The following is a 115,343-nucleotide window of genomic DNA, read 5'->3' as shown; positions in this document are numbered from 1 at the left end:
CGTTCAGGACGACAAGCGCCGCGAGATAGAGGACGACGCCCTCAACGACAAGGCATGAGGTGCGCGTACGCGCGTGCAACAGCCGGGCCTGATCGAGACGGCGCTGATCGAGATCCGCATGGATGGGCGCCGCGGGTTCCGGATTGTCTCGGGCGTGATCGGTCATGAAGGCCCCTCGGAACGCCTCAGCGGGCGCCGACGTGGAGCCTTCCCGCAAGATTGCCACCGCGGTCGGATCGGCTCAACCGCCCGAACGGGTGAGAAGGCGGCTCAATCGGCGTCGCTGCGGCTGGCCAATCGGTTGATGTTGGTCCGGTGTTGATCCCGGCTCACCGGATATCGACGGGTCACCATGACCATCGCCAGCATGAACGCGGCAGGGATCCAGGATACCATGGCGGTGATGGAATCCAGCGCATAGCCACCCGGCGCTTCTTCCGCGGCGTAGCCAGACAGTGTCAGCAATCCGCCGGTCAGCAGGGCCGCCAGCCCGGCTGAACATTTCTGGACAAAAGTGGTCAGGCCGAAGGTCCGGGCTTCGACCCGGATACCGGTGCTCAGCTCACCATGGTCAATCACGTCAGGCATCATCGACCAGAACATGACCGGGATAGCCGCACTGCCGGCGCCGATCAGGCAGATCGCGACCAGGGCGACAGAGACCCCTCCAAGCGGGGCCAGCCCCATCATTACATAGCCGACCGTCGCGACCAGCAGGCCGCTGATCATCGTTGATCGCTTGGAGGTCCGGGCCGACAGCATCATCCACAGCGGTGCCGCGATGATCATTGCCAGTGCCGGGCCGGCCAGAATCGCGGCGGCTATCTCGGGCGCCTCCAGGACGTGATTGAGAAAATAGAGTTGGCTCTGTATGAACAGCGCAAAGCCAATGGTCGCCAGCATCATCAGAACCAGCAGGCGCTGCAGCGGCCCATTGCGGCGGGTGGCAGACCAGAGTTCCAGAATATCCTGACGGATATTGGCCTTGGGTGCGACGGGCCGGGGTCGATCGGGTTCCCGGGTCGCCAGGCTGGATCCGAGCAGGATGGCGATAATGACGGCGCCGATCACAAACGACGCCAGACCATACCCGGTCCGCTCGCCGGCATGGGCTGTGGCTTGGACGAGCAGGGGGGTCGCGATGGCGACGGTCAGCCCGCCCAATGCCGCGCCGATGACCCGGAGGGCGGACAGGCTGCTGCGCGCGTCACCGTCGGTGGTCAGGCGCACGGGCAATGTGTTGTAGGGCATGCTGGCATAGGTGTAGGCCGTGCGGAAGATGAGGTGACCGGCGAGGGCGGCCCCGATGGTCCAGACTTCACCACCGGCAGGAACCGCGAACAGCAGGGCATAGCTCAATCCCAGCGGAATGGCGGCGCGACGCAGCAGCGGGCCGTAGCGGCCCCGGCGGGCCGCGAACCGGTCGGCGTGGCTGGCGACCAATGGGTCGGAGACCGCATCCCAGATCATGCCGGTCAGATAGATCGTTCCGGCGACCCACGGCGAGAGAAGCAACACGTCCGTATAGAAATAGAGCAGGAAGAGCGCGGCGCCCTGCCAGGCTGCCACAAAGCCGAAATCGCCGATGCCGTATCCTATGCGTGTGCCGATCCCCAGGGGCGCACGGGCCGATGGTGTGACCGGTGAATGGGTATTCGGCAAACTCATCAGCGCGGGCCTTTCAAGCGACCGTGTAAACGGTCGGCAAGACCACCCGTTTGGGTGATTGTTGCTACCGGCAAAATCCGGCCCAATCAAATTTAAATCAAACCTTTATCCAGATTGCGGGCGTGCGCCTGTGGCGGGATGGAGGTGTTCGATTTGAGGTTGCAAGCCGCGGTCTGTGCCGGGGTTTCAGCGAGCCTGCTTTGACGGGCTCGATGAGGGGGAATGACATGGGTCCGGTTATGTTTCGCATGCGACAGGGTGTCCGCCGTTTGGGTAGCCGTTGGTTTTCGGCCGCGGCGGCGTTGCCTTCAAAGATTGCCGGGCTCGGTCTTGCTGCCGGACTCGCAAGCATGGCCCTTCCCGTCCAAGCCATGGCTATCCCGGCCGCTGCGCCACGATTGGAGTGGGCGTCCGGGTCTACCTACACCAACGCCGACACGCTGACCTTCGGCCTTTCATTTGATACCGACGTCCGCAATGCGGACCCGACCGATTTCGAGATGCTCGGCACGACAGCGACAATTACCAGCATCGTGATGCAGGGGGGTAGCTCGAGCTCCTATCTGGCCACCGTCTCAGGCGGTGACCTGGCAGACCTGAACGGTTCCGTGCGCCTCATCCTGTCCGCTTCCCAGGACATTGAAAATCTTGCTGGCGCCCCGTTGACCGACCTCGCGACGGTCAATCCGGAAGACACGATAGTCAACAATACCCGGCCCGATTGCGCGTTTACGACGGCAGCGACGGCGCCTGTCACGTCCACATTCACTGTCGACGTGACATGCACACCGCAGAATGGCTGGGCTGACACCATCATCGGGTTCGAATCCAGCGACCTGGTCCTGTCAAACGCAAGCCTTGAGAGCTTTTCCTTCACGTCCAGCACCTATGCCGGCAGCTTTGTTCTGCGGCCGCTGGATTCGGGAACCGTTACGGTCGATTTGCCCGCTGACAGTCTTTACGATGAGGCCAGCAACACGAACACGGCGTCGACACAGTTCTCAATTTCATCGGACGTGACCGTGCCGACCGTCACGATGAACCCCTGGTCCCTGTCGCCCTATTCCGGACCCCTCACGCTGGGTATCACCTTCTCCGAAAGTGTGACCGGGTTCGACCCGACGACCGATCTCGTTCTTTCCAACGCAACCATTGCCGTGCTGAGTTCAAGTTCACGCTCTTTCACGCTGACCGTCACGCCGACCGCTCAGGGGGCCTTCACGGTTGACCTTCCTGCCGGGGTTGCCGTCGATGCAGACGGGTTCGCCAACACCGCGGCGACGCAGTTTGCGGGCGTCTATGACACCGATGCGCCGGTCTACACGCTCAGCAGCGCGGTCGCGTCGCCAGCCATCGACAATTTCACTCTGGATATCAGCGTGTCTGAAGACGTCCATTTCCAGTCGAGCTATCTGACCGTGACCAATGGTACGGCATCGGGGCTCTCCGGTTCGGGGTCGAACTACCAGGTCACAATTCGACCGAGCTCCAACACCGAGGGCACTGTCACCGTGGAACTCGAAGCGGGCGCGGCGCCGGACAGGGCCGGCAATGACAACGCTGCCGCAACGCCCTTCTCGGTCGCCTATGATGTGAAATCCCCGCAAATCGATTTGATCGAACGCCTGTCTCCAGCCGCTGCGGTCACCAATGCGGACAGTCTGACTTTCGCCGTGACCTTCACCGAAGACGTGACCGGATTTGATGCCGGCGATCTTCGAATTCTCAGTGATGAAGCCACAACACCGACGACCGGAACCATCACCCAGGTCGTCGCGACGTCAGCCAGCCAATATCAAGTGACTGTCAGCGGCGGCAATCTGGCCTCTATCGGTGGCAATTACAGCACCGGAGCAAGCGCCTCGCTGACCGTGTTCGCGACCACGTCCCCAACGGTTGAGGATATCGCCGGTCGGGCGATGACCAGCTATTCGGCCGCGACCACCCAAGAGTATTATGAGATCGACAATACGCAGCCGGGACTTACGATTTCCGGCCCGGCGCTGGGAACATCCAACTTCACGGTGACGTTTACGTTCGCCGAGGACGTCACAGGCTTTTCCCTGGATGATGTCGTCGCGACCAATGTCACGCTCGCCAATCTGTCGGGAAGCGGCGATGTCTACACCGCTGAAGCGACCGCGTCGGGTGGCACGCCGATCACGATCAATGTTGCCGCAGGCGCGGCGCAGGATGAGGCAGGCAATACAAGCACCGCCGCGTCCGAATTCTCGATCGCCTTTGACGAGACGGCGCCGACAGTGCTGTCTATCGAGCGCGATACGCCAACAGGCGAGTACACCAATGCCACCAGCCTGACCTGGCTCGTGACTTTCTCCGAAGCCGTGCAGGGTGTTGGAATCCCGGATTTCGCGGTCGATGGAACGACCGGCTCCGTGATTTCTGTCGCCAGTGCGGGTGGCAATGCCTATGACGTGATTGTCGGTGGGGGTGACCTGTCCACGATGACCGGTACGGTTACGCTGTCGTTTGCGGCGGGCGCATCGATCACCGACGCCAATGGTCTGGCCCTGACGGAAGCCAGCCCGAGTGGCACCAATGAGGACAGCTATCGGGTCTCCCACGCGGCCCCGGTCATCGCCAGCCTCACGCGCCAGACACCGGCGAGCGAATACACCAATGCCGACAGCCTCACCTGGGACATGCAGTTCTCGTCGATCTCCAGCTTTTTCTCGCTCGATGCCGATGATTTCACGCTGACGGGCACGACGGCAGACCTTGCGGTCACCCGTTATTCCATCGGCTTCTACATCACTGCGTCGGGCGGTGACCTGGCGAGTTCCAATGGTGAGATTCGCCTGCGCCTGAACAGCGGCATCTATCCGGATGAATTCGGCAATGAGCTGAATGGCAGTACCGATCCGACCGGGGCCAATGAAAACACATATTGGCTCGACAACACGGTGCCGACGGTCGCGATCTACACTGACGGGCCGGGCGGGAGTTCAGACCCGTTTGAAGTCACGGTGGCGTTCTCCGAGGTTGTCAGCGGGTTTGATGCCAGCGATCTCGATATCGGCAACGCGACCGCGTCCGAGATCGTTGAAACCCTCGCCGGCCGGTTCTTCACCTTCAACCTGACACCGAGCGGGGACGGGTTGGTTTCCCTGGCCGTCAATGCCGCCATTGCCCAGGATGCGGCGGGCAATGACAACACGGCCGCGGAAACCTGGTCGGAGTATTTCGACAATACCGCACCGTATGTGACCAATGTCGAATTCGTCACCACCGGCGGATCGCCGACCAATTCCGACACCTTGCAGTGGGCGATCGCCCTGTCTGAAGCGGTCGAAAATGTGGATGCGAGCGACTTTGCGCTCCTCAATTCCTTTGGCAGCACCCTCTCAATCAGTCAGCCGCAATCGACGGTCATCGTCGTCTCGGCTTCCGGCGGTGACCTGGCCAACAAGGAGGGGCTGGTGACCCTGACCACCGGCAGCCTGGACATTGCGGACCTGGGCGGCAACCGGCTTACCTCCATGGAGGTGACGGGCGGCACCGACGAGCGCGCCGTGACGATGGACAATACTGCGCCGGTCGTCTCGTTCAGCTATGACGATTACTACGTGTCCGGAAGTTTCGACGTCGCCGTCAATCTGAATGAAGCCGTGACCGGTTTCACGAGCGACGACCTTGCGGTGAGCAACGGGACCGTGACGGCGCTGGTCGCGAATGGCGACAATTTCATTGCCACGATATCACCGACAGCGGCCGGCCAGATCAGTCTCAGCCTCGCCCCCGATCAGATGACGGATACGGCGGGCAATGGGAATGCGGCGGCGGGCCCGAGCTATTTTGTCTACGACCCGGTCGCGCCGAGCCTCACCACGATCGCGCGGGCCTATCCGACCGACGAGACAACCGACTCCGATTATGTTGTCTGGGGTATCAACTTCTCGGAAACCGTCGGCAATGTCGACGCGAGCGATTTCCAGATCGCCGGGACCACGGCGACACTGTTTGTCAGCGGTGGCCGTGGCGGGGATGCGGGAGGTTCGGGCAGCCGGGCCAGTGCAGAAGACCGTGGACCGGGCGGGCCCAGCTACCAGTACTCGGTGACGGCACAGGGGGGTGACCTGGCGACACTCAACGGCACGGTGACCTTGTCCCTCGCCAGTGGCAACGACATTGCTGATGTCGCGGGCACCACGTTGGCGAGCACGGTCCCGACCGGCACCAATGACAACACCTTCATCCTTGAAAATGATGTCCTTGCCCCGACGGTCGTCCTGTCGAGCGCGTCAAGCGATCCGGTCTCCGGCGCGTTCACGCTGGACGTAGCCTTTTCGGAAGACGTCACCGGCTTTGCCCTGGAAGACCTTGTGGTCTCCAACGGCACGGCCTCGGACCTGTCCGGTTCCGGTGCAGATTACACGGTGACCATCACGCCCGCTGGCGATGGCGCCGTGACCGTTGACCTGGCCGCAGATTCCGCATCCGACGATGCCGGCAATGGCAATGTCGCGGCGACCAGCTTCATCATCGAGAATGACCAGTCCGCGCCGAGCGTGGTGCTGAGCTCTGCTGCGGCCGAACCGGTTGTCGACGCCTTTACGCTGATCATCACCTTCAGTGAGGATGTCACCGGCTTTGAGCTTGCTGATCTTGTGGTCACCAATGCCGATCTGTCTGACCTCGCGGGCGACGGGGCGGTCTACACCGTGGTCGTGACCCCGTCCGGCGGCAGCCCGGTTGCCGTTGACCTTGCCGCCGACAGTGCTGTCGATGGCGCGGGCAATGGCAATACTGCGGCGGACACCTACGCCATCATCACCGACAACACACCGCCGAACCTGGAAATCTCCGTGCCGGGCGAAGAGACCGAGGGCGTGTTCACCGCGACCTTCCTGTTCTCGGAAGCTGTAACCGGGTTCGAGGCGGATGACATAACGGTCACCAATGGTGACCTGTCGGAGTTCACGGCCATAGACGAGACCAGCTGGTCGGTGACGGTGACGCCGCAGACCATCGGCACGATCACGCTCGGCGTTGCCGCCGGCGCCGCTGAGGACGCCGCAGGAAACGCGAGCCTTGCCGCCGAGGCAAGTCTCGAGGCTGTTGCCGAGCCGATCGAAGTGGCTGTTGTGGTGGCCGAAGACGTCGAAGATCCGACTGAAATTTCGGCCACGGCGCGGGTCACCAATCCCGGCAGCCAGCCGGTCGACTTCCTGGTCGAGGTCGATGTGCCCTGGCTTGATGTTGACCCGAGGAGCGGAACGATCCCGTCGCTGGGTGAGCTGGAACTGACCATCGCGGTCAATGAGTTCGCCAACGATCTGGAAGCGGGCACCTATACCGGCACCGTGACCGTGATCAATCTCAGCGGTGGCGGGGCTGCCGCCAAGACGCCGAACGCCCATGCCCGGGCGGCCGGGAACACGACTGTCGTGGCGATCCCGCTGACGGTAACCATCGCCGAGCGCCGCGGCTCGATCCAGCTGGTATCGACCACGCCGGGTGGCGTGCAACGGGACGCGGTCTTCGACTTCGTCTCGTCGGATGCAGACCTGGATGCCATCAGCCTGGCCACGCAAGGTGGACATGCGGCGAGTACGCCGGTCCGCAAGCTGCTGGGCAGCTACGACGTCACCCAGATCCTGCCCGAGGGTTGGCGGCTCGACTCGCTCTCCTGCATTGGTGACACCGACAATGGCAGCGTGATCGATCTGGCGGCCGGACGTGTCGACATCGATCTCGATGCCAACGAGACCATCATCTGTACCTTTGCCAATACGCGTGACGAGGCGGAAGTCCGCCTGGCGACCCAGCGTGCGATCCGAAACTTCCTGGTTCGCCGCGCTGACAGCCTTCTGAATGCGGCACCGGACCTGACGCGTCGCGTCCGGGATCGGAACACGACTTCGCCCGGCCAGTTCTCGGCCGATATCAATGGCGGCAATCGCATTGTGTCGATGGGTGCCAGCCTGGCCGGCATGCGCTATCACGCCGCCGCCAGCACGCCGCAAATGCCTGGCGAGGACGGGGTCCGGCCGGCTGACAGTGGCAATGCCGACATCTGGCTTGCTGCCAACTACGCCTCCGTGTCCGATGAACGTTCGGGCGATGCTGCCGACAGCGCCTTTGGCGTGGTCCAGCTGGGTGTCGACTGGGCGGTCGATGACCGGACGGTTGCCGGTGTGATGCTGCAGCATGACTGGGCCGACGAGACTACGGACGAGATCGCCATACGGGCTGGAGCCGTCCGCGGCGCCCGGGTCAGTGGATCCGGCTGGATGGCGGGTCCCTATGTGGTGCGCGAGATCCGTGAGGGTGTCTGGTTTGATGCCCTGGCCCTCTATGGCCAGTCCGACAATACCGTCGACCCTTTGGGGCTCTATGAGGACACTTTCGAAACCGACCGTTTCATGGTTCGCATGAACCTGTCGGGTGAGTGGCGGTCCGGTGACTGGCGGATCCGTCCGAGTGTCAGCCTCGCCCACTTCCAGGAGACCCAGGACGGCTATTCCGACTCGCTCGGGATCAGCATTCCCGAACAGACCATCGCAATCGGTCGCCTGCGTGCCGGTCCGGAGATTGCCTATCGCTTCGATACGGCGACCGGCGGTTGGTGGGAGCCGACAATCGGCCTGACCGGCGTTTGGGACTACAACCCCGCCGAATTGCTCGACCTTGACGGCCAATTGGTCGGTACCGGTGGCCTGCGGGCCGACGCCAAGCTGGGCCTGCGTGGTCAACTGGCGCCAGGCGCATCGATCCTGCTGGAAATGGATATCGACGGGCTGGGGGAAGCCGATTTCGAGGCGCGCGGGGCGCGGGTCGAGGTGCGGTTCAGCTTCAACTGACACCCTGGCGAAAGCCGGCCTCGCCGGTTTCAGGGGTGAGCGCCGGGTGTCGGAGCGGGTGTGAAGCGGGGGCTTCGCACCCGCAACGCCGGTGACGGCATCGAGGCTGGAGCGATACGTCGGGCTCTTGCATCGATATATTTTAGGTCTAAAATAATTGGGCGTTCTCGAGGGGAGATGGCCCGGGATGAAGATTGCCTGCCTTGGTGGCGGACCGGCCGGTCTGTATTTCGCCATTTCCATGAAGCTGCGTGATCCCGGTTGCGAGATCGATGTCCATGAGCGCAACAAGCCCGGCGACACGTTTGGCTGGGGCGTCGTGTTCTCCGATCAGACAATGGATAATCTGGCCGGCAATGATCCCGAGAGCGCCCGGACAATCGCCGACAGCCTGGCCCATTGGGACGATATTGACGTCCATTTCCGCAATACAATCGAGACCTCGACGGGACACGGGTTTTGCGGCATCGGTCGCAAACACCTGCTGAACATCCTGCAGGAGCGGGCTCGCGAACTGGGTGTCGGATTGCATTTTGAATCCGAGATCGATGGCGATCTGTCGGCCTTTGCCGATGCCGACATGATCGTCGCGTCCGACGGGCTCAATTCGAGGATCCGGTCCCGGTTCGAGGCCAGTTTCAAGCCCGATATCGAGACCCGCCGCAACCGCTTTGTCTGGCTGGGCACGCACAAGGTATTCGAAGCCTTCACCTTCATCTTCACCGAGACCCAGCACGGCTGGGTCTGGGCTCACGCCTACCGGTTTGACGACGAGACCTCGACCTTCATCGTCGAATGTGCGCCTGAAACCTGGGAGGCCTGGGGTTTTGGCGACATGGACCAGGCAGAGACCTGTCGGGCCTGTGAGCAGATTTTCGCGTCCTGGCTCGACGGCGAGCCCTTGATGTCCAACGCCGCCCACAAGCGGGGCTCGGCCTGGCTCAACTTCCCGCGCGTCCTGTGTGACACCTGGGTGCACGACAATGTCGTCCTGCTCGGGGATGCCGCTCACACCGCCCATTTCTCGATTGGCTCGGGCACCAAGCTGGCCTTCGAGGATGCGATCATGCTGGCGGATGTCCTGACCAGCACGACAAAGCCGGTGGCCGAAGGGCTGGTCGACTATCAGGAGGCACGCAAGGTTGAAGTGCTCAAGCTTCAAAGCGCCGCCCGCAATTCCACCGAATGGTTCGAAAACCTCGACCGCTATCTGGATTTCCAGCCCAAGCAGTTTGCCTATTCATTGCTGACCCGCTCGCAGCGGATCAGCCATGAAAACCTGCGCCTGCGCGATCCGGACTGGCTGGCTGGCGTGGAGAGCTGGTTTTCCGGCATTGGCGGCGGGGCCGGGGCAAAGCCGCCCATGTTCGCCCCGCTGACCCTGCGGGAGATGAGGCTGGAAAACCGCGTCGTCGTCTCACCCATGTGTCAGTATTCGGCCCGCGACGGCGCGCCCGGAGCCTTCCACCAGGTGCACTATGGTGCCCGCTGCCTGGGCGGGGCTGGCCTCGTTTACACCGAGATGACCAATGTCAGCGCCGATGCCCGCATCACACCGGGCTGCACCGGGCTGTACACGGATCAGCATGTCGAAGCCTGGCGTCAGATCACCGACTTCGCGCATCAAAACAGCCACGCGAAAATGGCTATCCAGCTGTCCCATGCCGGCCGCAAGGGATCCACGCGGATTGGCTGGGAGGGCTATGACTTGCCCTTGCCGGAGGGCAACTGGCCTGTATACGGCCCGTCTCCGATTCCCTGGGATGAGGGCAATCAGACCCCTATTGAGATGAGCAGGCACGATATGGATCGCGTCCTGGCCGACTTTGTCCGGGCTACCGGGCGGGCCGCCGAGGCCGGATTTGACATGGTCGAGCTGCATTGTGCCCACGGCTATCTGCTGTCCAGCTTCATCACGCCGATCTCCAATCATCGCACCGACGCCTATGGCGGCAGTCTGGAAAACCGTCTCCGCTTCCCGCTCGAAGTCTTCCGCGCCATGCGGGATGTCTGGCCGGCTGAAAAACCGATGGCGGTGCGGATATCGGCGACCGACTGGGTCGCAGGACAAGGCATTGATGGCGATGACAGCGTCGCTGTTGCACAGGCCTTCATCGATGCCGGGGCTGATCTGATCGACGTCTCCGCCGGTCAGACCACTCCGCAGGGACGTCCGGTCTATGGCCGCATGTTCCAGACGCCCTATTCCGACCAGATCCGAAATTCCCTGGGATGCGCGACCATGGCGGTCGGCAATATCTACGAGCCGGATCATGTCAATTCGATCCTGGCTGCCGGCCGCGCTGACCTGGTTGCTCTGGCGAGGCCGCACCTGCTCGATCCCAACTGGACCCTGCGCGCTGCCGCTGAGCTGGGCTATCGCGGCGTCGACGTGCCGCCGCAATACAAGGCAGGCTTTGACCAACTCGCGCGCAATCTCCAGCGCGCCAATGAGACGGAGTTTCGGGCATGAACGTATTGGCAGGACGACGGGCCGTGATCACCGGCGGCGGGACAGGTATCGGTCTGGCCTGCGCACGCCGCCTGGCGGCGGAGGGTGTCGAGACGGTTTTGATGGGCCGGGACCTGGACCGTCTGCGAGAGGCGGCAGGCGATATTGAAGCGGCCAGCGCGATTCGCTGCGATGTGACGGACGACGACAGTGTCAAAGCAGCCTTCGAGGCTGCCGGCGCGGTCGATATCCTGGTCAACAATGCCGGGATCGTGTCCGCCGCGGCCTTCCATCGTACCCCGATGGCCGACTGGCAGCGCATCCAGGCGGTCAATGTCGAGGGTCTGGTTCGCTGCAGTCAGGCCGTGGTCGGCCCGATGGTGCGCGCCGATTATGCCCGGATCATCAATATCGCCTCGATCGCCGGTCTTCGCGGCGGCGCCTATGTCGCGCCCTATGTCGCCTCCAAGCATGCTGTCGTCGGCCTTACCAAATCGCTGTCACTCGAATACGCGCAGACCCGGATGACGGTGAATGCGGTCTGTCCGGGCTATGTCGAGACCGAGATTGTCGAAAACTCCATCGCCAACATCATGGAGAAGACCGGCCGGACCCGCGACCAGGCGCTGGCCGAGCTGACCAAGACCAATCCGCAAGGTCGCCTGATCCAGGTCGAGGAAGTCGCCGAGGCTGTCGCCTGGCTGTGCTCGCCGCTGTCTGGCTCGGTCTCCGGACAGGCCATTGCGATTTCGGGGGGAGCCGTCTGAGATGGCCGTGTCCGCGCAAACCGGATCGATTGATGGACGGGCGGCGGTCAAGCTGTGGCTGAGACTGTACCGCCCGACCGCCCTGATCGAACGGGAATTGCGGACGCGCTTCCAGCGTGAGTTCGGTGTCAGCCTGTCGCGCTTCGATGCCCTGGCCGCCCTCGACCGGGCCGAAACCGGGCTGTTGATGGGCGAGCTATCCGAGCGGCTTCTGGTCACCAATGGCAATGTGACGGGACTGATCAGCCGGATGGTTGCCGACGGGCTGGTCACCCGGACCGCGTCAGAGCAGGACCGTCGCCGGTTTCGCGTCGAGCTGACAGAGGCGGGTCGCGCGACTTTCACCATTATGGCCAAGGCCCATGCGGGCTGGCTTGCTGACATCTTCGCCGATCTGCCCGGCGAGGCGGCTGCCAGCCTGACCGACCAGACCGAACACCTCTTGCATTCCCTGCGAACCGAACAGGACGGATAGATCATGCTGGATCCCGAGACCTACGCCCCCGAACACTTCCTCTGGTCCTTCGAAGACGGCGTGGCCACGATCACGCTCAATCGCCCGGACCGGAAAAATCCCCTGACCTTCGAGAGCTATGCCGAGCTGCGCGACCTGTTTCGCGGCCTCGTCTACGCGCGATCCGTCCAGGCGGTTATCGTCACCGGTGCCGGCGGCAATTTCTGCTCCGGCGGTGACGTCCACGAAATCATTGGTCCGCTGGTCGAGATGGAGATGCCGGGACTGCTCGACTTCACCCGCATGACCGGTGATCTCGTGAAAGCGATGCGCGATTGCCCGCAGCCCGTCATAGCGGCGGTTGACGGAATCTGCGTCGGTGCCGGGGCGATCATGGCCATGGCGTCGGACCTGCGGATTGCGACACCCGCCGCCAAGACGGCCTTCCTGTTCAACCGTGTCGGACTGGCCGGGTGTGACATGGGCGCCTGCGCCATCCTGCCGCGCCTCATCGGTCAGGGTCGGGCGAGCGAGTTGCTCTTCCTGGGGCGCTCGATGTCGGCCGAGGAAGGTGAGCGCTGGGGCTTCTACAACCGGCTTGTCGAGGCGGACGCCTTGATGTCGGCGGCGAAGGCGTGGGCGAGCCGGATCGCGGCGGGCCCGAATTTCGCCAATGCGATGACCAAGAACCAGCTCAATACCGAGTGGGATATGGGTCTGCATACAGCTATTGAGGCGGAGGCCCAGGCCCAGGCAATCTGCATGCAGACCAAGGACTTTGAACGCGCCTACCGGGCCTTCGCCGCCCGCGAGACGCCGGTCTTCGAGGGCGATTAGATGTCAGACCAGTCCTATCTCGCCTGGCCCTTTCTGGAGGACAGCCACCGCAGCCTGGCCCGCGAGGTGTCGGACTGGGCGGCGGCGCGGTTCGAGGCCGATGGTTTTTATGATCACGCCGATGTCGATGCCGACTGCGCCGCGATACGGGCCGCTTTGGGCGAGGCCGGAATAGTCCGCAATGCCGTACCGGCTGCTTTCGGCGGTATTCATGAGCGTCTCGATGTCCGCTCCCTGTGCCTGATCCGCGAGCATCTGGCCTACCGCTCCGGCCTGGCCGACTTTGTCTTTGCCATGCAGGGGCTTGGCTCTGGCGCCATCTCCCTGTTCGGGTCGAGTGATCAGCAACAGGCCTGGTTGCCGGGAACCGGGACGGGGAAGCTGTGCGCGGCCTTCGCGCTGACCGAACCGGATGCCGGTTCGGACGTGGCAGCGATCTCGACGCGGGCTGAACTGGATGGCGATCACTACGCCATCAGCGGCGAGAAAACCTTTATCTCCAATGGCGGGATCGCCGACTTCTATGTCGTCTTCGCCCGCACCGGCGAGGCTGACGGCGCGCGCGGCCTCAGTGCGATCATTGTGCCGGCGACGACGCCGGGCCTTGAGGTGGTCGAACGGATCGAGACCATCGCACCGCATCCGCTGGCACGACTTCGCTTTGACAAGTGCCGCGTTCCGGTCACCCACCGCATCGGCGAGGGCGGCTCCGGTTTCCGGATCGCCATGGGGACGCTGGATGTCTTCCGCTCGACTGTAGGCGCTGCGGCGCTGGGTTTTGCCCGACGGGCTCTGGACGAGGCCACGGCGCGCGCCCGCAGGCGCAACCTGTTCGGGGCGCCGCTGGCCGATCTCCCTGGCGTGCAGACTCAACTGGCTGAAATGGCGATGGATATCGACGCGGCTGCGCTGCTGATCTACCGCGCCGCCTGGACCAAGGACCAGGGCGCGGCGCGGGTTACGCGCGAAGCGGCCATGGCCAAGCTCTATGCCACCGAAGCAGCCCAGCGTGCCATCGACACCGCGGTCCAGATCTTCGGCGGGTTGGGCGTCACCAAGGGCAGTGTGCCCGAGGCGCTGTACCGGGAAATCCGGGCTTTGCGCATCTACGAAGGGGCGTCCGAGGTCCAGAAACTGGTGATCGCCCGGACCCACCTGGCCGAGACGACGCCATGAGTTTTGACGTCACCCGCCGCATCCGTTTTGCCGATGTCGATCCGGCCGGGATCGTCTTCTATCCGCGTTATTTCGAGATGATCAACGCGACCATTGAGGACTGGTTCGAACAAGGCGTCGGCTATGGCTTCGACGCCATGATCGTGAACGGGCCGCACGGCGTTCCGCTGGCGCGAATGGAGGCCGAATTCAAGGCCCCCAGCCGGCTCGACGACACGCTGGTCTTCTCGCTGGTGGTGCGGGAACTGGGCCGGTCTTCGATCAAGCTCACCATTACTGCCCGGTGTGGAGACGAGGTCCGGATGATCGCCCGTCCGACGCTGGTCTTTATCGACCAGGCCGGCAACACGCCGATCTCGATCCTGCCGGAATTGCGGGGCCGCATGCTGGATTTTGAGGAGATGGATTGATGGAGCGATTGCAACCGCCAGGCTGGCCACGCCCCAAGGGCTATTCCAATGGCATCGCTGCGACCGGGAAAATGGTCTTTGTTGCGGGTCAGATCGGCTGGGACGAGACCGAAACAATTGTCTCCGACGATTTTGCCGCGCAATTCCGTCAGGTGCTGGTCAATACGCTGGCGGTCCTCAAGGAAGGCGGAGCCGGTCCCGAACACGTTGTCCGCATGACGGGCTATGTCAGTGATCGCGACGAATACCTGGCGGCCGGGCCGCAACTCGGCGCGATCTGGAAGGAATTGATGGGGCGCAACTATCCCGTGATGGCCTTTCTGGTCGTCGGCGGACTGATCGAGACGCGCGCCAAGATCGAAATCGAAACCACGGCCGTCATCCCGTCGTGACCCCGGGCCCGCAAGAGGCCCTGCACGACATGACAGCCGGCCGACGCGTCGGGGAGGACGTGATGACAGAGCTTCAGCCCAGCGGTCATGCAGACCGCTTCACCCGCCTGAATCTGCCGCCGCGGGAGCAATGGCCGGACCTGGTGTTCGACCTGCCGGAACTGGCCTATCCGGACCGGCTCAACTGCGGTACCGAACTGCTCGACAGGACCGTCGACAAGGGCCTGGGTGATCGCATGGCGGTCTATTCCAAGGCCCGCTCGCTGACCTATGCCGGATTGCTCGCAGAGGCCAACCGTCTGGCCCACTACCTGGTCGACGAGATGGGGATTATTCCCGGCAACCGGGTGTTGTTGCACGGCCCCAACGGGGTCGATCTCATGGTGGCCTGGTATGCGGTGATGAAGACCGGCGCGGTGGCGGTGACCACCATGCCCATGTTTCGGGCCGGTGAGCTGGCCAAGGTCATCGCCAAGGGTCAGGTCGGTCACGCGCTTTGCGATCCGGCGTTGGTCGAGGCGGTCCGGGAGGCTGCCCGGAGCGAACCGGTCCTGGCCCGGATCGAGTGCTGGGGCGAGGACAGCGAGCTCGCGGCGGCGCTGCCCGGCAAGCCGGCGGATTTCGACAATGCCGATACCGCCCGCGATGATGTCGCCCTGTTGGCCTTTACCTCGGGAACGACCGGCCAACCCAAGGCCTGTGCCCATTTTCATTCCAGCGTTCTGGCCATGGCCGACACATTCGGCCGACACGGACTGGTGCCCGACTCCGACGAAATCTACACCGGTACGCCGCCCTTCGCTTTCACCTTCGGCCTGGGTGCCTTTGTCGTGTTTCCGGCCCGGGCGGGGATCGCCGTCGCCTTGCCGGACAAACCCGGCTTTGACGCGCTCTGCGAGTGCATCGAGACCTTCAAGGCGACCACGTTGTTCACGGCACCGATGGGATATCGTGCCCTGATGGCCAATTGGGACACACACGACCTGTCGTCCCTGCGCAAATGCGTGTCAGCGGGCGAGCACCTGCCCGCTGCCATCTCGGATGCGTTCCACGAATGCTCGGGATTGCGTCTGATCGATGGGATCGGCGCGACGGAGCTGATCCATATCTTTATCGCAGGCAGCGGCGAGCCGGTCCGGGTCGGATCAACCGGACGTGTTGTGCCCGGCTACCAGGCCCGGCTGATCGGTGATGACGGCGATGAGGTACCGGTCGGCGAGGTGGGGCGCCTGGCCGTGCGCGGCCCGACCGGGTGTCTCTATCTCAAGGATGATCGCCAGGCTGGTTATGTCCAGGATGGCTGGAATTTGACGGGCGACCTCTTCAGACGGGATGAGGACGGGTATTTCTGGTATTTTTCACGGGCCGACGATCTCATTGTCTCCTCGGGCTACAACATCGCCGGCCCGGAAGTCGAGCAGGCGCTGTTGACCCATCCGGCGGTGGCCGAGTGCGCTGTGGTCGGTGCGCCGGACGCCGAGCGGGGCACCATCGTCAAGGCGTTCGTCGTGCTCAAGGCCGGTCATTGCGCTGGCGAAACATTGGCGTGTGCCCTGCAAGACCACGTCAAGGCGACGATCGCGCCCTACAAATATCCCCGCGCCGTGGCGTTCCTGGACTCCCTGCCAAAGACCCAGACCGGCAAGCTGCAACGCTTCAAACTGCGTTGATTCATCACTCCTCGCGGGCTGACTGCCAGTCGCTTGCTTGTGGTGGTCTTTAGATACCGCTAAGCCGGTGTCGGGAAGTCGCATAGGATCTGTCCGGCGACGGGGCGTTGGAGGTGTCTGTGCGCGTAGTTTCTGTCTTGAGTGCTTTTGTCTGTCTGGCTGGCGGTGCGCATGCGCAATCCGGCGACGCGCGTGAGGTGGCCGGCGAGGTCACCGCCCAGGCGCCGAACTCGACCATTGATCTGACCCTCGAGGCCGGCCAGGTCGTCACCCTGACGACCGCCTCCGCGGATCGCCTCGACACCATTCTCACCCTGCTCGGACCGGACGGTCGCGTGCTGGCCGAGAATGATGATCGCGCGCCCGGTGACCTCACTTCACAGATCATCCACATGCCCACCGTCAGCGGCCAGTACTCGGCGGTCGTGACCGGCTATGGCGATGCAACGGGCAGCTACACGCTGTCGATTGCCGATGGTGTCGATGTTGGCCTTTCAAGTGACGCCACGCTGATTGACGAGCGCGTGGTCGCGCTTGACCCCGATCGCGCCAGCGTTAGCCAGGATGTCGATCTGGCAGCCGACGACATCCTTGTCGTCTCCACATTCGCCGTGACCGAAGGGCTCGATACCACGCTCGCCCTGCTCGATGCGTCGGGCAATATCCTGGCCCAGAATGATGATCGCGGTGATGGCAGCCTCAATTCGCAACTTGTCTTCCAGGCAGAGGAAGCTGGCCGCTACCGGGTCGAGGTCAGCACTTATGGCGGCACTGGAACCGGTGAGCTGATCTTCTCTCTCGCGACCGACCCCAATGCCGAAGTGCCGTTTGACTTCACGACCATCGAGGGCGAACGTTTTGCCCGCCATACCGGCACGATCGGCTCGGGCCAGACCGAGTTTGATTACCCGCTGCAGCTGGAAGCCGGGCAGACAGTGCTCGCTGTCGCGGACGCGACCAGCGGCGATCTGGACCCGGTCCTGCGCCTGGTCGGTGCCGACGGTTTCCCGGTCGCGCTGAATGATGACCGCGGTGATGGCTCACTTAATTCAGCATTCGCCTTCACGGCGCCGGAGAGCGCTGAGTACACGCTGGAAATGCGCCGCTATGGCAGTGGTGAGAGCAGCGGTGACTTCCAGCTCGACCTGTCCTGGGTCGATGCATCGGTTGTCGATACCTTGCAGGGCCTGCTGGAAAACCGGGTGTCGCTGAGCGGCCCCGAGCTGACCATTCTGTCGCCTGACTTCCGGGTCCTCTACACGCTGGAAGGCGTGGACGCCTCGTCGACTGAATATGCCCAGTCGGTTTCCGATGCGCTGCAAGACATGCTCGATGTCCAGGTTTCCCGTATTGGTTGGGCTGAGCCGATCCGCGATGATGATGGTCGTTATCGCGCCTATGTCGCCGATGCGGATGGCTCGATGGGTGTGACCTATCCGGTGCAGATCGCGTTCGACAATACCAACACCGGTGATGTCCGTGAGACCACGGCCGCGCGGACCGTGTTCGTGATCGACAATGATTTCGTCGGCATGGGCAAGGAAGCGCCGGTACACAGCCTGATGCGTGCCACTGCGACCCATGAGTTCAACCATGTCGTCCAGTTCGGCTACGACTCCGAGGAAGGCCTCGACTGGCTCTACGAGGCGACCGCATCCTGGACCGAGACGACCACGGTTGGCGGCGACCAGGATGCCACCGACTATGTCGAGACCGATTTCGACGCGCCGGAAATGTGCTGGACGACCAGCGAGAGCGGCTTCGACTATTCCCAGTGGACGCTGCTGCAGTCCATGGCTGACAGCTATGGCGAAGGCATCATCGTGGACATGTGGGAGAACAGTGTCGAGCTGGACGGGTTCGAGACCATGTCAGCGACACTCGACACGGTCGGCACAACCATCCCGGATGTGATCCAGCGCTGGCGCGCCCAGAATTACGCGCTGGCCTATGATCTTGCTCCGGTCTTCAACTCCACTGTCCGTATCCATCACACGATGGACAGCGAAGCTGGCGTGAACTCCAAGGGCGGGCTCGAGCAATTGGGCGCCAACTACATCTCCGTTGATCTCGACGGTCGTTACCAGTTTAGCGTGGACGGTGATGCCGGGCTGGAGCTTCTGGCCCTGGGCCAGCGTGGTGATCGGGTCGAGGTTGTCCCGCTGGGGCGTGGTGGCAGCATTGATACCGCCGACTATACGGGTCTCGCCCTGATGGTCTTCAACCGCACCATGCCGGACGCGCCGGGAGCTTGTAGTGGGGTCGGATACACCGTCAGCGCCTCCCCTTCGGTCGGGGGCGCGCCGGCTTCGGCCGCCTATAGCTTCAGCGCCGAGCATTTCGGCTCTTCGAAATAGGCCTGCAAGCTGCAACACACAAAAAAGGGGCGGCTCATTGCGAGCCGCCCCTTCTTCGTTCAATGACGGGTCGCCCAATCAGGCGAGGTCGAACCGGTCGGCATTCATGACCTTGGTCCAGGCCGCCACAAAGTCGGCGACGAATTTGCCGGCATTGTCGTCCTGGGCATAGACCTCGGCATAGGCGCGCAGGATCGAGTTCGATCCGAATACCAGGTCGGCGCGGGTCGCCGTCCAGCGGGCTTTACCGGTTTTGCGGTCGCGGATTTCATAGGTGCGACGGTCCACCGGTACCCATGAGTAGGCCATGTCGGTCAGGTTGACGAAGAAGTCGGTCGTCAGCGCGCCTTCACGGTCGGTGAACACGCCGTGTTTCGTGCCGCCGTAATTGGTGCCCAGCACGCGCATACCGCCGACCAGGACGGTCATTTCCGGGGCCGTCAGTCCGAGCAATTGCGTGCGGTCCAGCAGCATTTCCTCGGCGCTGACCACATAATCGGCCTTCTGCCAGTTGCGATAGCCATCGGCCAGGGGCTCGAGAACATCGAAGGACTCGGCATCTGTCATGGCATCGGTCGCGTCGCCGCGGCCCGGCGAGAACGGCACCGCCACGTCATGGCCGGCTGCGCGGGCGGCCTGCTCGATGCCGACATTGCCGGCCAGAACGATGACATCGGCCAGGCTGGCGCCGGCGTCGCGGGCGATCGGCTCGAGCACGCCGAGCACCTTGGCCAGACGGTCCGGCTCATTGCCGTCCCAGTCTTTTTGGGGTGCCAGACGGATACGGGCACCATTGGCGCCACCGCGCTTGTCCGAGCCGCGGAAGGTGCGGGCGCTGTCCCAGGCTGTTGCCACCATCTCGGCGATGGACAGGCCACTGGCGGCGATCGCGGATTTTACCCGTGCGACGTCATAGCCGGTCGGGCCGGCAGGCACTGGATCCTGCCAGACCAGCTCTTCGGACGGAACATCCGGTCCGAAGTAGCAATCCTTCGGGCCCATGTCGCGGTGGGTCAGCTTGAACCAGGCGCGGGCAAACGTATCCTTGAAATAGGCCGGGTCGGCCATGAACTTCTCGCAGATCGCGCGATAGGCCGGGTCCATTTTCATCGCCATGTCGGCATCGGTCATGATCGGCATGCGGCGCTGGGACGGGTCGCTGGCATCAACCGGCATGTGTTCCGGCTTGATGTTGATCGGCTGCCATTGCTGGGCGCCGGCGGGGCTTTTCTTCAATTCCCACTCATAGCCGAACAGAAGCTCGAAATAGCCCATGTCGAATTGCGTTGGATTGGTCGTCCAGGCGCCTTCGAGCCCCGACGTGACCGCATTGCTCGCCTTGCCGCCAAGATTGGGATTGACCCAGCCGAAGCCCTGGTTTTCCAGCTCGGCACCTTCCGGCTCAGGGCCAAGCGCTCCCGCATCACCATTGCCGTGCGTCTTGCCGACCGTGTGGCCACCGGCGGTCAGGGCCGCGGTTTCCTCATCATTCATCGCCATGCGGGCGAAGGTCGTGCGGACCTGGGCGGCGGTTTTCAGCGGGTCGGGCTTGCCGTTCACCCCTTCCGGATTGACGTAGATCAGGCCCATCTGGACTGCCGCAAGCGGATTTTCCATCGTGTCCGGCTTGGCGACATCTTCGTAGCGGGTGTCGGACGGAGCCAGCCATTCCTTTTCGGCCCCCCAATAGGTGTCGATTTCCGGACCCCAGATATCTTCGCGACCGAAGCCGAAGCCGAAGGTTTTCAGGCCCATGTTTTCATAGGCAATCGTGCCGGCGAGCAGGATCAGGTCGGCCCAGGAGATCTTGTTGCCATACTTCTTCTTCAGCGGCCAAAGCAGACGGCGCGCCTTGTCCAGATTGCCGTTGTCCGGCCAGGAATTGAGGGGGGCGAAGCGGATATTGCCGCTGCCGCCACCGCCGCGACCATCGGCCAGGCGATAGGAACCGGCCGAGTGCCAGGCGAGGCGGATCATCAGGCCGCCATAATGACCATAGTCGGCCGGCCACCAGTCCTGGCTATCTGTCAGCAGGGCGTGCATGTCGGTCTTCAGAGCGTCGAAATCGAGCGATTTGAGCGCTTCGTGATAGGATGGTCCGTCGCCCATCGGGTTCGGTTTGGTGTCCTTCTGGTGCAGGATTTCCAGATTGAGCGCGCGTGGCCACCAGGCCATCACATCGCCTTCGGACGCTGTGTTACCACCATGCATTACCGGACACTTGCCTTGAGAATTCGAGTTGTTGCCGTCCATGCGCTTGCTCCAATCTGGATTGATCGTCTGCCTCCGCTCGAGTGAGCGGCAGTGGTGAGACTATCTCAAATCTGCCAGCATTGATCCAATCGATTTAATTTCCCGGAGCCATAGATCGGATCACTACCCAATCGACCTGAGCGTCAGCCCAGGGCAACAAAACCGGGGCCACTGCGGGCGTAGAGGCGGATATTGGCTTCGGCCGCCTTGCGGATGGCGAAGGCGGTTGGCGCCGACAGGCTGGCGAGTGTCGGGATCCCGGCGCGCGCAGCCTTCTCGATCAGCTCGTAGGAGCAGCGGCTCGACATGACCAGAAACCCGGCCGTGTGATCGACCCCGTTCCGGGCATTGGCCCCGATGAGCTTGTCCAGCGCATTGTGGCGACCGACATCCTCGCGCGCTGCGAGAATGTCTCCTTTTGCGTTGCACCAGGCTGCCGCATGGACGGATCGCGTCTCGGTATTCAATGGTTGCCAGTTGGTGAGGGTTGCCAACGCCTTCGCCAGTGCGTCTTCGGCCAGATCGGCGGGCCTGGGCGCCACGGGTGGCAGCGGGGCGGTCAGGGTTTCGGCATTTTCGAGCCCACACAGGCCGCACCCGGCGCGACCGGGCAGGTTGCGGCGGCGCTGGATAATTTCCAGTCGCTCGAGCCGGTCCGTGGCCAGGCCGATATGAAGGTCGATCCCGACGTCCTTGTGGAGGATTTCGATGGACTCGATCTGGTCAGGCGCGGTCACGATGCCTTCCGACAGCGAGAATCCGATCGCGAAGTCTGCAATGTCGGACGGGGTCGCCAGCATCACCGCGTAATTGCGGCGATCGTAGATGAGGGCGACCGGCGTCTCCTCGGCCACGGCCCAGGTCTTGCCATCTGCCAGGCTGATATCAACGGAGCTTGGGTCCGGGGCGCCGCGTTCTGTGATCAATGGCATCTCACTGCGCCGGCTCGACATGGTCGTCCCGCTTGATCCGGCGCGCTTCGCGGGCGGAACCGGAGCGCTCTTCCTGCCAGGGCGAACGGTGATTGGCCGGTGCGACCTCGACCGCGGTGACCTTGTACTCCGGGCAGCTGGTCGCCCAGTCCGAGTTTTCGGTTGTCACCACATTGGCGCCGGTCTCGGGATGGTGAAAAGTGGTATAGACGACGCCCGGCGCCATCCGCTCGGAGTGCCGGGCGCGCAAGGTGGTCTCACCCTTGCGACTGCGCACCGAGACCCAATGCCCATCGAGAATTCCGCGTGCTTCGGCGTCACTGGGATGCAGCTCCAGCACATCCTCGTCATGCCAGCGGGCATTCTCGGTCCGCCGTGACTGGGCGCCGACATTGTATTGGCTGAGGATCCGGCCGGTGGTCAGGATCAGCGGGAATTTGCGGTTGGCGCGTTCGGTCGTCGGCACGAATTTAGTGATCACGAAATGTCCCTTGCCACGCACAAAGCCGTCGACATGCATGATTGGCGTACCCTGTGGTGCGGCCTCGTTACAGGGCCATTGCACACTGCCATCACGATCCAGCCGCGCATGGGAGACGTCGGCAAAGGTTGGCGTCAGAGTGGCGATCTCGTCCATGATCTCGGCACTGCTGGAAAAGACCGTCTCGTCATATCCCATCGCCAGGGTCAGGGACTGGGTGACGGCCCATTCGGCCATGCCGGTCTTGACGGGAATGGCCGGCCGGACCCGGTTGATGCGGCGCTCGGCATTGATGAAACAGCCATCCTTTTCCAGAAAGGAGGTGCCGGGCAGGAAGACATGGGCAAAGCGCGCAGTCTCGTTGAGGAAGAGGTCCTGCACGATCAGGATGTCCAGCGCCCGCAGCGCCGCTTCGACATGCTGGGTGTTGGGATCGGACTGGGCGATGTCCTCGCCCTGCACATAGAGCCCCTTGAACGTCCCGCCGCAGGCCTCGTCGAACATGTTGGGAATGCGCAAGCCCGGCTCGGCGTCCTGTGGGCGCTTCCACGCCGTTTCGAAGATCGCCCGGGTCGCATCATCGCTGACATGCCGGTAACCGGGGAATTCATGCGGGAAGGAGCCCATATCGCACGAGCCCTGGACATTGTTCTGCCCGCGCAGCGGGTTCACCCCGACACCCCGTCGCCCGATATTGCCGGTTGCCATGGCGAGATTGGCCATGCCCATGACCATGGTCGAACCCTGGCTGTGCTCGGTGACGCCCAGCCCGTAATAGATCGCCGCCTTGCCGCCGCCGGCATAGAGACGGGCCGCGGCGCGGATGTCGTCTGCCGGAACACCGGTGATCGCGGCCGCGGCTTCCGGCGAGTTCGCGTCGTCTCGGATGAAGTCGATCCAGTCGGCAAAACTGTCGGTCTCACAGCGCTCGGCGACGAAATCCTCGTCGAGCAGGCCTTCGGTGGCGGCGACATGGGCCAGCGCATTGACCAGGGCGACATTGGTGCCGGGCTGGAGAGCCAGATGGTGCGCGGCTTCGACATGTGGCGTTCGAACGAGGTCAATGGCGCGCGGATCGGCGACGATCAGCTTGGCCCCTTCGCGCAGGCGACGCTTCATCTGCGAGGCAAAGACCGGGTGCGCGTCGGTCGGATTGGCGCCGATCAGCAGGATGACGTCCGCGTCCTCGACACTGTCGAAATCCTGTGTGCCGGCGGAGGTGCCATAGGTCTGTTTGAGGCCATAGCCGGTCGGCGAATGGCAGACCCGGGCACAGGTATCGATATTGTTGTTGGAGAAGGCGGCGCGCACCATGCGCTGGACCAGCCAGACTTCCTCGATCGTGCAGCGTGAGGAGGAAATGGCGCCGATCGACTTGCGCCCGTGTTCAGCTTGCGTGGCCTTGAGACGCGTCGCTGCGAAACCGATGGCCTCGTCCCACGACACTTCGCGCCAGGGCTCGTCAATGCTGTCGCGGATCATCGGCGCCGTGATGCGGTCGGCATGCGAGGCATAGCCCCACGCAAAGCGTCCCTTGACGCAGGAATGGCCGTGATTGGCCTTGCCATCCTTGTCCGGCACCATGCGGATGACCTGATTGCCCTTCAGCTCGGCCTTGAAGGAACAGCCCACCCCGCAATAGGCGCAGGTCGTCTTCACCGTCCGGTCCGGCACGCCGTGCTCGACGACAGTCTTCTCCTGCAGGGTCGCGGTCGGGCAAGCCTGCACACAGGCGCCGCAGGAAACACATTCCGAGTTGAAGAAATCCGGGCCACCGACCGAGATGTGCGAGTCGAAACCGCGCCCCTCGACCGTCAGCGCCAGCGTGCCCTGGACCTCGTCGCAGGCCCGAACGCAACGTGAGCAGACAATGCATTTTGACGGCTCGAAGTCGAAGTAGGGGTTGGAGATATCCTTGTCCTGACCGCCATGGTTCTCGCCCGCGAGCCCATAGCGGACATCGCGCAGGCCGACCGCGCCCGCCATGTCCTGCAGTTCGCAATCGCCATTGTCCGAACAGGTCAGGCAATCGAGCGGATGGTCGGAGATATAAAGCTCCATTACCCCGCGGCGCAGGCGCGCCAGGCGGTCGGACTGGGTCGTGACTTTCATGCCCGGCTCGACCGGGGTCGTGCAGGAGGCCGGCGTGCCGCGCTTTCCGTCGATCTCGACCAGGCAGAGCCGGCAGGAGCCGAAAGCCTTCAGGCTGTCAGTGGCGCAAAGTTTCGGGATCTGTGTGCCCAGGGACGAGGCGGCCCGCATGACGCTGGTGCCTTCCGGCACTGTGACATTGAAGCCGTCTATCTCCAGCGTGACAGACCGGATGGCGCCACGCGGCGCCGGTGTGCCGAAATCAAGGTCCTGGTCCAGGGGCATGACGAACTCCTACTCGGCGGCTTGACGGGTGAAGTCTTCGGGAAAACGCTGAATGGCGCTGCGCACCGGCATCGGTGTCAGCCCGCCCATTGCGCACAGCGAGCCATCCGTCATCAGCTCGCACAGGTCTTCAATCAGGGCGAGATTGTCGGCCACCGCCTCGCCGGCAATGATCTTGTCGAGCGTCTCGCGTCCGCGCGTCGCGCCGACCCGGCAGGGAGTGCACTTGCCACAGCTCTCGATAGCGCAGAATTCCATCGCGAAGCGGGCCTGCCGCGCCATGTCGACCGTATCGTTGAAGACCACGATCCCGCCATGCCCAAGCATAGCACCAATCGCCGCCAGCGCCTCATAATCCATCGCGACGTCCAGGTCCGCATCGGCCAGATAGGCGCCCAATGGGCCGCCGACCTGTACTGCGCGCAGGGGCCGACCCGACCGCGTGCCGCCGCCGAAATCCTCGATCAACGTCCGCAGGCTGACACCAAAGGCCAGCTCTAACAAAGCGCCCTGTTTGACGTCGCCGGCCAGCTGGAAGGCCTGTGTGCCGCGCGACCGGCCGGTGCCGAAATCGCGATAGGCCTCGCCGCCATGCTCGAGGATCCATGGCACGCTGGCGAGCGTCAGGACATTATTGACGATGGTCGGCTGACCAAACAGGCCGGATATGGCCGGTATGGGCGGTTTGGCGCGCACTTCACCGCGCTTGCCCTCCAGGCTGTTGAGCATTGAGCTTTCTTCACCGCAGATATAGGCACCAGCTCCCGTGCGCACTTCGATATCGAAGCCGTCGCCGTCCGACAGGCCCTGGAAAAGCCCGGCTTCGCGCCAGATCCGGATGGCGGCTTTGAGTGTCCGGATGGCGTCGGGATACTCCGAGCGCAGATAAACCAGCCCCCGGGTCGCGCCGATGGCCCGGGCGGCGATGCACATGCCTTCGATCAGGGTGAAGGGGTCGCCTTCCATCAACAGGCGGTCGGCATAGGTGCCGCTGTCTCCCTCGTCGGCGTTGCAGCACAGATAGGTCGCGTCAACGGTAGCCTTGGCCGCGGTCTCCCATTTGATCCCGGCCGGGAAGCCGGCGCCGCCACGCCCTCTCAGGCCGGACGTTTTGACCGCTTCGACAATCACGCCAGGTGCCAGCGCTCTGGCGCGGGACAGGCCAGCCAGGCCGCCGCCGGCTTGATAGGCTGCCAGGTCCAGCGGATCGTCGAGGCCGCAACGGGCAAAGATCAGGCGTTGCTGGTCGGCCAGTTGCGGGATTTTTTCGACCGGACCCAGGGCGAGCGGGTGTCCGCTCGCGGGGAAGCCCGCTTCGATGATGTCGTCCACATCCTCGACAGTCACCGGTCCGAAGCCGAGGCGCTCACCATTCCGCTCGACCTCGATCAGCGGCTCCAGCCAGAACAGGCCCCGGGATCCGTTGCGAATGACAGGGGTGTCGGTAGGCAGGGCGTCGGCCAGGCGTGCAGCGACATCGTCGGCCCCCACAGACCGCGCGGCTGAATCGCCGGGGACAAGGACGCGCTGGAGTGAGCTGCTCATTCCTTGCCTCCGGTCCGGCTGTCCAGTCGGGTCAGCGCCGCAAGCGCCCGTTCTGCGGTGAGGCGGCCGAGTGGGCGTTCGTCCAGCATGGCGGCCGGGCCAAGGGCGCAATTGCCGAGGCAGTAGACTGACTTCAACTCGAATTCCGGCGGGTGGTCGGTCGTGGAGAGGGCCTCCAGCTGGTCTTCAATGGCGGCCGCCACGGCCTCGGCGCCGGCGGCCTGGCAGGCCTCGGCGCGACAGAGTTTGAACGTATGGCGGGCGCCCGGCTGACGCCGGAAATCATGGTAGAAGCTGACCACGCCCAGCACTTCGGCTCGGCTCAGATTGAGGGCATCGGCGATGGTCGCGATGGCGGCGTCCGAGATGTGCCCGGCAGATGCCTGAAGCCAGTGGAGCACCTCGATCAAGGCGTCGGGATGGTTTGAGTGGTGCGCGCACGCCGCACGCGCGTCCGGATCATCGACCGTATCGATCAACATGGGCATGGTGTGGCGCCAACCTCCCCGATAGCCGCCTTCATTCAGGCTCCACTATGACGCGTCTGTGTCCGGTTCCCAAATCGCCGCTGCATCGACGCGGGACACCTGTCCGGGGGCGGTCGATCGCATGACGGGGATAGGGGCGTGTCGTGAAGACAGGCCCGGGAAAGGGTGCTAACCCTCGACAACAGGATTTGCCTCGGGGGAGACAGCAATGTCCATGACCATGAAATCGATCTGGGCCGGAATGGCCATCGCCGCGCTAGCCGCGTGCAGCCCACCTGTAGAAAACGGCTCGACCGACGAGGTTTCGTCGGCCGCTCACGGGGCACCGGAAGCCACGCGCTTCACAGTCCTTGTCGGAGGAACCGAGATTGGCGGCATGGACATCCAGCCGACCGAGGATGGGTATGGTATCGAGTTCGAATACCGCAATAATGGCCGCGGCCCGACCATCACCGAAAGTGTCACGCTCGATGAAAACGGCCTGCCTGTCGACTGGACGATTTCCGGCGCCTCGACTTTTGGCAATCCGATCGATGAGAGTTTTGAGTATGTCGACAGCGAAGCGCGTTGGCGCGATGCGACCGGCAGCGACCAGGCCATTCCCGATGGTGACGCCTTCTACGTCCCCCAGGATGCCAGCCCCTATTGGCTGGCGATTGCTGCCCGCGCCCTGCTGGCGCGTGACGACATGTCGATGGCCGCCATCCCCGGTGGCGAGCTGCGCCTGTCCGAGGTCGAACAGCTGAGCGTCAGCAATGGCGAAGCAAGCCGCGATGTGACCGCCTACGGCCTGTCTGGAACCAGTGAAAACCCGACATATTTCCTCATGGACGGGTCGGCTTTCTTTGGCTTGATCACACCCGGTTTCGCCATTCTGGAAGCGGGTTATGAGGCCGAGGATGAGCGCTTGCGCGCGCTCGCAGCCGGCTATGGCGCCAGCCGCTTCGCCGAAATCCAGTCGCGCGTGGCGCATCATTATGATGGACCGGTCCGGATCCGGAATGTCCGGGTCTTCGATCCGGAGACGCTTGCCCTGGGCGAGCCGGTATCGGTTGTTGTTGATGGCGAACGGGTTTCGGCGATCGACGCGCTCGATGTCGCGACACAGCCGGGTGAGACCGAGATTGACGGCGCGGGCGGGTCACTGATCCCCGGCCTGTTCGAAATGCACGCCCATATGGGTGAAACCAGCGCTTTCCTCAATATCGCTGCCGGTGTGACCAGCGTTCGCGATATGGGCAATAACAACGCCGTTCTGGGTGAGTTGATCACCCGCATCGAAGCCGGCGAAGTCGCCGGCCCGCGTGTGCATCGCAGCGGCTTCATCGAAGGCCGCAGCCCGTTCAGCTCCAATAATGGCATCCTGGTGGAAACCGAGGCCGAAGCGGTCGCTGCCGTCGAGACCTATGCGGCCAGCGGCGATTACATCCAGGTCAAGGTCTACAACTCGATGAACCCGGACTGGATCCCGGCCGTCATCGAAGCGGCGCACGCCAATGGTTTGCGCGTCGCCGGTCATGTGCCGGCCTTCACCAATGCCGACGCCATGATTGCCGCCGGTTATGACGAGATGACCCATATCAACCAGGTGATGCTGGGTTGGGTGCTGGAAGAGGGTGAGGACACACGCTCCCTGCTGCGCCTGACGGCGCTGCGCCGTCTGCCCGCCTTTGATCTGGACAGCGATGCGGTGCGTGACACGATCGATGCGATGGTCGCCAATGGTGTCGCTATCGATCCGACCTACGCGATTCACGAGGCGCTGCTCCTGTCGCGCAATGGCGAGGTGTCACCGGGTGTTGTCGACTATATCGACCACATGCCGGTCGAGACCCAGCGTGGGGCCCGCAGCGCCTGGGCCGACATTGCTACGGACGAGGATGACGCCAATTATCGCGGCGCCTTTGACCAGATCACGCAGACCCTGCGCATGATGCGCGATGCCGGCGTGTTCATCGTGCCGGGTACTGATCTTGGCGGATCCTTTGCCCATCATCGCGAGCTCGAGCTGTACCAGAATATCGGCATGACCCCGGCCGAGATCATTGCCTGGGGCAGTCATGGTATGGCCGAATATCTGGGCGTGGACGACGAGCTGGGTTCAATTGCTCCCGGCATGCTGGCCGACTTCTTCCTGGTGCCGGGCGATCCGACGACTGATTTCAAGGATCTGAAGACCATCGCCCTCGTGTCGGCGAACGGGACTTTCTACTACCCGACGGAAATCTATCCGGAGTTCGGCATCCTGCCCTTCACCGATGTGCCGGCGGTCAGCCAACCGCGCTGATTGCGACTCCGCGGAGTCGCAAGGGCTTGCCGGAGAGAATGGCGCTGGCTAGATTTCTCTCCGGCTGCGTCAGTGGTCGTGTACAACCTCTCGGAGTTCGAGTCTGATGGCGTCTTCGCCCCGCCCGGACATGGCGCCGCGGAAGCACTCGGCATTGCGTCCCTGGCTTTGGCTGGCCGCGATCGTCGCGCTGACGCTGGTCATCGTGATGATCGGCACGCGCCTGGCGGGTGATGCTGGCTCTGATGCGCCTGGTATTGCGACCAATTATGCTGACGCCATTGAGCGTCGAGGCCTGCAGCTTCCCATCGATTATCTCGATGCCGACGCGGACTGGCGGGCCCGGGCCAATCTGCCGGACACAAATGACTCAGCGTCTGTCCGCTTCCCGTGGCTGGCAGCTTTGACGCTGGCGAAAGTCCTTCTTTGGATGTTTTACGCCCTGGCCGCGGGTGTCCTGAACTTCATCATCTATCTCGCCGTGCGGCATGGTGTCGGGCTGCGGGTTGATTCCCGCAAGATCCAGGATGTCGAAAGCGCTCCCAAGACAGCCATGTCAGGGCCGGGCATTGTCGACCAGCCCTTGCTGACGCTTGAGGAGATTGCCCGCCTGACCGACGCCGCCAAGGCGCTGGGCGCCTTGCAGCGGCTTGTGCTTGCGGCCGCAGCGGAGGCAACGGGCTCTGCACTGCGGCGCAGCGAGACCGCTCGTGAAGTGCTGCGTCGTCTGCCGCGCGACTGGACGCATTACCGGGTGGTGGCGACGTTGGTGCAGACTGCGGAGCGCGTGCGCTATGCGGGTCAGTCCATTGACGCCAGCGGCGTGGAGGGTCTGATCGCGGATGCTCGCCCGGTACTCGTCCATCGGACGGTGACGTCATGAGCCAGGCCGCAAATGACGGGCAGGGCCGGGCCTGGTTCCTTGTCACCGTGCTCTGCGCGGCGGCGGTCTTCGCCTTGTGGTTCCTGGCCCAGAGGGACCGCGTGCCCCCGATCGAGCAAAGCGCGCTGGGGCTCGACGGGCTCGGTATCTGGCTCAACGCCGACGGGATGGATGCCCGACGTTTTCATGGGCGTGGGCCGCTGTCTGGCGAGGGAGTCGGATTGCGCGTGTTGCCGCTCTATGACCACGATCTCGACCGGGGTTCGGTCACATTCGGCGGCGGTGAGAACACCTATCTCAACGCGACGCCGCGTGGCATCTCGCGTCATGTCGTCACCACGAAGATTGAAACCCTCCCGACATTCATCATCCTTCCCAAATGGCGGGACGGTGTCCGTATGCTGGGTGCGGTCCATCCCGAATTCCTGATCCCGGTAACCGGGTCAGCAGGCCCGGCCGAGCGGATCACAACCGGCGCCAATGCCGATCTGGCGATCGACCGTGAAGTCGACCGTGAGGTCGACCGGGCAGACGACGATGAAGGAGGCAGGGTGGACGAGCATGACCCTCGGCCGACCTATGTCGATCCGGCCATCATCCGGGGGGAAATCCTCGACTGGGTGGATGTCCCGCTCGGTGATTTCCTGCCGCAAAGCGCGCGGCTATACGCACCGCAATTCATGGCCCTGCCGGACAATTGTGTGCCCCTGGTTGGCGACCCGGATCGCGCCCTGTTGGCGGAATGCTCGCTCGGAGAGGCCACCTATCATGTCCTGTCCGATCCGGATCTCATCAACAATCATGGACTTGCCCAAGGAGATAACGCCGCGATCGCGCGCGCACTGATAACGCGGTTGGCCGGCGATGGTGACGTGCTGATCGATTACTCCACGGCGGTCTATCTGACCGCCCGGCCAGATGAACACCAGCGCAGCTGGGCCGACATGGCGCGAATGTTCGAGCCGCCCTTCACCTGGCTGTGGCTGGCCGGTGCCGGATTGCTGGCGCTGCTGCTGTGGCGGGCCGGTATTCGCGGCCGGCCGCTCCTGTCGATCTATGGGCAGGGGCATGGCGCGGCGAGGGCCGTCGCCTTGCAGGCCCAGGCACGCCTGATGCGCAACGCCCATGCCGATGGCGCGCTGCTGCGCACCCTGGTCGCCGGGCGCCGCCAGGCGCTGGCTGATGCCTGGCTCGGCCGCGAGCGTCGCGCCGGCCATGCCTTCCGGCGTGTCGTGGCGCGGCTTCGCCTCAAGGACGAGGCGCTGGCCGCGCACCTGACAGATATATTCAACCGTGCCGACGCGCTTCCCGATCGCATCCGACCGGAAGTCGCGGCGGACGCACTTGCAGATGTGGAACGCGCCTATCAAAAGGCCCTGGAGCTCGCATGACCCTGACCCTTGACCAATTCGCTGAACGTGCCGAGGCGCTGCGCACGGAAATCCGCAAGACAATCCATGGACAGGACGGGGTGATCGACCAACTCCTCGTCGCTGTTTTTGCACGCGGCCATGTGCTGCTGGAAGGGCCACCGGGAACAGCCAAGACCTTGCTCGCCCGCAGCTTTGCCTCGGCACTGTCGCTTGATTTCGGACGCGTCCAGTTCACACCGGACCTGATGCCGGGCGATGTTCTGGGCGCCAACCTGTTCGACTTCAGCTCCAACAGCTTTCGCCTGGTGAAAGGGCCGGTTTTCACCGACATTCTGCTGGCTGACGAGATCAACCGGGCCCCGCCGAAGACCCAGGCTGCGTTGTTGCAGGCAATGAATGAGCGGACCGTCACGATCGACGGCACCGACCACGTGTTGGGCGGGCATTTCCACGTCATCGCGACCCAGAACCCGATCGAGCAGCAAGGCACCTATCCATTGCCGGAAGCGCAAAATGACCGCTTCATGTTCAAGCTGTTGCTGGACTTCCCCGGACGCGATGACGAGCTCGAAATCCTGAGGCGTCATGCCCTGCAGCCCCTCGACTTCAATGCCCGGACCGCCGATGTCGAGAAGGTCATCTCCGCCGCCGATGTCGAAGCCGCACACGCGCTGGTGGACGGTATCCGTCTGGATGAGAAAATCCTCGCCTATATTGTCGATCTGATCCGGGCGACGCGGACTGATGGCGATGTGCGGGAAGGAGCGTCGACACGGGCCGCCGACACGCTCGCTGCCGCCGTGCGGGCCAGCGCCGCGCTGGCCGGTCGCGACTACGCCATTCCCGACGACGTGCAGGCGTTGTTCCTGCCAACCCTGCGGCACCGCATCCTGCTGGGGCCGACCGCAGAGATTGAGGGGCGGACGCCGGATGATGTCCTGTCGGCCATCCTGTCGCGGATCGAGGTGCCACGCTGATGCGACCGACACGGCGATTGCTGTGGGCGGCGCTGATCGCCCTGGGCCTGACCGCCTTGCTCCTGCCGTTCGCGGCCGGCGATGGCAGTCTGCTCGCCGTGCCGTGGATGGGGCTCGCCGCTCTCATCATTCTGGATCTGGTCGGCAGTGTTCACCGTCGCCGACATCTGGAACTGGAAGGGCCGGAAACGGTTTTCGCTGGCGAAACCGCCCGGTTCCGACTGCACATCGACCCAGCCGCACCGCCCGGCCTGATCGCCCTGTTCGATTGGCCGGAAGGGGTCGATGGCCCGGCCGAAGCTCGACCCGTGCAAGGTGACGATGTGATCGAGCTGCCCCTGACCGGCCGCGCCCGCGGCGCCTGGGCATTGGGACGGGTCTGGCTGAACTGGCCATCCCGCTTCGGTTTTTTTGACTTCACCCCGAGCACCGAAATCGGGCGCTCGGTCACCATCCTGCCGGATATCCGTCCGGTGACGCAGGGTCAGATCGACCTCGCCGTGCGCACCAGCCTGCACGGACAAAAGGAGTCCTTCGCGGAGGGCGAGGGGTCGGAATTCCACCAGTTGCGCGAATACGTGCCGGGCGACAGCCTGCGCCGTGTCGACTGGAAACGCTCGGCGCGGCAACGCCGCATGCTGTCCAAGGAGACCCGGGCGGAACGCAATCACAACATCATCATTGCGCTCGATCATGGCTATCTGATGCGTGAGGAAATCGCCGGCCTGCCCAAGATCGATCATGCCATCAACGCCGCGCTGGCCACCGCCTGGGCGGCGGCGGTCGGCGGCGACCAGGTCGGTCTCTATACCTTCCATGCCCGGCCGCACAGCTGGATGCCACCAGAGGCCGGTCGCCAGATCTTCCCCAAGCTGCGCCGTGCCCTGGCCGAGCTGAGTTATGAGAGCGCCGAGAGCAATCCGACCCTGGCTCTTGCCACGCTGCAGGCGCGGATGCGACGCCGCAGCCTTGTCATTGTCTTTTCCGACTTCGTCGACACCACCACATCGGAGCTGATGGTCGAGCATCTGGGCCGGTTGTCGCGCGAGCATCTGGTCATCTTCATCGCACTGCGTGACCCGGTGACCGAAGACCAGGCCCGCCAGCCGGTGTCGACCTTGCAGGCCGCAGCCGAGGCCGTGTCCGCTTCGGACCTTCTGCGTGACCGCCGCATTGTCATCGAACGACTGGGGCAGCTGGGCGTGATGGTGCTTGATGTGCGCCCCGACCAGCTCACGCCGCGGCTGGTGTCCACCTATCTCGATCTCAAGGCGCGGGAAGTGGCATGAGTGAGACACAACCCATCCGCTCGACCCGTTTTCGCCGTGAACGCGAAGCCGACTGGGTGGCCCTGGAAGGGCTGGTCGCCCGCGTTGAGAGCAGCGGCGGCAACAGGTTGAGTTTCGACGAGTCCCGCTCGTTGGCGGCCCTCTATCGCAAGGCGGCGACCTCCCTGTCCGTTGCCCGGGACATCTCCCTCGATCGCGGCCTGTTGGACTATCTGGAAGCCTTGGTAGCGCGGGCCTTCCTGGCCGTTTACGCGCCGCAGGAAAGCCTGTCCGGTGTGATCGGGCGCTTTTTTGGCGGATCCGCCTCGGCGGCCGTTCGCCGTTCCTGGGCGTCGATCCTGATGGCTTTCCTCGCCCTAGCCTTGGGCGGCTGGGTGGCGGCTATGCTTTTCGCACAGGACCCGGCCTGGTTCTACGCATTTGTTCCAGGAGAGTTGGCGGGCGATCGGGGTCCGGGCGCCAGCACCGAGGCACTGCGCGATGTCCTGTTCAATACCGATGGAAACCTTGTCGCCCAGCTAGGTGCCTTCGCCGCCTTTCTCTTCTCTCACAATACACGGGTCGCCCTGTTCTCCTTCGCACTCGGCGTCTTTGCCTGCGTGCCCAGCCTGCTGCTGACAATCTATAACGGGCTGATCCTGGGAGCCTTCTGGGGGCTGTACGCGGACCGCGGTCTGGGTCTGGAATTATTCGGCTGGCTGTCGATCCATGGCGTCACCGAAATGTCCGCACTGGCACTGGCTGCCGCCGGCGGCTTCCGCCTGGGACTGGCCCTGCTCTTTCCGGGCGGGCTGACCCGCAAGGACTCGCTGCGGGCGGCGTCCAAGGATGCTGTCAAACTGGCTCTGGTCGCGTCGCTCATGTTGCTGGTCGCCGGCTTGCTGGAAGGTTTTGCGCGCCAGATGGTCACCGACACCGGCATGCGGATCATGATCGGTTGGGGCATAGGTGCGCTATGGCTTGCCTGGTTCATGCTGGCCGGGCGGAGAGCGCACTGATGGCGATGCAGGAAACCCCGGCCCAGGTCGCTCGGCGGCTGGACAGCAATCGGCGCTGGTTTGATCTCGTCCCGCCCGAGGGCGTGCCGATCCGTTTCGAGGTGGCCGGTCTGGCGGCCCGTTTCGGGGCCCAGTTGCTGGACATCCTGATCACCACCGTGGTGGTCATCGCGGTCCTGATCCTTCTGGCCTTGCTGCCTTTCAACCTCGAGCCCTTGATTGCCTCGCTGGCAGCCATCCTGATGCTGGTGATCCGGGCGCCCTACTACATCCTCACCGAGCTGTTCTGGAATGGGCGGACGGTTGGAAAACGAGCCGCCGGTCTGCGCGTGCTGGGCGCTGATGGTCGCGGCCTTACAACCCACGCCGTGGTGGCACGAAACCTCTTGAAGGAGGTCGAAATTTTCATGCCGGGCTCGCTTCTGCTGGCCTCGGGCGGACTCGGCACGTTCTGGAATGTGGTCCTGTTGGTCTGGATCATCATCGTGCTCGCCGTGCCACTGACCAATCGCAAACGCCAGCGTCTGGGTGATCTGATCGCCAATACCTATGTCACTTCACGGCCCAGATCAGTCCTGCTGCCGGACCTGTCAGGTGGTTCCAAGGCCGCGGCTTTCGACTTTACCGCCGCGCAAATGGAGCATTATGGTCGTTTCGAATTGCAGACCCTGGAGCGCCTGTTGCGGGCCGACACGGCAAGCGCCAGTTCAGAGGAGCGGCGTCGCGAGAGCCTGGTCCAGGTCGCCGCCCAGATCCGACGCAAGATCGGCTATGAGGAGGCGGTACCACCGGCTCGAGCCGAGGAATTCCTTCGCGCATTTTATACGGCTCAGCGGGCCTTTCTCGAGCAGAAGAGGGTGTTTGGCGAGGTGCGTGATGACAAGCACCACCGCACGGAGGATGCCGACCAGACGTCTTGAAGCCAGTTAAGTTTACACCAGTTGCAGCGCCACAAGGGGGGCACATGACTGATACCAATCCAACACCACCGATGAAGGCCAATCTCGGTATTGGCACCATATTGGGCGGCACGTTCAGCCTTTACTTCAAGAACTTCCCGCTTTTTTTCGGGGTCGTGTTCCTGCCATTCGTCCTCTACAGCCTGCTCGTCGAGGCCCCGATGCGGTCCGAGATGGTCGTCGATCCAGCCAATCCGTTCGGCGATGTCGGCACGACGCTTCTTTTGATGGTTCTCTCGATGTTGTTGATCATCATTTTGCAGGCCGTGATCGTGCGCATGTCGATCTCACTGAGTGGCGGGCAAGGTGCCCAGGCCGGCGCAGCGATCCGCGGAGCGGTCACAGGTCTGATTCCGATCATTCTTCTCGGCATTGTTGCCAGTATCGCGATCGCATTCGGCTTCCTGCTGCTTATCGTGCCCGGCCTCTATGTCATGGCCCTGTTGTATGTCTATGTCCCGGCCATCGTTTTCGAGAATGCCGGATTTTCTGCATTGGGACGCAGTGAAACCCTGACCAAGGGCTATCGCTGGGCAATTGTTGGCATCGTCCTGATCCTGATCGTCATCAACTGGATCATCTCGCTCATTTATACCGGTGTCGTCGTCGCCAGTGTCATGGATATTGGTGCCATCGCGTCCGGGAATCCCGACAGCGCGGCCATCGCGACAAGCATTCCCTGGTGGCTCAATGTGTTAAGCGCTGCTGTTCAGGCCTTCATCCTGCCGATCGGTCTGATCGCGTCGGGCCTTGTCTATGCGCGTCTGCGCGAGATCAAGGAAGGTGGCTCGACCGGTGATCTGTTGCGCGTGTTCGAATAGCGGCGCGTCGCATCATCTGACACAGGAACCAGCGGAGCGGCGGGACAGTATCCCGCCGCTCCGTTTTCTTTCGGGAATGGACTGGAGCCGGCCTTAGAGCACCTGGCCGTCATCGATGGTGATGGCGGTGCCGGTGATCGACCCGGCGGCCGGACCGGCGAGCATGAGCAGGGCGTCATCCAGTGCGGTGATGTCCATCAGGCGTTTGCGGGGCAGGCGCGAAATGGCTTTCTGCCCGCCCTCGCTGGCGAACCAGTGGGCGTTGATCTCGGTTTCGATGTATCCGGGGCAAATGGCATTGACGGCGATGTGCTGGCGGGCCCATTCGCGAGCCAGTCCCTTGGTCATCGAGATGACCGCCGCCTTGGACGCGCAATAGGCCGTTAGGCCGGGCAGGACAGTCAGGCCGGCAATCGAGGCGATATTGATGATCCGCGCCTCGCGGGCTTCGGCAACACCAGAGGCCAGCATCCGCTTTGCCGCTTCACGGGCACCAAAATAGACCGCACGGGTATTGACGGCGAAGGTCTGGTCGAAATGTTCCGGCGTGATGTCCAGGGCCATGCCTTCGCCACCGACACCGGCATTGTTGATCATCACTTGAAGGGGGCCAAGCGCTGCTTCGGCCTGGTCGAGGGCTGGGCCGATGGCCGCGGCATCCGTGACGTCCAGGGCAATGGCCACGGCCTCACCGCCGGCGCCGCGTATGGCCTCGACTTCGGCGTCCAGCCGGTCGGTACGCCGGGCCATCAGGGCCAGTCTGGCGCCGCGTGCGGCAAGGAGTCGGGCGAAGTGCTGGCCCAGTCCGCTGGATGCGCCGGTGATGGCGATGGTTTTACCGGTCAGGTCGGTCATGGCGGGTCTCCGTAGCGCGTGTTCCCCGACTGTCTGGACTGTTCCGTCGCCGGTGAAAAGGCGTGGTCCGGACATGGCTGAAATCAAAGACTATGTTAGGGGTAACATTTGGCGTATAGAGTCAGGCTGTAGACGAGCCTTCCCGAGCACCTTCGACGCGGATGGCCGACGGACTGATCTATCCGGGAGCGGGTTTAACCGGCCATGAGCAATGAACCGAGCTATCTGGTCGCCGATATTGGCGGCACGAATGCCCGTTTCGCCATCGCGCGGGGCAGTGTCTCGCGCGGCTTTGATCTCGATCAGGTGCGCCGACTGAAGAATGAAGATTTCGAACATCTCCGCGATGCGGCCATGGCCTATCTGGAGAGTTGCGAGGGGGATCGGCCGGGCAGGGCCTGTTTCGCTGTCGCCTCGCCAATCCGCGCCGGCAGGGTGCAGCTGACCAATGCGACCTGGAGCTTCCGTCCGGACGAGCTGGGCGGTGAGCTGGGCATGGACACCTTGATGGCAGTCAATGACTTCGAGGCCCAGGCGCGCGGCGCACCGCTCACACCAAGTGTCGACATAGTCGAGATATCGGACGGGCGACCGGTCGCGGGCACGCCGGTGGCAGTTTTGGGACCGGGAACAGGGCTCGGCCTTGGCTTGCTGGTGCCGGACGGAGATTCGGTGAAGGTCGTCGCAACCGAGGGCGGCCATGCCGGATTTGCGCCGCGTACCGATATCGAGATCGAGGTCGGCCGTGTCCTGGCCCGCGAATATGGTTTTGTCTCCTGGGAGCGCATCCTGTCGGGGCGCGGCCTGGTCAATATCCATCGTGCCCTGTGCCAGATCGAGGGCGATACCTGGCCTGGCCACCGTCCCGAGGACATCACCCGCGAAGCCCTGGCTGATCCGGCGTCAACCGGTGCCAGGGTGGTCGAATTCTTCTGTGCCGCGCTGGGCGGATATGCCGGCGATGTGGCCGTGCTGACCGGCGCGCGGGCAGGGATTTATCTGGGCGGCGGCATTCTTCCGCGTATCCGGACCCTGCTTGAGGCGAGCGCCTTCAAGTCGCGCTTTCTGGGCCGAGGCCCGATGACGCGCTATGTTTCCGATATTCCGATCCGGCTAATCCAGTCTGACGGCGCGGCCTTGCGCGGCGCGGCGGCACTGGCAGAACAGGGCAATCTCCACTCATGACCATCACGCTTGAAACTCTCGTCCGTGCCGCCAGCGTCATTCCGGTGCTGACCGTCAGCGATGTCGCCAAGGCCGCCCCGCTGGCCCGTGCCCTCAAGGCGGGCGGGCTGAGCGTGGTGGAAATGACCATGCGGACGCCGGCAGCGCTCGACGTATTGTCGGCCATGAAGGCAGCCGAGCCGGACATGATCATCGGCATGGGCACCATCCGAACGCCCGAGCAGGTCGCCGACAGCATGGCCGCTGGCGCCGATTTCCTGGTGTCTCCGGGCCTGTCGCCACAGCTTGTCCCGGCACTGCTGGCGTCGGGCATTCCGGTCCTGCCGGGCGTCGCCACGGCCGGTGAAGCGATGAGCGCGGTCGAGGCCGGGTTCGAGGTCCTGAAATTCTTCCCGGCCGAACAGGCTGGTGGTCGCCCTTATCTCAAATCCATCGCCGGTCCCTTGCCGGACATCCGCTTCTGCCCGACCGGATCGATTACCCGCGAGATGGCGCCGGACTATCTGGCGCTGCCGAATGTTGTCTGTGTCGGCGGGTCGTGGATTGCCACCGGCGCGATGATCGATGCGGGCGACTGGGATACGATCACGGCGAATGCTGCTGCGGCCGCGGCAATGAAGACCTGATCCTCCAGCCCTGTCTCAAGGCAAGAAAAAAGCGGCGACCCGATGGGCCGCCGCTTTCTTTTGTCCGGCAGGAACCGCGACTATCCGGCTTTGACGCGCGTGTGCATCTCGTCGAAATAGTCGGTGACCTCCGGTCCCGGTTTGGCGGTTGCCTTGGAGACGATGTAGAGCGTCACCAGGCAGGCAATGAAGCCTGGCACGATTTCATACATAACGCCCGACAGCTGCAGGCCGTAAATCCACACCAGCACAGTGACCGCACCGGCAATCATGCCGGCGATGGCACCCAGGCGGGTCATGCCGCGCCAGAACAGGCTGACCAGGATGACCGGTCCGAAGGCGGCACCAAAGCCGGCCCAGGCGTTGGATACGAGGCCAAGTATGTTGCTGTCCGGATTGAAGGCCAGTCCTATCGCCACCAGCGATACCGCCAGCACCGACAGGCGTCCGACCAGAACCAGCTCTTTCTGGCTGGCACCGCGTCGCAGGAAGACCTTGTAAAAGTCCTCGGTCAGCGAACTTGATGAGACCAGGAGCTGGGACGAGATCGTACTCATGATCGCGGCCAGGATGGCGGCCAGGAGGAAGCCGGCGATATAGGGGTGGAAAATGACCTGGGAGAGCAGGATGAAGATGGTTTCCTGGTCGCCGAGCACCACATCGCCGTCAGCAAAGGCGCCGGTTGTGTCGATGTTTTCCAGATCCCCCATCGTGGTGGTCGCATCGCCAGGCGCTTCCACGACCCGGGCAACATTGAGCCCGTCCGCGGTCTGGATGCCCTGGCTCTTCACATAGGCGAGGCCGGCGGCCCCGGTCAGCAGGGCGCCGACCACGGTGATCAGCATCCAGCTCATGCCGATCCGGCGCATGACCTTGACGTCCTTGAGCGACTTCACGGCCATGAAGCGCACGATGATGTGCGGCTGGCCGAAATAGCCCAGGCCCCAGGCCATGGTCGAAATGATGCCGATGACCGCGAGGCCGAGGCTCTCTTGCGGGATCATCGACAGATAGGGTTTGTCCCAGCCACCAACATCGACGCTCAACGTGCTCAGCGCGTCGATCGTGGGGCCGAAACCGCCCAGCTGCATGATGGTCACCACCGGCACCAGTACCAGCGCCAGGAACATGATGACGCCCTGCACGAAGTCGGTCAGGCTGACCGCGAGGAAACCACCGAACAATGTATAGGCCACGACCACTCCGGCGGTGACGAACAGGCCGATCTGGTAGTTGAGACCGAAGGAGGCCTCGAACAGCTTGCCGCCCGCAACCACGCCGGCTGACGTATAAATGGTGAAAAACAACACGATGACGATGGCCGAGATCACGCGAAGAAGCCGCGAATTGTCGGCGAAACGCTTCTCGAAATAGTCCGGGATCGTGATCGCGTCGTCGGCCACCTCGGTATAGACGCGCAGCCGCGGGGCCACGAGCTTGTAGTTGAAATAGGCGCCGATCATCAGGCCGATGGCAATCCAGCTTTCCGACATGCCGGTCAGCAGGATCGCACCCGGCAGGCCCATCAGCATCCAGCCCGACATGTCGGACGCGCCGGCCGACAGGGCCGCCACCGCTGGGTGCAGCTGGCGTCCGCCCAGCATGTAGCCGGACACGTCATCCGTGGACTTGCGATAGGCATAGAGCCCGATCGCCATCATCAGGATGAAGTAGAGTGCCAGCGAGATAAGAGCTTCAATATCCATGGACTTGCCTTGGGTTCAGCGAAACGGAAGGTGGAAGATTGGGGAATTTGCCGTTTGGCTCAAGGCCAGTGGCAGGGCCGTCGATCAGGGGCGTGTCTGACCCTCACCGTGAACCAGGTATTTGAACGAGGTCAGTTGCTCCAGCCCGACCGGTCCGCGCGCGTGCATCTTGCCGGTCGCGATGCCGATTTCGGCGCCCATGCCGAATTCGCCGCCGTCGGAGAACTGGGTCGAGGCATTATGCATCACGACCGCACTGTCGATCATGGCCAGGAAGCAGGTCGCCGCGTCCGCATCTTCGGTGACGATGGCATCGGTATGGCCGGACGAATGGGCGGCAACGTGATTGATCCCCGCCTCGAGCCCGTCGACGATCTTCACCGACAGGCAGGCATCCAGATACTCGGTGTCCCAGTCCGAATCGTCTGCCGGTTTGACGCGGGGGTCGATGGTCACGGCAGCCGGGTCACCCCGGAATTCACAGACAGTCATGCGGTCGATCAGTCGCGGCAGCAGGTCAGCGGCGACGCTTTCATCGATCACCAGGCTTTCCGTGGCCCCGCAAATTCCGGTCCGGCGCAGCTTGGCGTTCTCGATGATGGCGACGGCCTTGTCGAGATCGGCGCCGGCATGGACATAGGTGTGGCAATTGCCATCGAGGTGAAGCAGCGTCGGTACGCGGGCCTGGTCGCGGACGAGCGTCACCAGCCCCTTGCCGCCACGCGGTATGACGAGGTCGACGAATTGCGTGCACTGGAGCAGGTGTTTGACGGCGTCGCGATTGGCGGTGTCGATCATCTGGATCGCGTCTTCCGGCAAATCCGCTTCGCGCAGGCCTTCCTTCATGCATTCGACAATGATGCGGGTCGAGTTGAGGCTTTCCGAGCCGCCGCGCAGGATCACGGCATTGCCGGACTTCAGACACAGGGCGCCGGCATCGGCGCCGACATTCGGGCGCGACTCATAGATCATGCCGATCACACCCAGCGGCACGGCGACGCGTTCGATCCGCAAGCCGTTGGGCCGGTCGATCTCGGCCAGGACGCGCCCGACCGGGTCGGGAAGCGTGGCGATCGCCTCGACCGCACTGGCGACCCCCTCAATCCGCGCGCCATCGAGCATCAGGCGATCGATGAAGGCGTCGGGTTTGCCAGCCTTGCGTACGCCGTCAACATCGATGCGGTTGGCCTCGAGCAGGTCGTTGGCCCGCAAGCGCAGGGCGGCTGCGGCGGCAATTAGGGCCGCATTCTTGCGCTCCGTGGACGCCGTCGCGAGAACGCGGGAGGCGGCACGGGCCTGACGGCCGAGTTGTTCGATATAGGCTTGCATACGATCTGACATGGTTTCCTTGGGGTGGGAGTGTTGTTGAGAAGGGCGGGTCGGGCAATTAGCGAAGTTCGACCGCCCGGTCGTAGGCCGCGCGGGTCGTATCGCGCAGCAACGCGTCGAGCTGACCGTCCCGGCGCAGTACATTGATGCCGGCTTCGGTCGTGCCGTTCTTGCTCATCACGGAGTTGCGCAAATCGGCAACGTCCTGGTCGGAGCGGGTCGCCATTTCTATGGCGCCGCCCATGGTTTCCAGCACCAGCGCCCGCGCCGTCTCCTTCGAGAAGCCGAGAGCCTGTGCCGCGGCGACATAGCTGCGCGCGATCTCGAAGACATAGCCGGGCCCACTGCCGGCAATGGCAGTCAATCGATCCAGCTCGTCCTCATCGTCCAGCCAAACCGCAGTTCCCGTGGTCCGGGCCAGCTCATTGGCCAGGTCGCGATGCTTGTCCTGACAGGTCGGATTGGCGAACAGGCCGTTGACGCTGCGACCGATCAGGGCCGGAAGGTTGGGCATGATCCGGATCACCGGCTGGTCCCCGACCAGCTTTCCCAGCGAGGCCGTCGAAAAGCCGGCGGCGATCGAGACATAGCAGCCGCCATCTGCCAGCAGGTCGGTATAGGCCGGCATGACGTCGGGAATTTGTTGCGGTTTGACGGCGATGATGATGGCATCGAAGCGGCGTCCGGTGAGGGCGTCCGGGCCGGTAGCGTGTTCGGTGCCGGGCGGCAGGGCGCGACCGCTTCGATTCACTGTGGTGAAGCGCGCGGGCATGGCATCGAGCCAGCGGCGCAACATCGCACCGCCCATTTTTCCGCATCCCACCACCAAAATGTCCATACCGTGTCCGCTCCGTTCGTGGTGACACTCCCGGCCGGAAATGCCCTGCTCACATGAAAATGCCCGATCCGCCGGGGCAGGTCGAGCATGATGTTGGGCGGTGTATAACAAAAACAATTTCGAATTCAAATTATATTTGCGGTTGCAGCATCCGCTGTCCCCGCCTTGTAGCGTATAAGAAATTACGCCATGGCCCGTCGTCTGCCTGCGCGCTTGCACGGGTTTGGGCAGATTTTGGGGTTGAAAAATTTCGAATGCTAAATAGTTTGCGCGAAATATTGGCGCCGGGATGAGTTCTGGCGTGTTATCCAGGAGAATCGTGTGAGCCAGCGTCAACGCATTGTCGTCAAGATCGGATCAAGCCTGTTGGCCAATGATCGCCGACTGACACTTCGCTATGCCTTCATGAACGAGTTGCTGGCGGATATCGCCCGGCTTCGGGATCAGGGACATGATGTTGTGCTGGCATCATCCGGAGCGGTCGCTCTGGGGCTCAATGCGATCAAGACCTCACCCGAGGATGCGGGCGTGCTGGACAAGCAGGCTGCGGCCGCCTGCGGTCAGCCGCTCCTGCTCCATGCCTACAGGCAGGTTGCGCAGGAACACGGCTTTGATATCGCCCAGATACTGGTGACGCTGGACGATCTGGAAGAGCGCCGACGCTTCCTCAATACCAAGAACACGATCCAGCGCCTGTTCGAACGCGATATCATGCCGATCGTCAACGAGAACGATACGGTAACCACCGAGGAGATCCGGGTCGGTGACAATGACCGCCTTGCTGCGAGTGTCGCGCAAATGATCCAGGCCGATCATCTCATCATCCTGACCAGTATTGACGGGCTCTATGATCGCGACCCGTCAGATCCCGAGGCGCAATTCGTCGACACGATCGAGGATGTGACCGAGTATCTGGAGGTCACATCCGGGACGAGTTCGCTCGGATCGGGCGGCATGCTGACCAAGATCCAGGCGGCCAATTTCGCCCAGAACGCCGGGTGTACCACCCTGATCGCCGAAGGCACGATCGACCGTCCCGTTTCTGCTGTGCTCAGTGGCGAGCGTCGGCATACCAAATGCGTTGCCAAGGGGACCCCGGCCTCGTCCTGGGCTGTCTGGCTGACCAACCGCCTGCACCGCGCCGGTGGCCTCGTGCTTACGGATGCCGCCGCGGCGGCACTGAAGACCAGCGCAACCGGGGTCAGTCACGAGGATGTGGTGAAAATCCATGGCGGGTTCACCAAGGGCGACGTGCTGCATATCTATTCGGAGAGCGGCGACGAAGTGGCTCGCGGGCTGACGAATTTCTCGTCCGACGAGACCATGATGCTCGCTCGCCACACCGACCATTCGGTCAAGGAGTTGCTGGGCTATAATGCGCGACCGGAAATCGTCAATCGCGACAATATGGTCATTCTGGATTCCCAACATCTGCCCTGGGATGCGCCGACCAAGTCGTTGCGCATTGTTGCTTCCTGATCCGATCTGCTGGCGACCGTACCCGAAGCTGGAAATTTGTGTGTGCGCAGTCCAGAATTGGGGCTGAGCGAAAGATCGAGTTGAGGGCGCCGCCATGGCTGAGGCTGATACGTCAGGAGACAACAAGAAGGAACGCCGGGTGTTCAGCCCGGCCGAGCTGGCGGCCGGGCTGGTCCATCTTCTCGATGTCGAAGAGCTTGATGTCGACCTGTATCGCGGGCGCCGCAATCCTGGCGGTCGCGGTCGGGTATTTGGTGGCCAGGTCATCGCCCAGGCGCTGAAATCTGCCGTGGCATCGGTTGATCCCGAGCGGCATGTCCACTCGCTGCACGCCTATTTCATGCGACCGGGCGACGAGGACTTCCCGATCATCTACCGCGTTGAGCGCGACTATGATGGCGGCAGTTTCTCGAACCGCCGCGTCATCGCCATGCAGCGGGGCAAACCCATCCTCAACATGACGGCCTCCTTCCAGAAGCCGGAGGCCGGGCTGACGCACCAGTTTGACCTGGGTGACGTCCCTATGCCCGACGAACTGCCGACCGAGGTCGAGCTGCTGCGCAAGATGAAGGGTCAGATCCCCGAGCCCTTCTACCGTTTCATGACCCGGCCACGGCCGATCGAGATGCGTCCGGTCGATCCCTGGTCGCCGATCGATCCGCGCAAGCGGGAGCCGCGGCGGCAGATCTGGATCCGGGCGACCGATCTGGCGACCGACAGCCAGATCATGCACCGCGCCATTCTTGCCTTTGCCTCTGACATGGCGCTGTTGAGCACCTGCATGCAGCCGCATGGTGTCAGCTGGATGACCCGCAAGATGCAGTCAGCCAGTCTCGATCACGCGGTCTGGTTCCATGACGATGTCGATATGGGTGACTGGCTGCTCTACGATACCGACAGCCCCTGGTCCGGTGCCGCCCGCGGCTTCAATCGCGGCCAGCTCTTCACCCGCGACGGCAAGCTGGTGGCCTCCACGGCGCAGGAAGGCCTGATCCGGCTCAGGGACGAGTAGGGCGCCGCAAGTCCGAACGATTGGCCCCATGAAGTTGGCCCCATCAAAAAGCCGCGCCGGACAATCCGGCGCGGCTTTTCCACGTGTGGTGCGGGCGTGTGACTACAGCACTTCGAACAGTCCGGCCGCGCCCATGCCGCCGCCGACACACATGGTCACGACGACGTATTTGGCGCCCTGGCGTTTGCCCTCGATCAGGGCGTGGCCGACCATGCGCGCGCCGGACATGCCGTAGGGGTGGCCAATCGAGATGGCGCCGCCATTGACGTTCAGCTTGTCGGCCGGAATGCCCAGCTTGTCGGCGCAGTAGAGCACCTGGACGGCGAAGGCCTCATTGAGTTCCCACAGGCCGATATCATCCGCCTTGAGGCCGAAGCGCTCAAGCAGTTTCGGGACGGCGACGACCGGGCCGATACCCATCTCGTCCGGCTCGGTGCCGGCGACGGCCATGCCCATATAACGACCCAGAGGTGCCAGACCGCGCTTGGCGGCGAGTTCGGCTTCCATGACCACGCAGGCCGAGGCGCCATCGGAGAGTTGTGAGGCATTGCCGGCTGTGATGGTGCCGCCCTCGATGACGGTCTTCAGACCCTGCAGGCCAGCCAGGTCGGTGCCCGGGCGGTTGCCCTCGTCCTTTTCGAGGAAGACGTCCTGTTGGGAGGTTTCGCCGGTTGCCTTGTCGACCACGATCTTGGTCGACTTCATCGGCACGATTTCATCGTCGAACTTGCCCGCGTCCTGTGCGGCGGCTGTGCGCTGCTGTGATTGCAGACCGTACTCGTCCATGCGCTCGCGCGAGATGCCATAGCGGTCGGCGACGATCTCGGCCGTCTGCAGCATCGGCATGTAGATGTCCTTGTGCATGGCCAGGAGTTCGGGATCTGGCTGGACGCGCATTTCCTTGGTCTGGACCATGGAGATCGACTCGACGCCGCCGGCGACGACCACGTCCATACGGTCAACAATGACCTGTTTCGCCGCGGTGGCGATCGTCATAAGGCCGGACGAGCACTGACGGTCCATCGACTGGCCGGCGACCGTGACGGGGAGGCCGGCGCGCAGAGCGGCGGTGCGGCCGATCGTGTGCTGCACGCCCTGTTGCAGGGCGGCGCCGATGATCACGTCCTGGATTTCAGCCGGGTCGACCTTGGAGCGCTCAACCGCCGCGGCGATGGCGTGGCCGCACAAGGTCGGCGAAGGCGTGGCGTTGAAGGCGCCGCGATAGGCCTTGCCAATCGGGGTGCGAGCGGTGGAGACGATGACAGCATCACGCATTGTGGGATCTCTTTCATTGCGGAAACGGAGCGTTCGGGGAGGGTGTGACGACGGGATCTGGGCGCGCGACCTTGTCAGCTTCGAAGACCCGGCTTGTTGGATCCCTTGCTTGCAGACTACTGTTTCCTTGCGCCCACTCTCTCCTCTGCGCCAACGGATTGTGATGAAGTTCTAGTCGCCTGCACTGGTGCAGGGCAAGAGAAAACCGGACCGGCTTCTCAAATTTGGTCAGTCGCACCGACTTTCATAATGTCAGGCCCCATAAAGCGCCTGTATTCTCTGACTCTTGTCGCTTTTCAAAAAACAAGTATGCTCATACCGTACGCATGAAAAAGTGAAGTGTCTCCTCTGCAGAATGAGGCGGTCCTGACATCAAGTGCGGCATGGGGCAGACGTCGAAACGACGCGCCCGGAGGGAGGATGAATGACCGAAACTGCGACGCCCATTTCGGCGCCACCGATAAAGTACGCCACCAAGTTGCTGTATGGCGTGGGGTCGATGGCATACGGCGTCAAGGACGTCGCCTTTCGCGCCTATCTGCTGTGGTATTATAACTACGTGATTGGCGCTGACGCGGCGATGGTGTCGCTCGCCATCCTGGTCGCGCTCGTCTTCGACGCTATCTCCGATCCGATCGTCGGGCAGTTTTCCGACAGTTTGAGAACGAAGTGGGGCCGCCGGCACCCGCTCATGTACATGTCGGCCATTCCCGCGGCGGCGTCGTTTTTCTTTCTCTGGCATCCGCCCGAGGCGTTGGACGGTTGGGGCCTGTTTGCCTATCTCGCTGTCCTGTCTTCGGCAGTCCGGACCTGCATCACATTCTACGAAATCCCCAGCTCGGCGCTCGCGCCTGAACTGTCGAGTGACTATGACGACCGTACCTCGATCGCCAGCTATCGCTATTTTTTCGGCTATCTCGGTGGCTACGGGATGTCGATCCTGGCCCTCGCAGTCTTCCTGGCGCCAACGGCTGAATACCCGATCGGTCAGCTCAATCCGGTGGGATACTGGACGTTCGGACTTGTCGGATCGGTGTTGATGTTTGGCACGGTCATGATCTCGACCGCGGGGACCCATCACCGCATCAAATATCTCCGGAAGCTTCCGCCACCCCAGCGCCGGAATCCGCTGGAAACATTCATGCTGATGCGACGGACTTTCAGCAATAAGGCGTTTCTCGCAATTCTCGGATTTGGCCTGCTCAAATACACTGCGATCGGTATGGCGGCCGCTCTAAGTCTCTATTTCGGGACCCTGTTCTGGGGTTTCGACAATTTCGAGATGGCGATCATGTCCGCCGAGCCATTGGTGGGGGCTGTCCTGGCGCTGATCTTCGCACCGGTCATCGCCAAGCGACTTGGCAAGCGGAATGCGGCGTTCTGGCTGGCGATTGCCGCCATCTTTCTGGGGACGTTGCCGTTCATCCTGAGGCTGAATGGCCTGTTCTATGCCGACGATGATCCGCGTGTTCTGCCTACCTTGTTCGGCATTCTCGCCTTGTACTCGGCGTGCGCAATTTCCTCGGCCATCCTGGTCCATGCCATGATCGGCGACGTGATCGATGCGAGCGCGCTCAAGACCGGGCGCCGGGCCGAGGGACTGTTCTATGCGGCCAACAGCTTCATGCAGAAATGCGTCACCGGCTTTGGCCTGATGGCAGCGGGCATCCTGTTGACGATCGTTGATCTTCCCGAGCGCGCCCAACCGGGTGAGGTCGATCCGGCTTCGGTCGACCTGCTGGCGACGCTCTATATTCCCAGCATCGCCGTCCTTTATATCGCCGGCGCGCTCTTCCTCCATTTCTACCGGATTGATCGCGCCAGTCATGAGGCCAATCTCGCAGCGCTCAAGGCGCGTGATGATGCCAAGAGGCCGGCTCCATGAGCTGCCGAAACCGGCTGGAGGTAGTATGAGCCTGCGTAACGCCGCCTGCATCGTCGGTGCATTCGAACATCCCACCCGGCTGGCGCCGGACATGACCACGCCGCAGCTGCATGCTGAATGCGCGGCCGGGGCGCTGGCTGATGCCGGCCTCTCGCTGACGGACGTTGATGGCTATTTCTGTGCCACCGATGCGCCCGGCTTCGGGCCGATCTCGATGATCGACTATCTTGGCCTGGACATCCGCCACACTGATTCAACCGAGATGGGTGGCTGTACCTATATCCAGCATGTCGCCCATGCCGCGCAGGCGATCGCCATGGGCAAGTGCTCGGTGGCGCTGATCACCCTGGCCGGGCGGCCGCGCTCGGAGGCAGTGCAACGCTTCCGGCCCGGGGCGCCGGAAAGCGCTTTCGAGCAATGGGTCGGGCTGACCAATCACACCAGCTACGGCATGTGTGCTGCCCGCCACATGCATGAATTTGGCACCACGTCGGAACAGCTGGCCTGGATCAAGGTCGCTGCCTCGCACCATGCCCAGCACAATCCGCACGCCATGCTGCCCAAAGTGGTGACGGTCGAGGATGTTGTGACCAGCCCGATGATCGCTGATCCGTTGCACCGGCTCGATTGCTGCGTGACGACGGATGGTGGTGGCGCCCTCGTCGTGGTTTCGCCGGAGATTGCCAGGACGCTCAACCGTCCGGTGATCTCCCTGCTGGGAGCCGGCGAGGCGACCAAGGGCCCGTCCGGCGGTTTGGGTCTCGACCTCACGGTGTCGGCCGCCGCAAAGTCGGGGCCGCGTGCCTTTGCGGAGGCCGGCGTCACGCCGTCCGACATAAAATACGCCTCAATCTATGACAGCTTCACCATCACCGTGCTGATGCAGCTGGAAGATCTGGGCTTTTGCGCCAAGGGCGAGGGCGGCAAGTTCGTGGCCGACGGCAATCTCATCTCCGGCACCGGCAAACTGCCCTTCAACACCGATGGTGGCGGGCTGTGCAACAACCATCCCATGTTCCGAGGCGGCATTACCAAGGTGATCGAAGCGGTGCGGCAATTGCGCGGCGAGGCGGCCCCTGCCGTCCAGGTGCCCAATTGTGACCTTGCCGTCGCCACCGGCATTGGCGGCTCCCTCGGCGCCCGGCACGGCGCGGCCACCATCATTCTGGAGCGCCAGTCATGAGCGTACGCAAGCTTCCCGCCCCGCAGCCCAATCCGGAGACGCAAGCCTTCTGGGACGGGCTGGACGCGGGCGTCCTGCGGATCAAGACCTGCGTTGATTGCCAGCAGACGCACTATTATCCGCGTCATATCTGCCCTCATTGCGGCTCGGCCGACACACGCTGGCTCGATAGTGCCGGGACGGGCGAGATCTACAGCCTGTCGGTCATGCGGCGCGGCGAGGGTGCGCCCTTCGCGGTCGCCTATGTGACTCTGGATGAAGGCCCGTCCGTGCTGACCAATCTGGTCGCGGAAAACTTAGACAGTCTCGCCATTGGCCAACGCGTGCGCCTCATGCCGCAATCCAGCGATGCAGACCATGCCGGGGATGGTCCTGCCTTGCCTTTCTTTACCGCGATCGGCGATTGATCATGGCGGCAAGAGGTCTCAGCCCGCCCGCCTTCGCCTGCCGGCCCGCCCGCGAGCTGTATTGTGGCGGGTGACGAGACCGCGGAGGCGCGCGAACAGGCCTATAGCGATTTCGTCGAGGGCAATCTGAAGCGTAATTACATCGCTCACTTCACCCACGGCATGCTCGGCATGACCGGCTTCCGGCTGATTTTCGCGCCAACCTTTGTGCCCGCCTATCTGCACATGCTGACCGGCTCGCCGATCTTTGTCGGTATCGGCCAGGCGCTGATCCAGCTTGGCGCGATTGCCTCGCCGGTCATGGGCGCCGCCCATATCGAACATCGGCGCCACGTCATGCCGGCCGCGATGACGATCGGCATATTGATGCGGGTGCAGTTACTCGGCCTGGCGCTGGCCGGCTGGTTCCTGACCGGCTCGGTCCTGATCGCGGCGACCTTCTTCTTCCTGTTGTTGTTCGGCTTCTTTCTGGGGTCACAGCGTGTCGCCTTCCAGGTCGTGCTGTCGAAGGTGATCCCGATCCGCATGCGGGGGCGATTGCAGGCCTGGCGCAATATCGCTGGCGGTGCGATCGCGGCCGGCCTGTCCTGGTGGGCCGGAGCGCATCTGATCGAAAACAATGCGTTCGGCAATGGTTATGCGACGACCTTCATGGTCGCCTTTGTGCTGACCAGTCTCGGGCTGGCGGCACTGTGGATGTTCATGCGCGAGCCGGAAAGCCCGACGGTGAAGGTGCAGATGGGGGTGATGGCGCGGGTGCGGGAATTCCCGCAGCTCCTCGTCAATCGCGATTACCGCAACTTCCTGATCGCCCAGATGATGGCGACGGCCGGCCGGATCGTCATTCCGTTCTGCATCATTTATGCGGGTCGAAAGATGGAGGTTGACGGGGCAGCGATCGGGCTGTTCTCGCTGGCCTTTCTTGGCGCCGACACCCTGACCAACCTGGTCTGGGGAACGCTGGGGGACCGGTATGGCTTCCGGCTGACCTTCATCCTTACCGTGGCGACCTGGATCGTCTCGCTTGTGGTCATGATCTTTGCGGAGCAACCGTGGCATTTCCTGGTCGCTTTTTTCGGATTGGGGGCGGCCGCGTCTGGCTATATGATGAGCTCGACGACGCTGGTTCTCGAGTTCGGCGAGCGGGACGATATCCCCATGCGTCTCGCCCTCTCGACCACGGTGGAAACCACAATGGCGTCGCTCGGGCCCGTGCTCGGCGGGCTGATCGCCAGCTTTTTCGGCTTGGTGCCGGTTTTCATCATCTCGCTCGTCAGCCTGGTGGCAGCTTTGGTTGTTCTAGTTTCCGCAGTACGCGAACCGCGTCATCTTAAAGCGGAAAGCGATGCCGCAGTGCAGCGTCGAATTAGCCAATAATAACTCGCAATACGGCCCCTATCTCCTTGACTTGCCAAATTCCGATTGATCTAATCGAATTTGCGGTATGCAAAAAATAAAGCAGCCGCACCAGTCTGGGAGGAGAATATGACTGTTAAAGGTCTCATGCGTGCGAGCAGCGCGCTGACAGCCCTTGCCATGGTGGCAGGCCTGTCGGCGACGTCATACGCGCAAGACGATGTGATCATCGTCACGGGTTCCGTCATTCGCGGAACCCCCGAGGACGCGGCCCTGCCGGTCGACGTCCTGTCTGCGGAAGAACTGGCCCGTCTGGGCAACCCGTCGCCGGTCGAGCTGATCAAGGCCCTGCCGGTCTCGAGCGGTGTCATCGGGGACACAAACCAGTTCGACAGCCGGTCGCAAGCCACCGAAGGCATGGCGTCGGTCAACCTGCGTGGCCTCAGCCCGCAGCGCACGCTTGTCTTGTTGAACAATCGTCGACTGGTGCCGGCGGGGACGGGGGTCCCGTTTGTCGATCTGAACCTGTTGCCAGCAGCGGCGATCGGGCGGATCGAAATACTCAAGGACGGCGCGGCCGCGATTTACGGATCCGACGCCATTGGCGGGGTGGTCAATTTCATTACCCGCTCTGACCAGGAAGGTTTCCGTTTCGGCGGTGATTATTCCTTCATTTCCGACACGGATGGCGATTACACGCTCCAGGGCAGCTTCGGTCACCAGGGCGATAATTTCCGCTTGATGGTGGCGGCCGGATATCAGCACCGTTCAGAGTTGTTGGCGATGGATCGCGACTTTGCGGTGCAGGACTTCGAAGCCAACCCGGAAGGCGGCTGGACCGGCGGCGGCAATCCCGCAACCTTCCTGCCATTGGGCATCATTCCCGGTGTGGGCGTGGCTCCGATTGGTGGCCTTCGGGCTGACCCGGATTGTGCTGCTCTCGGTGGCTTCGTGACGGCTGCCAACTGGTGCCGGACCCAATACACGGGTTTCGATGCACTGGTTGAGGAAGAGGACCGCTACCAGATCTGGGGCGAGATGGGCATCGATCTCACCGACAATGTAGAGTGGGAAATCAGCCTCCTCTATGGGTCAGACGAGGTTCCGCACTACCGGACCTCGCCGATGTATCTGCTGACCCAGGCACCCTCTGCCAGCGTTGGCGGATCGCCGAGTGGTTTCATCGTTCCTGGCAATAATCCGGGCTTCATCCAGATGGTCACGGAAAACCCCGGCGTCGTGCCGGCCGGAACGATTGCGGCGCTGTTCCCGACCTTGCTGTTCCGCCCGCTTCTCGCAGGCGGCAATCCGGCCTTCGCCGGACGCCCGGATGATCTGGGATCGGCAGTCGGATTGCGCGAGAATGAGAGTTTCCGGATTTCGACCGGGCTGAATGGCGAGCTGAACGATACGACCTCGTTCGACGTCAATCTCACCTATCATCGCTATGAGCGGTTCTATGATGGCTATGACAGCTTCGGTGACCGGGTCCAGCTGGCGCTGGGTGGCCTGGGCGGACCGAATTGTAACCCGGCCACCGGCACGCCGGGCGTCGGCGATTGCATGTGGTACAACCCGTTCGGCAACCAGGCGCCGGCCAATGCCGTCACCGGGGTCGAGCGGCCGGGTGCCGAGCCTAACCAGAACAGTGCCGAACTGATCAACTGGTTCTTTGTGCGCGGTTCCACGCGGCTGGAAACCGAATTGTTCGTCGCTGAAGCTACGTTGAGCGGTGAAACCGGTTGGGAGCTGGCGGGTGGTTCCGTCCTCTACGGTTTCGGTGGTCAGTACCGCCGGGAAACCTACTCGGCGGCCTATGGCGACAACAACAATATTGCCGTCAATCCCTGTCGTGACACGCCTGTCTCGGGCAATACGACCTGTGATCCGCAAACCGGTGCCTGGGCCTTCCTCGGGTCCAATGCCGACAGTGACGCGGATGGAGATGTCTATGCCATCTTCGGCGAGCTTCAATTACCGGTGACGGACGACTTCAATGTCCAGCTGGCGGCGCGCTACGAGGACTATGGCGGGCAGACCGGGTCGACCTTTGACCCGAAGGTCACAGCTCGCTGGCAGATCTCGGAGGGCTTCGCCCTGCGTGGCTCCGCCGGAACGACTTTCCGTGGGCCACCTGCCCAACAGACGGTCAACTCGAACGTCACCTCGCTGCAGGTGATTGCCTCAAGCTTCCGGCCTGTCGACGTCTTTGGCAATCCGGGGTTGGCGCCGGAATCGGCAACCAACTACTCCATCGGCGCCTTGTTCTCGACGGATAATTTCACTGCCAGTGTGGACTATTTCCGCTACGAGATTCAGGACACCATCAATACCGAACCACTCTCGGGCATGGTCGCCACACTGTTCGCCGATCCGGCGAATTGTACCGATCCGACCTTCGATGGCCTGCGTGAACGCTTCCAGTTCAATGATGGCGGAGGCGTGGCTGGTGCCGGTACTTGCGCGGCGGCAAACATCGCGCGGGTGCGGACCGAAGTGGTCAATGGTGGTGATCTCACCAGCTCGGGCGTCGACTTCATCCTCAACTATGATTTCGGCGATGTGATGGGCGGCACGCTCAATACCGGACTGACCGCCACCTACATGCTTGGCAATGAGTTGGGTGACGAGACGGTTGAGGGCGTCGTGGTCCAGCAGGGCTTCGACGGTGTCGGCTTCATGAACTTCCAGACCACCGCCTATCCGGTGCCTGAATGGAAGGCACGTGGCTTCTTCGAGTACACCGTCGGGAATATCGATACCCGGCTGACCTTCACCTATACCGACAGCTATCGGGATCAGCGAGCCGATCTGGGGACCGGGCCATTTGCCCCGAACCCCTACATCGTCGGCAATCCGACCCTGATGCAGGGTGCGACGATCGACAGCCAGCTGACGACCGACTTCAACCTGCTCTATCACTTTGGTGATGCAACGACCTTCTCGTTCACGGCGATCAACCTGACCGATGAGGATCCGAGCTTCTCCAGGCAGGACTACAATTACGACCCCTTCACCGGGAACCCGGTCGGTCGTGTGATCCGGGTCGGCTTCAACACCGAATTCTGATCCGCGAAACCCGGCAATGAGGAGGGCCCCGACCGCCAGGTCGGGGCCCTTTCTTTTGGGATCTGCGGGCGGACCGAGCGGGCAGCGCGGTTCTGGTACAGGAATGCTTCGAACCGAGGCCTGATTTTCCGATGTCCAGGAAAGGGCCATTGTCGGTGCCGACTCAGCTTCTCTCCGCCCTGCACCCTGTCCCGAGGGAGAGGGAAAGTGCACGCTACCTGAAAATCCAAAGAACTGATTTCCCGCCCATCGCACAACTCTTCCCGCTCCCGGGCCTTCTTGAGGCCGGGACCGGTTGTCCGGGGGGTCGGTATGACGGAGAGCGTTCGGTTCGGTGGGGCTGACGATCACCAGGCCCGGTGCCGCCGATGGGACCAAAATCCGCGAAAAGGCCTCGGAATTGCGATTGACCGCCCTGATCCGGTCAGGTCCGGCCGGCGCCCCGCACAACGTCTTTGCCCAAAACGCCAGGCGGTGACGCCGTGGCGATCCCGGTCCTTGGGCTCAGGCCTGGACCGGTTTTTGAGGGGGAGAGAACAGGCCATAGCTAAGCGTCGACGCATAGAAGGCGAACGCGTTTGCGGGTTCGACATCCTTGATCCAGTCGCGCAGGTCATAGGCCGAGTTCAGAGCGCCCATGATCGCCTGACTGGCGACCAGCGGATCGACCGGGCGTACGGAACCTTCCGTGATGCCGTCAATCATCATGCCGGCGAAGCGCCGCGCCATCCGGTTGGAGCGGTCGAGCACATCATTGCGCAGGTCGGTTGGCAGGGCTTGCAGGGCGGTCGTGCGTAGCAGCGGAAACTCGCTGTAGAGCTGGACATTCAGGAGCGTTGCCATCGAGGACGACAATTGCTGCCACTGATTGCCGCCTGCTTTGGTGGCTGCCCGCTGGACCAGCGAGACACGGCCATAGGAGCGGCGGAAGCACTCCAGCACCAGCTCGTCCTTGGCTTCCAGATGGTGGTAGAAACTACCCTTAGTGACGTTGAGTTCCGAGGCAATCTGTTCAACCGAAGCGCCGCGATAGCCGCGCTCGTTGATAAGGAATGTGGCGGCGCGCGCGAAATTGCCCGGCATGCCTTCGATTCCAACCTTCAGCTCGGACTCGTCGATCGGCAGGAGGTCGGGGGCCCAAGCGGCGCCATCGCGGGCGATGCCATGCTCGAAGATCTCGACCATGCGATGGATGACGCGGTCATAATCGCCGGTGGAATACTGGGACAGCCAGGCCGGAAGCCAGAACATGTTCTGGACGAGGACGTGGGCGCGGATGGTGGTAAGGATTTTGTCGTCCGCGGTCTTTGGGGCGTCAAAGAACATCCGGAGCTGGCGGAAAACCTGGATATAGCGCGCCGTCAGTTCGGACCCGAAGGGTTCATTGAGCGCTCGGATGTCGGAGATGACAGCGATTGGCCGTTCCACCTCGGCATTGATCCGCGCCTGCAGGTCAAAGTTCAACCGGATATAGCGCTCGACCCGGGCACGCGGCGTTGGCTCGGCAGCGGCCTCGGCGACAAGGTGTTCGATGCGCTCAAGTGCGCGCTCCAGCACGGCCGCGGCCAGCAATTCCTTGCGCTTGAAGTAATAGGTGATGCTGGTCGTGTTGAGTTCGACCAATTGGGCGACGTCGACAAATGTCATGCCCCGCACACCGTGCCGGTTGATCAGCGTCGCGGCTGCGTCGAGGATAAGCTCGCGCTTTTGGTGGAAGCGGCGGGTCTTTGCCGTATCCGCAGTTTTCGGAGTCGCATTCATATCATTCGCTTAGCAGAGTTTGTTTATCTGGTCACGCAGTCCGGCGCGCGGTCTGTCTGGACTGTTTCTTCACTGCGATGCCAATTTCGGTATGTTCCGACCCGGATGGGCCCATTTTCGGAAAGTCTCAATTTTCAAACACGTTCATGCGTCGTATCGCGATGTGTGAGGTCGCAGTGTAACCATTTACCGAGGAAACGGTATGGTTTAGTTTGCTGCAGCGCGGGATGGTTGCGCGCAGGAATGTTTGACCGGGATGGACAATGACAGCTGTGATTGGTGCGCCGCCGCCTGAAGATATTGATTTGCGCCGGCTGGAGAGCTGGCTTTCGGGGCAGATAGGCGGTTTTCAGGGGCCGGTCCGGCTGACCAAATTTCCCGGTGGCCAGTCCAACCCGACCTATCGGCTGGACAGTGCCGGAGCCTCCTATGTACTGCGGCGCAAACCGTTTGGACCCTTATTGCCGTCGGCGCATGCCGTGGATCGCGAGCACCGTCTGATCGCGGCGCTTCATCCGACCGGATTTCCGGTCGCCCGGCCCTACGCCCTGTGCACCGATGATAGCGTCATAGGCTCCATGTTCTACGTCATGGAGCTGGTTGACGGGCGCTCGCTCGCCGATGGCAGCCTGCCGGACGAGACGCCGGAAACCCGGGCCGCCATGTATCGCTCCCTGACCACGACACTGGCCGGGCTCCACAATGTTGATCACGTCGCCGTCGGCCTCGGCGACTATGGACGGCCGGGCAATTATTTCGAGCGCCAAGTTGGCCGCTGGACCAAGCAATACAGGGCGTCTCAGACAGACGACATACCCGAGGTCGAAGGCTTGTTGGAGTTCCTGCCACGCACAGTGCCGGCGCAATCACGAACTTCGATCATTCACGGCGACTACCGGATCGACAATGCGCTGTTCGAGCCCGACGGCGCCCGCATCAAGGCGGTGCTGGATTGGGAACTCTCGACGCTTGGAGACCCGCTCGCCGACTTCACCTATTACGCGATGCAATGGGCGATGCCTTCCGAGAGCGGCGGGGCCGGTCTTGCGGGCGTGGACTTTGCTGCGACCGGCATTCCGACGCTCACCGAGACCGTCGAGCTCTATTGTTCCCTGACCGGGCGCGACAGTGTGCCGGCCATGGACTGGTATTTCGCTTACAATCTGTTCCGCCTGGTCGGGATTGTACAAGGCATCAAGAAGCGGATCATTGACGGCAACGCGTCCAGCGACAAGGCAGAGGCAACGGTGGCACGTCTGGTGCCATTGGCAAAGACTGCCTGGCAATTCGCACGACAGGCCGGTGCCTGAGCCGTGGCCGGCCGGTCATGACGAGATCAATCGGGAGGGACGCAATGTCCATGTTCAGTCTGGCCGGCAAGACCGCCATCATCACCGGTGCCGCGTCCGGCATCGGTCGCGCGTCAGCCATCCTGTTCGCACAAGCGGGTGCCAGCGTCCTGGCCTGTGACCGCGATGCGGCGGTCGAGAAGACGGCAGAGACCATTGCCGCCGGTGGTGGCAAGGCCCACGCCTTCACAATGGATGCCGGTTCGGAAGCCGACGTGAAGGCCGCCGTGGCCGAGGCGGTCGCCGCATTCGGGCGGCTGGATATAGCCTTCGCCAATGCCGGTATCACCGGTGGGCTGCCCGAATTCTTCGAGACCACGGCTGAGACATGGGCTGATGTGCTCCGCGTCAACCTCATCGGTCCCTTCCTCGCCATCAAGCATGCCGCTCCCGAAATCATGAAATCAAGCGGTGGGTCGATCATCTGCACAGCATCGGTCGCCGGCTTGCGCTATGGCGCCGGACCGGTCGCCTATTCGGCATCGAAGGCCGGCGTAATCAATTTGGTCCAGAACGCCTGTCAGAGCCTTGTCGGGACCAATGTCCGGGTCAATGCGATCTGCCCCGGCCTGACCGAAACGGGTATGACGAAACCGCTCTATGACCAGGTTCGGGCTGTCGGCAAGGAAGACCGGATCGGCCAGCTCAACCCGCTGCAGCGCGGCGGTGAACCGGAAGAGATCGCGGCCATGGCGCTGTTTCTCGCATCGCCGGCATCCAGCTATGTCAATGGACAGGCGATACCGGTTGATGGCGGATTGTCGACCTCCCACCCGGTGTCTACCGCGACACAGAAAGCCACGAAGATGGCGCTCGATGCCTTGAAGGACGACTGATGTCGCTACCCAAGATACTGGCCGCAGCCGAGGCAGGGGGTGACTCCCTGACCGCGAGCATTCCCGATACCTGGATGCAGGGTCGCACGGCCTATGGCGGGCTGACCGCGGCTCTCGCGCTTGAAGCCGCGATGCGCTCACAGCCAGACCTGCCACCCCTGCGTTCGGCCCAGATTGCCTTTGTCGGACCCCTGGCTGGCGAGGTTACTGTCAAGACCGAACTCCTGCGTCGTGGCCGGACGGCAGCCTTCATCGAGGCCCAGGTTTTTACGGATGGCAAACTGGGTCTCAAGGCCCTGTTTGTGTTCATGGTCGGGCTTGAGTCCAGCATCGACTATGCCGCGAGCGCACGGCCGGAAGTCCCGAATTACGCTGATGCGGCACCAGCCATGGCAAATCCGGATCCGAAATTCTTCACCGGTAATCTGGAATACCGTCACGCGCTGCCGCTGGAGGAGCGCCACACGCCGGACTTCATGCGCTGGGTGCGGTTGAATGAGCGCGATGGCCTGGATCCGATGGTCGAACTGATGGCCATTGGTGACGCCTTGCCGCCCGCTGCCATGGCGCTGTTCGAGCGCCCTGGTCCGATCAGCTCGATGACCTGGCAGATCAATCTCCTTGCCGCCGCGCCGGCGACGACGGATGGCTGGTGGCTTTCCCGTTCGACCGCCGACCTCGCGCGGCACGGCTCGTCCAGCCAGCTGATGCAGCATTGGAATGCCGATCGCGAGCCGGTCATGTCCGGCATACAGAGTGTGGCGATCTTCGTCTGACCCGACATGAAAACAGGGCGACCCGTCTGGTCCGCCCTGCTCCCGTCCGCCGCCCCAGCCCGCCTCCCCATCCCAGGGCCGGTATGGCGTGTCTTACTGGTCGTAGGCAGCTGCTTGGCTCATGACCAGATCAATCAGATCGCGCTGGGCAATGCCGATGTCGAGCAGGTGCAGGCCCCAATCCGCCAGAATGGCGCCATTGGCCACCACGTCGCCGACAATGTCGTCGGTGCGCGGATCGGCCGGGTCGCCATGGACCGAGATGGCAAAATAGCTTCCATGCTCATCGTTCAGGCATTGACCTGTGATCAGGCCAGGAACCCGCACGAAGTCAGTCGTGACCTCTGCGCCACCCTCGACCCAGGGCCCTGCCTCGACCGAAGAGGTGAAGGCGCCGCCCGTCGCGAGATAGGCTTGAAGCGGTGTATCCGCATTGCCCGCAAGGTCGGCCGGATTGGTGCAGGCAACCTCAACGGATGGGTCCGGCAGTTTGCCAAAGCGCGAGGCTTCCGGCGGTGGGACGTCGGAACGGAAGGAAACATAGCTGATGAAGCAGCCGGTCTCGTCCGATGAGCGGCAGCTCGGCACGGCCTGGAAGGCGCCACCGACCGGCTCGCCCGGCGGAACGGCGATGTTGTAGCCGATCAGCATGGCCGAGAGCATGTTGGTCTGGATGGCCTGGCCGTCGACGACGCGGGCGACCAGTTGTTCCAGCATGCGGGCGCCCTGGGAATGTCCGATCAGTACATAGGGCCGACCGTCATTATCGTGCTCCATGTAATGGGCGAAGGCGGTCTGGACGTCGAGATAGGCAGTGACGCCATCGGCGGCGACCGGCTCGCCGGTCATCATCGAGCGCAGCGCAGTCAGCGTGACCTGCCGGTACATCGGCGCATAGGTCCGGCAGACCTCGCCGAAACGCGCGAACTGGGCCGCGATCACGCGGTCTTCCTCGTCATTGGCGACCATGTCGGAATTCGGTGTCAGGTCATTCGACACGGTCGGATAGACATAGAAGCAATCAACACCAGGGTCCGCGGCAGCCTGAAAGGCTTCGACGCTCATGCGGCCATCGGCCTCGATGATTGTGGTGTCGAGATCGATCGCGCAGGCGTCCTCCCGGCCGGGCCGGCACAGCCAGCTGTCGGCGGCGTCATAGTCCGGTGCCGTATAGCCCGGCGGCTGGGCGAGCAGCGTGGTGCCTGCCATCATCAGTGTTGCGATCAGCATCGCGTCTCTCCCCTTCAATATCCGGTGTCAGTCCGGCTTGGTGTCGGCGTGGTTCAGGCCTGTTCGGTCTCGAACAGGGGTTTCAGTTCGGTTTTGACGATCTTGCCATTGGCATTGCGCGGCAGGGTTTCCCCGGAAAAGAGGATGCGCACCGGCGTCTTGAAAATGGCCAGACGCTGACGCACCCACGCCTTGAGCTCCTCCTCGCTGACACTCTCGCCCGGGGCAAGGTGAACGACGGCTGCCGGCTCCTCGCCGAGCGTGCGGTGCGGGATGCCGACCAGGGCGGCATCGGTCACGGCAGGGTGTTCGTAGAGGACATTCTCGACCTCGCTCGAATAGATGTTTTCGCCGCCGCGAATGATCATGTCCTTGGCGCGATCGACGATGTAGCAGAAGCCTTCGGCATCGACCCGGGCCAGGTCGCCGGTGCGGATCCAGCCATCGACAAAGGTCTCGGCGGTCGCTTCGGGATTGTTCCAGTATCCGGTCACGATCTGCGGGCCGCGCGCCCATAGCTCGCCGACCTCGCCGACCGGCAGCTCGCGGCCGCCATCGGGCGCCATGATCTTGATGTCCGACACCGCCACCGGCGGGCCGCAGCTGTCGGGACGGTTGAGATAGTCCTCGGCGGAGTGGCTGGTCACCGTTGCCGAGGTCTCGGTCATGCCCCAGCCATTGCCGGGCAGGGCGCCGAACACCTGCTTGATCTTGCGCACCAGTTCCGGTGCCGAAGGCGCACCGCCATAGGCGATCGCTTCCAGCGAGGAGAGGTCATACTTGGTGCGATCCGGGTGCTCGATCAGCTGCCAGGCAATCGTCGGCACGCCGCCGGTCGTGTTGACCTTCTCGCGTTCGATGATCTGGAAGGCTTTCACGACATCCCATTTCGGCATGAAGACCATGGTGTGACCGGCAAAGATCCCCCCCATCAGGCCAGCATTGCAGGCGGTGACGTGAAAGAGCGGGATGATCGTCAGCATGACCTTCGGCGTCGGTGCCGGCGGTACCTCGCCACGCCGCAGACAGGCGCGGGCGGCGGAAAAGGCCGAGGACAGGATATTGGTCAGGATATTGCGATGTGTGCCCAGCGCGCCCTTCGGATTGCCGGTCGTGCCGCTGGTATAGAAAATTGTCGCCGGATCGTCGGGAGCAAGATCGGCATCCGGCAGATCGCCCTCTGGCAGGCCGGGATATCGGTCCGGCGTGCCGATCAGGTCCTCCAGCCGACGGGCTGGCGCATCCGGCGCTGCATCGCCGCGACAGACGAGGACGTGTTTGAGATCCGGCAGGCCGTTTGCCTCGGGGCCGATCCGATCCCAGCGCTCGGCATCACAGATCAGCGCCCTGGCACCGGAATCCTTCAGCCCGTAGGCCAGTTCCGCACCGGTCCACCAGGCGTTCAGAGGCACGATGATCGCGCCCAGGCTGGTAACGGCAAAGAAGGCGACCGGCCATTCCGGCAGGTTTCGCATGGCCAGGCCGACACGGTCGCCCTTGCCGATGCCCATCGCAGCGAGTTCGGCGGCAAGAGCGCGGGTCGCGCGAAACCAGGACTCATAGCTGATCCGCTCGTCCTCGTGGATCGTGAAGGTATGGTCGCCATGATTGCGCGCATGTCGGGCCAGTTCAGGCAGGCTGCCGAGGGCGTGCTTCCAGACCCGGGTCCGGACCCCGCGAATGGTCACGGTCTCCATCTCGAACTTGGTGTCCGGCGCACACAACAGGGCCTGTGCCTGTTCGATTGAGCAGGCGGGCCAGTCGGTCGGCACAGCGAGGCCTGCAACCGTTTCGGCTGCCTGTGTCTGATTATCCATCCCCAACGAAATCCTGTTTCGGGTTTGCTGCTTTATTTGTTGAGTCGACGATAGTGTCGAACCATATTTATCACAAGGCCTGACTATAACGCCCGGGCGATCACATCGGTTGCCTAGCATATCGAATGCAGGGTATGCAGCCTTGCAAAGGCGTCAATCGGCCGCTAGCGGTTGTCAGGCGATACGATCAATGGTCCCGCAGCGGGCCCGGAAACAGGAGATGGGGATGACGGTCATCAGCACGCGCAAGGACGGGGACGTACTCGTCGTCACGTCGAACAATCCGCCGGTCAACGCGCTTGGCCAGGCAGTTCGCGCTGGGTTGGCTGCCGCGATGGCTGAGGCGGCCTCGGACGATGCCATCAAGGCCGTTGTCATCACCTGCGAGGGGCGCACATTCTTTGCGGGCGCCGATATCACCGAATTCGGCAAGCCGCCGGTCGGTCCCTCCCTCCCCGAGGTGATCGACGCCATCGAGGCGAGCCCGAAACCGGTGGTTGCCGCGATCCACGGAACGGCGCTGGGGGGCGGTCTGGAGGTCGCTCTGGGGTGCCATTACCGTGTTGCCGCCGCATCCGCCAAGTTGGGCCTGCCGGAAGTCAAGCTGGGGCTCCTCCCGGGCGCCGGTGGTACCCAGCGCCTGCCACGTGTGGTCGGTGTCGAAGCCGCCCTGCCGATGATTGCCAAGGGTGATCCGATCCCGGCGGCTGCGGCCGAGCGGATCGGACTGGTCGACAAGCTGGTCGCTGATGACCAGCTGGCCGAGAGCGGTATCGCTTTCGCGCGCAGCGTGAGTTCAGCCACAACCCACCCGATTTCAAGCGCCCGCACCGACAAGCTCGACACGGTCTTGGCCGATGACTTCTTCGACAATTTCCGCAAGACGGAACTACGCCGCCTGAAGGGGTTTGAAGCGCCGGAGGCCTGCATTGAGGCTGTCCGCGCCGCCATAGAACTGCCCTTCGCCGAAGGGGTCAAAAAAGAGCGCGAGCTGTTCGGAAAGCTGGTCTCCGGCACCCAGTCCCGCGCGCTGCGCCATGTTTTCTTCGCCGAACGTGCCGCTGGCAAGATTGATGACATTCCGGCTGACACGCCCGTTCTGCCCATCGCGAAGGTCGGGATTCTGGGCGCCGGTACGATGGGTGGCGGTATCGCCATGAACTTCCTGACCGCCGGCATCGCGGTCACCATTCTGGAACGCGAACAGGACCCGCTGGACCGTGGCGTTTCGATCATCCGCAAGAATTACGAGCGCTCGGCCTCTCGCGGCAAATTCACGGCGGAGCAGGTCGAACAGTGCATGGGCCGGCTCACCCCGACGCTCGACATGAATGACCTGGCCGATTGCGATCTGGTGATCGAGGCCGTTTTCGAGAACATGGACGTCAAGAAGGACGTCTTCACCAAGCTCGATTCCATCGTCAAACCGGGCGCGATCCTGGCGTCCAATACCTCCTATCTCAATGTCGATGAGATGGCGGCGATGACCAAGCGACCGGAATTCGTGCTCGGTTTGCACTTCTTCTCACCGGCCAATGTGATGCGTCTGCTTGAGGTGGTCCGCGCCGAGAAAGCGTCTCCAGCCGTGCTCAAGACGGCGATGGCCCTGGCCAAGAAAGTCGGCAAGGTCGCAGTGGTGTCGGGCGTCTGCCACGGCTTCATCGGCAATCGCATGCTGTCGCCGCGTCAGCAGGCCGCCAATGCCATGCTGATGCAGGGCATTACGCCTTGGGCAGTTGATGACGCGCTGACGGATTTTGGCATGCCAATGGGCCCGTTCCAGATGGCTGACCTCGCCGGTCTCGATCTGGGTTGGAACAGGGACGCATCCAAGGGCGAAACCATCCGCGATGTGCTCTGCGAGCGGGACCGTCGTGGCCAGAAGAATGGCAAGGGGTTCTACGATTACGACGAGAACCGCCGCCGCACCCCGTCAGCCGAAGTGGAAGAGGTCATCGCGGCATTTGTCGCCAAGTCGGGCCAGGCGCCGCAATCCTTCTCCCCGGAGGAAATCCGAAACCGCCTGCTCTTCCCGATGATCAATGAGGGCGCGAAAATTCTCGACGAGGGCATGGCCCAGCGGGCCTCCGACATCGATACCGTCTGGATCAATGGCTATGGCTGGCCGGCCTATACCGGCGGGCCAATGTTCTGGGCCGACACGATCGGGCTGGATGTTGTGGTCGAGGGCTTGAAAGCTTTCGGGCACGAGGTTTCGCCCTATTTGGCTGACAGGGCCGCCAAGGGCGAGCGCTTCAACGGCTAGATGCCAAGGTAATCGGAGCGGGCCTATTTCCCAGCGGGCCCGCCCCATCCTTTTTTCCGCAGCTCGGCCTTCACTATCTCGGTGTGTTCGCCCAGTGCGGGAGCACGGCCTGTAGCACCCGTATCGCTGTCCGACATCCGGATCGGTGAGCGCAGTCCCGGAATGCCGTCCGAGGTGATCTCAAGTCCACGATGCCGGACTTGCGGGTCATCGAAGGCCTCGGCGACCGTGTTGATCGGGCCCGCCGGGACGCCATTGGCCTCCAGCATTGCCAGTGCGTCTGACCGCGGCATCGCCGCCAGCCTGTCGGACATCAGGGCCGCGAGCTTGGCCCGGTTGCCGACGCGTTGGGCATTGGTCCGGTTGGCTGAAAGGACATCGTCACCCAGCGCCAGTGCGTGGGCCAGCCGCTCGAACTGGCCGTCATTGCCGCACGCGATGATGATATGCCCATCGGCGCAGGCGAACTCCTGATAGGGGACGATGGACGGGTGGGCATTGCCGATCCTGCGCGGAGATGTGCCGGTGGCGAAGTAGTTCATCGCCTGATTGCCCAGAACGCCGATCATCGAGTCGAGCAGGGCCATGTCGATATACTGGCCCTGACCTGTGCGTTCGCGCTGTGCCAGGGCAGCCTGGATCGCAATGGTGGCGTAGAGGCCGGTGAATATGTCGGCGAAGGCAACGCCCAGTCTTTGCGGTGGGCCGTCCGCCTCCCCGGTCAGATCCATGATGCCGCTCATGGCCTGGATGGCGAGGTCATAGCCGGCCCGGTGGGCATAGGGGCCGCTCTGGCCAAAGCCGGTGATCGAACAATAGACCAGCCGGGGATGATCGGCAGCGAGGCTCGGATGATCGAGTCCGAATTTGGCCAAGCTTCCGACCTTGAAATTCTCGACGACGACGTCGGCATCGGCGATCAGGGTGCGGACGAAATCAAGATCCTCGGGTTTGCGGAAATCGGCGGTCACCGAGCGTTTGCCGCGATTGCAGGAATGGTAATAGGCCGCTGCCCGGCCGCTTTCATGATCGATCCAGGGCGGGCCCCAGGTCCGGGTGTCATCGCCGGCGGGGCTCTCAACCTTGATCACATCGGCGCCAAGATCGGCCAGGGTCTGACCGACCCAGGGGCCCGCCAGGACCCGCGCCAGTTCGACGACCTTGAGGCCGGTGAGGGCGCGGTCGGTGATCTCGCTCATTGGGTGATTTCGCCCGTGTCGAGGAAAGGCGACGCGTCGAGACCCTCGGCGTCCATCAGTTCGGCGATGCGCTGGAGCGAGGCGATCAGCATGTTCTGTTCCCACGGCTGAAGCTCACGGAAGGAACGCAGGAATCCGGCCTGAAGCAATTCCGGCGCAGTTTCGCCGGCGGCCCTGCCGGTCTCGGTCAGATGCGCCATGACGACCCGCTTGTCGGTGTCGCTCTTGACCCGCTCGACCAGCCCGGCGTGGGTCAGGCGATCAAGGATCGAGGTGATGGTCGCCTGGCTCAGCGACACGGCGCGGGCGATCGCGCTGGGAGACAGGTCGCCCCGCTTTCGCAGCGTGTCGATGACAACGAGCTGCGGCGCGGTCAGGCCGGTTGCCTTGACCAGTCGTTTCGACTGCAGATCGATCGCGCGCGTAATGCGCCGCAGGGACACAAGAATTTCGTCGTGGTCGCTCATTCGGTTCGCCTGTTTGAGGTCCTGAATGGATTTACCCGCAGGTTCGCGGAAATCCAAACGGTTTGAGTTCGAAGAGTCGGCAACTCTTGTTTGATGTCGAAGAAATCCTGCGCGGGATGTCCCGAAATCAGACTATCGAAAATCGGTTTCACGCTGTCACATTCTGGTAACGGGTCGTGAATGCGCGTTTTGGAACAGTTAGTTGTGAGTGGCGGTGACGGGTGGGCCGCCAGTGGATTGCTTCGTCCTAAAAGTTTCAACACAAAGCGATGGTGGCCAGCCCTGACCGGACTCTCTACACAGGCTTCAAAATGTAACGCCACAAGGGACTGTCACTACGTCATGATGAAGCAACGTGCACTTTCAACGACTTTTCTGACCGCCGCAACTCTGTCGCTTGCCGGGGCTGGACTTGCCGCCGCCCAGGTGGATGTCATAACCGTCACCGCCACCAAGCGTGAGCAGAGCACTCAAGATATTCCTCTTGCCGTGAATGCGATGAATGAGGAGACGCTGGAGGAGCTCGGCGTTGATGTCTTCACCGACTACCTGCAGCAACTGCCCGGCGTCACGGCCGGCGGTTCCGGTCCGGGTCAGGCCACGATCTATATTCGGGGCCTTGCCTCGACGACGCCGAATCTCACGACGGCCGGTGTCGCTGGCCTGGCGCCCAACGTCGCGCTCTATCTCGACGAGCAGCCGGTGTCGCAGCCGGGTCGTAACCTGGACGTTTACGCCGCCGACCTGGCGCGCGTCGAGGTTCTGCCGGGCCCGCAAGGCACGCTCTATGGTGCGTCCTCGCAAGCCGGTACGGTTCGGCTGATCACCAATCGTCCGGATCCGTCGGCTTTCTACGCCTCATCGAACTTCGCGGTCTCCTTCACCGAAGGCGGCGAGATGTCGAACAAGGTCGAGGCTATGGTCAACGTACCGGTCGCCGACAATTTCGCACTTCGCGGCGTGGTCTATGTCGACCAGCAGGGCGGCTATATCGACAATGTACCGGGCACGCGCAGCGCGCGCGAGTCGGCCCGCTTCCGCGCTGCCGGCACGATGCGTGACAATGGTGTCCCGGTGAGCGCGACGCGCGCCGGTTTCCAGTCCACGGCCGATCTGACCAATGTCACCTTCCTCGACGCCAACAATTCGGACCTGCTGGAAAAGGACTTCAACGACACAACCTATTCCGGTTTCCGTCTCAGCGCCCTGTATGACTTCAATGCGGACTGGTCTCTGACCGTCATGCACATGCAGCAGCAGCTCGACTCCGAAGGCGTGTTCTTCATGGATCCGAGCCTTGACGACCTGGAAGTCCAGCGCTTCGAGGAAGACGAGCTGGACGATTACTTCCACAATACGAGCTGGACCCTGGAGGGCCGTCTCGGTGCCTTGGAAATGGTCTATACCGGCGCCTACACGGATCGTAATACCGATCAGCGCGTTGACTATTCCGATTATCTCTTCGTCGGCCAGTACCTGCCTTACTATATCTGTGACGGCTCGGTGAGCTATCCGGGAGCGGGCGGTCCGACCGGGACCTGTCAGGCGCCGAACCTGTTCGTGCAGTCGGATACGCGCACCAAGGTCTTCACCCAGGAATTGCGCTTCAATACGCCGGCAGATCGCCGCGTCCGCGCAACCTTCGGCGGGTTTTACTCCGACATGGAAGTCGCCGAGCGCAATGACTTCACCTATCCGGGTTCGGTCAATGCGATCTCCTTCGACGGTGTCACGACGGGCTTCGCGCCGAACTATCCGCTGACAAACACGGCCGTGACGGGTGAAATCGGCAATGCATCGCCGGGCTATTTCTCCGATCCGGGACCTTTCCCGGCCGGCGTCATCTTCCGCAATGACGTCCTTCGCACAGACCAGCAATATGGCATTTTCGGTGAGACGACCTTTGATCTGACCGAACAGTTCTCGATCACGCTGGGCGCGCGCTATTACGATATTGAAGTCGACCTCGTTGGCAGCGCCAACGGCTCCTTCTTCAATTTCGGCCAGACTGATGATGCCCAGGTCTTCGGCACCAATATCTCGGCGCTCTATGGACCGAATAACGCGTTCGGGAATCCGGATGTCGCTGCGACCGACGGCTTCATCTTCAAGGGTACGCTGGAATGGCGCCCGACTGACGGCGCGCTGTTCTACGCGACCGTGTCGGAAGGCTTCCGTCCGGGCGTCCTGAACCGCCCCGGCGGTGCATCCGGCCCCGGTGGCTATACCGTGCCCTTCGCCCTCGATACGGATGAAGTCGTCAATTACGAGTTCGGCTGGAAAACCGATCTCTTCGACAACCAGGTCCGGTTCAACGGCAACGCCTTCATGGTGGAGATCGAGAACCTCCAGACCACGATCTTCGACCCGTCCATCACCAATCTCTTCTTCTCGGACAACGCCGCCAATGCCGAAATCCGTGGCATTGAGGGCGAGGTCACCTGGGCACCGGCTGATATCGAGGGCCTGACCGTTGTCGGCGCCTTCTCGCTGCTCGACACCGAGATCACGGAAGTGCTGGTTCCGACCAATGATGTTCTCGCCGGTTCGGAACTGGCCTTCGCGCCGAGCTATCAGGCCAATCTTCGCGCCCGCTACGAGTGGCCGATGGAAAACGGCATGATGGCGCATGTGATGCCGCAGATCACCATCACCGATGACAGCGTTTCCGACGTCATCGAGATCAACAAGGCGGACGTCGAGGGATATACCTCGCTGAACTTCACGACGGGTCTGACCGGTGAGAGCTGGTCGGTCGAATTGTTTGCCAACAATCTCACCGATGAACGTGGTGAGATTGCCAACAATTTCGTGTTTGACCGCGAACGCGTCACGGTCATCCGTCCGCGGACGATCGGCGTGCGCGTCGGGGTGCAGTACTAGGCCCTGACAAGCCGCTGGCCCAAGGCCACAATGGAAAGCGTCCCTGGCCAGGGACGCTTTCTGTTTTCTGATAGACAGGCGGAGACCCCTGCGTGGCAGAAGAGACGGACATCCATGTCCAGGCGCTGACGGCAGCGCAAACGCAGATGTATGAAGGCCGCTTTGATGCGGCCCGGGAGACGCTGCAACCGGTTCTGGATGCGTCACCGGACCATGTCGATGCGCTCTACATGCAGGCGGTCTGCGCCCGTTACCTCAAACGCCATGACGAAGCCCGCGCCGCTCTCGAGCGTATCAAGGGCGTCTCGCCAGATTTTGGCCGTGCCTATCAGGAAGAAGGCCATCTCCTGCGCGCGCTGGGCGAGGATGATCGCGCTCTGACTGCCTATCAACGCGCTTGCCGGTTCAACCCCGCCCTTGTTGCCAGCTGGCGGGCTCAATCAGACCTCTTGCAGGCGGCAGGGCGTCCGGCGGAGGCCAGCAACGCAGCGGCACAGGCGGAACGGATTGCCGCACTGCCGCGGGACCTGGTCTCGGTCACCCATCTCCTGCACGAGGGCAAGCTCCTGAAGGCCGAACAGCTGTGTCGGGCCTTTCTCCAGAAGACCCCGCACCATGTCGAAGCCATGCGATTGCTGGCGGAAATCGGTTCGCGCTTCGGCGTGCTTGAAGATGCTGACTTCCTGCTCGAGAGCGCCATCGGTTTTGAACCGGACAACACCCAGCTGCGGCTCGACTACATCCAGATCCTGCGCAAGCGCCAGAAGTTCGCGGCCGCCCTCGAACAGGCCCGACAGCTCTGGGAGACCGATCGCGATAATCCGGTCTTCAAATCCCACTACGCCATCGAGCGCATGCAGACCGGCAGCTATGACGAAGCCCTGACCCTGTTTGAGGAGATACTCGTCACACTGCCCGACGACCCGGCGACGCTGACCTCACTCGGGCACGCCCAGAAGACACTTGGCCAGCATGACGCCGCGGTTGCCAGCTACCGGGCGGCCTTTGCAGCCAAACCTGACCATGGCGACGCCTGGTACGGGCTGGCCAATCTGAAGACCTATCGCTTCACCGATGAAGAGGTCGCGTCCATGCAGGCGCTGGAAGCTGGCAGCGATCTGGCTTTCCAGGACCGGGTCCATCTCAGCTTTGCCCTCGCCAAGGCCTTCGAGGATCACGAAGACGTCGCGCAGGCGTTCGACTTCTACGAAAAGGGCAATACGCTCAAGCGGGTCCAGACCCGCTACACCACCGAGCAGATGAAGGCCGAGCTCGATGCCCAGGCCGAAATCTGTGACGCGGCGCTGTTTGCCCGCCAGTCGGGCAAGGGATGCGCCGATCCTGATCCAATCTTCATTGTTGGACTGCCCAGGGCCGGCTCCACCCTGCTGGAACAGATCCTGGCCTCGCACAGCCAGGTCGACGGCACGTTGGAACTTCCCAACATCCTGGCCCTGTCGCATCGATTGCGCGGACGACAGCGGTTGAGTGACAAGACTCGCTATCCTCGGGTGCTCCACGAGCTGGATGCCGGGCAACTGGAAGCGCTGGGCCGGGACTATATCGAAAACACCCGCATCCATCGTGCCGGTGCGCCGCGCTTCACCGACAAGATGCCAAACAATTTCCGGCATATCGGCCTGATCAAACTGATCCTGCCCAATGCCCGCATCATTGATGCCCGCCGGCATCCGATGGCCTGCTGTTTCTCCGGCTTCAAGCAATTATTCGCCGAGGGCCAGGAATTCACCTACGGGCTCGAGGAAATCGGGCACTATTACCGCAATTATGTTGCGCTGATGGATCATTGGGATCGGGTTCTTCCCGGCCAGATCCTGCGCGTGAACTATGAGGACGTCGTGTCTGACCTTGACGGGCAGGTTCGCCGTATTCTCGACTATTGCGGCCTGCCATTCGAGCAGGCCTGTATCGACTTCCACGCGACCGAGCGGGCGGTCCGGACGGCCAGTTCGGAACAGGTCCGCCAGCCGATCTTCGACGCCGGTGTGGCGCAGTGGAAGAAATTCGAACCCCATCTCGACCCGCTGAAAAGCGCGCTGGGTAAAGACATACTGGCCCGAGCGGGACAAGGAACATCATGACCAGACGCCTCTACAAGACCGATCATGAAATCGGGCAGGACAATATCTCCGTTCTCGGACTCGATGTTCACAATCCCGTCTTCTTCATCTCTGCCGTTATCATGATCGGCTTCGTGACTGCGGCAGTGCTTATGCCGGAAGCCGTGTCGGCAGCCCTTTTTGCGGCCCGGGACTGGGTCTTGGCGACCTTCGACTGGTTCTTCGTGCTCGGGGTCAATCTGGTCTTTCTGTTCTGCCTGGTCGTGATGGTGTCCCCGCTTGGCAAGCTGCGCATTGGCGGCAGTGCGGCCAAACCGGATTTCTCGACCCGGTCATGGCTGGCCATGCTGTTCTCGGCGGGTATCGGCATCGGCCTGATGTTCTGGGGGGCGGCGGAGCCCTTGGCCTATCATACCGAGTGGTTCGGCACGCCTTTGGGCGTTGAGCCCGGTACCGACGCATCGGCCCGGCTGGCCCTTAGCGCGACCATGTTCCATTGGGGCCTGAATGCCTGGTCGATCTATGCCGTCCTCGGACTGGCGCTGGCCTATTTCACCTTCTCCAAAGGCCTGCCGCTGACGGTGCGCTCGGCCTTCTACCCGCTTTTGGGTGAACGGATCTGGGGCTGGCCGGGGCATCTGATTGATCTCCTCGCGGTGGTCGCAACCCTGTTCGGACTGGCGACATCACTGGGACTGGGCGCGCAACAGGTCGCCAGTGGTCTCGACTTCCTGTTCGGGATCGACCCGGGCATCCTGACCCAGGTCATCGTCATCGGCTGCATCACCTCCATCGCGATCGTGTCGGTGGTGCGCGGTCTGGATGGCGGCGTGAAGGTGTTGTCCAACATCAACATGGTCATGGCCGGCATCTTCCTGCTGTTCATCTTCATCGTCGGGCCGACGCTGCTGATCGCCAACGGATTCTGGGAGAACACGGTCGACTATGTCCGCGATTTCCTGCCACTGGCCAACTGGATCGGGCGTGAAGACACCGAATGGTTCCATGGCTGGACGGTGTTCTACTGGGCCTGGTGGGTCTCCTGGTCGCCCTTTGTCGGCATGTTCATCGCACGGGTGTCCAAGGGGCGGACTGTCCGCGAATTCCTGGTCGCCGTGATCTTCGTGCCGATGCTGATCACGATTGTCTGGTTCTCGACTTTCGGCGAGACCGCGATCTTCCAGTACGAAAACGGTATCGGCGAGCTGGCTGATGGAGTCGGCGAGGTGTCCCTTGTGTTGTTCCAGATGTTGGACCACCTGCCGTTTGCCGCCATCACGTCCTTTATCGCCATAATCCTGGTCTTTGTGTTCTTCGTGACCTCGTCCGATTCCGGCTCACTGGTGATCGACTCGATCACCGCTGGTGGCAAGCTGCACGCTCCGGTGCCGCAACGCATTTTCTGGGCCTCGATCGAGGGGCTGGTCGCGGCGGTGCTGCTCTATGGCGGCGGTGCCCAGGCCCTGCAGGGTTTGCAGGCCGGCGCGATCACGGCCGGTCTGCCCTTCATGGTCGTGCTTCTGGTGTGCTGTTACAGCCTCTGGAAGGGGTTGTGGTCGGATTTGCGGGCCCAAAGGGCATTGGACGCGGCACAGTCCAAGCCGGCCGAGGCGGAAGGCTAGCCGCGCGGCTGCGGCCCGTTCACAGCCACTTCATCATCCTGAATATCCAGATCTGCACGGCGCTGATCCCGCCCAGGATGACCAGGAAAATCCAGAAGGCGCTGGGCAGGTCGGCGCCCGGTATGCCGCCGACATTGATGCCCAGCAATCCGGTCAGGAAGCCCAGCGGCAGGAAGATCGCGGCGACGAGTGACAGGACGTAGAGATTCTTGTTCATGCGGTCGGCCAGAGCATTGGCCAGCTCGTCCTTGACGATCTGAGCCCGCTCGCGGATAGCGTCCAGGTCTTCGAGATAGCGGGTGATGCGGTCGAGGTTTTCTTGCAGGCGGCGCCTGTGGCCGGTGCTGAGCCAGTCCAGCTCGGACGTGCGCAGATAGGCAATGACGTCTCGCTGGGGGGCGAAATAGCGACGGAAGATGATCGCCTGTTTGCGCAGGGCCGTGATCTCCTGGCGCTCGGCGATCGACGGCTCTTCCATCACCCGTTCCTCGACTTCATCGAGCCGCTCATGCAACTCGGTCATCACCGGTTCCATGCGTTCGAACAGGCGGGCCGACAGCTGGCCGATGAATTCGCCGGTATCCTTGGGGCCATTGCCGGACGCCAATTTGTCCTGGATATCGCGAACGGCCTTTGTCTGGCGGCGCTGGACCGAGATGATACGCGACGGGTCGACCCAGACCCGCACCGAAATCATGTCCTCGGGCTGTGAGTCGGCATTCAGATTGACCCCGCGCAGGATCATCATGGCACCATTTTCGAACTCAAGCAGACGCGGCCGCGTCTCGTCGGCCAGCAGGGCGTCGATGATCAGCGGATCTAGATAGTCCAGCTCGTTTTCGATCCAGTCGCGACTGGCTGGATTCAGGGCGTCGAGGTGTACCCAGGCCAGGGCATCGTCCTGGATTTCGTGGGCGACGGCGGTGCCGCTGAGCAGTTGCCCGCTGCCATCTCCTGTAATTGAGGCGGCGTAGAGAATGCCGGCTGTATCGTCCATGTCAGCCCTCCAGGACCGAAGTCGATGACTTGATGTGCACGTCGCGCTGCGGGAAGGGGATTTCAATGCCGGCATCGCGGAACTTCCGCCAGATCGTGAACATCACTTCGCTTTGCGGTGCCCAGCGGCCTTTCACGACATCGCCGATCCAGAACAACAGCGTGAAGTCGACCGAGCTGTCGCCAAAATTGCGCAGGAAGCATTGTGGCTTCGGATCTTCGATCGTGGACGGGTGTTCGCGCGCCGCTTCCAGGATCAGGGCCTGGGCCTTTTCCAGGTCGGAGCCATAGGAGACGCCAATGCTGATCTCAATCCGGCCACGGGTGTTGGTCAGGGTCCAGTTGGTGACCCGGTTGGTGATCAGATCCTCGTTGGGGACCAGGATTTCCTTGCCATCCAGCGTTTCGATCAGGGTGTAGCGAGCGCTCGACTTGCGCACGAAACCGGACACCCCGTCGGGCAGCTCGATCAAGTCATCCTGCTCGACCGACCTTTCCAGCAACAGGATGATGCCGGAGATGAAGTTCGACGCGATCTTTTGCAGACCAAAGCCCAGTCCTATGCCCAGCGCGCCGGAAAACACCGTCAGCGTGGTCAGGTCCAGCCCCATCAGATCCATGGTGACCAGGAAAGCGACCACATAGAGCGCAATCTGGAAGACCTTGGTGATCAGGATGCGGGTGGTGGCGCGCAGTTTGGTGAGCTTGGCCAGCCGGCCTTCCACGAGGGCTGCAATGATCGCCGTGGTCCAGAACACCATCGCCAGCACCAGAATGCCGCGCAAAACGTCGTAGGCGCTGACCGCCAGGCTCCCGACCGTAAAGGTCAGCATGGGCGTGTCGAGATAGGTTCGAACGGCGTCGAGATGGCCCGACATGCCGGCGGCCAGTACAGCCACGAGAGTCGCAAAGACCAGGATGCCGGCCCAGGCACCATTCGGTTTGATCAGCGACAACAGGAACGTTTTCATGCCCGCAGGCCCCTTGCTGGATCGCGGCGCGATCACGCCGTTGCCATCAGCCGTACTCTGCGTACCAGCCGGTGGCAAGCGCTTGCCCCGCCTCAGTAATCACGGCGCCAGCGGATCGCGACCGAGGCATTGGTGTCGGCCGAGACCCGGGACAGGATGCTGAGATCCGGCGTCAGGGACCATTCGATCAAGGCCTCGTCAATGGCCGAGGCACCATTGCTCCCGACCTCGACATAGACATTGTCACCAAAGCGTCGACCACCGACCACCGACAGGTTGCCGTCGGCATTGGTCGAGACGTCAAGGCGGTCGATCCCGGCGAGGTCACGCAGTTGCCCGACCACATTGAGCAGGCTCTGCCCGGACAGTTGCGCCGCCAGTTGCGCCGCTTCGAAAGCGCCAAGCTGGCTGACGGACTGGTCGAACAACAGGCGCGCCAGGATCTCGTCCTCGGGAAGGGCGGGGTCACTGGTCAGGGTGATGGTCGGCGCGCGCGCCGAGCCCGTGACGCGAGCTGTGGCCCGAAACCCCGACCGGCTGTGAACAGCGCTGAGGTCGACCCGGGCATCATCGGGGGCGCCATCGAAGGTGACGGTTCCGTCGGCGAGCGTGAAGCGACGGTTGAAAACGAAGGCCGACCCTCCGACAAGCGTCGCCGTGCCGATCAGGGAAGGTTTGCTTTCCGGGCCGGTGATGTGCAGGTCGACGCCCCATTCCGACGTGAAGGCACGGGAGGAGACATAGAGCCCGTTGTCGGCCTGGACGCGATAATCGATCCGGACCGGGATACGGGTCTCGTTGAGCGCCCGATAATCCTTGGGTTGGTTGATTTCGAGGACCTGCAATTGCGGGATCGAAGCCGCCCCGTTCAGGGTCGGCTGGGTCCGTAGTTGGTCGACCCGGCTTTCCCCGCTGATCAGCAATCCGTCTGTATCGAGTGTGAAGTCGACATCGCCGCTGGCCTGAACGGTCAGCTCTGTCCGGCGGACGGCGACGAAGCGTTGGAAGGTGAAGCTGGCGGCCCCTTGTGGCAGGCCATCCGCGCCGAATTCCACATGACCTTCGCCACTCAGCTGGCCTTCGCGATTATCATTGGCCGACAGGCGGGTCAGGTTGAAACGGGTTCCGCTCAGTTCGAGATCGACGTCCATGCCGGAGACCAGACTGCCGGCGGTAGTGGCATTGATGCGGCCGTCGCGTAGCGAGAGGCCGCCATCCAGGTGCGGCTCGGCCACCGTCCCGGACACGGCCAGACGGGCGTCAATGCGACCGCTTTCAAGCAGAATGTCAGACGGCAGGAACAGGGCTGCAAGCGCCATCAGCTCACCGTCTGCCTCGATCTCGCCGCTCAGTGGCGCGTCGGGGGCGCCTTGTGGGCGGGCAATGTCGGTGGTTGGTCCGGCGCGGGTGATTTCGCCGCGCGCTTCGAGGCCGCCACCGCGCAGATTGAAGGTCGAATGGGCATCATCCTGCAGGGAAATGCGGGCTTGCAGGTCAAGCGCCGGCACATCCGGCAGGTCGTTCGCCAGCAGGCCGGTGGCGGCGAATTCCGCTTCGCCGCGCCAGACCCCGTCAAGTTCACGCAGGTCGGCCGTGCCCGATATCATGCCCTGGGTCGCCGGCATGGCCGTGATGTCGGCGAGCACGCCGACGGGCAGGTCCTCAATGGCCAGGCTGGCGATCGGACTGATGCCGGATGTCTGTAATGTGAGATCCACCCGGCCGCCGCCCAGCGTAATCGCCGCCGAGGCTGTCACGCCATCAGGATTGGTGGCGAAACGGATCGGCTCGACGGTTGTCCAGTTGTGGGCGGCCCACTTGCCGGAGGGCGAAACGGAAATGGACACACCGTTTTCACCCAGGGCAATTTCGCCGGTCGCGGACAGGTCCACATTGCTGCGGATCCGACCGTCGGCGCGTGCATTGAGGGCGACGCCGGACAGTGGGCCGGACAGGGTAAGGCTGGCCGCATTGAGATCGGCCTCCCCAACCCGTTGGGCGTCCATTGTCAGCGCCGCCTCGATTTGGCCGCCGCGCAGGTCGTCGAGAGAGCCGGCAAATTCGGCGGTCAGTGACATCAGCTGATCGCGGTCAGCTTGAACCGCGACGGTCAGTGCGCGGCCGGTCAAAGCGGTTGACCCGCTCAGTGTGATATCGTCGAAACGTCCCTGTGTGACGACAAGTTCGGTCGTTTCGGCATGATGCCGGGCGGTTCCGTTGATCGTGACATCGCCGAGATCCCGATCAGCGGTGAAGACCCATTCCAGGGATGTCGCAGCATCATCGACGATGCCGCCCAGCCGCCCCCTGATGCCCAGGCGCGGTGCGTGGAGCTCGACCGGCCCGGCCTGCAATTGCCGCGAGGAGGTCACAGAGCGAAGGCGCAAGGCCTGGCGGTCACGCACCAGGCGGAAGGCAGTCGCCAGGCCGCCATCGATTTCAATCGCGGCGAACGGCAAGACGCCGTCCAGTGCCAGATCACCGGCAGCGTCCCAGTCGTCCGCGCCCAGGTAATTGCCGCTGAGCGTCAGGTCGAGCGCACGGCTCCGGGCGTTGAGGGCAGAGACGGTCCATCCGGGCTCCGACGCCGCGAGGCTGGCCCGCGCGGTCATGCCATCAAGAATGCCTTCGGTGGTTGCGGGCCAGGTCACAGCGCTGGCGTCGACGCGCAATTCGATCGAACGGTCAGGCGCGATGGAAATGTCTCCGCTCGCCGGACCGGCAAGGCCGGCATGGACCCGTGAGGTGTCAGCCAGGTTGATCGAGACGTCGCCGACCGGCCATGCCGCGCCAGGTGGAAGGTGTCCGCTTGCTGTGACGGTCAGGGCGTCCGACATGGCAGTGAAGTCTGGTGCAAGCTGCCAGCCGCCGTCACGGCCAAGGTCGGAAATCTCACCAACAATACGAACCCGACCGTTGGCTAGGCGGTCAACTTCGGGCCGACCGGTGTGGACGCCGTCCAGATTGATATCCAACACCAGGTGCGGGTGCCCGCCCGGCAATGTGACCCCGACCGACCCGTCGAGCCGCTGGACGGTCGCGCCGGCAAATTGGATATCTTCGATGGCCGGGCGAATGTGGACGTCGATGCCGTCGCCGCGTTCCAGATCAGCTGTTCCCCTGACCGAACCCACATTGACCTGCTGCCCGGACAGGCGCGCGACCAACGCCGGGCTGAGGTCGAATTCGGCCCGAATGACTGCCTCGGTCACGTCCCGCAAGACAAGGCGGCTGTTGGTGGCGTCCAGGGACACCGTATCCAGGGTGAAGCCGTCCCGTCGTTGCCCTTCGACGGCAAGCTGGATCGTTTCGATTTCGGATGCCAGGGGTTCGGGAACCAGGCCCCACGACGCAGCGTTGATCGTGGCATCGCCCTGCCACCCATCTACACCCCAGTCGAGGGTCGCCTCGGCCCGCGACGTGCTGTCGGCGGTCAATGCCAGTTCGCCGTGACCGGATGCGAGATCACCATCGACGCGGCCATCGATGCGGATGTTCATGTCGGGCAGGCGCAACAGGTTCGCCAGCGTGCCTCCGGCCTCTCCGGTTGCGGTCAGGGTGCCGGCAACACCCTCTGCGTCAACGAGCAGGTCCGTCACGAGACGGTCGCCCGGGGCATCAAGACGTTCGGCCCGGATCGTCAGATTGCTGGCCCGGGATCGAAGGCGGGCGCTCGCCGTTGCGGTCAGCACGGCCTGTGGTCCGGCGACGCCTTCGCTCAGGTCCAGCCGCAACAGTTCGAAACGGTCGAGATTGACTGCGGGAAGTCTCAGTCCGGTGTTTGAACCGTCATTCGCCGACCCTGCTGGTTCGTCTTCGAGAATGGGGCGGCGGGCAATGGAGACTTGTTCTATCAAGGCCTCATTGATCTGGATGGGGCGCGACGCCAGGCTTCGGGCCTGCCAGTCGAGTGTGACAGAATTGGCGGTCAGCCAGACCCCGTCATCATCACTCAGCGTCAAACGGTCGATATGGAGCCGGGACAAGGGATCGCCACGTACGCCGGATACCGAGAGGTGGCCGGCGCCTGGAATATATCGTCCCTCCAGCTGGCTGGTGACCAGCCAGCGGCCGGGCGCCTGTCCGGCGGCCAGCCGCAGGCCGGCGGCAAGGACCACAAGAACGAGCAGACCAAGTCCGATCCAGAGCGCAAGGCGACGTATGACGGCCATTGGAGCCATGCCTAGAACGCCTGGCCAAGGCTGAAATAAATCTGGAAAGCGGGTTCGCCGCTGCGCCGGTCGAGTGGCGCAGCCAGGTCGATGCGCACCGGTGCAAAGTCGAAATAGTAACGCGCGCCGACACCAATCGCGCTACGCATATCACCAATTTCCGGGGCGTTGATATCCGAGGCAATCGCATTGTCCACAAATGCGACGGCGCCCCATTCGGGTGTGACCCGCCAGCGCAATTCAGTGCTGACCTCCACGACTGACAGGCCACCAAAAGGTTCGCCGTCACTGCCGAAAGGGCTGAGCGACTGGTATTCGAAACCGCGCGCCGACCCGCCGCCGCCAGCGAAGAAGCGTTGATCGGCGGCCAGGGTGGAAACCGAGGTGCCAAGGATTGAACCGATGCGGGCCCGACCGGCTGCCACGAGGTTGTCACCCAACCGGAAATAACCGGCAGCGCGTGCATCGACGCGGACATACCGGCCGTCTTCGTCGCCAAAGGTGATGGCCGGGGTCAATTGAAGCGACAGACGAACGCCGCCGGTCGGGTCCAGCGGGTCATTGCGGCTGTCATAGGCACCGCTCAGGTCGAAGGCTGCGGTGATGATGTCACGCTCGCCGTCGACATCGGTCACGCGGGACGTGTCGAGCGAGATACCTGCGCCGTAAGTCCGCCGACCGTCGCGCCGGTTGATACCGATACCGGCCTCGATTTCATCCTGGTCATAGGCGTCTGTGGTTTCGCGTGTGATGCCGGAATTGAGAAACAGCGTCTGGGCGTGGCGGCGCCAATGCGGGCGTTCCAGGCGGGCCGAAGCCGATTGGTTCAGAGTTGCCAATGTGGTCGACAAGGTCAGGGTCTCGTCGCGCCCGAACATGTTGCGGCGGGTCCAGCGCATGTCCGCCCCGGCGCCTTCGCTGGTCGAATAGCTCAGGCCGGTCTCGATGGTGTGGCGGTCCGCGGCGGTGAGCGAAATTTCGATTTCGCGTTCAGCGGTGCCGGCGACCGGGTCTGCCAGGCCGACGCGTGCCGTTCGGACACTGGCCAGATCATCAAGGCGTCGCTGATAGGCCAGCATGCCTTCCCGGCTGGCAACATCGCCCCGGGCAAGTGGAGAAATGCGGGCAATGAATTGCGGATCCCAGCCCGCAGTTTCGCGGCTGACCTCGCCGTAGCGTGAAAATGGTCCGGACTGGAAGCGAAAGGTGATCAGCCCGTCGCGTCCGGCATGGTCAACGACGACTTCCCGCTCCAGCAGTTCGGCATCCGGCCAGCCCTCGCTTTGCAGCGCCCGCAGGGCGCGTGCCTCCGCGTCGATGACGGTTTGGGCCAATAGCGGTGCCCCGACAGGCAGGGCGACAGCCTCCAACGCATGATCGCGGGCTTCGACATCGCCATTTGTGTTCGCGTCCACGCGGCCGACGGTGAATTGTGGACCGGGCAGGATTCGCAGGCTGGCACCGCGCGTATCATCGACATAGGTATCGACCCGGGCGGTGTAGTACCCACGCGACCGCAACAGCCGCCGTGCCCGGTCTGCTGCGGTTCGGGCATCGCGCATGGCGCTGGTGGCCGGGGCCTCAGTTGATGTGTCGCGCTCACCGATCGCTGACACCAGTGCGGCGAGGAGTTCGGTATCGCGAACGCCCTGCACCTGCGCCAGAGGTTCCGCAAAGGCGGCCGGACTGCACACAAGGATGAAAGCTGACAGAAGGGCGGTTTTCAAACCGGGTCACCATGGAACGCGATCCCCGGTTTATAAGGCCCGCGTGATAACCTGTCCTCCCCTATTGTGACGTCAGACCGCGACGCTGTGCTGTTCGGTTGTGCTCCGGAACGCCGGATCGATGCGTGCAGCCAGATTGCGGACATAGGGGCGCCCGGCTTCGGTCAGCGTGATCCGGCCGTCGTCGATTCGCACCAGGGCTTCAGCAAGCATATCCTTGGCAAGGTCGACAGGGTCGCCTGGCTCAACCTCGGTCTCGAACTGGCACAGCAGGTTTGCGATACGCGAGGCGACGGCCTGTTGGGCCATTGATCGCCCGACGCCGCGCACAATCATGTCGGCATTGCTCGTGACAGCGTTGGCGTAGCGCACGGGGTTGGGTTCGGTTTGCACATATCCCTGCGGGCACTCACTGATCGCCGAAGCGCCCAGTCCGATCAGAATGGTCGAAGGGTCGGTCGTATAACCCTGGAAATTGCGACGCAGCGAGCCATCACGGGCGGCTCGGGCGAGCGGGTCTGCGGGGCGAGCGAAATGGTCGAAACCGATCCGCTCATAGCCGGCTTCGCTCAGGGTGTGGTTTGCAGCCAGCATTTGGTCGAACCGTTCAGCCGCTCCGGGCAGACGCTCTTCGGGGATGGCGCGTTGGTGTTTCTTGAACCAGGGTACATGGGCGTAGCCAAACACGGACACGCGGTCTGCTCCCATTCCAGCGATGGCGTTCGCCGTCTCGCAAACGCGCGCGACGGACTGGGCCGGCAAGCCGTACATCATGTCCATATTGATCGCCGAAATGCCGACCGCCCGCAATTTGTCGGCGGCGGCCTGTACGATCTCGAGGGGCTGGATCCTGTGGATCAGCTTCTGGACCTCGTGGGAGATGTCCTGGACGCCCAGGCTGGCACGGTTGACCCCGGTCTGCGCCATGGCCTGGCAAAGCTCGGAGTCCAGCCCCCGAGGGTCCAGTTCGACCGCAATTTCCGCGTCCGGGGCGACATTGAAGCTGGCCCTGATCTGCTGCATGACGGCCCGGAATTCTTCCGGCTTCAGCATGTCGGGAGAGCCGCCACCAAAATGAATGTGACAGACCCGACCGTCCGGCGGGGCGCTCTCTGCTCGCCTGCGAATGTCGATGTCGAGCGCGGCCAGATAGTGCTCGACCCGTCGATGTGCGTTCGGGATTGTGGTGTGACAGCCACAATACCAGCACATGGATTTGCAGAACGGGATGTGGACGTAGATCGACAGGGCAGGGTTTTTGTCTTGCTGCGTCATCCAGCGCTGCCAATCCGCCAGACCGACCTTGCCGTGAAACTTCGTGGCGGGCGGGTAGGAAGTGTAGCGCGGAACGGCTTCCAGCGCGTATTTGGCAATGAAGCGTGGCGCGTCGTCAGGCATGCGGACCAGTCCCCTCAATTTATTTGCGAGATTATCCGAGACCTGCCTGCACCGGCATGCGCCCAAAGAGCGCAGGCTGCCGGGTCCTCCCGCGGGGGATTGTGGAGTTCAAGGTCGACCGTTCGAGCTCGACATGTTAGGGGTAACATCATCGTAAGAGCAGACGCTCTCAGGCTCTGGAGCGTCAAGCAGGAAGCCGGATATGGCCGAACTTGTACCCGTCGAACCGTTTGATATCGTTGTCTTTGGTGCAACAGGGGATCTTGCGCTCCGCAAGTTGATCCCGGCGCTGTTCCATCGTTGGTGTGACGGTCAGATCTCCGACGACAGCCGCATTGTCTGCGCCTCTCGTGACAGCATGGAATCCAGCGCGTTCCAGGAACTGGCTGCCACACATGTAATCACCGCAAAGACCACGAGCGAACGCAAGACGTCCTGGGCCGAATTTGCGGCCCGCCTGACCTATGTTTCCGTGGATGCCGATAGTGAGTCAGCTGGCTGGACGGACCTTGCCGCTGCGCTCGATCCGGATGAAAGCAAGATCCGCCTGTACTATCTGGCCCTGCCGCCCTCGATCTACGGCTCGATCTGTGCCGGGCTGGCCGCACACAAGCTGAACACGCCGAACGCCCGCATCGTCCTCGAGAAACCCATAGGGTCGAACTACCACACTGCCCGCGCGATCAATGACAAGGTCGGTGAGGTCTTTCGCGAGAACAACATTTTCCGCATCGACCACTACCTGGGCAAGGAGACTGTCCAGAACCTGCTGATCCTGCGTTTTGCCAACTATCTGTTCGAGCCGATCTGGAACGCCAATGGTATCGACCACGTCCAAATCACGGTCGCGGAGTCGCTGGGAGCCGGAAAACGAGCCAGCTATTACGACCGGTCCGGCGCCTTGCGTGACATGGTCCAGAACCACTTGCTTCAACTGGCCTGTCTGGTCGCCATGGAGCCGCCAGCTTCCCTCGATCCGGACGCCGTCCGAACCGAGAAGCTGAAGGTCCTCAAGGCCCTGCGCCCGATAACGGCGGCCAATGTCAGCCAGGATGTGGTGCGCGGGCAATACCAGTCCGGCGCTGTCGATGGCGAGACCGTTCCCGGCTATGCCGAGGAAGTCGGGCATGCGAGCCAGACCGAGACATTTGTCGGTGTCCGGGCGCATGTCGACAATTGGCGCTGGGCGGGCGTTCCCTTCTACCTGCGCACCGGCAAGCGAATGGCCGCGCGTCGTTCCGAGATCATCGTCCAGTTCAAACCCATACCGCACGATGTGGTCGGGGCGACCGAGGGCGCGATGCGTCCCAATCGCCTTGTTATCCGCTTGCAGCCGGATGAGGGCGTCAAGCTGATGCTGATGACCAAGGATCCGGGGCCGGGCGGACTCCGCCTGCGTTATGTGCCGCTCAATCTCGCCTATGCAGAGCATTTCGACCACGACTATCCGGATGCCTATGAGCGGCTTTTGATGGCAGTCGTTCGCGGAAATCTCAGCCTGTTCATGCGCCGCGACGAAGTCGAGGCGGCCTGGCGCTGGGTCGACGGCATCATCCAGTCCTGGGAAGACAGCCAGTCCAAGCTTTATGGCTACCAGGCCGGCACTGACGGTCCGACCCAATCGGCACTGCTGCTGGCCCGAGAGGAAAGGGAGTGGTTTGATGGCCTTGAAGACTAAGCCAACGATCGGGCTTACCGTGCACGTCGACAAGGTCGCGATGGCGGATGCGCTTGCGGGGTCGATTGCGACTACCCTGGCCAACGCTATCCGGGAACGTGGCGAAGCGGTGTTGGCGGTGTCCGGAGGGTCAACGCCCGAAGCCCTCTACAAGAGGCTGGCCAAGGCTGATCTGGACTGGTCCCGTGTCTGCGTTGTGCTGGTGGACGAACGCTGGGTCGAGCCGGGAGAAGCCGGGTCCAATGAAACCTTTCTGCGCTCGACGCTGATGACTGACAGGGCCGCGAAGGCCCGGATGGTCGGCCTGAAGGCGCCGGGCGAGACACCTTTGGACGGGCTGGTCGACGTGACAGAACGGCTGTCGGACATACATTTTCCGCCCGACGTGGTCATTCTTGGCATGGGCGATGACGGTCACACGGCGTCCTGGTTCCCGCGTTCCGACGGGCTGGACGCGGCACTGGCGGAAGCCGGTCCGCCAGTTTGCGCGATCCGTGCCAAGCAAACCGCAGTCACCGGCAGCCTGACTGATCGCATCACCCTGACCCGAGCGGCTCTGGCGGGCGCTGGACTGAGCCTTCTGCTGATCGCCGGCGAAGGCAAGAAGGCGGCCCTGGAAGCGGCTCTCGGTGATGGACCGGTTGCCGATATGCCGGTGCGGGCGCTGTTGCGATCCCAATCCGACCGGCCCGATATTCACTGGACGCGCTGAGCGTCCGCACGAACGGAAGACGATCATGACCCAGACGATCAATTCGACGCTCGACGCCGTCACTGACCGCATCCGCGCGCGCAGCGCGCCGACCCGCGCCGCCTATCTCGCCCAGGTCGCCGCCGCACGCGAAACCGGCCGCAACCGTTCAACCCTGTCATGCGGCAATCTTGCCCATGGATTCGCGGCCTGTGGTGGCGACGACAAGCGCGCCCTCAAGGATGGCGGTTGGGCCAATGTCGGCATCGTCACCGCCTATAATGACATGCTGTCCGCGCATCAGCCCTTTGGCCCCTATCCGGACCAGATCAAGAAGGCGCTCAATCAGGTCGGCGCCGTGGGGCAGGTGGCCGGCGGTGTCCCGGCCATGTGCGACGGCGTAACCCAGGGTCAGCCGGGCATGGAGTTGTCGCTGTTCAGCCGCGACGTGATCGCCATGTCGACCGCGGTAGCGCTCTCCCACAACATGTTCGACGCCGCGCTGTGCCTTGGTGTATGCGACAAGATCGTGCCGGGCCTGATGATCGGGGCGCTTCGCTTCGGGCACCTGCCGGTCATTTTCGTGCCGGCCGGGCCCATGCGATCGGGGCTTCCCAACCCGGAAAAGGCCAAGGTCCGGCAGCTCTATGCCGAGGGCAAGGTCGGCCGGGACGCGCTGCTGGATGCCGAGAGCAAGAGCTATCATTCGCCGGGCACGTGTACGTTCTACGGCACCGCCAACTCCAATCAGATGCTTATGGAAATCATGGGGTTGCACATTCCCGGTGCAGCCTTCGTCAATCCGGCCGATCCGATGCGGGCCGCCTTCACGCGTACTGCAGCACAGCGCGCCGCGGCCATCACAGCGGACAAGCCTGACTATGCGCCGATCGGCGAGATTGTCGATGAGAAGGCCTTGGTCAACGCGATTGTCGGCCTGCACGCGACCGGCGGTTCGACCAATCACACCATCCACCTGATCGCCATCGCCCGCGCTGCGGGGATACTGATCGACTGGAGCGATTTCGACGACCTCGCATCAGTGACCCCGCTCTTGTGCCGCGTCTATCCAAACGGCCCGGCCGACGTGAACCATTTCCATGCGGCCGGCGGCCTGGGCCTGGTCATTCGCGAGCTCCTCGATGCCGGACTTCTGCACGATGACGTCAAGACCGTGATGGGTGCCGGATTGCGTCGATACGCCAGCGAGGCCTTTTCCGACGGAGACGGATTGACCTGGCGGCCGGTCGAAGGGGGCACGGCCGACCTGTCCATTGTCCGACCGGTTTCCGAGCCTTTCTCCGCCGATGGCGGCCTGAAATTACTCGACGGCCCGCTCGGGCGTGCCGTAATCAAGGTGTCGGCCGTGGCGGAGGCGCATCGCGTCGTTGAAGCCCCGGCGATCGTATTCGAAAGCCAGGACAGCTTCCTCGATTGCTTCAAGGCCGGTGATCTGGACCGGGATTTCATCGCTGTGCTCCGCTTCCAGGGGCCGCGGGCCAACGGCATGCCGGAATTGCACAAGCTGACCCCCGCGCTGGGCTCGCTTCAGGATCGCGGCTTCAAGGTTGCGCTGGTCACCGATGGCCGCATGTCCGGCGCGTCGGGCAAGGTTCCGGCAGCCATTCATGTCAGTCCGGAGGCTGCGCTGGGCGGTCCCTTGGCCCGGGTTGTCGACGGCGACATGATCCGCCTCGATGCCCGGACCGGTGAACTCTCCATCGTCGCAGAAGGGTTTGACGGGCGTGCGCCGGCAGTCGCGCCCAGCACCATTCAGGCCGGCATGGGCCGTGAGCTGTTTGCCGGTTTCCGGCAGCTGGCCGGTCCGGCTGAAGAAGGCGCTCTGGCCATTCCTGACCTGGTCGCGGCGTCACCAACCGACGCCGGATTGATTCCGGCCTGAACCGCCATCATTCTGCCGCTAAGGGTCGCCAACTTGCGGCAGTTGAAGTGGACAAGCGGTGTCATGCGTGCGGATGGATTGATGGCGGGCCTGGCCCTGGGCCTTGCGACTTTCTTGGGCGTTTTCGTCGGAGATTCGGCATCGGCCGGCAGTCGCGCCCTGGCCTTGGCCAGCGTCGTTGATCCGGCTCAAGAGACCCAAATCAGCGCCCGTTATGACTCTTCAGTACTGATCTTCAAGGTCGGTGAGATCACGCTCAATGCCCGCATCAGCGAGACAGGGTATCGGGCCGACAGTTTCATTGAAGCCGCCGGCCTGGCCTCGCTGTTCACTGATTTCGATATCCGGGCCGAAGTCAGCGGTCGCGATGGACCTGGCGGGCGTGAACCCGTGGTCTACGCCCATACTGAGCGAACGGGGACCAAGGTGCGCGCGGTCCGTGTCGACTTTGCGGCAGAGATTGCCCAGTCCGATGTGGAGCCGCCATTCGGGTCCTTGGGAGTGCCACCTGCCAGTGACAGTGACCGCACCGGCGTCATTGATCCGATGACAGCATTTTTCGAACTGTCCCGACGGATGGAACACGGCGAGGGCTGTGAAGGGCGGCTTCCGGTCTTTGATGGCAAGGCCCGCTATGATCTGAGGCTTGAAACGGTTGGCACACAACGCGTCCGGACCCGGGGTTGGCGGGGCGATGCCCTGGTCTGTCATGCCTGGTATGAACCCATCTCGGGTTATGATCCGGAAGACTATCCCAGTGAGGCGGAGCTTCGACATCCTTTGGTGCTCTGGCTGGCCCCGGTCGTTGGAGAGGGCGGTTACCTGCCAGTTCGCCTGCACACACGGGCCGGCTTCGGCGGCGTGACCATCGAATTGATGCGCCTTGACGTTGCTGGCCCTGCCCCCACCTGACGCGGTTTTTCACCGGACGTGACGGCCATCACACAGGGTCCCGCCGCATTGGTATAATTTCATCCTACCGCTCATTGAGCGGCCCCAAACCCCGTGCCCAGCTTGCTGTGCCGGGAACGGCGGGGCGCAGGACCTTGCCCATGCGAAGCCCCAACTTCGCCTTGCGCCCCGTCGCTAATTGGTCCGTGATACCGGTCAATACGTCAGCATTGTCTTGGTGATGCCGCCTGCGTTCGCAGCGGCTGGCAGCGGTCCTGCCGCTTGCCTGTCAGCCAGCGGGTTGCGGTTACCAATCTCCGCGATTGGCCCTGAAATATGTTGAAAGTCCGGTATTGAACCGGATCCTGCTGACCGCTTGCGGTTGCACGCATGGCGCGAAGCACCAATGATGGCTATCCGCGGTTCGGGGATAGGTGATGAGTGTGGGCAAGCGCTACAAGGCGTTCATCAGTTACAGTCATCGGGATCAGGATTTTGCGCGCTGGCTGCATCGCCAGCTCGAGACCTATGCCATTCCCCCGCGACTGGTCGGGCAGGATACCGGGCATGGTCCAGTGCCGCGGCGACTTACCCCGATTTTCCGCGATCGCGAGGACCTGGCCGCGACCCGTGATCTGACGGCATCCGTGCGCGAAGCGCTGGCGAAGTCCGATGCGTTGATTGTCGTTTGTTCGCCGCAAGCGGCGGCGTCGCGCTGGGTGAATGAAGAGATCCGGACTTATCGAAACCTCAACCCGGACGGAATCGTCCTGGCTGCGATCGTGTCCGGCAACCCCGATGCAGACCCCGAAACCGAGCCTGGCGAGACCTGCTTCCCACCCGCGCTTCTTGAGCCGGGCGCGGATGGAGCCATCTCGGAGCCGGTAGCCGCAGACATGCGCCGACAGGCTGACGGGCGACGGATGGCATTGCTGAAACTGGTGGCCGGGCTGGTCGGCGTCAGTCTCGATCAGCTCATCCAGCGTGACCACCAGCGCCGACAACGCCGCGTGACGGTCATCACAGGCGCCTCTGTACTGCTTTCTGTAATCATGGCCACACTGACGCTGCTCGCTATCTCGGCAAGGTCCGAAGCTGAGCGGCGCAAGGCCGAGGCCGAGGACCTCATAGAATTCATGTTGAATGATTTGCGAGACAATCTTGAGCCGGTCGGACGTCTGGACGTGCTGGACGCCGTCGGAGCCAAAGTGATCGAGTATTATGATGGCCAGGGCGCAGTGGCGATGACGACTGACGAGCTCGGTCGACGTGCGCGGGCCTTCCATCTGCTGGGTGTCATCGACAGTGCCCAGGGTGATCTGGAGAACGCTTACGAGCATTTCCGAATTGCCTACCAGTCAACCAGCCGCATCCTCGCCGTTGAACCGACGATGGGCGAGCGGGTCTATGAACATGCGCAAAGTGCCTATTATGTCGGGTATTTCGCATGGCGGCGGGGCGATCTGGACACGGCCGAGCTGCGCTTCGGCGAGTATCGTGATCTCGCTTACAGGCTGATCGAGATCAATCCCGACAATCTCGAATGGCAAGCCGAAGTGGCGTATGCCCATTCCAACATGGGAGCCTTGTTCGTGGCCCAGCGGCGTTGGCTGGATGCCCGGACGGCAGCGACCTCGGCGCTCGAGCAATTGCGTACCATGGCTGCGGATCGCCCGGATAATGATCCCATCTGGGTGGAAGTATCGGAAACGCTGGCCTGGGTGGCCTCGATTTCGGAAATCACCGATGGGCGCGATGCAGCGATTGCCACCCTGGGTGAGCAATTGGCGCTGTATGAAAGCGGCCGTGTCGATGCGACAGATGACTGGCGTGTTCGCCGGTCTGTCATTGCCGCAGAGTACGCCCTGGCTCGATTGCTGATTGCGCCCGGTCGCCAGACATCGGCTGAAGACCTCCAGCTCGCTCTGGAAATTCTCGAGCCGGCTTCACTCGAAGCGTCCGCCCTGATTGCTCACGAACCGGAAAACCTGGAATGGCGTCTGATCGGTGTGCGCCAACGCCTGTGGCAGGCACAGGCTGAATTACTGGCCGGGCGCATTGAAGCTGCCCGAAATGCCTATGTCGCCGCGACCGGCTTCATGGCCCATGAGGCCTGGGGGGCGGCCGAAGGGGCGCGCTTTGCCGTCAGTCGCCTGCATGCCAGCCTGATCGAAGGGCGGATCTTTGCCGCCCGCGGTGACTTGGCTGCGGCGCAGACCTCGATCGAGCACATGTTGGCCACATTGGGTCAGGTCGACGACTGGTCGGGCGCGGTAGACCATGCACCCTATTATTATGCGGCCGGCGCAAACACGCTTGCGGATGTCCTCGAAGCGCAGGGCAATCACGCCGAAGCCAACCAGATTCGCGCGGAAATCGTGCGCCGACTCGAACCTGTCCAGGATCGCATTCGCAGTGATTCCGCGGCCGAGCTTCAATACGCCCGGATGACACTCGAGGCGGCCTTGTCGAGTGCGGAGTAGGGTTTTCGACTCAGTCACGGGACGGGCCCGAGACTGTCATGAGGGACAACCAAATGGCTGTGATCGACAAGGACGCATTTGACGGGTCTATCATTCAGAAAGAACTATTGGCCGATTGTGGTCAGGCGCCGACGCACACGCAGATCAGCCTGATCGCTCGGGCCAGCGACGGTTTCACGGTCATGAATGGCAGCGATGCCGGTCGCGAAAGCTTTGACGATACGGAGATCGCCCAGATTTTCGTTGTCTTCGCCGAGACAGTGAAGGCGTTCAGTGATGCCGACGCCTCGACCCTGAGGACGGCCGTCGCAGCAGCGCTGGCGGGCATGTGGACGCCCTGCAGCGCCGTGCTGCCTTGTCCCTTCGATCAGCATGTGCACGGGCTTACCCGGATGATTTTCAATATCCATGTGCCCGGCTGGGGGTTCGAAGATGCGCGTATCAAGTTCAAGGGCGTCGATCCGACCGGTCAGTTCTGCGGACTGGACTGGCTGACCCTGAATGGTGAAAACTGCAAACCGTACAGTTTCCAGATCCAGACCCAACCGGTCGAGGCGCCTGCCGACTATGAATTCGCGCTCTTCATCAACGCGTCCCAGGATGCCGGAAACCAGGCGACGCGGGTCATTATCGACCCAATTGCCCGTCTCACACCGCCCTGATCAATCAGCCAGTGGGCGTTGCGCTGCCATTGCCGGGGACGCCCGGCATGCGTGATCGGATCATTGACCGTTTCAACCAAGGCGATCTCGCGCGGGCCTATGACCTTTGCCAGGAAGGCCTGCTCGGTCAACCGGATGATTATTGGCTCAAACACCGTGCGGTGCTCTGTTTGATACGGTCGGGCGCGCTTGAACGGGCGGCGAAGGCCTATCAGGACTATCAACTCGAGACCATCCGTCATGACGAGGACTGCCTGGCCGTGGGAGCCCGTCTTCTCAAGGCCCTGGCGCTTGAATCCTCAGGCCGCGCTTTCGCCCGCCTCGCGCTTGAAAGCGCCGAAAAATATGCCGATGTCCACGCCCGGACCGGGGGCCATTATCCAGCCGTCAACGCCGCCAGCATGTACATGCTGGCAGGGCGGTCGAGCGATGCGGAGACCTATGCGAGACGGGTTCTCTATGGTGACTTCGATACTGTCTCCGATACGCCGGAACAGGGCTATTATCGCTACGCGTCACAGGCAGAGGCCTATCTTCTGATTGGCGACCTGCATTCCGCGCGATCGACATTGCGCGAAGCCTTCCGACAGGATCCGGCGAACTATCTCGCCCATGCGACCACGCTCCGCCAACTAAGATTGCTGGTGTCCGTCCTGGGTCTCGATTCTGAATGGTTGGCACCTCTTGAACCACCGCGCCCGGCGCATTTTGCGGGTCATATTTTCGGAGTGGGTGAGGCAGCGGGCTTGGTGGAGCCCCGGCAGGAAGACCGCTTGCGGGAAACGGTCGACCTTCTGCTTGCGCGGCACCATGTCGGTCCCGTCTATGGCGCCTTGGCAGCCGGGTCGGACATTGTCGTCGCCGAAGCCGCGCTGGCACGTGGGTGCGAGCTGAACCTGATCCTTCCCGTGCCGGTTCCGGTTTTTCTCGACGCATCAGTGCGGCCTTTCGGCGAGGCATGGGTCAGCCGGTTCGAGACCTGCCTCCGGCAGGCAGAGAAGGTGGTCGAGCTGACGACAGATCGGCGTATTGCCTCACCGGAGGCGCTCAATTTCTCAAGCCTTGTCGCGATGGGGATGGCCCGAATGCGCGCCAATGTCCTGGCCACGACGCCGCTTCAACTCCTGGTCGCTGATGACGATCAGGCCGAGGTGGCGCCAGCCTTTGGCACCCATCATGACAGCCATGTGTGGACCGCCTGCGGGCTTGACCAGGTCCGCGTTCGCTACCCTGGCACGCGGTGTGCCGGGACTAGCCAAGCGAAGGCGGGGCGTGTCCTGGAACCGGGGTTCCGCGCGGTGATGCGGGCGATGCTTTTTCTCGACATTGCCGGCTCATCGTCCGTTCCCGATGACAGGGTGCCACACTTCGTCCAGAGCGTGCTCAAGCCGCTTGCCGAGTGCTGCGACAGGCTCGCGGCGCCGGCAGTCCATGCGGACAGTTGGGGCGATGGCATGTTCCTGGCGTTCGAAACGGTTGAGCAGGCGGCCATCGCCGCAGACGCGCTGCGTCAGGTTTTCGCGGCCATCGATCTGCGGGCACATGATTTGCCACCGTCGGTCGGCTTGCGGATCGCCGGTCATTTCGGGCCTGTTCATGTGGGCGAGGATCCGCTCCAGAAACGTCCATCCCTTTTTGGCGGTCAGGTCGCGGTTGCAGCCCGGATCGAGGCGGTGACCGTGCCGGGTTCGGTGTTCGTCAGCGAGGCCTTCGCGGCGGCCCTGGCCATGTCATCGACCGGCTTTCGCAGTGAGTATGTTGGCCATATCCGCATCGATGCGTTGATGCCGGAGCAGCGGTTGTATTCGCTCCGGGCGATGGCCCGGGACGCTGTCGTAGGTTTGCAGGTCCGGGCGTCAGCTCGATCCGCGCAGGCGATCTAGCTGGTCCGGGTCGACCAGTTCGATCCGGCTCGTCAGCTTTTTCAGCAAACCCTTGCGCTGCAGGTCGTTGATCGTGCGCGACGCGGTTTCACGCGTTGAATTGACCCGCAGGGCCAGCTCCTTCATCGAGGGCGCCGGTTCGATCACGCGGGCGGTTCCGTCCGTGCCGACCGGCCGGGACATTCGCAACAGCTCGGCATAGATTCGGCCGGGTGCTGACAGAGCCGACAGCTCGAACATGCGTTGTGTCGTGTGCTGGACACGGCGGGCGAGCAGGCGTGACAAAGCCAGCCCGATCTCTCCATGTCGCCGGACCAAGCCAAAGAAAGCCGATCCTTCGAATACCGCGAGATCGCAATCGGTTTCAGCGACAATGCCGGAAATTCTGGGCGAACCGGTAAGGGCTGCCAACTCACCGAAAACGGCGCCTGACTCGAAGGCGTCCAGCCAGATTTCCTGACCGTTCTCGGATAGCAGAACCACACGGGCGCGGCCCTGCAAAAGCAGGAAGACCCGGTCATCAGCTTCGTCTTGCGCTATGATGACAGTTCCGGGCGGGACCTGCGCACGCTCTGCCTGTCCCACCATGTCGAGACGAGTCGAGTCATCGAGGATCTCGAGACTGGCGAGGGCGGCATTCCAGATCGTGTCGAGCGTCATGCATACTCCTGCCGGGGCAAACGATGAGACCCGTCGGCGGACAAGAGTGCCGAATCTAGCCGCCTTTATCGAAAATGCCAGCAAATTCGGTTGCTTGTGTGGTATTGAGCGTGAATTTGCGTCGTCAAATCCCGAAATGGGGTTTAGGCTTGTGGGCATACTGTGATGGGGAGGATCTCATGCGGCGCGTGATAGTGATGGTTGTCGGGCTTGGCGCTCTGCTGGCGGCTTGTAGTGGGAGTGAGCCCGCGATCGAACTGGCGGAGGGCAGCTCTGGGCCTGACTCTCACGGTTTCAATCCGGCGTCACCTTCGACGATTGCCGCCAACCGTCGAGAGGCTGTCCGGATCGGCGCGATCACCTCGGATGATGAGGCCCTGGCTGTGCGCGGTCTCATCGGGCGGGATGAAAATCTGGAAATTCGCGATCCAGACGGTGGCGTCATCTGGCGCGCTGCCGACTATGATTTCCTGTCGGAACCACCCGTCGCAAGCGTCCATCCTGGCCTGTGGCGGCAGGCCCGCCTGAACAATCATCATGGCCTGTTCGAGGTGGTCCCGGGTATCTATCAGGTGCGCGGATATGATCTGGCCAACATGTCGGTGATTGAAGGCGAGAGCGGCCGCATCATCATCGATCCGCTGACCTCGGTCGAAACCGCGCAGGCCGCGATGGCCCTGGTCAATCGCGAACTGGGCGAGCGGCCGGTCAGCGCCGTCATCCTGACCCACTCCCATATTGATCATTTTGGTGGTGTTGGTGCGGTGGCGGGGCCCGACACGCCGATCATCGCCCCGGCCGGCTTCCTGGACGCTTCGGTCAGCGAGAATGTCATGGCCGGTATCGTGATGGGGCGGCGGGCCGGCTACATGTACGGCACCCAGCTGCCACGCTCCCCGCGCGGCCATGTCGGGTCGGGTCTGGGCAAGCATCCCGCCCTGGGCACGCACACCATTGCCCGACCCACCCATGTGATCGACCGGACGGGTCAGACTCTGGAAATCGACGGGGTGCGTATGGAATTCCAGTATGCTCCCGATACCGAGGCACCGGCCGAGCTGACGGTCTTCTTCCCTGATCTCCAGGCCTGGTGCGGCGCCGAGCTGGTCTCGCGCACCCTGCACAATCTCTACACCTTGCGCGGCGCCGAGGTTCGCGATGCGCTGGCCTGGTCGGGCGCGATCGACGATGCGCTGCGCAGTTTCGGTCCGCGCACGCAGGTCATCTTCAATTCCCATCATTGGCCGGTCTGGGGTCAGGACGAGGCGGCCGATTTCCTTGTAGCCCAGCGTGATGTCTACAAATTCATCCATGACCAGACGCTACGCCTCGCCGCGCAGGGCCTGGGGCCGGACGAGATTGCCGAGACAATTTCCCTGCCTGAGGGTCTGGCAGAGGTGTTCGCGGTCCAGGGCTATTACGGCACGCTCAAGCATAATGCCCGGGCCGTCTACCAACGCTATTTCGGCTGGTATGATGCCGTGCCCGCCCATCTCGACCCGCTGCCGCGCACGGCTGCGGCGCAGCGATATGTCGAGGCGATGGGCGGCGTCGATGCGGTCGTCCGGATGGCGCAGGAGGCGCATGACGAGGGGGATGACCGGTGGGCTGCCGAGCTGGCGCAGCACGCCGTCTTTGCGGCGCCGGATGACGCCATGGCGCGCGACGTCCTTGCCCGGGCCTATGAGCAATTGGGTTATGCCGCTGAGTCGGCGCCCTGGCGCGACGTCTACCTGACCGGCGCCCATGAATTGCGCAACGGGGTGGCGGCCCTCGATGCGACGGCGGCCGGATCTGCAATCCTCAACGAAATCCCGCTCGACATGTTCTTCGCAGCGATGGCGACGCGGCTGGACAGTGGTCGGGCGGCTGATCGTGACCGAAGCTTCAACTTCATCTTTTCAGACGTGGGTGAGACCCATGTCGTCAGCCTGTCCAATGGCGTCATGCATCATCGCCAGGTCACATCCTTGGACGATGCGGATGCGACGGTCACGCTGACACGGGGTTTCTGGTTGCGCCTGTTGCAACAGGAGGCGGGCCTGATGGACATGATCGGCTCGGAGGACTTCGCGATCGAGGGTGACCGTCTGGCCCTGCTCGGGTTTTTCGCCATGCTGGAGCAGCCACAAGCCGATTTTCCGGTCGTCACGCCGTAAGGCGCTGGTCTGGGGGCTTTTCCACGCGTGGCAAAAGCTGGTTTAGTGTTTGTTCAATCGTCCCGGGGGTTTTTCATGTTTCGCGCCATTCTTGCTGCCAGTGCTGTCCTGATCTCCGGAGCCGGAGAGGTCCTGGCGCAGCCATCGCCGTTCGAGGCGCGCTACGATCCGGCGATCCCGGATGCACGGGCGACTTTCGGATACGCGTTCGGCGAGGAGATTACCCCGCCGGAAGATGCCATCGATTATCTCTACACGCTTGAAGCGGCCGCGCCGGACCGGGTCGAAGTGGTCGAATATGCCCGCAGCTGGGAAGGCCGCCCGCTGGCCTATGCCGTCATCGCCAGCCCCGAGGTGATGGCCCGTCTTGATGATATACGCTCCGGACTGGCCAGCCTGGCCGACCCCCGTGGTCTTGATGCCGCCAGTCGCCAGGCGCTGATCGCCGACCTGCCGGCCGTTGTCTGGCTCTCCTATGGCGTGCACGGCAACGAGATTTCATCCACCGATGCCGGTTTGCGCACGGCCTACCATCTGCTCGCGGCGCAGGATGACCCGACCGTCGAGACCATCTTCGCCAACACCATTGTCGTGGTCGATCCGACCCAGAACCCGGACGGTCGCAACCGTTTCCTCCAGTCTTTCCGCGCCGCACGCGGCCTTGAGTTCAGCGGCGATCGCTATACCGCCGAGCATGACGAGCCGTGGCCGGGCGGTCGTTACAACCACTATCTTTTCGATCTGAACCGCGACTGGTTTGCCCGCACCCAGCCGGAAACGCGTGGCCGCACCGACGCGATCCTGGAATGGCGCCCGGTTGTCGTGGTTGATGCCCACGAGATGAGTGGCGACAGCACTTATTTCTTCGCCCCGTCGGCGGAACCCTTCAATCCCGAGATTGTTCAGTCCCAGCGTGATGCCCAGGGTCTGATCGGCCGTAATCACGGGACTTGGTTCGACCGTCTCGGCTATGCCTATTTCACGCGCGAGGTCTATGACGCCTTCTATCCGGGCTATGGCGATATGTGGCCAACCCTGCAGGGCGCGGTCGCGATGACCTATGAGCAGGCGTCGGCCCGCGGCCTGGCCTGGCGCCGCCGCGACGGTTCGACCTTGACCTATGCGGACGGCGTCAATCACCACTTCGTGGCCAGCCTGTCGACCGCCCAGGTCGTGGCCGAGAACCGCGAGCGCTTTCTCAACGATTTCGTCAATTTCCGTGCCAGTGCCTCGACGAGTGCCGACGATCCGCAAGCCATGCTGTTGTCGCTGTCCGGCAATCGCTGGGGCGCGGAACGCATGGCCCGCAATCTCGCCGCCCAGGGCATCGAGGTGGGTCGCGTTGAGCCGGGCACGTCGGCCTGCGGTACGCGGTTGGACGATGGCGGATTCCTGGTCCGCTTCGACCAGCCAGCCGGGCGCCTTGCCCGAACCTTGCTGGAGGCCACCACGGACCTTCCGGCCGACTTCATGGTCGAGCAGGAGCGTCGCCGGGCCGACGGGTTGGGTCATGAGCTGTATGACGTGACCGCCTGGTCATTGCCTCTGATGAACAATGTCGATTCTGCCACCTGCCGTCGTTCGCCGACCCTGGCGACTGAAGCGGTTGATCCGGAAATGCCGATCGAACGCGTCACAACGCAGCACAGTGCCGAGTGGGGCTATGTCATCGCCTGGACCGATGCCGGACAGGCCCGCTTTGTGGCGGCTCTGGCGCATGCCGGCATTGCCATGCGCACGACCGACCTGGCTTTCCGCATCGGTGACCGAAATTTCCCGCGCGGCTCGGTCGTCGTGCCGCGCCATGGCGCGCCCGATGACCTGGACGCATTGATGAACCGTCTCGCCGCGGAGAGCGGCGCCCGCTTCGAAGGCATGGCCACCAGCTGGGTTGATGAGGGCCCCAATCCGGGCAGCTCGAATTTCCTCGCCCTGCGAGCGCCGCGTGTCGCCATGCTCTGGGATGCCGGTACCGACCCGACCTCGGCCGGCGCGACACGCTATGTCCTTGAGCGTCGCCACGACATTCCGGTCTCGGTGATCCGCACCCGTTCCGTCGGGCGGGCACAGCTGGACAATTATGATGTCCTCATCGTCCCCGAGCAGGGCTATGGCGGCCTGTCGAGCACGCTCGGCTCGTCGGGTGCGCGCGCGATCAGCGAATTTGTCCGCGAAGGCGGTGTGCTGGTTGGTCTCGGCGATGCCACCCGCTGGCTGGCGTCGGCTGATGTCGGCCTGATCCCGGCCCAGCGCGAGCGTGCCGCCGACACGCCGCGTGATGGGGCCGCTGCATCCGGGCAGGTTGTTGACGGTAGCGTTCTGGCCAATGAGGCCGAGCTGCGCGTGCTGGAAGCGACGGCCGGTTCCATGCCGGAATCCTCGCCGGGCGCGCTGGTGAATGTGGTCGCCAATCCCAATGCCTGGATGGCCTCGGGATATGATGGCGGCGCCGCGGCGCTGGTCACCGGCTCCGACATCTATGCGCCGGTGGCGATGGATGATGCGACGACGGCCCTGCGCTTTGACGAGCGCGACGCGCTGCTCGCCGGCGGGTATCTGTGGCAGGAGTATGCCGACCAGTTGGCCCTGAAGCCCTTCGTCCTGTCGACCAGCCAGGGCGCCGGACAGGTCGTGGCCATCACCCAGTCACCGACCACACGCGCCTATCTGGAAGGCCTCGACCTCTTGCTCCTCAACGCCATCCTTCTCGGCCCGGCGCATTCACGAGCGCTGCGATAGCGGTCAGCCCTCGATCTCCTCGCGCAGGGCTTCCAGTTCGAGCCAGCGGTCTTCCTTGTCGGCGCGGTCCTGCATGGCTTCGCCGAGGCGTTTGGAGACGGCGGTGAAGCGGGCGCTGTCGGCGAAGAGTTTGGGGTCGGCCATGTCGGCTTCCAGGCGCGCGATTTCCTGGCTGAGTTTCTCGATCTCGTCGGGCAGGAGTTTGAGGGCGTAGCGATCCTTGTTGGCCATGCGGCGGCGTTCCGGCTTGGCCTCGGCGCTGGCGGTCGGCTTGTCGGCTGACTTGCCGGATTTGCCGCCAGACTTGTCGAGTGCGCTGACGCCGGCGCCGCGCTGGGCGACCATGTCAGCATAGCCGCCGGCATATTCCTGCCAGATGCCATCACCCTCGGCGATGATCACCGAGGTGCAGCAGCGGTCGAGGAAGTCGCGGTCGTGCGAGACCAGGAAGACCGTGCCGGCATAGTCCGCGATCAGGCCTTGCAACAGGTCGAGCGTCTCCAGGTCGAGATCATTGGTCGGTTCGTCGAGGACCAGCAGGTTGGACGGCAGGGCCAGCGCCCGCGCCAGCATGATCCGCGCCCGCTCGCCGCCCGACAATACATGGACCGGCGTATTGGCCTGCTCCGGCGGGAAGAGGAAATCCTTCATATAGGCGACCACATGCTTGGTCTTGCCACCGACTTCGACCTGGTTGCCGCTGCCCTGGGTGAGGGCTTCCGACAGGGTCCAGTCATCCTTCAGGGCGACGCGCTTCTGGTCGAGCGAGGCGATTTCCAGCTTGGTACCGAGGCGGACCGAGCCGCTGTCCGGCGCCAGCTGGCCGGTCAGGATGTTGAGCAAGGTGGTCTTGCCGGCACCATTCGGGCCGACCAGCCCGATACGGGCATTGCGGGCGATCTTGGTCGAGAAGTCGCTGACAATGGCGCGCTCGCAATAGCTCAGCGAGACGTTCTTGGCCTCGGCGACCAGCTTGCCGCTTTCATTGGCGTCGGAGACTTCCAGCTTGACCTGGCCTTGCGGTCCGCGATGGTCGCGGCGCTGTTGCTTGAGGGCGTGCAGATCACCCAGGCGGCGCACATTGCGCTTGCGCCGGGCGGTGACGCCATAGCGCAGCCAGTCTTCCTCGCGCACGATCTTGCGGTCGAGCTTGTGCAACTCGTCCTGTTCCTGTTCCAGCACCGTGTCGCGCCAGGCCTCGAAACCGCCAAAGCCCTGGTCGAGCTGGCGGGTCTGGCCGCGGTCGAGCCAGACGGTCTTGCGGGTCAGGTTTTCCAGGAAGCGGCGGTCATGGCTGATCAGGACGAGGGCCGAGCGGCAATGGCGCAGCTCCTCTTCCAGCCATTCAATGGCCGGCAAGTCGAGATGGTTGGTCGGCTCGTCCAGCAGGAGGATGTCGGGATCCGGCGCCAGCGCCCGGACCAGGGCCGCGCGGCGGGCTTCGCCGCCGGAGACCTGCCCGGGTGTTTCCTCGCCGGTCAGGCCGAGTTTTTCGAGCAGATAGTCGGCCCGGTAGTCGGCATCGCCGGGTGCCAGGCCGGACATCACATAGTCGCGGATCGTGGCGTGGGCCGACAGGTCCGGGTCCTGCTCCAGGTAACGTACCGTGGCCGAGGGGTGGACAAAACGGTCACCCTCATCGCACTCGACCAGACCGGCCGCGACCTTGAGCAGGGTCGACTTTCCCGAACCATTGCGCCCGACCAGGCACAGGCGTTCGCCTTCATCAACCTGCAGGTCGGCACCCGCGAGCAGCGGCGTCACGCCGAAGGTGAGATGGATGTTCTGGAGGGTGAGGAGAGGTGGGGCCATGTGTCTCCGCATACAATCGCGAAGGCTTGCGGTCACGTTGTTCCGGCAGGAAACACGCCCAAAAGCGCTTGGGGGGGACAATCAGGGTCACGCGTCCCTCTGGCGCCGATCCTGAACAAAGCCTCATTTGCGCCATAATGGGGCGCGGCCTAGGTTGGCGCCCAGGGACAGGAGAGGGACGCGGGCAAAGCCGGCGCAATAACATCATGCTGACGATCAAGAATCTCACGAAAACCTATGGCAATGGCGTGCGTGCCATGGACGGGGTCACGCTGGACATCCCCAAGGGCATGTTCGGCCTGCTCGGCCCCAATGGCGCCGGCAAGTCGACGCTGATGCGCACCCTGGCCACCCTGCAGGCCCCCGACACAGGCGAGGCGACCTTCGGTGAGATCGATATCGTCAAAAATCCCAAGGCGCTGCGCGCCACGCTGGGCTATCTGCCGCAGGATTTCGGCGTCTATCCGCGCATGTCGGCGCGGGCCATGCTGGACCATCTCGCCGTCCTCAAGGGACTGACCAATACCAAGGAACGCAAACAGGTTGTCGAATCCCTGCTGGAACAGACCAATCTGACCCAGCACGCCAAGAAGTCGGTCGCCTCCTATTCCGGCGGCATGCGCCAGCGTTTCGGTATTGCCCAGGCCCTGCTGGGTGATCCGCAGCTGATCATCGTCGACGAGCCGACCGCCGGCCTCGACCCGGAAGAGCGCAACCGTTTCCACAATCTCCTGTCCGAGATCGGCGAAAACGTCGTGGTCATCCTGTCGACCCATATCGTCGAGGACGTGTCCGACCTGTGCCCGAAAATGGCAATCATGAACCAGGGCAAGATCGTCGCCCAGGGCGTGCCGGCCGACCTGGTCGAGGCAATTGAGGGCAAGGTCTGGTCGAAGACGGCCGCCAAGTCCGACCTCGCCGAGCTGCGCACCCGCCACAATGTCATCTCGGAACGCCTGACCATGGGCCAGGTGATGATCCGTGTCCTGGCCGACAGCCAGCCGGGCGATGATTTCGTGTCGGCGGCTGCCGACCTGGAAGATGTCTATTTCTCGACCATCCGTGGCGGCCAGTCCGCTGCGGCAGCGGCTTAAGTCTCAACCCAGCAGAAAGGAGCACATCATGCTCTCCAAGATCGCAGGGTTCGAGATCCGCTATCAGCTTTTCTCACCCGTCTTCATCGCGGTTTTCGCGATTTTCTTCCTCCTCGTCTTCGGCGGAGTCACCATTGACCAGATCCAGGTCGGCGGCGGCGGTGCGACCAATATCAATTCGCCGAACGCGTTGACCGTCAATGTGCTGATCTTCTCGCTCTTTGGCGGGCTGATACCGGTCGCCTTCCTGTCGTCCGGTGTCATCCGGGACAAGAGCTTCAAGATGGAAGAATTGTTCTTCTCACGCCCGATCAGGGAGTTCGATTTTGTGCTCGGGCGTTTCATTGGTGGCTTCGTGGCCACCGCGCTGTGCTTTGCCGTCGTGCCGATCGCCTTCCTGATCGGCTCGGTCATGCCCTGGCTGGACCAGGAATTGATCGGTCCGACGCGCCTGGACTGGTATGTCTATGTCTACGCCGTGATTGGCCTGGTGAATATGTGGGTGGTTGGAACCATCCTGTTCACCGTCGCCAATTTCACCCGCTCGACCATGATGGTCTGGGTCGGATTTGTTGCCCTGCTTGTCCTGTATCTCGTCGGGTCGATCATCGCCCGCCAAGAACCGGCCTTGCGCGAAACGCTGGCCCTGATCGATCCGTTCGGCCTGAATACGTTCAATGAGGCGACCCGTTACTGGACCGCGTTCGAGCAGAATTCCCAGGTCATCCCGTTCGAAGGTACGACCTTGGCCAACCGGTTTCTGTGGATCGGGATCGGCGCGGCCCTGCTGGTGCTGAACCTGGTCACCTTCCGTTTCCGGAGCGGCAATGCCGGTGGCGCGGCCAAGCGGAAATCTGCTGTCGCGACAGCCGGTTCCCGGCATGCCATTGCCGACATTGAGTTGCCGCGCGTCACTCCGACGCTTGGTGCAAAGTCCGCGCGGCAACAATTCTTTGCCCGTGTCGATTTCGAGGTCAAAGGCGTTGTGTTCAACATCGCCTTCTGGATCATCCTGGCCCTGGGACTGTTCAATACGGTGCCGGGATTCTTCCTCGCCAACGGGCTTTACGGAACGGACAATTTTCCGACCACCCGGATCATTATGGACACGATCAATGGCGCTTTCGGCATCATTCCGATCGTGGTGGTGATCTATTACGCTGCCGAGTTGATGTGGCGTGAGCGGCGCTATGCGTTCAACGAGATCACCGAATCCACACCGACGGAAAGCTGGGTCTTCATCACCGCGAAATTCGTGGCGATGACCGTGGTCATCATCTCGCTGGCCCTGGTGGCGATCATCGCCGGCATGCTGTCGCAATTGGCGATGGGCTATACGGTTCTGGAAATCAGCCAGTATGCGATCCGCGGCGTGATGGAACTCGTCCTGCCGTCGGCCCTGTTGTCGGCCCTGGCGATTTTCCTGCAGGTTGTCTTCAACAATCGCTGGCTCGGCATGGCCGCCATGCTGGTCTATTTCGTGATGTCCCTGGTGATGAGCCAGGTCGGGTTTGATCACAGCCTCTACCAGTATGGCTTTTCGCCCGGGGCGCCGTATTCGGACATGAATGGCTATGGCCACTTCCTCGGCATTTCCCTGTGGTTCATGGCGTATTGGGGTTTCTGGGCCCTGCTGCTGATGGTCTTCGCCTATCAGCTGTGGAGCCGCGGAGCGCTGACCCCGATCAGCCAGCGTATCGGCCGCCTCTTTACCGGCTATTCGCCGGCAACAGCGCTGGTCGCTCTTGTCGCCGTCGTCGGCGGCGGTGCGACGGGTGGCTGGATTTTCTACAACACCAATATCCGCAACACCTATATCTCCGGTCCTGACCAGCGGGCCATGGCGGCGGAATATGAGCGTCAATACATTCACCTGCAGGACTTGCCGCAGCCGCTTGTTGTCGACACGAACATCAATGTCGACATCTTCCCGGCGCAGCGGCGCTATGCCGCGACAGGGCATTATGTCCTCGAAAACCAGACCGATGAGGCGATCGACACGCTGTGGATTTCCTATGGTCCGGGCACGACGATCGTCGAGCACGCGGTTGAAGGCGGTGAGCTGGCCTCATCGGATGAGCGCTTCTACCTCTATTCCTTCGACCTCGGCACGCCGCTGGAGCCTGGCGATACCCGGCGTTTCGACTTTTCCGTCGAACGCAATAATCCGGGCTTCCGCAATTCGGGCAATGTTTCCTCGGTCGTCTACAATGGTGCCTTCTTCAACAATGGCGAGTCGATGCCGATCATCGGTTTCAATGAAGGTCGCCGCCTGACCGACCGGCAGGATCGCCGGCGGGAAGGATTGGAGCCGGTTGAGCGGGCTTATGCCCTCGAGGATGAAAGCCATTGGGACGAGAATTACATCGGTGGCGGCTATACCGGCTTCCGGACGATCGTCTCAACGTCTCCGGACCAGATCGCCATCGCGCCGGGCTATCTCCAGCGTGAATGGGAAGACGGAGGGCGTCGTTATTTCGAGTATGTGATGGATCGTCCGATCCTGAATTTCTTCAACTGGATGTCTGCCGATTACGCGGTTGCGGAACGGCAGCAGGACGGCGTCGATTTCCAGGTCTTCTACCATCCCGACCATCACTGGAATGTCGAGCGCATGCTCGAGGCCGGTGAGGATTCCATCGCCTATTTCTCGGAGCATTTCAGCCCGTATCAATACCGGCAATACCGCATGATGGAGTTCCCGGCCTATGCGAGCTTCGCGCAGTCCTTCCCGAACACGATTGCCTATTCGGAAAGCATCGGCTTCATCGCCGACCTCTCGGATCCGCAGGACATCGACTATGTCTACTACGTCACCGCTCACGAAGCGGCGCACCAGTGGTGGGCGCACCAGGTCATGTCGGCGAATGTTCAGGGCGGTACGATGCTGGTCGAGACCTTCGCCCAGTATTCGGCCCTGATGGTGATGCGCCAGGAATATGGCGAGGACCATATGCGCCGCTTTCTGAAATACGAGCTCGACAGTTATCTGTCGGCGCGTGGCTCGGAGGCGATCGAGGAGCTCCCGCTCTATCGGGTCGAGAACCAGGCGTATGTCCATTACCGCAAGGGTGCGGTGATCATGTATGCGCTGCAGGACTATGTCGGTGAGGACGTGGTCAACCGCACCATGCAACGCCTGATCGCCGAGCGGGCCTATTCGTCCGACCCCTACGCGATCACGCTCGATTTCCTGCGCTTGCTGCGCGAGGAGGCCGGGCCCGAGCATGAGGCGATGATCCATGACTTCTTCGAGCGTATCGTCCTGTTCGATCTCAATGTGACCTCGGCCACGGCGAGCGAACGCGATGATGGTCGCTGGGATCTGGTGCTGGAAGTCGAGGCTCACAAGTACGAAGCCGGCGGCGATGGCGAGCAGACCGAGGAAGACATCGACTACATGATCGATATCGGTGTCTTCACGGAAGATCTCGACGATGCCTATGAAGGCTCGGGCCATGTGCTCTACATGGACAAGCACCGCATCAACGAGACCACGATGCGGATCGAGTTGATCGTCGACGAGCAGCCGCTCTATGCCGGCATCGACCCGTACAACAAGCTGATCGACCGCAATTCGGATGACAATCTGATGCCGGTCACGATCGAATAGACCGGCGCTCAGCGGCAACGGAAGAGCCGGGCCTTCGGGTCCGGCTTTTTTGTGTCCGACCGACGGGCAATCAGCCGATCACGGCTTTGGGCACACCCTGTCCCTTGTCACGGATCAGGCTGCGCAGGAATGCCGGGAAGACTTCCATTGCGTCGCGTGCGGCCAACGACCCTGGATCGCGATTGCGCCACCAGTATTCCCAATAGGATGTCACATGGCTCAGCGCAGAAAGGTCGCTGCCCAAATGGTAGAAAAAGCTGGGTGCCTTGAGCAGGAAGTCGCGGATGGTTTCCGCGTCACCGCTCTTGCTGAAGCGTTCGAATTCTTCCTGGAAACCGTCGAGTACCGAGACCAGGGCTGCCCAGCGCTGACGGGTTTCCTTGAGGATCCGCTTGCGGATCTCGTCGATCTGGCGGCGCTCCTGCGGCGTGACGCCGCGTATGATCAGATCGTCCAACTCCATGACGAAGCGGCGCAGGCGGTCGGTCGTGTCATTCAGCTTCCAGCGATAGTAGAGCACGCCCTTCCAGCCGAACATGCCGTCGACGAACTCTTCCTTGGTCATCCCCAGTGTCTGGCGCAAGGCGTTCATCTTCGGTGTGTCTTCGCCCTCTATGATCTCGACGGCGAATTTGAGCGCCCGCTCGTCATCATCGGCCAGGTTTTCGTGGCCGAATGCCAGACCGACAACGCCGGCGATTTGCTTGGCAACATAGGCCTGCATGGCCTTGCGTTCTTTCGGTGCGATCTGGAAATAGCGGGGGTCGATGGGACGTTCGTGGCGCAAGAACCGGTCAGCCAGCAGGAAGGGATCGAAGGACGGCAGTTTGGACAGTTCACGCAGACGGACCAGGTCATCATCCAGATGTTCACCGCCTTCGACCGAAATATCGAGGAAGCGTCGCAATTTGGTGAGGCCGCGCCGTTCCTCGACAAACAGTGAATGGCCGCCCATGCCCAGATCATCGATGCTGATCGGGATGATGACCTTGGTGACCACGGCGGCGTCGATGGCCAGCATGGCCCGCTCGTGCGGGCGGACGGTGTGTTTGATCAGGAAGGCGTGGTTCAGCTTGGGGTGTTGGAAAACCGGTCGACGTTCGAATTCCAGATCGTCCGCATAGGCGCGGGTGATCGAATACAGGTCGAGAATACGGGTAGTCGCCCCGCCCTGGACTATCCGTTTCAAGTTTGCGTCCATGCCCGATCCCACCCTTGGACTGGCCAGCTTGGCGGACAACAATGTCTGATTGGTAATCTGGCGCCGTCGGGTGGCTCATATCTTATGCGGTCAGGCTGCACTCACCGCCTGGACGACCGGGTGAGGGATCGGTGAATGCATGCGGCGACGGCCATCCTCCGGTCGGGCGCCGCTGCCGGGCGCGATACGGGTGACGCTGGCCGTGAAGTCGGAAAACAGCATCATGGCCTCGCGGGCATGCAGGAAGCCCTTGGTGTTCTGCCTGGCCCAATAGCTCCAGTAGCCCGGGATGTGACTGACGACAGAGAGGTCGCTGCCGACATCGTAGAATAGCGTCGGCGCCTTGAGCAGGAAATTGCGGAAACCGTTGACGTCCTCGCCCCGGCAGAAGCGGCCGAAAACCCGTTCATACTCGTCCATCACCGATGTCAGGCTTTTCCAGCGATGTCGTGTCTCGTCAATGATGGTCCGGCGCATGTGCTGGAGTTCGTGATGCTCCTGCGCCGACGCACCGACGATGGAGGCCGCCTTGAGTTGGGTGATGAAAGACTTCAAGGCGCCCAGGGCTTCACTCATGCACCAGCGGTAATAGAGCACGCCCTTCCAGCCAAAGATGCCGGACTTGAATTCGATCTCGGTCATGTCGAGTGACCTGCGAAGGGCCTGCATGCGGCCATCCAGATCACCCGACAGGAGCTGGCGGGTGAAGCGCATGGCTCGCTCGTCATCCCGCCCGCCGCTTTCCTCACCAAAAGCGAGGGCAATCACCGACACGATCTGTTTGGCGACCGAGGATTCCATCCGGTCGACCTCGGCATCGGTGATGTTGAAATAGCAATCATCAATCGGGCGGACATGGTCGCGGAAACGCTCGGCGATCAGGAAGGGATCGAAGGAGGGCAGGGCCGCCAGCTCGCGAAGACGGATAAGGTCGAGATCGAGCAGGTGCGGCTCGTCGGTGCGTTCGAACAGGGTCCGCATCTTGGTGGCAAAGCCCAGTTCCTCGACAAAGACGGCGTGTCCGCCCAGGGCGAGGTCGTCATGGGCGAGCGGTACGAGAACCTTGGTCACGACGGGCTGGCTCGACATCACATAGGGGCGTTCATGGGCCCGCACCGTGTGCTTGACCACGAAACAGCGGTTCAGGCGGGAGTGCTGGAAGAATGGGTTATCGGCATGGGCATCAAATTCGCCATACCGTTTGGCAATCGAATGCAGGTCAAGAATGCGCGAAGTTGCACCGCCCTTGATGATGTTGCGCAGGTCGGATCGCACGGTTTCGCGGATTCGAGTCATCGGCGCCTCCTTCGATGAGGCCACGCTAGGGCACCTGATTTAAGGAGAGGTCTGTCGCCGCACCCGCATTCGACCTTCAATTGAGTCGAATGCTGGATGACGCGGTTAATCCGCTGCCGGCTTCAGGCTGGCGAACAACCCTCCGGCGATCACGCCGCCCAGCGCCAGGGTCAGCAGGCCAGATAGTTCGCGGCTGGCGGCGACCGGTGTAATAGTCGAGTCGAGCAATGCGCGATAAATCACGGTGATCGCACCCATCATGACGATCACGACCAGCCCGCCGGCGAGTGCAAACCCGATCAGTCGCCAGCTTGGTCCCAGCCAGTGGGCAACCCAGCCGGCCACGGGAAAGGCGATAGCGAAGCCGATCAGGTTCAGGGCCAACAGGGTCGGCGCGAAGCCCTGCAGGTCACGCAGGCTGGCATCTACACGTACGGCAACCGGTATCTCTGCGCCAATCCGGGCAAGCGCTTGCAGGTCGACATGGGTATTGGCCAGGCTGACGAGTATCGTCCCGACGAGGACTGCGAGAAGGTAGATCGCTACTGTTCGCACTGTCGTCATCCCGAATGCCTCGCTGGTACTCTACAGGCTGGACGCGAGCCTATAGGGTGGCGCTGACAACGACAATTCGGGAGTGGAAGATGCGGCTGATTTCGTTACTGGCATTGGCGGGTTTGCTCGTTTCGGCCCCCGTATCGGCGCAGACGCTGGAGACCCGGGTCACAGGTCTCGAATACCCGTGGAGCCTGGCCTTCCTGCCTGATGGCCGGATGCTGGTGACCGAAAAACCGGGACGTCTCAGGATTATTGATGAGTCGGGTCTCGTCCAGACACCGGTCAGCGGCGTGCCGGAGGTGTTCTATTCCGGCCAGGGCGGATTGCTGGATGTGGTGTTGTCGCTCGACTTCGAGACGGATGGCCTCGTCTACCTCAGCTGGAGCGGCGGCAGCGCGGGCGACAACACGCTCTACCTCGGTCGCGGACGGCTCGAAGGCGACGCGCTTGTTGAGTTCGACGTCCTGTTCGAGGCCATGCCGCACCGGCGGACCGACGTCCATTACGGCGGCCGGATGGCCATGATTCCCGCCGAGGCCGGACAGGCGGCGACAGTGGTCATGGGGGTTGGCGACGGGTTTGATTATCGCGAGGAGGCGCAGAATCCGGGGACGCATTTCGGAACCTATGTTCGCCTTGGTCTCGATGGGCAACCTGCTCAACGGGTATTCGAAAACTCAGCACCTGGCGTGATTTCGATCGGTCACCGCAACCCACAGGCCGTTGTGTATGACGCCACCAATCACGTCGTCTGGAGCCATGAACACGGCCCGCGTGGCGGCGACGAGATCAATGAACTCTCCTCCACGGCCAACTATGGCTGGCCGATCACCAGTCATGGCGTCGATTATACCGGCGCTCTGGTGACGCCCTTTGATACCTATGCCGGCATTGACGAACCAATTCACGTCTGGACGCCGTCGATCGCGCCAGCCGGTATGGCTCTTTATCGCGGCGAGATGTTTCCTGAGTGGGATGGCGACCTGCTGGTCGCGGCCCTTATTCCGGGCGACGCTGATGTCCCCTCCGGCCATGTCCGTCGGGTCGAACTGGACGCGGGTCAGGTCGTCGGCGAGGAGGTCCTGTTTGGCGAGATCGGTGCGCGCATCCGTGATGTCCGGGTCGGGCCGGATGGGGCTGTCTGGTTACTGACCGACGAGGCCGAAGGGCGGCTGATCCGGGTCAGTCGCGATTGATCACTCGGCGGGTAGAGGGTCTCCGGCCCGCTTGGTGCCAGCACCCTCGAGATCAAAACCCAGCCAGCGAGCAATGCGATAAGGAGCCCCCAGCAGGACCGGTGTCAAAAGCAGGGTCAGCAGGGTCGAGAAGCCCAGGCCCCAGACCACCGCCGCCGACAATTGCACCCACCATTCGCTGGCCGGTCCGCCGATCGACAGGGTGCCGTGGGCGAAGTCGGCATTGAGCTGGAAGACCATCGGCAGCAGGCCGAAAATCGTGGTGATCGTGGTCAGCATGACTGGCCGCAAGCGCTGGGCTGCGGTGCGGACAATGGCTTCGTCGACCGGCATGCCCAGCCCGCGCAGGCGCTGGAAAGTGTCGATCAGGACGATATTGTTGTTCACCACAATGCCGGCCAGCGTCACCACTCCGGTTCCCAGGAACAGGATCGAGATATAGGGGAAGGTCAGCATCACGCCCAGCAGGACGCCGACCACGGACAGGACCACCGCCTGCAGGGTCAGGACGACGTGCCAGAAATTGTTGAACTGCCAGAGCAGGATCACCGCCATCATGAACAGCGAGGCAAGCATCGCGCTGCCGAAGAAGGCACCGGCCTCGGCGTTTTCCTCGTCAGCGCCCAGATAATTGATTTCGACGCTGCGCGGGAAGGTGCCGTCTGCAATGCCGGCATCGATCCAGTCGCGCAATTCGGTCAGCAGCAGATTGCCGGCATATCCCTCATCGGCATTGGCGCGGACGATCAGGACGCGCTTGCCGTCACGGCGACTGATCGAGTCGATCCGCTGGCGGGCCTCGCGGGTCACGAAGTTGGAGATCGGGACCGCACCGGTCGAGGTGTTGACCCGTAGATCGTCGAGCCGGGAAATATCGCGGTCGGCGGCCGGGAAGCGGACCCGGATATCGACCTCTTCCTCGGCGTCATCGGGGCGATAGCGACCGACCAGCGTGCCGGTGGTCACCAGCTGCACGGCTGCACCCAGCTGGGTGACATCGGCGCCATAGCGACCGGCCTCCTCGCGATCGACATCCAGCCGCCACTCAACGCCCGGGAGGGGCAGGGTGTCGTCAATATCCGTCGCGCCTTCCATCTGGTCGATGAAACCACGCACCAGTCGTGTCGCGGCCTCCAGCGCGGTGGCGTCATTCGAGCGCAATTCGACCTGGATGTCCTTGCCGACAGGCGGGCCCTGCTGGAAGGGGCGGACCTCGATGATGACACCGGGAATGCCGACCATGGCCTCGCGGATTTCACGCTCGATGAGGCGGCCATTGGGTCGTTGTCCGAAGGGTTCGAACTCGACGAAGATGCGCGCTACCGTGTCTGCCGGTGCGGCGCCAACACCGTCGAAAGGCGACCGTCCGGGCGGTGTGCCGGCGACGGTGTAATAGCCCTTGATGCCTTCAATGTCCTGCAGCCGGGTTTCGGCCTCCAGCGCCAATTCATACTGCTCGGTCGGGGACAGGTTCCCGCGTGCCCGGACGAAGACGTAGAGCTGTTCCGGTTCCGCATCGAGGAAGAATTCGGTGCGCATGTTCGAGGCGGTGGCGCCGAAGCTGAACACCACACCGACCACAATGATGAGCGCGCCCAACGACACCATGGCCGGTCGCTTCACGAGGCGGGCGATGGTGCGGGCATAGATGCCGGTCAGGCCCGGCAGGTCGGCCGGGTCACTGTCTTCCTGGGCATTGAGACGGGCGACCGCGCTGTTGGCGTCAACGGTTCCGCCCTTTCGGCCGAAAACCGAACCTAGCGTCGGCAGGAAGATCAGCGCCATCACCAGCGCCGAGCTCAGCACGAAGATCAGGGTCAGGGGCAGGAAGGCCATGTACTGGCCGGGGATGGAGTTCCAGAACAGGAAAGGCACGAAGGCTGCCAGCGTGGTGCCGGTCGAGGACACGATCGGCCAGAACATGCGCTTGCCGGCGCTGGCATAGGCCTGTTTGCGGGTCTCGCCCTCGGCCAGTTTGCGGTCGGCATATTCGACCACCACGATGGCGCCATCGACCAGCAGGCCGACGGCCAGGACCATGGCGAACATGACCATGAAGTTGACAGTCAGCCCGTACAGGTCGAGCAGCAGGAAGGAGAACAGGAAGCTGGACGGAATGGCGATGCCGACCAGCAGGGCCGAGCGCAGGCCCAGCGCCGCAACCACGATGATGAGGACCAGGATGATGGCCAGCATGATCGACGAGGTCAGGCTCTGCAGGCTGTCACGGACATAGGTCGACAGGTCGAGCGAAAAGTCATGGCGGATGGTCTCGGGCCAGTTGGTCGCGGCCTCATTGGTCAGGGCCCGCACCGCCGCGGCGGTTTCCATGATGTTTTCGCCGGAACGACGGACCACCTGGAGCGTGTAGGCCGGGGCGCCATTGTAACGCGCGAAACTGTCGGCATCCTTGAAGGTCCGGCGTACGCTGGCGACATCCTGCAAGGTGACGACGGTGTCGCCCGAGCGTGTCAGAGGCAGGTTCAGCGCGTCATCGGCCTCCTCAAAAAGGCCGGGCACCTTGACCTGAAAGCGCGCTTCGCCGCTGTCGAGCGATCCGGCGGCGATCAGGCGGTTATTGGACTGCACGGTGTTGAACAGCTGTGCGTAGGTGACGCCATAGGTCTCCAGCCGCGCCGGGTCGATGACGATTTCCAGCACTTCCTCACGCAGACCCTGAATGTCGACCTGCAGGATCTGCGGCAGGGCTTCCAGCTCGTCTTCCAGGGCGCGGGCAGTGCGGAACAGGGCGCGTTCGGGTGCTTCACCATAGATCTGGACGGCGATTGTCGGTGCCAGTGCCGAGTTGAATTCCTGGATCACCGGTTCGCGGACGTCCTCGGGATATTCGCGCCGGGCCATGTCAACGGCTTCGCGGACATCGAGAACCGACTGGTCGGCGTCAAAGGGGACGTCGAACTCGGCGACCAGCGTGCCGGCACCGAGGGAGGCGGTACCATTGAGCTCTTCCAGCCCCTCGATCGCCCGCATCTCGGTCTCGGTCGGACGGACAATGAGGCGTTCAGCGTCTTCCGGAGAGATACCGTCCAGCGGCACAACAACAATGACGAATGGGAAGGGGATGTCCGGGTCGGCCTCGCGCGGCAGGGTCGCGAAGGCGATCAGGCCGGCGATCAGGGCGCAGACAAAAATGGCCAGGATCATCCGGGCCCGGCCGATGGCAAAGTCGACGATGCTGGTCAACGGCTCGCTCCCTCCGGGCGGACCTCGACCCGGGTGCCGTCAGAGACAAAGTCCTGTCCCAGCACGATCACTTCCGCCGTTTCCGGCAGGCCACTGATCCAGACCTGCTCGCCATCATCGCTCAGGAGCTGGATCGGCAGGAAGCGGACCGTGTCGCCATTCTCGATGATGCGCACGCCCAGCTCGCCATTGGAATCGAGGGCAAGGATGGAAGCCGGGACCCGATGAGCGGGCTCTGGCTGCAGGTTGAGCCGGATCTCTGCGGTCAGACCGGAGCGGATCAGGCCATCGGGATTGGGGACTTCCAGCTCCACCCGGAAGGTGCGGGTCGCCGGATTGGCGCGCCGCTCGACAAAGCGGATGCTGCCATCAACACGCGCACCGCCCAGCAGGCGGGCTTCGCCCGGCATGCCCGGTTGCAAGGCGCTGACATCGCGTTCGGCGACCTCGGCAACAATCAGGATCGGGTCCAGCTGCAGCACCGTGCCGCAGGGGTCCCCCGTGCGCAGAAAGTCGCCGATTTCGGCATCGCGACCGTCAAAATAGCCATCGAAGGGCACACGCAGATCGATATTGGCCAGCTCTTCCCGCGCGGCGCGCAATTGCGCCCGGGCCCCATCGCGGGCGGCCTCGAGGGCGGCGACGCTGTTGGCGGACCTGTGGCCGCGGGCCTGGAGCTCGGCGGCGGCTTCAAATTCAAGCTGGCGTGAGCGCAAATCCGCCTCGGCCTGATCGACCGCAGCTGCACGGGCATCGACTTCAAGGCGGCAGATTACCTCGCCGGCAACAACCGGTGACCCTTCCAGGACTGGTGCTTCGACCACGCGGCCGCCGGTTTCGGCCCTGACGGTGACGGCCCGGATTGCTTCGGTGCGTCCGCGCAGTCGCAATTCGGCGGGGCGAGGCGAGGCTGTGACGGTACGGGTGACGACTTCAAACAGAGGATGTTCAGAAGTTTGCCTGCCGGGCTGTATGCCGGCGTCACTGCGAAACACCGTGCCGACGGTGAAGAGCAGCACGACCGCGACAAAGATGCCGGCCGCTGACAGGTATGACGTATTCAACTTCATGGCCAAACTGCTCTCGTCGGTCAGTAATCGACGTTGCGCCAGCCCGGCGAACGCCGTTCATTCCCTCAGAGATACCCCCCATACCGTTTCGTGGCGAGAACAATCCACGACCCATTTTGTCGCGCCTGTCCCGGTCTCATTTATTGTCAGGCGACCTGTCCGGCACACCAGCCGGACGACCAAGCCCATTGAAAGTTGTATCCGCCAAGCCAACCCGTCACGTCAACAACTTCTCCAATGAAATACAGCCCCGGCACCGCCCGCGCCTGCATGGTGCGACTGTCCAGCCCGTCCGTATTGACGCCGCCAAGTGTGACCTCAGCGGTACGATAGCCTTCCGACCCCGTCGGCGTGATCGGCCAGGCGGCCAGATGGTCGGCGAAGGCGCGCAATTTCTTGTCGGACTGGTCGGCCAGATTGCCGCTCAGCCCGAACTCCTCGACCAGCATAGCGGCCAGGCGCTTGGGCAGGTGCTCGCCAAGGGCGGTCTGCACCGCCTGGCGACCATTGGCCTGCCTTGCAGTGCGAAGGATATCGAAGATATCGAGATCGGGCCGGATATGGACATGGAGCGTGTCGCCCTCGCGCCAGTAGGACGAGATCTGCAGGATGGCGGGCCCGGACAGGCCGCGATGGGTGAACAGCATGGCCTCGGCAAAACGCGTCTTGCCGTGACAGGCGACGCCGTCCACGGCCACGCCGGCGAGCGGCTTGAAGCGGGTCAGCATGTCCGGATCGAAGGTCAGCGGCACCAAGCCGGGCCGGGTCTCGACAATGTCGAGGCCGAACTGGCGGGCCACGTCATAACCAAAGCCGGTTGCGCCCATTTTCGGGATCGACTTGCCGCCCGAAGCGATGACCAGCGACTGGCAGCCCAGCGTCGAACCGTCAGACAGGGTGAGGCGAAAGCCGTCTCCTTCGCGGGCGACCTCGGTGACCGAGGTCGACAGGCGCAGTTCGCCGCCGCTGGCTTTCAGATCCGCCAGCAATGCAGCGATGATATCCTTGGCGGAGTGGTCGCAGAACAACTGGCCCAGTGTCTTTTCGTGCCAGGGGATATTGTGACCATTGATCCAGTCGACGAAGTCCCACTGGGTGTAGCGCCTCAATGCCGACTTGGCGAAATGGCGGTTACCGGACAGGAAGTTCTCGGCCGTCGTGTGCATGTTGGTGAAGTTGCAGCGCCCCCCGCCGGAGATGCGAATTTTCTCGGCCGGCGCCTTGCTGTGCTCGATCAGCGTCACCGACCGTCCGCGCCTGCCCGCCTCGATGGCGCACATCAGCCCGGCGGCACCGGCCCCGATGATGACGACATCGCGCGGGTCCATGGATCAGCCGGTGACCCGGTCGAGCCAGTCGGCGAAGGCCTCGATCTGGGCGTCACGGCCGATCTCGTTCATCGTCTCGTGGCGGAAATCCCTGAGCACTTCCAGGCGGACATCGGTCAGGCCGGCCTTCTTCAACCGTTTGGCCAACACCTCCATCGACTTGCCGCCGTCGGTTGCCGGGTCTTTCGAGCCGGCGATCAGATGCATCGGCAAAGACTTGGGCAGGGCGGCGAGATGGGCGTCGTCCTCGGCATAGGCGACCCCGCCGAGAAAGTCCCGCCACAGCGAGACCGTGGACGGCCAGCCGCACTCAGGATCGTTCACATAGGCGTCCACTTCTGCCGTGTCACGTGACAGCCAGTCGGCATCGGTGCGGCCTTCCGGGAAGCGCTTGTTCCAGGCCTTGAAGGTGAGATTGTCCAGCGTGTGACTGGTCGCCATTGCGCCGCCGCCGAACAGGGCCTCGAAGAACAGCACCAGCCGCATCACGCCTTTCAGGCCGCCCAGCGCCATATTGCCGTTCCAGACCGCCGCAGCGGTGACGCTGTCGGGCGCTCGCAGGATATGGTTGAAGGCGACCACCGAGCCCATGGAATGGCCGAAGATCACCAGCGGCAGGCCGGGCCAGCGTGTGCGGGCTTCGGCGTGGACGGCCGCCACATCCTGCATCAGCTTGTTCCAGCCATCCTCGTCGGCAAAGCGCCGTGGGCCGCCGTCAACCGCCGTGGTCTGGCCATGGCCACGATGGTCATGGGCGATCACGTGATAGCCGCGGCGGGCAAGCTGAGCGGCCATGC

At 62.9% G+C, this 115,343-nt stretch carries 77 protein-coding genes and 2 pseudogenes (2 of these 79 cut by a window edge); 47 read left to right on the top strand and 32 right to left on the bottom strand.

The genetic code is table 11. The annotated features are described in order from the left end of the window. Together MMAR10_RS13915 and MMAR10_RS16490 are read right to left on the bottom strand one after the other, a co-directional pair. Positions 1-166: the 5' portion of a hybrid sensor histidine kinase/response regulator gene (locus MMAR10_RS13915; protein WP_011644628.1), read on the bottom strand. The gene continues 1,622 nt to the left of window position 1, outside the view; only the first 166 of its 1,788 coding nucleotides appear in the window; it begins with the start codon at positions 164-166; its stop codon lies off the left edge, out of view. Between the two features lie 104 nt (positions 167-270). Next, positions 271-1,668: an MFS transporter gene (locus tag MMAR10_RS16490; RefSeq protein WP_011644627.1), complete on the bottom strand. Its 1,398-nt coding sequence runs from the start codon at positions 1,666-1,668 to the stop codon at positions 271-273. Between the two features lie 350 nt (positions 1,669-2,018). Here MMAR10_RS16490 and MMAR10_RS13905 point away from each other — a divergent pair, with 350 nt between their 5' ends. The 10 genes from MMAR10_RS13905 to MMAR10_RS16485 all read left to right on the top strand — a co-directional run bounded on the left by MMAR10_RS13905 (position 2,019) and on the right by MMAR10_RS16485 (position 19,007). After that, positions 2,019-8,492 (top strand): Ig-like domain-containing protein, encoded by a 6,474-nt coding sequence (locus tag MMAR10_RS13905; protein ID WP_150099790.1) that lies wholly within the window; start codon positions 2,019-2,021, stop codon positions 8,490-8,492. A gap of 187 nt (positions 8,493-8,679) precedes the next feature. Then, positions 8,680-10,965 (top strand): bifunctional salicylyl-CoA 5-hydroxylase/oxidoreductase, encoded by a 2,286-nt coding sequence (locus MMAR10_RS13900; RefSeq protein WP_011644625.1) that lies wholly within the window; start codon positions 8,680-8,682, stop codon positions 10,963-10,965. Continuing rightward, positions 10,962-11,711: an SDR family NAD(P)-dependent oxidoreductase gene (locus MMAR10_RS13895; RefSeq protein ID WP_011644624.1), complete on the top strand. Its 750-nt coding sequence runs from the start codon at positions 10,962-10,964 to the stop codon at positions 11,709-11,711. Before MMAR10_RS13900 ends, MMAR10_RS13895 begins: the two co-directional genes overlap by 4 nt. A 7-nt stretch (positions 11,712-11,718) precedes the next feature. Then, complete coding sequence (locus MMAR10_RS13890) at positions 11,719-12,186, top strand: MarR family winged helix-turn-helix transcriptional regulator (RefSeq protein ID WP_190273931.1); 468 nt, start codon at positions 11,719-11,721, stop codon at positions 12,184-12,186. A 3-nt stretch (positions 12,187-12,189) separates the two neighbouring features. Continuing rightward, positions 12,190-13,002 carry an enoyl-CoA hydratase family protein gene (locus MMAR10_RS13885; RefSeq protein WP_011644622.1) on the top strand — a complete coding sequence of 271 codons (813 nt, stop codon included), beginning with the start codon at positions 12,190-12,192 and terminating at the stop codon, positions 13,000-13,002. Continuing rightward, positions 13,003-14,178 carry an acyl-CoA dehydrogenase family protein gene (locus MMAR10_RS13880; RefSeq protein ID WP_011644621.1) on the top strand — a complete coding sequence of 392 codons (1,176 nt, stop codon included), beginning with the start codon at positions 13,003-13,005 and terminating at the stop codon, positions 14,176-14,178. After that, positions 14,175-14,588, top strand: a complete 414-nt coding sequence (locus MMAR10_RS13875; RefSeq protein ID WP_011644620.1) for an acyl-CoA thioesterase — start codon at positions 14,175-14,177, stop codon at positions 14,586-14,588. Before MMAR10_RS13880 ends, MMAR10_RS13875 begins: the two co-directional genes overlap by 4 nt. Further along, on the top strand, positions 14,588-14,980 hold the full coding sequence (locus tag MMAR10_RS13870) for a RidA family protein (RefSeq protein WP_011644619.1): 393 nt from the start codon (positions 14,588-14,590) through the stop codon (positions 14,978-14,980). The genes MMAR10_RS13875 and MMAR10_RS13870 overlap by 1 nt, the downstream gene beginning before the upstream one ends. A 62-nt stretch (positions 14,981-15,042) precedes the next feature. Next, positions 15,043-16,650 carry an AMP-binding protein gene (locus tag MMAR10_RS13865; RefSeq protein ID WP_041637867.1) on the top strand — a complete coding sequence of 536 codons (1,608 nt, stop codon included), beginning with the start codon at positions 15,043-15,045 and terminating at the stop codon, positions 16,648-16,650. A gap of 119 nt (positions 16,651-16,769) precedes the next feature. Further along, a complete protein-coding gene (locus tag MMAR10_RS16485; RefSeq protein ID WP_150099789.1) occupies positions 16,770-19,007 on the top strand; it encodes a pre-peptidase C-terminal domain-containing protein in 2,238 nt (745 codons plus the stop codon). 78 nt (positions 19,008-19,085) lie between these two features. On the opposite strand, the gene katG is transcribed toward MMAR10_RS16485, so the two are convergent. The 5 genes from katG to MMAR10_RS13835 form a co-directional block, all read right to left on the bottom strand. Next, positions 19,086-21,260 carry a catalase/peroxidase HPI gene (gene katG, locus MMAR10_RS13855; protein ID WP_011644616.1) on the bottom strand — a complete coding sequence of 725 codons (2,175 nt, stop codon included), beginning with the start codon at positions 21,258-21,260 and terminating at the stop codon, positions 19,086-19,088. A 143-nt stretch (positions 21,261-21,403) separates the two neighbouring features. Beyond that, positions 21,404-22,192, bottom strand: coding sequence for a formate dehydrogenase accessory sulfurtransferase FdhD (gene fdhD / locus MMAR10_RS13850; RefSeq protein WP_049755757.1), 789 nt, complete (start codon positions 22,190-22,192; stop codon positions 21,404-21,406). Position 22,193: 1 nt separating this feature from the next. Continuing rightward, on the bottom strand, positions 22,194-25,049 hold the full coding sequence (gene fdhF, locus MMAR10_RS13845) for a formate dehydrogenase subunit alpha (RefSeq protein WP_011644614.1): 2,856 nt from the start codon (positions 25,047-25,049) through the stop codon (positions 22,194-22,196). Between the two features lie 9 nt (positions 25,050-25,058). Further along, positions 25,059-26,594 carry a formate dehydrogenase beta subunit gene (locus MMAR10_RS13840; protein WP_011644613.1) on the bottom strand — a complete coding sequence of 512 codons (1,536 nt, stop codon included), beginning with the start codon at positions 26,592-26,594 and terminating at the stop codon, positions 25,059-25,061. Continuing rightward, a complete protein-coding gene (locus MMAR10_RS13835; protein WP_011644612.1) occupies positions 26,591-27,082 on the bottom strand; it encodes an NAD(P)H-dependent oxidoreductase subunit E in 492 nt (163 codons plus the stop codon). Before MMAR10_RS13835 ends, MMAR10_RS13840 begins: the two co-directional genes overlap by 4 nt. 208 nt (positions 27,083-27,290) lie before the next feature. Between MMAR10_RS13835 and MMAR10_RS13830 the strand changes: the two genes are divergently transcribed. The 8 genes from MMAR10_RS13830 to MMAR10_RS13795 all read left to right on the top strand — a co-directional run bounded on the left by MMAR10_RS13830 (position 27,291) and on the right by MMAR10_RS13795 (position 36,669). Beyond that, entirely contained in the window at positions 27,291-29,369 is a 2,079-nt protein-coding gene (locus MMAR10_RS13830; RefSeq protein WP_011644611.1) for an amidohydrolase family protein, read from the top strand. Between the two features lie 106 nt (positions 29,370-29,475). Further along, positions 29,476-30,252: a DUF4129 domain-containing protein gene (locus MMAR10_RS13825; RefSeq protein WP_011644610.1), complete on the top strand. Its 777-nt coding sequence runs from the start codon at positions 29,476-29,478 to the stop codon at positions 30,250-30,252. After that, on the top strand, positions 30,249-31,643 hold the full coding sequence (locus tag MMAR10_RS13820; protein ID WP_011644609.1) for a hypothetical protein: 1,395 nt from the start codon (positions 30,249-30,251) through the stop codon (positions 31,641-31,643). The genes MMAR10_RS13825 and MMAR10_RS13820 overlap by 4 nt, the downstream gene beginning before the upstream one ends. Positions 31,644-31,645: 2 nt before the next feature. Beyond that, positions 31,646-32,602: an AAA family ATPase gene (locus tag MMAR10_RS13815; protein ID WP_041637863.1), complete on the top strand. Its 957-nt coding sequence runs from the start codon at positions 31,646-31,648 to the stop codon at positions 32,600-32,602. Continuing rightward, positions 32,602-33,891: a DUF58 domain-containing protein gene (locus MMAR10_RS13810; protein WP_011644607.1), complete on the top strand. Its 1,290-nt coding sequence runs from the start codon at positions 32,602-32,604 to the stop codon at positions 33,889-33,891. Before MMAR10_RS13815 ends, MMAR10_RS13810 begins: the two co-directional genes overlap by 1 nt. Further along, positions 33,888-34,889 carry a stage II sporulation protein M gene (locus tag MMAR10_RS13805; protein ID WP_011644606.1) on the top strand — a complete coding sequence of 334 codons (1,002 nt, stop codon included), beginning with the start codon at positions 33,888-33,890 and terminating at the stop codon, positions 34,887-34,889. The genes MMAR10_RS13810 and MMAR10_RS13805 overlap by 4 nt, the downstream gene beginning before the upstream one ends. Continuing rightward, entirely contained in the window at positions 34,889-35,809 is a 921-nt protein-coding gene (locus tag MMAR10_RS13800; RefSeq protein ID WP_011644605.1) for an RDD family protein, read from the top strand. The genes MMAR10_RS13805 and MMAR10_RS13800 overlap by 1 nt, the downstream gene beginning before the upstream one ends. Before the next feature lie 44 nt (positions 35,810-35,853). Then, positions 35,854-36,669 carry a hypothetical protein gene (locus MMAR10_RS13795; protein ID WP_011644604.1) on the top strand — a complete coding sequence of 272 codons (816 nt, stop codon included), beginning with the start codon at positions 35,854-35,856 and terminating at the stop codon, positions 36,667-36,669. Between the two features lie 93 nt (positions 36,670-36,762). Here the strand turns inward: MMAR10_RS13795 and MMAR10_RS13790 are convergent, their stop codons facing one another. Next, positions 36,763-37,524 carry an SDR family NAD(P)-dependent oxidoreductase gene (locus tag MMAR10_RS13790; protein ID WP_011644603.1) on the bottom strand — a complete coding sequence of 254 codons (762 nt, stop codon included), beginning with the start codon at positions 37,522-37,524 and terminating at the stop codon, positions 36,763-36,765. A 204-nt stretch (positions 37,525-37,728) separates the two neighbouring features. On the opposite strand from MMAR10_RS13790, the gene glk reads away from it, so the two are divergent. After that, entirely contained in the window at positions 37,729-38,709 is a 981-nt protein-coding gene (gene glk / locus MMAR10_RS13785; RefSeq protein ID WP_011644602.1) for a glucokinase, read from the top strand. Continuing rightward, positions 38,706-39,335: a bifunctional 4-hydroxy-2-oxoglutarate aldolase/2-dehydro-3-deoxy-phosphogluconate aldolase gene (gene eda, locus MMAR10_RS13780; protein WP_011644601.1), complete on the top strand. Its 630-nt coding sequence runs from the start codon at positions 38,706-38,708 to the stop codon at positions 39,333-39,335. The genes glk and eda overlap by 4 nt, the downstream gene beginning before the upstream one ends. An 80-nt stretch (positions 39,336-39,415) precedes the next feature. Here the strand turns inward: eda and MMAR10_RS13775 are convergent, their stop codons facing one another. The 3 genes from MMAR10_RS13775 to MMAR10_RS13765 all read right to left on the bottom strand — a co-directional run bounded on the left by MMAR10_RS13775 (position 39,416) and on the right by MMAR10_RS13765 (position 43,208). After that, complete coding sequence (locus tag MMAR10_RS13775; protein WP_011644600.1) at positions 39,416-41,041, bottom strand: sodium:solute symporter family transporter; 1,626 nt, start codon at positions 41,039-41,041, stop codon at positions 39,416-39,418. 84 nt (positions 41,042-41,125) lie between these two features. Next, positions 41,126-42,382: a glutamate-5-semialdehyde dehydrogenase gene (locus MMAR10_RS13770; protein WP_011644599.1), complete on the bottom strand. Its 1,257-nt coding sequence runs from the start codon at positions 42,380-42,382 to the stop codon at positions 41,126-41,128. 46 nt (positions 42,383-42,428) lie between these two features. Beyond that, complete coding sequence (locus MMAR10_RS13765) at positions 42,429-43,208, bottom strand: pyrroline-5-carboxylate reductase family protein (protein WP_011644598.1); 780 nt, start codon at positions 43,206-43,208, stop codon at positions 42,429-42,431. A 321-nt stretch (positions 43,209-43,529) separates the two neighbouring features. Between MMAR10_RS13765 and proB the strand changes: the two genes are divergently transcribed. Together proB and MMAR10_RS13755 are read left to right on the top strand one after the other, a co-directional pair. Continuing rightward, positions 43,530-44,687, top strand: coding sequence for a glutamate 5-kinase (proB, locus tag MMAR10_RS13760; RefSeq protein WP_011644597.1), 1,158 nt, complete (start codon positions 43,530-43,532; stop codon positions 44,685-44,687). Between the two features lie 94 nt (positions 44,688-44,781). Further along, positions 44,782-45,699, top strand: coding sequence for an acyl-CoA thioesterase (locus MMAR10_RS13755; RefSeq protein WP_011644596.1), 918 nt, complete (start codon positions 44,782-44,784; stop codon positions 45,697-45,699). Positions 45,700-45,801: 102 nt separating this feature from the next. On the opposite strand, the gene MMAR10_RS13750 is transcribed toward MMAR10_RS13755, so the two are convergent. Then, a complete protein-coding gene (locus MMAR10_RS13750) occupies positions 45,802-46,974 on the bottom strand; it encodes an acetyl-CoA C-acyltransferase (protein ID WP_011644595.1) in 1,173 nt (390 codons plus the stop codon). Between the two features lie 424 nt (positions 46,975-47,398). On the opposite strand from MMAR10_RS13750, the gene MMAR10_RS13745 reads away from it, so the two are divergent. From MMAR10_RS13745 to MMAR10_RS13725, 5 genes are all read left to right on the top strand, one after another. Then, positions 47,399-48,859, top strand: coding sequence for an MFS transporter (locus MMAR10_RS13745; protein WP_011644594.1), 1,461 nt, complete (start codon positions 47,399-47,401; stop codon positions 48,857-48,859). Positions 48,860-48,884: 25 nt separating this feature from the next. Next, entirely contained in the window at positions 48,885-50,042 is a 1,158-nt protein-coding gene (locus MMAR10_RS13740; RefSeq protein WP_011644593.1) for a thiolase domain-containing protein, read from the top strand. Beyond that, positions 50,039-50,449, top strand: coding sequence for a Zn-ribbon domain-containing OB-fold protein (locus MMAR10_RS13735; protein WP_011644592.1), 411 nt, complete (start codon positions 50,039-50,041; stop codon positions 50,447-50,449). Before MMAR10_RS13740 ends, MMAR10_RS13735 begins: the two co-directional genes overlap by 4 nt. 63 nt (positions 50,450-50,512) lie before the next feature. After that, positions 50,513-51,826: an MFS transporter gene (locus tag MMAR10_RS13730; RefSeq protein ID WP_011644591.1), complete on the top strand. Its 1,314-nt coding sequence runs from the start codon at positions 50,513-50,515 to the stop codon at positions 51,824-51,826. A 108-nt stretch (positions 51,827-51,934) separates the two neighbouring features. Next, entirely contained in the window at positions 51,935-54,874 is a 2,940-nt protein-coding gene (locus MMAR10_RS13725) for a TonB-dependent receptor plug domain-containing protein (RefSeq protein ID WP_011644590.1), read from the top strand. 504 nt (positions 54,875-55,378) lie between these two features. On the opposite strand, the gene MMAR10_RS13720 is transcribed toward MMAR10_RS13725, so the two are convergent. Then, positions 55,379-56,635 (bottom strand): TetR/AcrR family transcriptional regulator, encoded by a 1,257-nt coding sequence (locus tag MMAR10_RS13720; protein WP_011644589.1) that lies wholly within the window; start codon positions 56,633-56,635, stop codon positions 55,379-55,381. A 263-nt stretch (positions 56,636-56,898) separates the two neighbouring features. On the opposite strand from MMAR10_RS13720, the gene MMAR10_RS13715 reads away from it, so the two are divergent. From MMAR10_RS13715 to MMAR10_RS13705, 3 genes are read left to right on the top strand one after another with little or no spacing between them, the layout of a single operon-like run. After that, positions 56,899-57,945: a phosphotransferase family protein gene (locus MMAR10_RS13715; protein ID WP_011644588.1), complete on the top strand. Its 1,047-nt coding sequence runs from the start codon at positions 56,899-56,901 to the stop codon at positions 57,943-57,945. Positions 57,946-57,995: 50 nt separating this feature from the next. Further along, the gene (locus MMAR10_RS13710) at positions 57,996-58,820 is read left to right on the top strand and encodes an SDR family oxidoreductase (RefSeq protein ID WP_041637024.1); all 825 of its coding nucleotides are present in this window, start codon (positions 57,996-57,998) and stop codon (positions 58,818-58,820) included. Continuing rightward, positions 58,820-59,596 (top strand): thioesterase family protein, encoded by a 777-nt coding sequence (locus tag MMAR10_RS13705; RefSeq protein WP_011644586.1) that lies wholly within the window; start codon positions 58,820-58,822, stop codon positions 59,594-59,596. Before MMAR10_RS13710 ends, MMAR10_RS13705 begins: the two co-directional genes overlap by 1 nt. Before the next feature lie 93 nt (positions 59,597-59,689). Here MMAR10_RS13705 and MMAR10_RS13700 read toward each other — a convergent pair whose 3' ends face one another. Continuing rightward, on the bottom strand, positions 59,690-60,826 hold the full coding sequence (locus tag MMAR10_RS13700) for a DUF3089 domain-containing protein (RefSeq protein ID WP_011644585.1): 1,137 nt from the start codon (positions 60,824-60,826) through the stop codon (positions 59,690-59,692). A gap of 53 nt (positions 60,827-60,879) precedes the next feature. Further along, entirely contained in the window at positions 60,880-62,643 is a 1,764-nt protein-coding gene (locus MMAR10_RS13695) for a class I adenylate-forming enzyme family protein (RefSeq protein WP_011644584.1), read from the bottom strand. A 226-nt stretch (positions 62,644-62,869) separates the two neighbouring features. Between MMAR10_RS13695 and MMAR10_RS13690 the strand changes: the two genes are divergently transcribed. Next, positions 62,870-64,909 (top strand): 3-hydroxyacyl-CoA dehydrogenase NAD-binding domain-containing protein, encoded by a 2,040-nt coding sequence (locus MMAR10_RS13690; RefSeq protein ID WP_011644583.1) that lies wholly within the window; start codon positions 62,870-62,872, stop codon positions 64,907-64,909. Positions 64,910-64,932: 23 nt separating this feature from the next. On the opposite strand, the gene MMAR10_RS13685 is transcribed toward MMAR10_RS13690, so the two are convergent. Together MMAR10_RS13685 and MMAR10_RS13680 are read right to left on the bottom strand one after the other, a co-directional pair. Next, positions 64,933-66,099: a CoA transferase gene (locus MMAR10_RS13685; RefSeq protein WP_041637855.1), complete on the bottom strand. Its 1,167-nt coding sequence runs from the start codon at positions 66,097-66,099 to the stop codon at positions 64,933-64,935. A 5-nt stretch (positions 66,100-66,104) separates the two neighbouring features. Then, a complete protein-coding gene (locus MMAR10_RS13680) occupies positions 66,105-66,575 on the bottom strand; it encodes a MarR family winged helix-turn-helix transcriptional regulator (RefSeq protein WP_011644581.1) in 471 nt (156 codons plus the stop codon). A gap of 342 nt (positions 66,576-66,917) precedes the next feature. On the opposite strand from MMAR10_RS13680, the gene MMAR10_RS13675 reads away from it, so the two are divergent. The 3 genes from MMAR10_RS13675 (at position 66,918) to MMAR10_RS13665 (ending at position 73,161) form a co-directional block, all read left to right on the top strand. Further along, positions 66,918-69,458 carry a TonB-dependent receptor gene (locus MMAR10_RS13675; RefSeq protein ID WP_011644580.1) on the top strand — a complete coding sequence of 847 codons (2,541 nt, stop codon included), beginning with the start codon at positions 66,918-66,920 and terminating at the stop codon, positions 69,456-69,458. A gap of 92 nt (positions 69,459-69,550) precedes the next feature. Further along, positions 69,551-71,560, top strand: a complete 2,010-nt coding sequence (locus tag MMAR10_RS13670; protein WP_011644579.1) for a tetratricopeptide repeat-containing sulfotransferase family protein — start codon at positions 69,551-69,553, stop codon at positions 71,558-71,560. Continuing rightward, entirely contained in the window at positions 71,557-73,161 is a 1,605-nt protein-coding gene (locus MMAR10_RS13665) for a BCCT family transporter (protein ID WP_011644578.1), read from the top strand. The genes MMAR10_RS13670 and MMAR10_RS13665 overlap by 4 nt, the downstream gene beginning before the upstream one ends. Positions 73,162-73,180: 19 nt before the next feature. Here MMAR10_RS13665 and MMAR10_RS13660 read toward each other — a convergent pair whose 3' ends face one another. The 5 genes from MMAR10_RS13660 to hemN form a co-directional block, all read right to left on the bottom strand. Beyond that, complete coding sequence (locus MMAR10_RS13660) at positions 73,181-74,158, bottom strand: zinc transporter ZntB (RefSeq protein ID WP_011644577.1); 978 nt, start codon at positions 74,156-74,158, stop codon at positions 73,181-73,183. Between the two features lies 1 nt (position 74,159). After that, positions 74,160-75,128, bottom strand: coding sequence for a mechanosensitive ion channel family protein (locus MMAR10_RS13655; protein WP_011644576.1), 969 nt, complete (start codon positions 75,126-75,128; stop codon positions 74,160-74,162). 92 nt (positions 75,129-75,220) lie between these two features. After that, positions 75,221-79,300, bottom strand: coding sequence for a translocation/assembly module TamB domain-containing protein (locus tag MMAR10_RS13650; protein ID WP_041637023.1), 4,080 nt, complete (start codon positions 79,298-79,300; stop codon positions 75,221-75,223). A gap of 11 nt (positions 79,301-79,311) precedes the next feature. Beyond that, positions 79,312-81,027 carry an autotransporter assembly complex protein TamA gene (locus MMAR10_RS13645; RefSeq protein WP_011644574.1) on the bottom strand — a complete coding sequence of 572 codons (1,716 nt, stop codon included), beginning with the start codon at positions 81,025-81,027 and terminating at the stop codon, positions 79,312-79,314. Positions 81,028-81,099: 72 nt separating this feature from the next. Continuing rightward, positions 81,100-82,425, bottom strand: coding sequence for an oxygen-independent coproporphyrinogen III oxidase (hemN, locus tag MMAR10_RS13640; RefSeq protein WP_011644573.1), 1,326 nt, complete (start codon positions 82,423-82,425; stop codon positions 81,100-81,102). A 202-nt stretch (positions 82,426-82,627) separates the two neighbouring features. On the opposite strand from hemN, the gene zwf reads away from it, so the two are divergent. From zwf to MMAR10_RS13605, 7 genes are all read left to right on the top strand, one after another. Further along, on the top strand, positions 82,628-84,103 hold the full coding sequence (zwf, locus tag MMAR10_RS13635; protein WP_011644572.1) for a glucose-6-phosphate dehydrogenase: 1,476 nt from the start codon (positions 82,628-82,630) through the stop codon (positions 84,101-84,103). Continuing rightward, positions 84,087-84,815 (top strand): 6-phosphogluconolactonase, encoded by a 729-nt coding sequence (gene pgl, locus MMAR10_RS13630; RefSeq protein WP_011644571.1) that lies wholly within the window; start codon positions 84,087-84,089, stop codon positions 84,813-84,815. Before zwf ends, pgl begins: the two co-directional genes overlap by 17 nt. A 25-nt stretch (positions 84,816-84,840) precedes the next feature. Further along, positions 84,841-86,697: a phosphogluconate dehydratase gene (gene edd / locus MMAR10_RS13625; protein ID WP_011644570.1), complete on the top strand. Its 1,857-nt coding sequence runs from the start codon at positions 84,841-84,843 to the stop codon at positions 86,695-86,697. A 63-nt stretch (positions 86,698-86,760) separates the two neighbouring features. Continuing rightward, positions 86,761-87,609 carry a DUF3108 domain-containing protein gene (locus MMAR10_RS13620; protein ID WP_049755755.1) on the top strand — a complete coding sequence of 283 codons (849 nt, stop codon included), beginning with the start codon at positions 86,761-86,763 and terminating at the stop codon, positions 87,607-87,609. A 416-nt stretch (positions 87,610-88,025) separates the two neighbouring features. Beyond that, positions 88,026-90,071 (top strand): toll/interleukin-1 receptor domain-containing protein, encoded by a 2,046-nt coding sequence (locus MMAR10_RS16480; RefSeq protein ID WP_011644568.1) that lies wholly within the window; start codon positions 88,026-88,028, stop codon positions 90,069-90,071. Between the two features lie 53 nt (positions 90,072-90,124). Continuing rightward, a complete protein-coding gene (locus MMAR10_RS13610) occupies positions 90,125-90,733 on the top strand; it encodes a hypothetical protein (protein WP_011644567.1) in 609 nt (202 codons plus the stop codon). A 47-nt stretch (positions 90,734-90,780) separates the two neighbouring features. Continuing rightward, positions 90,781-92,616, top strand: coding sequence for an adenylate/guanylate cyclase domain-containing protein (locus MMAR10_RS13605; RefSeq protein ID WP_011644566.1), 1,836 nt, complete (start codon positions 90,781-90,783; stop codon positions 92,614-92,616). On the opposite strand, the gene MMAR10_RS17340 is transcribed toward MMAR10_RS13605, so the two are convergent. After that, complete coding sequence (locus MMAR10_RS17340) at positions 92,590-92,799, bottom strand: helix-turn-helix domain-containing protein (RefSeq protein ID WP_369697150.1); 210 nt, start codon at positions 92,797-92,799, stop codon at positions 92,590-92,592. The genes MMAR10_RS13605 and MMAR10_RS17340 overlap by 27 nt on opposite strands. A 55-nt stretch (positions 92,800-92,854) precedes the next feature. Between MMAR10_RS17340 and MMAR10_RS17335 the strand changes: the two are divergent. After that, a pseudogene (locus MMAR10_RS17335) lies at positions 92,855-92,929 on the top strand (hypothetical protein); the annotation flags it as partial. Positions 92,930-92,931: 2 nt separating this feature from the next. Here the strand turns inward: MMAR10_RS17335 and MMAR10_RS17330 are convergent. Beyond that, positions 92,932-93,204: pseudogene (locus MMAR10_RS17330) on the bottom strand (cyclic nucleotide-binding domain-containing protein); the annotation flags it as partial. A gap of 251 nt (positions 93,205-93,455) precedes the next feature. Here MMAR10_RS17330 and MMAR10_RS13595 point away from each other — a divergent pair. After that, positions 93,456-95,435 (top strand): alkyl/aryl-sulfatase, encoded by a 1,980-nt coding sequence (locus MMAR10_RS13595; RefSeq protein ID WP_011644564.1) that lies wholly within the window; start codon positions 93,456-93,458, stop codon positions 95,433-95,435. 75 nt (positions 95,436-95,510) lie between these two features. Further along, positions 95,511-98,174: a M14 metallopeptidase family protein gene (locus MMAR10_RS13590; RefSeq protein ID WP_011644563.1), complete on the top strand. Its 2,664-nt coding sequence runs from the start codon at positions 95,511-95,513 to the stop codon at positions 98,172-98,174. A gap of 3 nt (positions 98,175-98,177) precedes the next feature. On the opposite strand, the gene MMAR10_RS13585 is transcribed toward MMAR10_RS13590, so the two are convergent. Beyond that, entirely contained in the window at positions 98,178-99,986 is a 1,809-nt protein-coding gene (locus tag MMAR10_RS13585) for an ABC-F family ATP-binding cassette domain-containing protein (RefSeq protein ID WP_011644562.1), read from the bottom strand. Between the two features lie 206 nt (positions 99,987-100,192). On the opposite strand from MMAR10_RS13585, the gene MMAR10_RS13580 reads away from it, so the two are divergent. Both MMAR10_RS13580 and MMAR10_RS13575 read left to right on the top strand, forming a co-directional pair. Beyond that, positions 100,193-101,080, top strand: coding sequence for an ABC transporter ATP-binding protein (locus MMAR10_RS13580; protein ID WP_011644561.1), 888 nt, complete (start codon positions 100,193-100,195; stop codon positions 101,078-101,080). A 28-nt stretch (positions 101,081-101,108) separates the two neighbouring features. Then, the gene (locus MMAR10_RS13575; protein ID WP_011644560.1) at positions 101,109-104,693 is read left to right on the top strand and encodes an ABC transporter permease/M1 family aminopeptidase; all 3,585 of its coding nucleotides are present in this window, start codon (positions 101,109-101,111) and stop codon (positions 104,691-104,693) included. A 70-nt stretch (positions 104,694-104,763) separates the two neighbouring features. Here MMAR10_RS13575 and MMAR10_RS13570 read toward each other — a convergent pair whose 3' ends face one another. The 3 genes from MMAR10_RS13570 to MMAR10_RS13560 all read right to left on the bottom strand — a co-directional run bounded on the left by MMAR10_RS13570 (position 104,764) and on the right by MMAR10_RS13560 (position 107,754). Continuing rightward, on the bottom strand, positions 104,764-105,894 hold the full coding sequence (locus tag MMAR10_RS13570; RefSeq protein ID WP_011644559.1) for a hypothetical protein: 1,131 nt from the start codon (positions 105,892-105,894) through the stop codon (positions 104,764-104,766). A 90-nt stretch (positions 105,895-105,984) separates the two neighbouring features. Next, positions 105,985-107,190 (bottom strand): hypothetical protein, encoded by a 1,206-nt coding sequence (locus MMAR10_RS13565; protein WP_011644558.1) that lies wholly within the window; start codon positions 107,188-107,190, stop codon positions 105,985-105,987. A gap of 105 nt (positions 107,191-107,295) precedes the next feature. Further along, entirely contained in the window at positions 107,296-107,754 is a 459-nt protein-coding gene (locus MMAR10_RS13560) for a hypothetical protein (RefSeq protein WP_011644557.1), read from the bottom strand. Between the two features lie 80 nt (positions 107,755-107,834). Here MMAR10_RS13560 and MMAR10_RS13555 point away from each other — a divergent pair, with 80 nt between their 5' ends. Then, complete coding sequence (locus MMAR10_RS13555; protein WP_011644556.1) at positions 107,835-108,944, top strand: PQQ-dependent sugar dehydrogenase; 1,110 nt, start codon at positions 107,835-107,837, stop codon at positions 108,942-108,944. On the opposite strand, the gene MMAR10_RS13550 is transcribed toward MMAR10_RS13555, so the two are convergent. The 4 genes from MMAR10_RS13550 to MMAR10_RS13535 all read right to left on the bottom strand — a co-directional run. Next, on the bottom strand, positions 108,945-112,148 hold the full coding sequence (locus MMAR10_RS13550) for an efflux RND transporter permease subunit (RefSeq protein WP_011644555.1): 3,204 nt from the start codon (positions 112,146-112,148) through the stop codon (positions 108,945-108,947). After that, a complete protein-coding gene (locus MMAR10_RS13545) occupies positions 112,145-113,218 on the bottom strand; it encodes an efflux RND transporter periplasmic adaptor subunit (RefSeq protein WP_011644554.1) in 1,074 nt (357 codons plus the stop codon). Before MMAR10_RS13545 ends, MMAR10_RS13550 begins: the two co-directional genes overlap by 4 nt. A 146-nt stretch (positions 113,219-113,364) precedes the next feature. After that, positions 113,365-114,546, bottom strand: coding sequence for an NAD(P)/FAD-dependent oxidoreductase (locus tag MMAR10_RS13540; protein WP_011644553.1), 1,182 nt, complete (start codon positions 114,544-114,546; stop codon positions 113,365-113,367). A gap of 3 nt (positions 114,547-114,549) precedes the next feature. Next, on the bottom strand, positions 114,550-115,343 hold the 3' portion of the coding sequence (locus MMAR10_RS13535) for an alpha/beta fold hydrolase (RefSeq protein WP_011644552.1). 145 nt of this gene lie beyond the right edge of the window; only the last 794 of its 939 coding nucleotides appear in the window; its start codon lies beyond the right edge, outside the window; its stop codon occupies positions 114,550-114,552.

The organism is Maricaulis maris MCS10 (assembly GCF_000014745.1).
Taxonomy (GTDB): domain Bacteria; phylum Pseudomonadota; class Alphaproteobacteria; order Caulobacterales; family Maricaulaceae; genus Maricaulis; species Maricaulis maris_A.
This window is presented reverse-complemented; position numbering and strand designations above follow the sequence as displayed.

Coding starts and splice junctions, on each gene's coding strand:
- MMAR10_RS16490 (WP_011644627.1), bottom strand. CDS start 1,668: ATGAGTTTGCCGAATACCCATTCACCGGTCACACCATCGGCCCGTGCG.
- MMAR10_RS13905 (WP_150099790.1), top strand. CDS start 2,019: ATGGCCCTTCCCGTCCAAGCCATGGCTATCCCGGCCGCTGCGCCACGA.
- MMAR10_RS13900 (WP_011644625.1), top strand. CDS start 8,680: ATGAAGATTGCCTGCCTTGGTGGCGGACCGGCCGGTCTGTATTTCGCC.
- MMAR10_RS13895 (WP_011644624.1), top strand. CDS start 10,962: ATGAACGTATTGGCAGGACGACGGGCCGTGATCACCGGCGGCGGGACA.
- MMAR10_RS13885 (WP_011644622.1), top strand. CDS start 12,190: ATGCTGGATCCCGAGACCTACGCCCCCGAACACTTCCTCTGGTCCTTC.
- MMAR10_RS13880 (WP_011644621.1), top strand. CDS start 13,003: ATGTCAGACCAGTCCTATCTCGCCTGGCCCTTTCTGGAGGACAGCCAC.
- MMAR10_RS13875 (WP_011644620.1), top strand. CDS start 14,175: ATGAGTTTTGACGTCACCCGCCGCATCCGTTTTGCCGATGTCGATCCG.
- MMAR10_RS13870 (WP_011644619.1), top strand. CDS start 14,588: ATGGAGCGATTGCAACCGCCAGGCTGGCCACGCCCCAAGGGCTATTCC.
- MMAR10_RS13865 (WP_041637867.1), top strand. CDS start 15,043: ATGACAGAGCTTCAGCCCAGCGGTCATGCAGACCGCTTCACCCGCCTG.
- katG (WP_011644616.1), bottom strand. CDS start 21,260: ATGGACGGCAACAACTCGAATTCTCAAGGCAAGTGTCCGGTAATGCAT.
- fdhD (WP_049755757.1), bottom strand. CDS start 22,192: ATGCCATTGATCACAGAACGCGGCGCCCCGGACCCAAGCTCCGTTGAT.
- fdhF (WP_011644614.1), bottom strand. CDS start 25,049: ATGCCCCTGGACCAGGACCTTGATTTCGGCACACCGGCGCCGCGTGGC.
- MMAR10_RS13840 (WP_011644613.1), bottom strand. CDS start 26,594: ATGAGCAGCTCACTCCAGCGCGTCCTTGTCCCCGGCGATTCAGCCGCG.
- MMAR10_RS13835 (WP_011644612.1), bottom strand. CDS start 27,082: ATGCCCATGTTGATCGATACGGTCGATGATCCGGACGCGCGTGCGGCG.
- MMAR10_RS13830 (WP_011644611.1), top strand. CDS start 27,291: ATGTCCATGACCATGAAATCGATCTGGGCCGGAATGGCCATCGCCGCG.
- MMAR10_RS13825 (WP_011644610.1), top strand. CDS start 29,476: ATGGCGTCTTCGCCCCGCCCGGACATGGCGCCGCGGAAGCACTCGGCA.
- MMAR10_RS13820 (WP_011644609.1), top strand. CDS start 30,249: ATGAGCCAGGCCGCAAATGACGGGCAGGGCCGGGCCTGGTTCCTTGTC.
- MMAR10_RS13810 (WP_011644607.1), top strand. CDS start 32,602: ATGCGACCGACACGGCGATTGCTGTGGGCGGCGCTGATCGCCCTGGGC.
- MMAR10_RS13805 (WP_011644606.1), top strand. CDS start 33,888: ATGAGTGAGACACAACCCATCCGCTCGACCCGTTTTCGCCGTGAACGC.
- MMAR10_RS13800 (WP_011644605.1), top strand. CDS start 34,889: ATGGCGATGCAGGAAACCCCGGCCCAGGTCGCTCGGCGGCTGGACAGC.
- MMAR10_RS13795 (WP_011644604.1), top strand. CDS start 35,854: ATGACTGATACCAATCCAACACCACCGATGAAGGCCAATCTCGGTATT.
- MMAR10_RS13790 (WP_011644603.1), bottom strand. CDS start 37,524: ATGACCGACCTGACCGGTAAAACCATCGCCATCACCGGCGCATCCAGC.
- glk (WP_011644602.1), top strand. CDS start 37,729: ATGAGCAATGAACCGAGCTATCTGGTCGCCGATATTGGCGGCACGAAT.
- eda (WP_011644601.1), top strand. CDS start 38,706: ATGACCATCACGCTTGAAACTCTCGTCCGTGCCGCCAGCGTCATTCCG.
- MMAR10_RS13775 (WP_011644600.1), bottom strand. CDS start 41,041: ATGGATATTGAAGCTCTTATCTCGCTGGCACTCTACTTCATCCTGATG.
- MMAR10_RS13770 (WP_011644599.1), bottom strand. CDS start 42,382: ATGTCAGATCGTATGCAAGCCTATATCGAACAACTCGGCCGTCAGGCC.
- MMAR10_RS13765 (WP_011644598.1), bottom strand. CDS start 43,208: ATGGACATTTTGGTGGTGGGATGCGGAAAAATGGGCGGTGCGATGTTG.
- MMAR10_RS13755 (WP_011644596.1), top strand. CDS start 44,782: ATGGCTGAGGCTGATACGTCAGGAGACAACAAGAAGGAACGCCGGGTG.
- MMAR10_RS13750 (WP_011644595.1), bottom strand. CDS start 46,974: ATGCGTGATGCTGTCATCGTCTCCACCGCTCGCACCCCGATTGGCAAG.
- MMAR10_RS13745 (WP_011644594.1), top strand. CDS start 47,399: ATGACCGAAACTGCGACGCCCATTTCGGCGCCACCGATAAAGTACGCC.
- MMAR10_RS13740 (WP_011644593.1), top strand. CDS start 48,885: ATGAGCCTGCGTAACGCCGCCTGCATCGTCGGTGCATTCGAACATCCC.
- MMAR10_RS13735 (WP_011644592.1), top strand. CDS start 50,039: ATGAGCGTACGCAAGCTTCCCGCCCCGCAGCCCAATCCGGAGACGCAA.
- MMAR10_RS13725 (WP_011644590.1), top strand. CDS start 51,935: ATGACTGTTAAAGGTCTCATGCGTGCGAGCAGCGCGCTGACAGCCCTT.
- MMAR10_RS13720 (WP_011644589.1), bottom strand. CDS start 56,635: ATGAATGCGACTCCGAAAACTGCGGATACGGCAAAGACCCGCCGCTTC.
- MMAR10_RS13715 (WP_011644588.1), top strand. CDS start 56,899: ATGACAGCTGTGATTGGTGCGCCGCCGCCTGAAGATATTGATTTGCGC.
- MMAR10_RS13710 (WP_041637024.1), top strand. CDS start 57,996: ATGTTCAGTCTGGCCGGCAAGACCGCCATCATCACCGGTGCCGCGTCC.
- MMAR10_RS13705 (WP_011644586.1), top strand. CDS start 58,820: ATGTCGCTACCCAAGATACTGGCCGCAGCCGAGGCAGGGGGTGACTCC.
- MMAR10_RS13700 (WP_011644585.1), bottom strand. CDS start 60,826: ATGCTGATCGCAACACTGATGATGGCAGGCACCACGCTGCTCGCCCAG.
- MMAR10_RS13695 (WP_011644584.1), bottom strand. CDS start 62,643: ATGGATAATCAGACACAGGCAGCCGAAACGGTTGCAGGCCTCGCTGTG.
- MMAR10_RS13690 (WP_011644583.1), top strand. CDS start 62,870: ATGACGGTCATCAGCACGCGCAAGGACGGGGACGTACTCGTCGTCACG.
- MMAR10_RS13680 (WP_011644581.1), bottom strand. CDS start 66,575: ATGAGCGACCACGACGAAATTCTTGTGTCCCTGCGGCGCATTACGCGC.
- MMAR10_RS13675 (WP_011644580.1), top strand. CDS start 66,918: ATGATGAAGCAACGTGCACTTTCAACGACTTTTCTGACCGCCGCAACT.
- MMAR10_RS13665 (WP_011644578.1), top strand. CDS start 71,557: ATGACCAGACGCCTCTACAAGACCGATCATGAAATCGGGCAGGACAAT.
- MMAR10_RS13660 (WP_011644577.1), bottom strand. CDS start 74,158: ATGGACGATACAGCCGGCATTCTCTACGCCGCCTCAATTACAGGAGAT.
- MMAR10_RS13655 (WP_011644576.1), bottom strand. CDS start 75,128: ATGAAAACGTTCCTGTTGTCGCTGATCAAACCGAATGGTGCCTGGGCC.
- MMAR10_RS13650 (WP_041637023.1), bottom strand. CDS start 79,300: ATGGCCGTCATACGTCGCCTTGCGCTCTGGATCGGACTTGGTCTGCTC.
- hemN (WP_011644573.1), bottom strand. CDS start 82,425: ATGCCTGACGACGCGCCACGCTTCATTGCCAAATACGCGCTGGAAGCC.
- zwf (WP_011644572.1), top strand. CDS start 82,628: ATGGCCGAACTTGTACCCGTCGAACCGTTTGATATCGTTGTCTTTGGT.
- pgl (WP_011644571.1), top strand. CDS start 84,087: ATGGCCTTGAAGACTAAGCCAACGATCGGGCTTACCGTGCACGTCGAC.
- edd (WP_011644570.1), top strand. CDS start 84,841: ATGACCCAGACGATCAATTCGACGCTCGACGCCGTCACTGACCGCATC.
- MMAR10_RS13620 (WP_049755755.1), top strand. CDS start 86,761: ATGCGTGCGGATGGATTGATGGCGGGCCTGGCCCTGGGCCTTGCGACT.
- MMAR10_RS16480 (WP_011644568.1), top strand. CDS start 88,026: ATGAGTGTGGGCAAGCGCTACAAGGCGTTCATCAGTTACAGTCATCGG.
- MMAR10_RS13610 (WP_011644567.1), top strand. CDS start 90,125: ATGGCTGTGATCGACAAGGACGCATTTGACGGGTCTATCATTCAGAAA.
- MMAR10_RS13605 (WP_011644566.1), top strand. CDS start 90,781: ATGCGTGATCGGATCATTGACCGTTTCAACCAAGGCGATCTCGCGCGG.
- MMAR10_RS17340 (WP_369697150.1), bottom strand. CDS start 92,799: ATGTCCCGGCCGGTCGGCACGGACGGAACCGCCCGCGTGATCGAACCG.
- MMAR10_RS13595 (WP_011644564.1), top strand. CDS start 93,456: ATGCGGCGCGTGATAGTGATGGTTGTCGGGCTTGGCGCTCTGCTGGCG.
- MMAR10_RS13590 (WP_011644563.1), top strand. CDS start 95,511: ATGTTTCGCGCCATTCTTGCTGCCAGTGCTGTCCTGATCTCCGGAGCC.
- MMAR10_RS13585 (WP_011644562.1), bottom strand. CDS start 99,986: ATGGCCCCACCTCTCCTCACCCTCCAGAACATCCATCTCACCTTCGGC.
- MMAR10_RS13580 (WP_011644561.1), top strand. CDS start 100,193: ATGCTGACGATCAAGAATCTCACGAAAACCTATGGCAATGGCGTGCGT.
- MMAR10_RS13575 (WP_011644560.1), top strand. CDS start 101,109: ATGCTCTCCAAGATCGCAGGGTTCGAGATCCGCTATCAGCTTTTCTCA.
- MMAR10_RS13570 (WP_011644559.1), bottom strand. CDS start 105,894: ATGGACGCAAACTTGAAACGGATAGTCCAGGGCGGGGCGACTACCCGT.
- MMAR10_RS13565 (WP_011644558.1), bottom strand. CDS start 107,190: ATGACTCGAATCCGCGAAACCGTGCGATCCGACCTGCGCAACATCATC.
- MMAR10_RS13560 (WP_011644557.1), bottom strand. CDS start 107,754: ATGACGACAGTGCGAACAGTAGCGATCTACCTTCTCGCAGTCCTCGTC.
- MMAR10_RS13555 (WP_011644556.1), top strand. CDS start 107,835: ATGCGGCTGATTTCGTTACTGGCATTGGCGGGTTTGCTCGTTTCGGCC.
- MMAR10_RS13545 (WP_011644554.1), bottom strand. CDS start 113,218: ATGAAGTTGAATACGTCATACCTGTCAGCGGCCGGCATCTTTGTCGCG.
- MMAR10_RS13540 (WP_011644553.1), bottom strand. CDS start 114,546: ATGGACCCGCGCGATGTCGTCATCATCGGGGCCGGTGCCGCCGGGCTG.